The organism is Microbacterium testaceum (genome assembly GCF_029761935.1).
Lineage (GTDB): Bacteria > Actinomycetota > Actinomycetes > Actinomycetales > Microbacteriaceae > Microbacterium > Microbacterium testaceum_A.
In genome coordinates this window covers 682,165-797,507 of record NZ_CP121699.1, presented here as the reverse complement: position 1 = coordinate 797,507, position 115,343 = coordinate 682,165, and the positions used below count along the sequence as shown (strand labels likewise).

At 69.5% G+C, this 115,343-nt stretch carries 100 protein-coding genes and 3 rRNA genes (2 of these 103 only partly in view); 58 read left to right on the top strand and 45 right to left on the bottom strand.

Going from position 1 to position 115,343, the window contains the following annotated elements; all coding sequences use genetic code 11:
• On the top strand, nt 1-917 hold the final stretch of the coding sequence (locus QBE02_RS03790; protein WP_279367185.1) for a DEAD/DEAH box helicase family protein. The gene continues 2,098 nt to the left of window position 1, outside the view; only the last 917 of its 3,015 coding nucleotides appear in the window; the start codon falls outside the window, past its left edge; the stop codon is at nt 915-917.
• A 4-nt stretch (nt 918-921) separates the two neighbouring features.
• Here the strand turns inward: QBE02_RS03790 and QBE02_RS03785 are convergent, their stop codons facing one another.
• Nucleotides 922-1,923: a lytic transglycosylase domain-containing protein gene (locus tag QBE02_RS03785; RefSeq protein ID WP_279367184.1), complete on the bottom strand. Its 1,002-nt coding sequence runs from the start codon at nt 1,921-1,923 to the stop codon at nt 922-924.
• 469 nt (nt 1,924-2,392) lie between these two features.
• Here QBE02_RS03785 and rpsA point away from each other — a divergent pair, with 469 nt between their 5' ends.
• The 11 genes from rpsA to QBE02_RS03730 all read left to right on the top strand — a co-directional run bounded on the left by rpsA (nt 2,393) and on the right by QBE02_RS03730 (nt 18,054).
• On the top strand, nt 2,393-3,847 hold the full coding sequence (rpsA, locus tag QBE02_RS03780; RefSeq protein WP_056227982.1) for a 30S ribosomal protein S1: 1,455 nt from the start codon (nt 2,393-2,395) through the stop codon (nt 3,845-3,847).
• A 105-nt stretch (nt 3,848-3,952) separates the two neighbouring features.
• Nucleotides 3,953-4,126 carry a hypothetical protein gene (locus QBE02_RS03775; protein WP_279367183.1) on the top strand — a complete coding sequence of 58 codons (174 nt, stop codon included), beginning with the start codon at nt 3,953-3,955 and terminating at the stop codon, nt 4,124-4,126.
• 586 nt (nt 4,127-4,712) lie between these two features.
• Nucleotides 4,713-6,234 (top strand): 16S ribosomal RNA (locus tag QBE02_RS03770).
• A 411-nt stretch (nt 6,235-6,645) separates the two neighbouring features.
• Nucleotides 6,646-9,756 (top strand): 23S ribosomal RNA (locus QBE02_RS03765).
• A 102-nt stretch (nt 9,757-9,858) separates the two neighbouring features.
• Nucleotides 9,859-9,975 (top strand): 5S ribosomal RNA (gene rrf, locus QBE02_RS03760).
• Together the 16S, 23S and 5S rRNA genes form the textbook arrangement of a ribosomal RNA operon.
• Nucleotides 9,976-10,168: 193 nt before the next feature.
• The gene (locus QBE02_RS03755; RefSeq protein ID WP_279367182.1) at nt 10,169-11,383 is read left to right on the top strand and encodes an MFS transporter; all 1,215 of its coding nucleotides are present in this window, start codon (nt 10,169-10,171) and stop codon (nt 11,381-11,383) included.
• Between the two features lie 143 nt (nt 11,384-11,526).
• Nucleotides 11,527-13,800: a maltose alpha-D-glucosyltransferase gene (treS, locus tag QBE02_RS03750; RefSeq protein WP_431844589.1), complete on the top strand. Its 2,274-nt coding sequence runs from the start codon at nt 11,527-11,529 to the stop codon at nt 13,798-13,800.
• Nucleotides 13,801-13,834: 34 nt separating this feature from the next.
• Entirely contained in the window at nt 13,835-14,386 is a 552-nt protein-coding gene (locus QBE02_RS03745; protein ID WP_279367180.1) for a GIY-YIG nuclease family protein, read from the top strand.
• Between the two features lie 126 nt (nt 14,387-14,512).
• Nucleotides 14,513-15,190 carry a hypothetical protein gene (locus tag QBE02_RS03740; protein ID WP_279367179.1) on the top strand — a complete coding sequence of 226 codons (678 nt, stop codon included), beginning with the start codon at nt 14,513-14,515 and terminating at the stop codon, nt 15,188-15,190.
• Between the two features lie 90 nt (nt 15,191-15,280).
• Nucleotides 15,281-16,900 carry a sensor histidine kinase gene (locus QBE02_RS03735; protein WP_279367178.1) on the top strand — a complete coding sequence of 540 codons (1,620 nt, stop codon included), beginning with the start codon at nt 15,281-15,283 and terminating at the stop codon, nt 16,898-16,900.
• Nucleotides 16,897-18,054, top strand: coding sequence for a diguanylate cyclase domain-containing protein (locus QBE02_RS03730; protein ID WP_279367177.1), 1,158 nt, complete (start codon nt 16,897-16,899; stop codon nt 18,052-18,054). Before QBE02_RS03735 ends, QBE02_RS03730 begins: the two co-directional genes overlap by 4 nt.
• Before the next feature lie 8 nt (nt 18,055-18,062).
• Here the strand turns inward: QBE02_RS03730 and QBE02_RS03725 are convergent, their stop codons facing one another.
• Nucleotides 18,063-18,437, bottom strand: a complete 375-nt coding sequence (locus QBE02_RS03725; RefSeq protein ID WP_279367176.1) for a response regulator transcription factor — start codon at nt 18,435-18,437, stop codon at nt 18,063-18,065.
• Between the two features lie 112 nt (nt 18,438-18,549).
• Between QBE02_RS03725 and coaE the strand changes: the two genes are divergently transcribed.
• The 3 genes from coaE (at nt 18,550) to QBE02_RS03710 (ending at nt 21,762) form a co-directional block, all read left to right on the top strand.
• Complete coding sequence (coaE, locus tag QBE02_RS03720; RefSeq protein WP_279367175.1) at nt 18,550-19,152, top strand: dephospho-CoA kinase; 603 nt, start codon at nt 18,550-18,552, stop codon at nt 19,150-19,152.
• Nucleotides 19,153-19,235: 83 nt separating this feature from the next.
• Complete coding sequence (gene uvrB, locus QBE02_RS03715) at nt 19,236-21,305, top strand: excinuclease ABC subunit UvrB (RefSeq protein ID WP_279367174.1); 2,070 nt, start codon at nt 19,236-19,238, stop codon at nt 21,303-21,305.
• 31 nt (nt 21,306-21,336) lie between these two features.
• Entirely contained in the window at nt 21,337-21,762 is a 426-nt protein-coding gene (locus tag QBE02_RS03710) for a VOC family protein (protein WP_279367173.1), read from the top strand.
• Nucleotides 21,763-21,781: 19 nt separating this feature from the next.
• Here QBE02_RS03710 and QBE02_RS03705 read toward each other — a convergent pair whose 3' ends face one another.
• Entirely contained in the window at nt 21,782-22,018 is a 237-nt protein-coding gene (locus QBE02_RS03705) for a hypothetical protein (RefSeq protein ID WP_074694851.1), read from the bottom strand.
• A 36-nt stretch (nt 22,019-22,054) separates the two neighbouring features.
• On the opposite strand from QBE02_RS03705, the gene QBE02_RS03700 reads away from it, so the two are divergent.
• From QBE02_RS03700 to QBE02_RS03650, 11 genes are all read left to right on the top strand, one after another.
• Complete coding sequence (locus tag QBE02_RS03700) at nt 22,055-22,483, top strand: MarR family winged helix-turn-helix transcriptional regulator (RefSeq protein WP_279367172.1); 429 nt, start codon at nt 22,055-22,057, stop codon at nt 22,481-22,483.
• A gap of 124 nt (nt 22,484-22,607) precedes the next feature.
• Nucleotides 22,608-25,577: an excinuclease ABC subunit UvrA gene (gene uvrA, locus QBE02_RS03695; RefSeq protein WP_074694853.1), complete on the top strand. Its 2,970-nt coding sequence runs from the start codon at nt 22,608-22,610 to the stop codon at nt 25,575-25,577.
• Between the two features lie 2 nt (nt 25,578-25,579).
• The gene (gene uvrC / locus QBE02_RS03690; protein WP_279367171.1) at nt 25,580-27,523 is read left to right on the top strand and encodes an excinuclease ABC subunit UvrC; all 1,944 of its coding nucleotides are present in this window, start codon (nt 25,580-25,582) and stop codon (nt 27,521-27,523) included.
• A gap of 31 nt (nt 27,524-27,554) precedes the next feature.
• Nucleotides 27,555-28,436, top strand: coding sequence for an RNase adapter RapZ (gene rapZ / locus QBE02_RS03685; protein ID WP_056232207.1), 882 nt, complete (start codon nt 27,555-27,557; stop codon nt 28,434-28,436).
• A 40-nt stretch (nt 28,437-28,476) separates the two neighbouring features.
• Complete coding sequence (whiA, locus tag QBE02_RS03680) at nt 28,477-29,454, top strand: DNA-binding protein WhiA (RefSeq protein ID WP_056232204.1); 978 nt, start codon at nt 28,477-28,479, stop codon at nt 29,452-29,454.
• Nucleotides 29,455-29,754: 300 nt separating this feature from the next.
• The gene (locus QBE02_RS03675) at nt 29,755-30,381 is read left to right on the top strand and encodes a superoxide dismutase (RefSeq protein WP_056232453.1); all 627 of its coding nucleotides are present in this window, start codon (nt 29,755-29,757) and stop codon (nt 30,379-30,381) included.
• A gap of 103 nt (nt 30,382-30,484) precedes the next feature.
• Nucleotides 30,485-31,495, top strand: coding sequence for a type I glyceraldehyde-3-phosphate dehydrogenase (gene gap, locus QBE02_RS03670; RefSeq protein ID WP_094734144.1), 1,011 nt, complete (start codon nt 30,485-30,487; stop codon nt 31,493-31,495).
• 6 nt (nt 31,496-31,501) lie between these two features.
• Nucleotides 31,502-32,716, top strand: coding sequence for a phosphoglycerate kinase (locus tag QBE02_RS03665; RefSeq protein WP_279367170.1), 1,215 nt, complete (start codon nt 31,502-31,504; stop codon nt 32,714-32,716).
• A complete protein-coding gene (tpiA, locus tag QBE02_RS03660) occupies nt 32,707-33,495 on the top strand; it encodes a triose-phosphate isomerase (RefSeq protein ID WP_144784756.1) in 789 nt (262 codons plus the stop codon). Before QBE02_RS03665 ends, tpiA begins: the two co-directional genes overlap by 10 nt.
• 113 nt (nt 33,496-33,608) lie before the next feature.
• Nucleotides 33,609-33,857 (top strand): preprotein translocase subunit SecG, encoded by a 249-nt coding sequence (gene secG / locus QBE02_RS03655; protein ID WP_056232190.1) that lies wholly within the window; start codon nt 33,609-33,611, stop codon nt 33,855-33,857.
• Between the two features lies 1 nt (nt 33,858).
• The gene (locus QBE02_RS03650) at nt 33,859-34,212 is read left to right on the top strand and encodes an RNA polymerase-binding protein RbpA (protein ID WP_055955187.1); all 354 of its coding nucleotides are present in this window, start codon (nt 33,859-33,861) and stop codon (nt 34,210-34,212) included.
• 139 nt (nt 34,213-34,351) lie between these two features.
• On the opposite strand, the gene QBE02_RS03645 is transcribed toward QBE02_RS03650, so the two are convergent.
• The 5 genes from QBE02_RS03645 to QBE02_RS03625 all read right to left on the bottom strand — a co-directional run bounded on the left by QBE02_RS03645 (nt 34,352) and on the right by QBE02_RS03625 (nt 40,835).
• Nucleotides 34,352-35,101 (bottom strand): hypothetical protein, encoded by a 750-nt coding sequence (locus QBE02_RS03645; protein WP_279367169.1) that lies wholly within the window; start codon nt 35,099-35,101, stop codon nt 34,352-34,354.
• Entirely contained in the window at nt 35,098-36,549 is a 1,452-nt protein-coding gene (locus tag QBE02_RS03640) for a polysaccharide deacetylase family protein (protein WP_279367168.1), read from the bottom strand. The genes QBE02_RS03645 and QBE02_RS03640 overlap by 4 nt, the downstream gene beginning before the upstream one ends.
• 79 nt (nt 36,550-36,628) lie before the next feature.
• A complete protein-coding gene (gene glmS / locus QBE02_RS03635; RefSeq protein WP_279367167.1) occupies nt 36,629-38,443 on the bottom strand; it encodes a glutamine--fructose-6-phosphate transaminase (isomerizing) in 1,815 nt (604 codons plus the stop codon).
• A complete protein-coding gene (locus tag QBE02_RS03630; protein WP_279367166.1) occupies nt 38,443-39,507 on the bottom strand; it encodes an NAD-dependent epimerase/dehydratase family protein in 1,065 nt (354 codons plus the stop codon). The genes glmS and QBE02_RS03630 overlap by 1 nt, the downstream gene beginning before the upstream one ends.
• A complete protein-coding gene (locus QBE02_RS03625; RefSeq protein ID WP_279367165.1) occupies nt 39,504-40,835 on the bottom strand; it encodes a nucleotide sugar dehydrogenase in 1,332 nt (443 codons plus the stop codon). The genes QBE02_RS03630 and QBE02_RS03625 overlap by 4 nt, the downstream gene beginning before the upstream one ends.
• A gap of 329 nt (nt 40,836-41,164) precedes the next feature.
• On the opposite strand from QBE02_RS03625, the gene QBE02_RS03620 reads away from it, so the two are divergent.
• Nucleotides 41,165-42,499 (top strand): glycosyltransferase family 2 protein, encoded by a 1,335-nt coding sequence (locus QBE02_RS03620; RefSeq protein WP_279367164.1) that lies wholly within the window; start codon nt 41,165-41,167, stop codon nt 42,497-42,499.
• On the opposite strand, the gene QBE02_RS03615 is transcribed toward QBE02_RS03620, so the two are convergent.
• The 7 genes from QBE02_RS03615 to tkt form a co-directional block, all read right to left on the bottom strand.
• Nucleotides 42,450-44,993, bottom strand: a complete 2,544-nt coding sequence (locus QBE02_RS03615; protein WP_279367163.1) for a helix-turn-helix transcriptional regulator — start codon at nt 44,991-44,993, stop codon at nt 42,450-42,452. The genes QBE02_RS03620 and QBE02_RS03615 overlap by 50 nt on opposite strands.
• A 253-nt stretch (nt 44,994-45,246) precedes the next feature.
• Nucleotides 45,247-46,038: a 6-phosphogluconolactonase gene (gene pgl / locus QBE02_RS03610; RefSeq protein WP_279367162.1), complete on the bottom strand. Its 792-nt coding sequence runs from the start codon at nt 46,036-46,038 to the stop codon at nt 45,247-45,249.
• A complete protein-coding gene (locus QBE02_RS03605) occupies nt 46,035-46,982 on the bottom strand; it encodes a glucose-6-phosphate dehydrogenase assembly protein OpcA (RefSeq protein ID WP_279367161.1) in 948 nt (315 codons plus the stop codon). The genes pgl and QBE02_RS03605 overlap by 4 nt, the downstream gene beginning before the upstream one ends.
• A complete protein-coding gene (gene zwf, locus QBE02_RS03600) occupies nt 46,979-48,529 on the bottom strand; it encodes a glucose-6-phosphate dehydrogenase (protein WP_056232160.1) in 1,551 nt (516 codons plus the stop codon). The genes QBE02_RS03605 and zwf overlap by 4 nt, the downstream gene beginning before the upstream one ends.
• Nucleotides 48,530-48,532: 3 nt before the next feature.
• Nucleotides 48,533-50,158 carry a glucose-6-phosphate isomerase gene (locus QBE02_RS03595; RefSeq protein ID WP_279367160.1) on the bottom strand — a complete coding sequence of 542 codons (1,626 nt, stop codon included), beginning with the start codon at nt 50,156-50,158 and terminating at the stop codon, nt 48,533-48,535.
• Nucleotides 50,155-51,276, bottom strand: a complete 1,122-nt coding sequence (gene tal / locus QBE02_RS03590; RefSeq protein ID WP_279367159.1) for a transaldolase — start codon at nt 51,274-51,276, stop codon at nt 50,155-50,157. Before tal ends, QBE02_RS03595 begins: the two co-directional genes overlap by 4 nt.
• A 19-nt stretch (nt 51,277-51,295) precedes the next feature.
• The gene (gene tkt / locus QBE02_RS03585; RefSeq protein ID WP_279367158.1) at nt 51,296-53,395 is read right to left on the bottom strand and encodes a transketolase; all 2,100 of its coding nucleotides are present in this window, start codon (nt 53,393-53,395) and stop codon (nt 51,296-51,298) included.
• A 230-nt stretch (nt 53,396-53,625) separates the two neighbouring features.
• Here tkt and QBE02_RS03580 point away from each other — a divergent pair, with 230 nt between their 5' ends.
• Complete coding sequence (locus tag QBE02_RS03580; RefSeq protein ID WP_279367157.1) at nt 53,626-54,552, top strand: heme o synthase; 927 nt, start codon at nt 53,626-53,628, stop codon at nt 54,550-54,552.
• A gap of 93 nt (nt 54,553-54,645) precedes the next feature.
• Here QBE02_RS03580 and QBE02_RS03575 read toward each other — a convergent pair whose 3' ends face one another.
• The 3 genes from QBE02_RS03575 to QBE02_RS03565 all read right to left on the bottom strand — a co-directional run bounded on the left by QBE02_RS03575 (nt 54,646) and on the right by QBE02_RS03565 (nt 56,985).
• On the bottom strand, nt 54,646-55,158 hold the full coding sequence (locus QBE02_RS03575; RefSeq protein WP_279367156.1) for a GNAT family N-acetyltransferase: 513 nt from the start codon (nt 55,156-55,158) through the stop codon (nt 54,646-54,648).
• A 128-nt stretch (nt 55,159-55,286) separates the two neighbouring features.
• Nucleotides 55,287-55,769, bottom strand: coding sequence for a hypothetical protein (locus QBE02_RS03570; protein WP_279367155.1), 483 nt, complete (start codon nt 55,767-55,769; stop codon nt 55,287-55,289).
• Nucleotides 55,770-55,998: 229 nt separating this feature from the next.
• A complete protein-coding gene (locus tag QBE02_RS03565) occupies nt 55,999-56,985 on the bottom strand; it encodes a COX15/CtaA family protein (protein WP_279367154.1) in 987 nt (328 codons plus the stop codon).
• A gap of 248 nt (nt 56,986-57,233) precedes the next feature.
• On the opposite strand from QBE02_RS03565, the gene sufB reads away from it, so the two are divergent.
• The 7 genes from sufB (at nt 57,234) to QBE02_RS03530 (ending at nt 63,673) form a co-directional block, all read left to right on the top strand.
• On the top strand, nt 57,234-58,652 hold the full coding sequence (gene sufB, locus QBE02_RS03560) for a Fe-S cluster assembly protein SufB (RefSeq protein WP_144784784.1): 1,419 nt from the start codon (nt 57,234-57,236) through the stop codon (nt 58,650-58,652).
• A complete protein-coding gene (gene sufD / locus QBE02_RS03555) occupies nt 58,653-59,858 on the top strand; it encodes a Fe-S cluster assembly protein SufD (protein WP_279367153.1) in 1,206 nt (401 codons plus the stop codon). It begins immediately after the preceding gene.
• Nucleotides 59,855-60,184, top strand: a complete 330-nt coding sequence (locus tag QBE02_RS03550) for a non-heme iron oxygenase ferredoxin subunit (protein ID WP_279367152.1) — start codon at nt 59,855-59,857, stop codon at nt 60,182-60,184. Before sufD ends, QBE02_RS03550 begins: the two co-directional genes overlap by 4 nt.
• Nucleotides 60,185-60,236: 52 nt before the next feature.
• The gene (sufC, locus tag QBE02_RS03545) at nt 60,237-61,007 is read left to right on the top strand and encodes a Fe-S cluster assembly ATPase SufC (protein WP_056232130.1); all 771 of its coding nucleotides are present in this window, start codon (nt 60,237-60,239) and stop codon (nt 61,005-61,007) included.
• A gap of 9 nt (nt 61,008-61,016) precedes the next feature.
• Nucleotides 61,017-61,346, top strand: coding sequence for a metal-sulfur cluster assembly factor (locus QBE02_RS03540; protein WP_056232125.1), 330 nt, complete (start codon nt 61,017-61,019; stop codon nt 61,344-61,346).
• Between the two features lie 163 nt (nt 61,347-61,509).
• Nucleotides 61,510-62,673, top strand: coding sequence for a MalY/PatB family protein (locus QBE02_RS03535; protein ID WP_279367151.1), 1,164 nt, complete (start codon nt 61,510-61,512; stop codon nt 62,671-62,673).
• A 70-nt stretch (nt 62,674-62,743) separates the two neighbouring features.
• Nucleotides 62,744-63,673 carry a siderophore-interacting protein gene (locus QBE02_RS03530; RefSeq protein WP_279367150.1) on the top strand — a complete coding sequence of 310 codons (930 nt, stop codon included), beginning with the start codon at nt 62,744-62,746 and terminating at the stop codon, nt 63,671-63,673.
• A 65-nt stretch (nt 63,674-63,738) separates the two neighbouring features.
• On the opposite strand, the gene QBE02_RS03525 is transcribed toward QBE02_RS03530, so the two are convergent.
• From QBE02_RS03525 to QBE02_RS03510, 4 genes are all read right to left on the bottom strand, one after another.
• A complete protein-coding gene (locus tag QBE02_RS03525) occupies nt 63,739-64,572 on the bottom strand; it encodes an ABC transporter ATP-binding protein (protein ID WP_279367149.1) in 834 nt (277 codons plus the stop codon).
• 52 nt (nt 64,573-64,624) lie between these two features.
• Entirely contained in the window at nt 64,625-65,701 is a 1,077-nt protein-coding gene (locus QBE02_RS03520) for a FecCD family ABC transporter permease (protein ID WP_279367148.1), read from the bottom strand.
• Entirely contained in the window at nt 65,698-66,744 is a 1,047-nt protein-coding gene (locus QBE02_RS03515) for a FecCD family ABC transporter permease (protein ID WP_279367147.1), read from the bottom strand. The genes QBE02_RS03520 and QBE02_RS03515 overlap by 4 nt, the downstream gene beginning before the upstream one ends.
• A gap of 100 nt (nt 66,745-66,844) precedes the next feature.
• Nucleotides 66,845-67,882 carry an iron-siderophore ABC transporter substrate-binding protein gene (locus QBE02_RS03510; protein ID WP_279367146.1) on the bottom strand — a complete coding sequence of 346 codons (1,038 nt, stop codon included), beginning with the start codon at nt 67,880-67,882 and terminating at the stop codon, nt 66,845-66,847.
• Between the two features lie 267 nt (nt 67,883-68,149).
• Between QBE02_RS03510 and QBE02_RS03505 the strand changes: the two genes are divergently transcribed.
• Nucleotides 68,150-69,748: an ABC-F family ATP-binding cassette domain-containing protein gene (locus QBE02_RS03505; RefSeq protein ID WP_279367854.1), complete on the top strand. Its 1,599-nt coding sequence runs from the start codon at nt 68,150-68,152 to the stop codon at nt 69,746-69,748.
• A 245-nt stretch (nt 69,749-69,993) separates the two neighbouring features.
• Here the strand turns inward: QBE02_RS03505 and QBE02_RS03500 are convergent, their stop codons facing one another.
• From QBE02_RS03500 to QBE02_RS03485, 4 genes are all read right to left on the bottom strand, one after another.
• Nucleotides 69,994-70,878, bottom strand: a complete 885-nt coding sequence (locus QBE02_RS03500; RefSeq protein ID WP_268104909.1) for an SURF1 family cytochrome oxidase biogenesis protein — start codon at nt 70,876-70,878, stop codon at nt 69,994-69,996.
• A 123-nt stretch (nt 70,879-71,001) separates the two neighbouring features.
• Entirely contained in the window at nt 71,002-71,208 is a 207-nt protein-coding gene (locus QBE02_RS03495) for a hypothetical protein (protein WP_279367145.1), read from the bottom strand.
• On the bottom strand, nt 71,205-71,573 hold the full coding sequence (locus QBE02_RS03490; protein ID WP_268103890.1) for a DUF3099 domain-containing protein: 369 nt from the start codon (nt 71,571-71,573) through the stop codon (nt 71,205-71,207). The genes QBE02_RS03495 and QBE02_RS03490 overlap by 4 nt, the downstream gene beginning before the upstream one ends.
• Nucleotides 71,574-71,701: 128 nt before the next feature.
• Nucleotides 71,702-72,403 (bottom strand): DUF4190 domain-containing protein, encoded by a 702-nt coding sequence (locus QBE02_RS03485; protein WP_279367144.1) that lies wholly within the window; start codon nt 72,401-72,403, stop codon nt 71,702-71,704.
• Between the two features lie 135 nt (nt 72,404-72,538).
• Here QBE02_RS03485 and fabG point away from each other — a divergent pair, with 135 nt between their 5' ends.
• Nucleotides 72,539-73,249 carry a 3-oxoacyl-ACP reductase FabG gene (fabG, locus tag QBE02_RS03480; protein WP_056232098.1) on the top strand — a complete coding sequence of 237 codons (711 nt, stop codon included), beginning with the start codon at nt 72,539-72,541 and terminating at the stop codon, nt 73,247-73,249.
• A 225-nt stretch (nt 73,250-73,474) separates the two neighbouring features.
• Here the strand turns inward: fabG and QBE02_RS03475 are convergent, their stop codons facing one another.
• Entirely contained in the window at nt 73,475-74,152 is a 678-nt protein-coding gene (locus QBE02_RS03475) for an alpha/beta fold hydrolase (protein ID WP_279367143.1), read from the bottom strand.
• A gap of 94 nt (nt 74,153-74,246) precedes the next feature.
• Nucleotides 74,247-74,888, bottom strand: a complete 642-nt coding sequence (gene serB, locus QBE02_RS03470) for a phosphoserine phosphatase SerB (RefSeq protein ID WP_279367142.1) — start codon at nt 74,886-74,888, stop codon at nt 74,247-74,249.
• A gap of 201 nt (nt 74,889-75,089) precedes the next feature.
• Here serB and QBE02_RS03465 point away from each other — a divergent pair, with 201 nt between their 5' ends.
• On the top strand, nt 75,090-75,563 hold the full coding sequence (locus tag QBE02_RS03465; RefSeq protein WP_056232089.1) for an S-ribosylhomocysteine lyase: 474 nt from the start codon (nt 75,090-75,092) through the stop codon (nt 75,561-75,563).
• Between the two features lie 82 nt (nt 75,564-75,645).
• Here QBE02_RS03465 and glgC read toward each other — a convergent pair whose 3' ends face one another.
• Nucleotides 75,646-76,890 (bottom strand): glucose-1-phosphate adenylyltransferase, encoded by a 1,245-nt coding sequence (glgC, locus tag QBE02_RS03460; RefSeq protein ID WP_279367141.1) that lies wholly within the window; start codon nt 76,888-76,890, stop codon nt 75,646-75,648.
• A 76-nt stretch (nt 76,891-76,966) separates the two neighbouring features.
• Here glgC and glgA point away from each other — a divergent pair, with 76 nt between their 5' ends.
• The 3 genes from glgA to QBE02_RS03445 all read left to right on the top strand — a co-directional run bounded on the left by glgA (nt 76,967) and on the right by QBE02_RS03445 (nt 79,458).
• Nucleotides 76,967-78,157, top strand: coding sequence for a glycogen synthase (glgA, locus tag QBE02_RS03455; protein WP_279367140.1), 1,191 nt, complete (start codon nt 76,967-76,969; stop codon nt 78,155-78,157).
• A 131-nt stretch (nt 78,158-78,288) separates the two neighbouring features.
• A complete protein-coding gene (locus QBE02_RS03450; RefSeq protein ID WP_056232080.1) occupies nt 78,289-79,071 on the top strand; it encodes an ABC transporter ATP-binding protein in 783 nt (260 codons plus the stop codon).
• A gap of 135 nt (nt 79,072-79,206) precedes the next feature.
• The gene (locus QBE02_RS03445) at nt 79,207-79,458 is read left to right on the top strand and encodes a type B 50S ribosomal protein L31 (RefSeq protein ID WP_013586710.1); all 252 of its coding nucleotides are present in this window, start codon (nt 79,207-79,209) and stop codon (nt 79,456-79,458) included.
• Between the two features lie 73 nt (nt 79,459-79,531).
• On the opposite strand, the gene QBE02_RS03440 is transcribed toward QBE02_RS03445, so the two are convergent.
• The 5 genes from QBE02_RS03440 to QBE02_RS03420 form a co-directional block, all read right to left on the bottom strand.
• Nucleotides 79,532-80,359 carry a carbon-nitrogen hydrolase family protein gene (locus tag QBE02_RS03440; RefSeq protein ID WP_279367139.1) on the bottom strand — a complete coding sequence of 276 codons (828 nt, stop codon included), beginning with the start codon at nt 80,357-80,359 and terminating at the stop codon, nt 79,532-79,534.
• A 335-nt stretch (nt 80,360-80,694) separates the two neighbouring features.
• The gene (locus tag QBE02_RS03435) at nt 80,695-81,009 is read right to left on the bottom strand and encodes an HNH endonuclease signature motif containing protein (protein ID WP_279367138.1); all 315 of its coding nucleotides are present in this window, start codon (nt 81,007-81,009) and stop codon (nt 80,695-80,697) included.
• Nucleotides 81,010-81,030: 21 nt separating this feature from the next.
• Nucleotides 81,031-82,527, bottom strand: a complete 1,497-nt coding sequence (locus QBE02_RS03430; protein ID WP_279367137.1) for a DUF222 domain-containing protein — start codon at nt 82,525-82,527, stop codon at nt 81,031-81,033.
• Between the two features lie 416 nt (nt 82,528-82,943).
• Nucleotides 82,944-85,232 carry a M1 family metallopeptidase gene (locus QBE02_RS03425; RefSeq protein ID WP_279367136.1) on the bottom strand — a complete coding sequence of 763 codons (2,289 nt, stop codon included), beginning with the start codon at nt 85,230-85,232 and terminating at the stop codon, nt 82,944-82,946.
• 344 nt (nt 85,233-85,576) lie between these two features.
• Complete coding sequence (locus QBE02_RS03420) at nt 85,577-86,311, bottom strand: exonuclease domain-containing protein (RefSeq protein WP_279367135.1); 735 nt, start codon at nt 86,309-86,311, stop codon at nt 85,577-85,579.
• A 237-nt stretch (nt 86,312-86,548) separates the two neighbouring features.
• On the opposite strand from QBE02_RS03420, the gene QBE02_RS03415 reads away from it, so the two are divergent.
• Nucleotides 86,549-87,421 (top strand): alpha/beta fold hydrolase, encoded by an 873-nt coding sequence (locus tag QBE02_RS03415; RefSeq protein WP_279367134.1) that lies wholly within the window; start codon nt 86,549-86,551, stop codon nt 87,419-87,421.
• On the opposite strand, the gene QBE02_RS03410 is transcribed toward QBE02_RS03415, so the two are convergent.
• Nucleotides 87,418-87,972 carry a CGNR zinc finger domain-containing protein gene (locus tag QBE02_RS03410; RefSeq protein WP_279367133.1) on the bottom strand — a complete coding sequence of 185 codons (555 nt, stop codon included), beginning with the start codon at nt 87,970-87,972 and terminating at the stop codon, nt 87,418-87,420. The two genes, QBE02_RS03415 and QBE02_RS03410, sit on opposite strands and share 4 nt — an antisense overlap.
• A 71-nt stretch (nt 87,973-88,043) precedes the next feature.
• On the opposite strand from QBE02_RS03410, the gene QBE02_RS03405 reads away from it, so the two are divergent.
• Nucleotides 88,044-89,036 (top strand): DMT family transporter, encoded by a 993-nt coding sequence (locus tag QBE02_RS03405; RefSeq protein WP_279367132.1) that lies wholly within the window; start codon nt 88,044-88,046, stop codon nt 89,034-89,036.
• Between the two features lie 4 nt (nt 89,037-89,040).
• Here QBE02_RS03405 and QBE02_RS03400 read toward each other — a convergent pair whose 3' ends face one another.
• Nucleotides 89,041-89,514 (bottom strand): Lrp/AsnC family transcriptional regulator, encoded by a 474-nt coding sequence (locus tag QBE02_RS03400; RefSeq protein ID WP_279367131.1) that lies wholly within the window; start codon nt 89,512-89,514, stop codon nt 89,041-89,043.
• 174 nt (nt 89,515-89,688) lie between these two features.
• Between QBE02_RS03400 and pdhA the strand changes: the two genes are divergently transcribed.
• The 3 genes from pdhA to QBE02_RS03385 are packed head-to-tail and all read left to right on the top strand — an operon-like array spanning nt 89,689 to nt 93,339.
• On the top strand, nt 89,689-90,813 hold the full coding sequence (gene pdhA / locus QBE02_RS03395) for a pyruvate dehydrogenase (acetyl-transferring) E1 component subunit alpha (RefSeq protein WP_279367130.1): 1,125 nt from the start codon (nt 89,689-89,691) through the stop codon (nt 90,811-90,813).
• Nucleotides 90,810-91,853 carry an alpha-ketoacid dehydrogenase subunit beta gene (locus tag QBE02_RS03390; protein ID WP_279367129.1) on the top strand — a complete coding sequence of 348 codons (1,044 nt, stop codon included), beginning with the start codon at nt 90,810-90,812 and terminating at the stop codon, nt 91,851-91,853. Before pdhA ends, QBE02_RS03390 begins: the two co-directional genes overlap by 4 nt.
• A 55-nt stretch (nt 91,854-91,908) precedes the next feature.
• The gene (locus QBE02_RS03385) at nt 91,909-93,339 is read left to right on the top strand and encodes a dihydrolipoamide acetyltransferase family protein (RefSeq protein ID WP_279367128.1); all 1,431 of its coding nucleotides are present in this window, start codon (nt 91,909-91,911) and stop codon (nt 93,337-93,339) included.
• A 228-nt stretch (nt 93,340-93,567) separates the two neighbouring features.
• Here the strand turns inward: QBE02_RS03385 and QBE02_RS03380 are convergent, their stop codons facing one another.
• Nucleotides 93,568-94,371 (bottom strand): TetR/AcrR family transcriptional regulator, encoded by an 804-nt coding sequence (locus QBE02_RS03380; protein ID WP_279367127.1) that lies wholly within the window; start codon nt 94,369-94,371, stop codon nt 93,568-93,570.
• Nucleotides 94,372-94,495: 124 nt separating this feature from the next.
• Here QBE02_RS03380 and QBE02_RS03375 point away from each other — a divergent pair, with 124 nt between their 5' ends.
• Genes QBE02_RS03375 through QBE02_RS03355 form a run of 5 tightly spaced genes read left to right on the top strand, consistent with a single transcriptional unit; the run spans nt 94,496 to nt 100,616 of the window.
• Nucleotides 94,496-96,124, top strand: a complete 1,629-nt coding sequence (locus tag QBE02_RS03375) for a carboxyl transferase domain-containing protein (RefSeq protein ID WP_279367126.1) — start codon at nt 94,496-94,498, stop codon at nt 96,122-96,124.
• Nucleotides 96,125-96,150: 26 nt separating this feature from the next.
• Nucleotides 96,151-98,079: an acetyl/propionyl/methylcrotonyl-CoA carboxylase subunit alpha gene (locus QBE02_RS03370; RefSeq protein WP_279367125.1), complete on the top strand. Its 1,929-nt coding sequence runs from the start codon at nt 96,151-96,153 to the stop codon at nt 98,077-98,079.
• The gene (locus QBE02_RS03365; RefSeq protein WP_279367124.1) at nt 98,076-99,254 is read left to right on the top strand and encodes an acyl-CoA dehydrogenase family protein; all 1,179 of its coding nucleotides are present in this window, start codon (nt 98,076-98,078) and stop codon (nt 99,252-99,254) included. Before QBE02_RS03370 ends, QBE02_RS03365 begins: the two co-directional genes overlap by 4 nt.
• Nucleotides 99,251-99,718 carry a MaoC family dehydratase gene (locus tag QBE02_RS03360; protein WP_279367123.1) on the top strand — a complete coding sequence of 156 codons (468 nt, stop codon included), beginning with the start codon at nt 99,251-99,253 and terminating at the stop codon, nt 99,716-99,718. The genes QBE02_RS03365 and QBE02_RS03360 overlap by 4 nt, the downstream gene beginning before the upstream one ends.
• 46 nt (nt 99,719-99,764) lie before the next feature.
• Nucleotides 99,765-100,616 carry an HpcH/HpaI aldolase/citrate lyase family protein gene (locus tag QBE02_RS03355; protein WP_279367122.1) on the top strand — a complete coding sequence of 284 codons (852 nt, stop codon included), beginning with the start codon at nt 99,765-99,767 and terminating at the stop codon, nt 100,614-100,616.
• Nucleotides 100,617-100,707: 91 nt separating this feature from the next.
• Here the strand turns inward: QBE02_RS03355 and QBE02_RS03350 are convergent, their stop codons facing one another.
• Both QBE02_RS03350 and QBE02_RS03345 read right to left on the bottom strand, forming a co-directional pair.
• Nucleotides 100,708-101,295: a histidine phosphatase family protein gene (locus QBE02_RS03350; protein WP_136585754.1), complete on the bottom strand. Its 588-nt coding sequence runs from the start codon at nt 101,293-101,295 to the stop codon at nt 100,708-100,710.
• Nucleotides 101,296-101,423: 128 nt separating this feature from the next.
• Complete coding sequence (locus QBE02_RS03345; protein ID WP_279367121.1) at nt 101,424-102,236, bottom strand: alpha/beta fold hydrolase; 813 nt, start codon at nt 102,234-102,236, stop codon at nt 101,424-101,426.
• Nucleotides 102,237-102,431: 195 nt separating this feature from the next.
• Here QBE02_RS03345 and QBE02_RS03340 point away from each other — a divergent pair, with 195 nt between their 5' ends.
• The 3 genes from QBE02_RS03340 to QBE02_RS03330 are packed head-to-tail and all read left to right on the top strand — an operon-like array spanning nt 102,432 to nt 105,135.
• Nucleotides 102,432-103,532, top strand: coding sequence for a cupin domain-containing protein (locus tag QBE02_RS03340; protein ID WP_058625233.1), 1,101 nt, complete (start codon nt 102,432-102,434; stop codon nt 103,530-103,532).
• A complete protein-coding gene (locus QBE02_RS03335) occupies nt 103,529-104,353 on the top strand; it encodes a fumarylacetoacetate hydrolase family protein (RefSeq protein WP_279367120.1) in 825 nt (274 codons plus the stop codon). Before QBE02_RS03340 ends, QBE02_RS03335 begins: the two co-directional genes overlap by 4 nt.
• Nucleotides 104,350-105,135, top strand: a complete 786-nt coding sequence (locus tag QBE02_RS03330; protein ID WP_279367119.1) for a maleylpyruvate isomerase family mycothiol-dependent enzyme — start codon at nt 104,350-104,352, stop codon at nt 105,133-105,135. The genes QBE02_RS03335 and QBE02_RS03330 overlap by 4 nt, the downstream gene beginning before the upstream one ends.
• 155 nt (nt 105,136-105,290) lie before the next feature.
• On the opposite strand, the gene QBE02_RS03325 is transcribed toward QBE02_RS03330, so the two are convergent.
• The 3 genes from QBE02_RS03325 to QBE02_RS03315 are packed head-to-tail and all read right to left on the bottom strand — an operon-like array spanning nt 105,291 to nt 109,059.
• Nucleotides 105,291-105,902 (bottom strand): flavin reductase family protein, encoded by a 612-nt coding sequence (locus QBE02_RS03325; protein WP_279367118.1) that lies wholly within the window; start codon nt 105,900-105,902, stop codon nt 105,291-105,293.
• A 17-nt stretch (nt 105,903-105,919) separates the two neighbouring features.
• Nucleotides 105,920-107,572 carry a (2,3-dihydroxybenzoyl)adenylate synthase gene (locus QBE02_RS03320; protein WP_279367117.1) on the bottom strand — a complete coding sequence of 551 codons (1,653 nt, stop codon included), beginning with the start codon at nt 107,570-107,572 and terminating at the stop codon, nt 105,920-105,922.
• Entirely contained in the window at nt 107,569-109,059 is a 1,491-nt protein-coding gene (locus tag QBE02_RS03315; protein WP_279367116.1) for an FAD-dependent monooxygenase, read from the bottom strand. The genes QBE02_RS03320 and QBE02_RS03315 overlap by 4 nt, the downstream gene beginning before the upstream one ends.
• A 108-nt stretch (nt 109,060-109,167) precedes the next feature.
• Here QBE02_RS03315 and QBE02_RS03310 point away from each other — a divergent pair, with 108 nt between their 5' ends.
• Nucleotides 109,168-110,004, top strand: a complete 837-nt coding sequence (locus QBE02_RS03310; RefSeq protein ID WP_279367115.1) for a PaaX family transcriptional regulator — start codon at nt 109,168-109,170, stop codon at nt 110,002-110,004.
• Nucleotides 110,005-110,031: 27 nt separating this feature from the next.
• On the opposite strand, the gene QBE02_RS03305 is transcribed toward QBE02_RS03310, so the two are convergent.
• A complete protein-coding gene (locus tag QBE02_RS03305; RefSeq protein ID WP_279367114.1) occupies nt 110,032-110,880 on the bottom strand; it encodes a Sir2 family NAD-dependent protein deacetylase in 849 nt (282 codons plus the stop codon).
• A 125-nt stretch (nt 110,881-111,005) separates the two neighbouring features.
• Between QBE02_RS03305 and QBE02_RS03300 the strand changes: the two genes are divergently transcribed.
• Together QBE02_RS03300 and QBE02_RS03295 are read left to right on the top strand one after the other, a co-directional pair.
• Nucleotides 111,006-112,208 (top strand): amidohydrolase family protein, encoded by a 1,203-nt coding sequence (locus QBE02_RS03300; protein ID WP_279367113.1) that lies wholly within the window; start codon nt 111,006-111,008, stop codon nt 112,206-112,208.
• A gap of 34 nt (nt 112,209-112,242) precedes the next feature.
• Nucleotides 112,243-113,052, top strand: a complete 810-nt coding sequence (locus QBE02_RS03295; RefSeq protein WP_279367112.1) for a TrmH family RNA methyltransferase — start codon at nt 112,243-112,245, stop codon at nt 113,050-113,052.
• Between the two features lie 21 nt (nt 113,053-113,073).
• Here the strand turns inward: QBE02_RS03295 and QBE02_RS03290 are convergent, their stop codons facing one another.
• Together QBE02_RS03290 and QBE02_RS03285 are read right to left on the bottom strand one after the other, a co-directional pair.
• Complete coding sequence (locus QBE02_RS03290; protein ID WP_279367111.1) at nt 113,074-113,754, bottom strand: hypothetical protein; 681 nt, start codon at nt 113,752-113,754, stop codon at nt 113,074-113,076.
• Nucleotides 113,751-114,611 carry an SGNH/GDSL hydrolase family protein gene (locus QBE02_RS03285; protein ID WP_074694881.1) on the bottom strand — a complete coding sequence of 287 codons (861 nt, stop codon included), beginning with the start codon at nt 114,609-114,611 and terminating at the stop codon, nt 113,751-113,753. Before QBE02_RS03285 ends, QBE02_RS03290 begins: the two co-directional genes overlap by 4 nt.
• Before the next feature lie 293 nt (nt 114,612-114,904).
• On the opposite strand from QBE02_RS03285, the gene QBE02_RS03280 reads away from it, so the two are divergent.
• Nucleotides 114,905-115,343, top strand: partial view of a DEAD/DEAH box helicase gene (locus QBE02_RS03280; protein ID WP_279367110.1) — the start only. The gene runs 1,787 nt beyond the window's last position; the window shows 439 of its 2,226 coding nt (coding positions 1-439); its start codon is at nt 114,905-114,907; its stop codon lies beyond the right edge, outside the window.

Here is a 115,343-nt window from a genome sequence, read left to right as displayed (position 1 = left end):
GCATCGTCCGCGGGCTGCCCGCGGCGCTGGGGCGCGACCGTCGTCGCGCGCTCGACGAGGTGCTCGAGAAGGCCCCCGGCGCGTCGCTGGAGCGTGTCGACGCGCTGACCTCGGCTCCGCCGCGGGACGAGACGCGATCCGCCTGGCGCATCGGCTCCCCGTACGACGACCGCGAGGAGCTCTCCGGGGTGGTCGAGCGCCCGGCCCGCACGCCGGTCTTCTCGACGTCGGTGACGGCCGAGCGTGCCCTCGGCGGGTGGCTCGCAGTATCGGCGGGAGCGCCGACGGCGCTGATCGCGCTGTCGTTCTTCCTGCCCCCGGTCGCGGGAGTCGCGGTGGGGGGAGTCAGCGCCCTGATCGGTGCCATTATGTCCGTGCCCCTGCTCTCGGCGTGGCGGCGCACGCGTCGGCAGGCTCGGGACGCCGCGGCAACGCTGAGGAACATGGCGCATGTGGTCTGGACGGCGCTGTCCGAGAGTGGGCGCGTCCGGTCCCCGCTCGCCGTTGCGGTGTGGGAGGGAGAGCGGAGGGATGCCGACGCCACCCGCGCCGAGATCACGATGGCGCACGCGAGCCTCGCCGATCAGAAGACCTTCGGGATCGCGCTGGAGGAGCTGTGCGGCCCGATCCGGTCACCGCGTTTCGTGCTGGAGGTCGACCGCGGCGGAGGGTCGTGGTGGGTGCGCGCCGTCCTCGAGCGCGCGGGACGCTCCCGGTCCCGGCAGTTCCTCGCCGTGCCTTCCGAGATCGGTCGTCGTCGGGCGGACGCCGTCCGCTTCCACGGCGCGTGGCAGGTGCACGTGGGTCCGGCCGTCCTGCACGAGCTCAACGGACCCGAGAATCTCCCGCTGATCGCAGAAGCGCGCCGCACCGGAGGTTTCTCCGGAGCGGCGCGCTCGATGATGCGATGGAGCTGAGGGCTCAGTACCAGCCGGTCGACTGCGAGTGGCCCCACGCGCCGCACGGCGTGCCGTAGCGGCCCGAGATGTACCCGAGGCCCCACGACACCTGAGTGGCGGCGTTGGTCTGCCAGTCGGCACCGGCGGACGACATCTTGCTGCCCGGGAGCGCCTGCGGGATGCCGTAGGCGCCGCTGCCGGAGTTGTAGGCCTTGTAGTTCCAGCCCGACTCCTTGTTCCACAGCGACACGAGGCACGACATCTGGTCATCGCCCCAGCCGCGGCTGGCGAGCATGTCGCGCGCGGCAGCCTGGGCACCGGCGGGGCTGTTGTCTCCCGAACCGCCTCCGGTCGGAATGGGGGCCGAAGACCCGCCACCGCCGGAGTTGGACGAGGACGACGACGACGACGAGGCCTGCTTCTCGGCGGTGGCCTTGTCGGCGGCGGCCTTCGCCGCGGCAGCAGCCTCTGCTTCCTGGCGCGCCTTCTCGGCCGCCTCTTCTTCGGCCTTCTTGGCCACGGCGGCGTCGAGACCGCCGCGCAACTCGGCCACGCGCTGGTCGACCGCGGCGGTGGCCGCGGCGACGTCGTGCGAGAGCGCGGGGAGGAACGTCTCGGGCAGCACCGAGGCCGCCTCGAGGCGGTCGGTGGCCTGCTGCAGCGCAGTCGTGTCGACCGTGGCGGGCTGGCCGATGTCGAGACCGGATGCCGCGATGTCGCTCTGCACGGTGGCGACGGCCTGGATCGAGGTCGACGCAGCGGTCTCCGCCGCGCGGGCCTCGGTCTTCTCGGGGCCGGGGGTGGCCGCGAGCACCGTGGGCGTGATCGAGGAGGCGAGCGAGAACGTCGCGGTCGACAGGTCGGCGGGGGAGGCGGTGGCGGCCGGCGCGGTGCCGGTGAGAGCCGCGGCCGCGACCACGCCGAGCACGAGCGCTCCCACTGTCGTCACGGGGCGACGACGAGTGCGGCGGGCGGCGAGGCGGCGGTCACGACGATTGGAAAAGGACGTCGAGTCAGAGCGCATAGAACCGGTTTCACGTGAGGGGAGGACGGTGCGGGTGTCACCGTCCGACCCGCGTCAGCGGGCACAAGACGGGGAGCCTGGCACGTGTTTCTGGACGCCACCTGGGCGGACCGCCTCAGAACGCCGGAACAAAACGGCCGATCCGAGGCGAATCGCGTGCACGCGCAAACGCCCTGTCCGGCCCGCTGTCTCCGTTCGCCCCGCGTGGTCGGCGTCAGCGTGTGACGGCCCGAGCGCGGGATGAGCGTCACCCGGGACTGCGCGGGAGGCCTGGTGCGTTAGACTGAGGTGTCACACCTGGGTTCTGCCTATCTGGCGAGCCCGTGGCATCGCATGAACAATCCGCTTCGCTTCGACTCGTGGTTGGAGTTCGCCCTCGGGCGGCCCCAGCCCGACGGCCCCCGGTCTTCGGATCGACGGGTACAGGAGTCGGAGCCCGACACCACACCCAACTAGGACAACCCACTACATGACTACCGCAACGACCGCCCCGGCTACCAAGCAGGTCGCGATCAACGACATCGGCTCGGCCGAAGACTTCCTGGCCGCGGTCGAGAAGACGCTCAAGTTCTTCAACGACGGCGACCTCATCGAAGGCACCGTGGTGAAGATCGACCGCGACGAGGTCCTCCTCGACGTCGGTTACAAGACCGAGGGTGTCATCCCCTCCCGCGAGCTCTCGATCAAGCACGACGTCGACCCCAACGAGGTCGTCAACGTCGGCGACCACGTCGAGGCCCTCGTTCTCCAGAAGGAGGACAAAGAAGGCCGCCTCATCCTGTCCAAGAAGCGCGCTCAGTACGAGCGTGCGTGGGGCGACGTCGAGAAGATCAAGGAGAACGACGGTGTTGTCACCGGTTCCGTGATCGAGGTCGTCAAGGGTGGTCTCATCGTCGACATCGGCCTCCGCGGCTTCCTCCCGGCCTCGCTCATCGAGCTGCGCCGTGTCCGCGACCTGACGCCGTACCTCGGCCAGGAGATCGAGGCCAAGATCCTCGAGCTCGACAAGAACCGCAACAACGTCGTGCTCTCGCGCCGCGCTCTGCTCGAGCAGACGCAGTCCGAGTCGCGCACCACGTTCCTCAACAACCTCCACAAGGGCCAGGTCCGCAAGGGCACGGTCTCGTCGATCGTCAACTTCGGTGCGTTCGTCGACCTGGGTGGCGTCGACGGTCTCGTCCACGTCTCCGAGCTCTCCTGGAAGCACATCGAGCACGCCTCCGAGGTCGTCGAGGTGGGCCAGGAGGTCACCGTCGAGATCCTCGAGGTCGACCTCGACCGCGAGCGCGTGTCGCTCTCGCTCAAGGCGACGCAGGAAGACCCGTGGCAGGTGTTCGCCCGTACCCACGCGATCGGTCAGATCGCTCCGGGCAAGGTCACCAAGCTCGTTCCCTTCGGTGCGTTCGTCCGCGTGGCCGACGGCATCGAGGGTCTCGTGCACATCTCCGAGCTGTCGGGCAAGCACGTCGAGCTCGCCGAGCAGGTCGTGTCGGTCGGCGAAGAGGTCTTCGTCAAGATCATCGACATCGACCTCGAGCGTCGCCGCATCTCGCTGTCGCTCAAGCAGGCCAACGAGTCGGTCGACCCCAACGGCACCGAGTTCGACCCGGCGCTGTACGGCATGGCCACCGAGTACGACGAGCGTGGCGAGTACAAGTACCCCGAGGGCTTCGACCCCGAGTCGGGTGCGTGGCTCGAGGGCTTCGACACTCAGCGCGAGGCCTGGGAGCAGGAGTACGCCGCTGCCCAGGGTCGCTGGGAAGCCCACAAGGCTGCCGTCGCCAAGGCCCTCGAGGCCGAGGCCGCCAACCCGACGGACGCCGGTTCGTTCGGTGGATCGTTCTCGTCCGAGACGCCCGCTCAGGGCACCCTCGCCGACGACGAGTCGCTGGCTGCGCTTCGCGAGAAGCTCTCCGGTCGCTGATCCGTCCCGCATCGAAGGCCGGTACCTCCTCGGAGGTGCCGGCCTTCGGTCGTTGCCGGGCGCAAGCCCTGGTGGGCAGGTGGGGGAGCAGGGCAGGATGAAGACATGGCTTCTCGACTTCCGCTTCTGATCACCCTTGCCGGCGTGGCCGTGCTGTTCCTGTCGATCGCGTTCGTCTTCGCCCTGGTCATCGGAGCGATGTTCTTCGGCGGGATCGAGTTCACCGGGGGACACACGGATGCCATGACCTCGCCGTCGACATGGTCACTCGTCGCCTGACCGCCACATCGTTCCCGTCCCTCGGCCCGGGCGACCTCGAAGGTCGCGCCGGGCCGTCGACGTTTCCGCAGGATTCCGCGGCCGCGGTCAAGCGACACGCCCGAGATGTGCCTGGATTCGACGGGTCGGTCGTTCCCGCGTAACTTATTACTTGTTCGCCCCACAGGGGAGAGCGGAGCGGCCGGAAGGCCCCGCATCGTCTCAAGTGGCGGACCACCCAAAACCTGCTCTGAATGGTGTATGGTTTTGGTTCGGTCGTTCGGCCGGTTCCCGAGGTTGATCTTTTTGAGATCCCAATGAGGTTCCGTGTGCTGGCGGCTGTCAATTGAAGTGAACTGCCTCACGGGTAGGTCGAGAGATCGTTTCTGTGGGTGCGTCCGTTCCTTGAGAACTCAACAGCGTGCACTTGTCAAATGCCAATTTATTCCTCGTCGGTCTGACTTTTGTTGGATTGCGAGAAATTCCTTTGGATCAAAGTCCAACCCTTTCGGGGGTTGGCGTGAAATTCGTCAGTAATGATGTTTTTCTTTGGTCAGTTTCAAACTCGCTGCGGCCCCGTTTTCCCGGTGGTTGTATGCATTTCTTTTTTACGGAGAGTTTGATCCTGGCTCAGGATGAACGCTGGCGGCGTGCTTAACACATGCAAGTCGAACGGTGAAGCCAAGCTTGCTTGGTGGATCAGTGGCGAACGGGTGAGTAACACGTGAGCAACCTGCCCTGGACTCTGGGATAAGCGCTGGAAACGGCGTCTAATACTGGATATGAGACGTGATCGCATGGTCGTGTTTGGAAAGATTTTTCGGTCTGGGATGGGCTCGCGGCCTATCAGCTTGTTGGTGAGGTAATGGCTCACCAAGGCGTCGACGGGTAGCCGGCCTGAGAGGGTGACCGGCCACACTGGGACTGAGACACGGCCCAGACTCCTACGGGAGGCAGCAGTGGGGAATATTGCACAATGGGCGGAAGCCTGATGCAGCAACGCCGCGTGAGGGATGACGGCCTTCGGGTTGTAAACCTCTTTTAGCAGGGAAGAAGCGAAAGTGACGGTACCTGCAGAAAAAGCGCCGGCTAACTACGTGCCAGCAGCCGCGGTAATACGTAGGGCGCAAGCGTTATCCGGAATTATTGGGCGTAAAGAGCTCGTAGGCGGTTTGTCGCGTCTGCTGTGAAATCCCGAGGCTCAACCTCGGGCCTGCAGTGGGTACGGGCAGACTAGAGTGCGGTAGGGGAGATTGGAATTCCTGGTGTAGCGGTGGAATGCGCAGATATCAGGAGGAACACCGATGGCGAAGGCAGATCTCTGGGCCGTAACTGACGCTGAGGAGCGAAAGGGTGGGGAGCAAACAGGCTTAGATACCCTGGTAGTCCACCCCGTAAACGTTGGGAACTAGTTGTGGGGACCATTCCACGGTTTCCGTGACGCAGCTAACGCATTAAGTTCCCCGCCTGGGGAGTACGGCCGCAAGGCTAAAACTCAAAGGAATTGACGGGGACCCGCACAAGCGGCGGAGCATGCGGATTAATTCGATGCAACGCGAAGAACCTTACCAAGGCTTGACATATACGAGAACGGGCCAGAAATGGTCAACTCTTTGGACACTCGTAAACAGGTGGTGCATGGTTGTCGTCAGCTCGTGTCGTGAGATGTTGGGTTAAGTCCCGCAACGAGCGCAACCCTCGTTCTATGTTGCCAGCACGTAATGGTGGGAACTCATGGGATACTGCCGGGGTCAACTCGGAGGAAGGTGGGGATGACGTCAAATCATCATGCCCCTTATGTCTTGGGCTTCACGCATGCTACAATGGCCGGTACAAAGGGCTGCAATACCGTGAGGTGGAGCGAATCCCAAAAAGCCGGTCCCAGTTCGGATTGAGGTCTGCAACTCGACCTCATGAAGTCGGAGTCGCTAGTAATCGCAGATCAGCAACGCTGCGGTGAATACGTTCCCGGGTCTTGTACACACCGCCCGTCAAGTCATGAAAGTCGGTAACACCTGAAGCCGGTGGCCCAACCCTTGTGGAGGGAGCCGTCGAAGGTGGGATCGGTAATTAGGACTAAGTCGTAACAAGGTAGCCGTACCGGAAGGTGCGGCTGGATCACCTCCTTTCTAAGGAGCATCTGACGCCCTGTCATGGGGTTGTTCAGGCGCCGGATCAGACCGAATGTGTCTGCCGGTTAGCTCATGGGTGGAACATTTGATGGGGTCTCGTTTTGTGGGGCTTTCTGCTGAGTACGTCGCTGTGGTGACAGGAAAGGTGGGGGGTTTCGTTGGCGGGACATGCACGCTGTTGGGTCCTGAGGGGCCGGGCGCTGACGGGGGTCTTTGGATTCTTTGTTGGTGGCTGTTCCTCGAGGGCCTTTCTTGCGCTTGCCGGTTGGTGGGTGTGGGAGGGGTACCGCCCGTACTTTGAGAACTACACAGTGGACGCGAGCATCTTCGACATGAGCCTTTTGGTTTGTGTCGTGAAGATGATCTTAAAGATCATTAGTCAATTTTTTGACGATTCAACTCATGTGATTTCAAGTCTTTAAGAGCAAACGGTGGATGCCTTGGCATCTGGAGCCGAAGAAGGACGTAGCAATCTGCGATAAGCCTCGGGGAACTGATAAGCGAGTTTTGATCCGAGGGTGTCCGAATGGGGAAACCCCGCCAGGGCGCGTGCGTACCTGGTGACTCCCGCCTGAATATATAGGGCGGGTAGAGGGAACGTGGGGAAGTGAAACATCTCAGTACCCACAGGAAGAGAAAGCAAAAGCGATTCCGTAAGTAGTGGCGAGCGAAACCGGAAGAGGCTAAACCTAGCGTGTGTGATAGCCGGCAGGCGTTGCATGTTGGGGGTTGTGGGACTTTTCTGATTGTTCTGCCGAATGATCGACGTGACAAGAGGGTATAGACGAACGGTTTTGAATGGCCGGTCATAGAGGGTGCGAACCCCGTAGTCGAAATGCCTGTTCTTGGCGTGAAGAGTATCCCAAGTAGCACGGGGCCCGAGAAATCCCGTGTGAATCTGTCAGGACCACCTGATAAGCCTAAATACTCCCAGATGACCGATAGCGGACAAGTACCGTGAGGGAAAGGTGAAAAGTACCCCGGGAGGGGAGTGAAATAGTACCTGAAACCGTTTGCTTACAAACCGTTGGAGCCTCCTTAGTAGGGGTGACAGCGTGCCTTTTGAAGAATGAGCCTGCGAGTTAGCGATACGTGGCGAGGTTAACCCGAGTGGGGTAGCCGTAGCGAAAGCGAGTCTGAATAGGGCGATTCAGTCGCGTGTCCTAGACCCGAAGCGAAGTGATCTATCCATGGCCAGGTTGAAGCGACGGTAAGACGTCGTGGAGGACCGAACCCACTTAGGTTGAAAACTGAGGGGATGAGCTGTGGATAGGGGTGAAAGGCCAATCAAACTTCGTGATAGCTGGTTCTCTCCGAAATGCATTTAGGTGCAGCGTTGCGTGTTTCTTGCCGGAGGTAGAGCTACTGGATGGCCGATGGGCCCTACAAGGTTACTGACGTCAGCCAAACTCCGAATGCCGGTAAGTGAGAGCGCAGCAGTGAGACTGTGGGGGATAAGCTTCATAGTCGAGAGGGAAACAACCCAGACCACCAACTAAGGTCCCTAAGCGCGTGCTAAGTGGGAAAGGATGTGGAGTTGCTTTGACAACCAGGAGGTTGGCTTAGAAGCAGCCACCCTTGAAAGAGTGCGTAATAGCTCACTGGTCAAGTGATTCCGCGCCGACAATGTAACGGGGCTCAAGCACGCCACCGAAGTTGTGGCATTGACATTTTTGGTAGGCCTTCGTGGTCCAGCCGTGTTGATGGGTAGGAGAGCGTCGTGTGGCGAGTGAAGCGGCGGGGTGACCCAGCCGTGGACGCTACACGAGTGAGAATGCAGGCATGAGTAGCGAAAGACGTGTGAGAAACACGTCCTCCGAAAGACCAAGGGTTCCAGGGTCAAGCTAATCTTCCCTGGGTAAGTCGGGACCTAAGGCGAGGCCGACAGGCGTAGTCGATGGACAACGGGTTGATATTCCCGTACCGGCGAAGAACCGCCCAAGCTAATCCAGTGGTGCTAAGAGTCCTAGCTCGGAATGTTGTTGATCCCTTCGGGGTGAGACGCGTCCGTGTGAACGCTCGACCCCATGCTGGTGCGGCTAGCGTATTAACAGGTGTGACGCAGGAAGGTAGCCCAAGCCAGGCGATGGTAGTCCTGGTGCAAGTGCGTAGGCCGAGTGATAGGCAAATCCGTCACTCATTACGGCTGAGACACGATGCGGATAAAAAGTGGGTGATCCTATGCTGCCGAGAAAAGCATCGACGCGAGGTTCTAGCTGCCCGTACCCCAAACCGACTCAGGTGGTCAGGTAGAGAATACCAAGGAGATCGAGAGAATCGTGGTTAAGGAACTCGGCAAAATGCCCCCGTAACTTCGGGAGAAGGGGGCCATCCACTTATTAGGACTTGCTCCGAAAGGGTGTGGTGGCCGCAGAGACTAGTGGGTAGCGACTGTTTACTAAAAACACAGGTCCGTGCCAAGTCGCAAGACGATGTATACGGACTGACGCCTGCCCGGTGCTGGAAGGTTAAGAGGACCGGTTAGCCGCAAGGCGAGGCTGAGAATTTAAGCCCCAGTAAACGGCGGTGGTAACTATAACCATCCTAAGGTAGCGAAATTCCTTGTCGGGTAAGTTCCGACCTGCACGAATGGCGTAACGACTTCCCAACTGTCTCAACCGCGAACTCGGCGAAATTGCATTACGAGTAAAGATGCTCGTTACGCGCAGCAGGACGGAAAGACCCCGTGACCTTTACTACAGCTTGGTATTGGTGTTCGGTGTGGCTTGTGTAGGATAGGTGGGAGACGGTGAAGCATTCACGCCAGTGAGTGTGGAGTCATTGTTGAAATACCACTCTGGTCACTCTGGATATCTAACTTAGGACCGTGATCCGGTTCAGGGACAGTGCCTGGTGGGTAGTTTAACTGGGGCGGTTGCCTCCCAAAATGTAACGGAGGCGCCCAAAGGTTCCCTCAACCTGGTTGGCAATCAGGTGGCGAGTGTAAGTGCACAAGGGAGCTTGACTGTGAGACTGACAGGTCGAGCAGGGACGAAAGTCGGGACTAGTGATCCGGCAGTGGCTTGTGGAAGCGCTGTCGCTCAACGGATAAAAGGTACCTCGGGGATAACAGGCTGATCTTGCCCAAGAGTCCATATCGACGGCATGGTTTGGCACCTCGATGTCGGCTCGTCGCATCCTGGGGCTGGAGTAGGTCCCAAGGGTTGGGCTGTTCGCCCATTAAAGCGGTACGCGAGCTGGGTTTAGAACGTCGTGAGACAGTTCGGTCCCTATCCGCTGCGCGCGTAGGAAGTTTGAGAGGATCTGACCCTAGTACGAGAGGACCGGGTTGGACGAACCTCTGGTGTGTCAGTTGTTCCGCCAGGAGCACCGCTGATTAGCTACGTTCGGGATGGATAACCGCTGAAAGCATCTAAGCGGGAAGCCGGCCTCAAGATGAGACTTCCATACCATTTATGGTGAGAGGCTCCCAGCCAGACTACTGGGTTGATAGGCCGGATGTGGAAGCGTAGTAATACGTGAAGCTGACCGGTACTAATAAGCCGATGACTTGATAACACACCTGTTTTTGGTGCTTGCGTCCACTGAGTGGTTCTCGATGTACGGTCGGGAACTCAACAATGATCATGTCGTTGTTGGTTTTTGAAACATCAATAGTGTTTCGGCGGCCATAGCGAGAGGGAAACGCCCGGTTACATTCCGAACCCGGAAGCTAAGCCTCTCAGCGCCGATGGTACTGCAGGGGGGACCCTGTGGGAGAGTAGGACACCGCCGGACTTCTTTTCGTCGAAGTGGCCACCCAAAGTTGGGTGGCCATTTCGCATTTACGGGCACACTTCCCCGGTGATCGACCCGTGTCGAACCCCGGGGATTGGGTTTCAGCGCCGGTGCCCACACCACCCAGAAATGGGAGGGTGTGGGCACCGGCGCTTCGCCGTACCCCGAGACACTGGTCGATAGGCTCGAGGGTGTGAGCGATTTCTCGGGCCATCTCCCCGGGAGTCGCGACTACCGTCGCCTGCTGATCGGACTCTTCTTCGGTGGCGTCGCGACCTTCGCGCAGTTGTACGCGACGCAGGCCGTCCTCCCGGCGATCGCCGACGATCTCGCGTCGGGCCCGGCAGGGGCGGCGCTGACCGTCTCGGCATCCACTCTGGGCCTGGCGGTGGCGGTCATCCCCTGGTCGCTGGTAGCCGATCGCATCGGTCGCGTGCCCGCCATGGCCATCGGCCTGATCGCGGCGACTCTTCTCGGGGCTGTCACGCCCTTTGCGGATGACCTCGGCGTGCTGCTGGCGTTGCGCCTTCTCGAGGGGGCGGCGCTCGGTGCCGTTCCGGCTGTCGCCCTCGCCTACCTGAGCGAGGAGGTGTCGCCCCGCTTCGTGGCGGCCGCGGCCGGCTCCTACATCGCGGGAACGACCGTGGGTGGTCTGTCGGGACGCGTGGCCTCGGGCTGGATCGCCGAATTGGCCGGGTGGCGGTGGGGGGTGGCATCCGTCGTCGTTCTCTGCGTGGTCGCGGCGGTTGTCTTCTTGTGGCTCGTGCCGGCGGCCAGGGGATTCGTTCCCGGTCGGTCCCGGACGGTGAGGGGACCGTCGGTGAGACGGCGCCTGGTGCTCAACCTCCGCTCTCCGGTGCAGATGGCGCTGTACGCGCAAGCGTTCTTACTGATGGGCGCCTTCGTCGCGGTCTACAACTATCTGGGCTTCCACGTGGCGGCCCCGCCGTTCGCTCTGCCGCCGGCGATCGTGACGCTGTTGTTCCTCGCGTACCTCGCCGGGACGGTCTCGTCTCCGCGGGCGGGCGCTCTGGCCGTGCGGTACGGCAGGCTCCCCATCTTGCTCGGCAGCACCGGACTCATGGCGGCGGGCGTGATCGTGATGTTCCTGCCGTTCATCGCCGCAGTGATCGTGGGGCTGCTCGCTTTCACCGCCGGCTTCTTCGGAGCGCACGCGGTGGCCTCGGGCTGGACACCCGTCGCCGCCGATCCCGAGGCCCGCGCGCAGGCGTCGTCGCTGTACTACCTCGGGTACTACGCGGGCTCGAGCTTGTTCGGATGGCTGCTGGGACTGCTCTTCGCCTCCGTCGGGTGGGGGGTGTTCCTCACCGCGGTGCTCGGGATGTGCCTGCTCGCGCTGGTGATCGCCTGGTCGGCCCTGCGCGGGGCCCCGTCTCGTCCGCGCTGAGCCCGGAGGAATGCGCGCACGACGGATCTGTCGACACCCGGCGGGTCGAGGTCAATGCCCGAGGTCGATGTCGGTGGAAGCGACTAGCGTCGGATACGACGTGAGGGAGGTCGGGAGTGGACGACGCCGATGAGCGCGCTGTGATGGACGACGAGATGGTCGATGCCGGTCCGAACGACGCGGATGACATCGATGCCGAAGAGGCGGTCGAGACGACGACCGAGATCAGTTACGACGAGCAGCGCTATCCGGCGCGACCCCGTCGTCTGCGTCCCCGCGACCAGTTCCGCGGTGGCACTCTCCGTCGATTCCTCACCGATCCCCGCAACGCGAACGGCGGCAATCCCTCCTATGTGGAGTGGCTCGTCCGTCAGTCGATGCTCAAAGACGCCGATGTGCTGAGCCGGCAGCTGTCCGGTCAGCCCTCGATGTGGCGTAATCCCTACGCGCGTCCGGACGCGCGCCGGGCCATCGAATCGACCGACGTCTGGTTCACGGCCTATCCGATCTCGCTCATCACCCGCCCGGGGGAGTCGTTCCTCGAGGCGCTCGGCGATGAGGCGCTGTGGGAGGCCTTCGAGTGGGTGGGGATCAACGGCATCCACACCGGTCCCGTCAAGAGAGCCGGAGGCATCACCGGCTGGCAGGAGACCCCCAGCGTCGACGGTCACTTCGATCGCATCAGCACGCAGATCGACCCCGAATTCGGTGACGAGAACGCCTTCCGCCGCGTCGCCGACGTGGCGGAGTCACACGGCGGCAGCGTCATCGACGACATCGTTCCCGGTCACACCGGTAAGGGCGCGGATTTCCGGCTCGCCGAGATGGCGTATAAGGACTACCCGGGCATCTACCACATGGTCGAGATCCCCCGTGAGGACTGGGATCTGCTTCCCGAGGTGCCCGCCGGGCGCGACTCGGTCAACCTCGACGCCGAGACCGAGCGCGAGCTCAGCGCACGCGGCTACATCATCGGCGAACTCCAGCGCGTCATCTTCTACACCCCGGGGGTGAAAGAGACGAACTGGAGCACGACCGCTCCGGTCGTCGGCACCGATGGTCTCGAACGACGCTGGGTGTACCTCCACTACTTCAAGGAGGGGCAGCCGTCGATCAACTGGCTCGACCCCACTTTCGCGGGGATGCGGCTCGTGATCGGAGACGCCCTGCACTCCCTCGGCGATCTCGGGACGAGCGCGCTGCGACTCGACGCGAACGGCTTCCTCGGTGTGGAGAAGAGCGCAGAGGGCCTTCCCGCGTGGTCGGAGGGGCATCCGCTGTCGCACGCGGCCAACCACATCATCGCCGGGATGGTCCGAAAGGTCGGCGGGTTCACGTTCCAAGAGCTGAACCTCACGATGGAGGACATCCGCGACACAAGTGCGGTCGGCGCCGACCTGTCATACGACTTCGTCACGCGGCCCGGGTATCACCACGCCCTCGCCACGGCGAACACGGAGTTCCTGCGGCTCGCTCTCACGACGGCGCTCGAGACCGGCGTCGAGCCCGTGCAGCTCGTGCACGGCATGCAGAATCACGACGAGCTGACCTACGAGCTCGTGCACTGGGCCACCACCCACCGCGACACCGTCTACCCCTTCCGGCACGAGGAGCACACCGGGGGAGAGATCGCCGAGATGGTGCGCGCCGAGCTCACCGAGAAGCTCACCGTCGACGCCGATTACAACCTCGTCTTCACGCAGAACGGGATCGCCTGCACATCGGCATCCCTCATCGCCGCGACGCAGGGCAAGGCGACGCTCGACGAGATCACCGACGAAGACATCCCGGCCATCCGCGACGCCCACCTGCTGCTCGCGAAGTACAACTCCTGGCAGCCGGGGGTCTTCGCCCTCTCGGGCTGGGACCTCACGGGCTCGCTCACGCTTCCGGCGGACGACGTGCGCCATCTCATCTCGACCGGCGACACGCGCTGGATCGAGCGGGGAGCGCACGACCTGCTCGATGTGGCCCCCGACGCGGCGTCGTCGATGTCGGGCGTGCCGCGTGCGCGCTCGCTCTACGGTTCGCTGGGGCGGCAGCAGGAGGACCCCGAATCCTTCCTTTCAGGACTGAAAGAGATCCTGCGGATCCGCGGCGATCACGGCATCGCCATCGCCTCTCAGGTCGATATCCCGCAGGTCGGGCATCCGAGCATGCTCGTCATGGTCCATCGTCTCGACGGGGGCGACCGACGGGACGAGTCGGCGCCCCTGCAGATCACGGTGCTCAACTTCTCGGGCGAGACGATCGAGGGAACGGTCCGGTCGGAGTGGCTGGTGCCGCAGAGCACCGCGATCGACGCGGCGACCGGCGAGGCCGTGGGCCGGGTGGACGAGCTGCAGAGCTTCTCTCTCGAGCTCGGGCCCTACGCCGGTCTGTTCCTCGTGCTGGAGGCGCCGGCCGCCGACGACTGACGGCGATGTCGGGGGTCGGGCGTAGCGTGAGCGCATGTCCGCCCCCGACTGCCTCGTGCCCGATTGCCGGCGAGCGGCCGATCCCTCCGCCCCGGTGGCGCTCTGCACCTGGCACATGGGCGTGAGCGCGGACTGGGCTGCCGGGCATCACGGCGTGACCGACGTGCTCCCGGCGCCCTGCCGATTGTGCGGGTCGCGGCTGGGCGTGCGGTGGCCGAGCGGGTGGCTCTGCGCGGTGTGCGAGTGGCGGCACGGCGACCCCGTCGACGGCGAACTGCCGCCGCCGCGCGTCGACGTCGTCTACTACCTGCGGTTCGACGACCGCATCAAGATCGGTACCACGGCGAGCCCCCGTCAGCGGCTGGCCGCTATCTGGCACGACGAACTCCTCGCCTTCGAGCCGGGGGACAGGCTCGTCGAGCGGCGTCGACACGCGCAGTTCGGGGACGAGCGATTCGGCAGGACCGAGTGGTTCCGCCGCAGCCCCGCGCTCGACGCGCACGTGGCCGAGCTCGCGGCGGGCGTCGACGACCCCTGGGCGTTATACGCCCGGTGGACGAGCGCGGCGATCGCGCGCCGGGGCTGACGGCTGTCGCATGCTCCGTGCGCTCCGCCTGCCCGACTGCCACGAGTGCTCCGCCGTCCACAAGCCTCAGGGCGCTCCGAGGTGAGCGGTCTACGGTGCGAGACACACGATCCGAGAGGCGCACCCATGGGCTTGTTCGACAGACTGTTCGGCTCCGGCGACGACGCCTCGCGACGAGCCCCCGAGACCCCGGTGCCCCACGGTTCGGCGAGCGGCTCTCGTGACGCCGAGGGTCGGTGCGCCCCTCCGCCCGCGCAGCAGCAGGCGCCGGCCGCCGCATCCGGGTCCGACGAGGACCGCCAGGCGATCGAACGCTACCGCTACCTGCTCCGGACGGCGCCTCCCGAGACGGTCGAGCAGGTGCACGCCGAAGCCTTCGGCCGACTGACCCCGGCCCAGCGTCAGCAGGTGCTCGCCGAGATGTCGGCCGGGTTGGCACCCGCCGAGCGTCCCGCGAGCGACGATCCGGCATCGTTGGCTCGCGCCGCCACCCGTGCCGAGTACTCGCAGCCCGGTTTCATGGAGCGCACCTTCGGCGGGCGCGGTTTCTCGAACGGTCCGGGTTTCGGGTCGATGCTCGGAGCCTCGATGCTCGGGACCATCGGTGGGTACGTCGTCGGTTCCGCTCTCGTCGGGGCGATGTTCGACCCCGGCTACGACGCGGGATACGCCGACGGTGCGGCAGCGGACGCCCAGGCCGACGCGGACGCCGCCGGCGTCGCTGACGCGTCGGGGACGGACGCGGGCGCGGGCGATTTCGGCGGGGACCTCGGGGGAGATTTCGGCGGCGACTTCGGGTTCTGACCCTCTCGCCGGAGCCGTCACGACGCCCTGACCGGCGTGCCGGAGCACGCCGCCCCTGTCGCGCACTCGGAAAACGCTATGGTCGAGGCCATGGCGCCTCCGACCTCGAGCGAGCGCTTCGGTCTGCGCCGCAGCATCGTGGCGAGCCAGACGCTTCTCGCCGCAGCGACCCTCCTGAGTGTCGTGGTGTCGATCTCGGTGGGGCAGGTGGGCCACGCCTCGCTGTTCTTCGGAGGGACCTCGCTCGTCTTCGCGGGTGCGATCGCCGCCGTACTCCTGCCCTGGCAGCGCATGCCCCGGTGGGTGGTCGGGCTGCTGCCGATCGTCGACGTCGTGGCGATCGCCGTCATGCGCGAGAGCTCGCCCCTGGCCGGAGTCGGGCTGCTGTGGACGTTCCCCGCGATCTGGATCGGGACGGTCTTCGGTCTGCGCGGCGTCGTGGCCGTGTCGTTGACGGTGACCGCCGTGATGGTCCACCAGCTCACGACCGATGACCTGCAGCGGTTCACCGCGTCGACCCTCGTGCTGCCCTTCACCGTGGCGGCGCTGTCGTCGATGGCCGCGTTCACCGCTCGACGTTCCCGCGCCCAGCGGGTCCTGCTCGAGAAGCAGTCCGCTGAGCTGCGTCGCGCCCTCGATCGTGCCCGGCGTCAGGAGGACCTCGTCACCGAGGTTCTGGATGCCGTCGACTTCGGCGTCACGCGCATCACCCCGACCGGGGAGTTCTCCGTCACCAACACCGCCCACGGGCTCCTGCTGAACAGCACGGACGCCTTCGGCCGGGAGGTCGCGGTGTTCGCCGCCGACGGATCCACCGCGATCCCCCCGGCATCCGATCCGCTCGCTCGCGCGCGCTCGGGAGAGGTGTTCGAGGGCGAAGTGGTCTGGTACGGACTTCCGGGGGAGGACCGTCGCGCCCTCAACGTCACCGCGCGACGTCTGCCCCGCAGCGACGCCGGCGACGCCGGGGCAGTGGTCGTCTCGCGCGACGTGACGGTGGAGGAGCAGGCCCGCCGGGCCCGCGAAGACTTGGTCGCCAGCGTCTCGCACGAGCTGCGCACCCCGCTCACCTCGATCATCGGCTACCTTGACCTCGCGCTCGACGACGACGGGCTCGATCCCGCGACCCGGGAGAGGCTCGAGGTGGCCGAGCGGAACGCCTCGCGGCTACTCGAGCTGGTCGCGGACATCCTCGCGGTGTCGTCCACGTCGAGGGAGGGTTTCGGCGTCGACCTGGATCTGCGCCCGACCGACGTCTCGGCTATCGTCCGCTCCGCGATCGAGTCGATCGCGTTGAAGGCGCATGATCACGGCATCCTGATCGAGGCCGGCGACCTGCCGGCGGCGCACGCGCTGGTCGACGGACGCCGGGTGCGCCAGGTCATCGACAATCTGCTCTCGAACGCCGTGAAGTACAACCCGCGCGGGGGGTCGGTGGCCGTCTCGGTCGGAAACGAACCGCGCTCGATCACGGTCGTCATCTCGGACGACGGGCCGGGCATCAGCGCGAGCGAACAGGCGCGCCTGTTCGAAAGATTCTTTCGGGGCGACGCCGTGCGCAAATCCTCGACCCACGGCAGCGGGCTGGGCCTCGCTATCAGCCGGGACCTCGTCCGCGCCCACGGCGGCGAGATCACCGTGCACACGGCAGCGGGCGAAGGGGCCACCTTCACCGTGCGGCTGCCACGCGATCCGAGGGAGACCCCGTGAACCTCGACGTCCTCACCCTGCAGGCCGCGGCGACCCTCGTGATCGTCGCGTCGACGGTGATGTACCTGCTCGACACCCTCATGCTCAAGGACGGCCTCCCCGGTCGACTGTGGGCGAGCGCCTACCTGTCGGGGACGTTCTCGGCCACGTGCTACCTGGCCTGGCTGCTGCTTCCCGACGTGTACGTCGCGGTCGCGGTGGGCAACGGCGCGTTCGTCGCCGCCACCGGCTTCATCTGGCTGGGGTGCGTCGCCTTCAACGGCGGATCGGTCCGCCGTGCCGCGCTCATCCTCACGGCGACCGTCCTCGTGGTGGTCGTCGCCGCTCTGGCCGCGGGGCCCGAGGGGGGATCGTGGGCGGGGGCCGTGCCGTTCTTCCTCGGCAACGCGGTGTTCGCCGCGACGGGAGCGATCGAGACGCGTCGAGGGGCGATCGCCCGTCGGTGGAGCTCGTCGGGACTGACCGTCGTCCTGGCGGTCGAGACGGTGTGGTTCGTCGCCCGCGCGATCGTGTTCCTCTCGCTCGGCCCCGACAGCGCGCTGTTCCGCGACGCGTTCGACACGCGGGTGTCGGCGATCCTCACGATCTCGCTCGTCATCGCGGCGGTCGTGGTGACCTCCGTCCTTCGGGCGAACGAGTCGGCGCTGCGCGGGACGTCCGAGACCCGACGGCTGTCGGTGGACGCGAACGGCGTGCTCTTCCGCGAATCATTCGAGGCCACTCTCGCCATCATCTGCTCGCGGGCCGAGGAGGCGGGCGAGGGCGTGTGCGTCATCGGCATCCGGATCGACGATCTCAAACGCCTCGCCGTCGCCTTCGGCCCCGATGACGCCGAGAGCCTGGCCCTCGAGGTGCGTGCGTCCGTGCGTCGGCACTCGCCCACGATGGCTCTCGTGGGGGAGACGGATGCCGCCGGCCTCGCCGTGGCGTTCACCACGACGCCGACGACGGACGTGCGCCGCGCCGCTCGCATCCTGCACCAGCGCGTGGTCGCCGACCTCGCGCGCCTGGGCGCCGCGGTCGTGCCGACCGTGGGCGTCGGAATGGCTCTGGCCGCAGACCATGGTTATCACTCGGTCGCCCTCACGACGCGAGCGGACGAGGCCGCGGCGCACGCGGCTGCGACCGGCGAACAGGCCTTCGGGCTTGCCTGAGTCGGGGTTCAGTCCCGGACGGAGTGGGCGAGGTCGGTGACCCGCTGGCGGAGCTCGCGCGGACGGAACGGCTTGGTGAGGTAGTCGTCGGCGCCGGCCTCGCGGCCCGCTCGCTGTTCGTTCTCGTCAGCCCGCGCACTCACCATGAGGATGCGGGTGGCGCTGAACGCGCGGATGCGGCGCGCCGTCTCGAACCCGTCGATCCCCGGCATGCTCACGTCCAACGTCGTCACGACGGGGTCGTGCCGACGGACGAGTTCGATGCCGTCGAGGCCGGTCGCGGCCGCGTGGACGACGTATCCAGCGCTCTCGAGGACCGCCGTCACGAGGAGGCGGATGTCGAGGTCGTCCTCGATCACCACAGTGGTGTGTGGGGAGGTCATGGCGGAGCTTTCGTCGGGCCGGAACGGGCGTGCGGCCTGGGCAAATGCTAGACGACAGGTGGACGATCCGCCTCCCCGGTGGGAGGACGTGCGGATATGGCATCCTCGAGGGGTGCCTCTTCTCGCGTTGACGGGTGGGATCGCCTCGGGCAAATCCACCATCGCCGCCCTTCTCGCCGACCGTGGAGCCGTCGTGGTCGACGCGGATGCGATCGTCCGAGAGGTGCAGGCCCCGGGGTCCGTGGTGCTCGGCGCGATCGCCGACGAGTTCGGCGCGGACGTCGTGCGTCCCGACGGGGCGCTCGATCGGGCCGCGCTCGGAGCCCTGGTGTTCGGTCATCCCGATCGACTCGCGCGCCTCAACGCGCTCGTGCACCCGGCCGTGCGCGAGGAGTCGCAGCGACGTTTCCACGAGGCCTTCACCGCGGACGCGGGTGCGGTGGTCGTGTACGACGTGCCCCTGCTCGCCGAGGCGCGCGGCGGTGACTCGTGGGACCTGGTGGTCGTGGCGCACTGCCCCGCGGAGCTCCGCGTGCGGCGGCTCGTCGAGAACCGCGGGCTGAGCGAGGCCGACGCCCGCGCGCGCGTGGGTTCGCAGGCGAGCGAAGAGGAGCGCCTCGCTCTGGCGGACGTCGTGATCGACACCTCGACCGATATGGATGCCACGCGCCGACAGGTCGATCAGCTCTGGGCTCGGGTGGTCCGTCCCGCCTGATCGGGGCGATGCGGGACCCGGGCGCTCGCCCACGGCGAACGCAACCCGACCCCGATGTCGGAGGCCCCGCCTACGCTGGAAGTATGCAGGCCACGCGCTCCGTCCGCCCCTTCGAGGTCATCAGCGAATACACGCCCTCCGGTGATCAGCCACAGGCGATCGCCGATCTCGCGGGGCGCATCAACGCCGGTGAGACCGACGTCGTGCTTCTGGGTGCCACGGGTACCGGCAAGTCGGCGACCACGGCGTGGCTGGTGGAGCAGGTGCAGCGTCCGACGCTGGTGCTCGCGCACAACAAGACGCTGGCCGCCCAGCTGGCGAACGAGTTCCGAGAGCTGATGCCCAACAACGCCGTCGAGTACTTCGTCTCGTACTACGACTACTACCAGCCCGAGGCCTACGTTCCGCAGACGGACACCTTCATCGAGAAGGACAGCTCGATCAACGCCGAGGTTGAGCGCCTCCGGCACTCGACGACGAACTCGCTGCTCTCGCGCCGCGACGTCGTGGTGGTGTCGACGGTCTCGTGCATCTACGGCCTCGGCGCGCCGGAAGAGTACCTCCGCGCGATGGTGGCCCTGCAGGTGGGGGAGCGGTACGACCGCGACGCCCTCATCCGCAAGTTCATCTCGATGCAGTACAACCGCAACGACGTCGACTTCTCGCGCGGAAACTTCCGCGTGCGCGGTGACACGATCGAGATCATCCCGGTGTACGAGGAGTACGCCATCCGCATCGAGATGTTCGGCGACGAGATCGAGGCCCTGTATCTCCTCCACCCCCTGACGGGCGACGTGATCGAGAAAATGGACTCCGTGCCGATCTTCCCGGCATCGCACTACGTCGCCGGGACCGAGACGGTCCAGCGTGCGATCGGAACGATCGAGCACGAACTCGAGGAGCGTCTGAAGGAATTCGAGTCGCAGGGCAAGCTCCTCGAGGCGCAGCGTCTGCGCATGCGCACCACCTTCGACCTCGAGATGCTGCAGCAGCTCGGGTTCTGCTCGGGCATCGAGAACTACTCGCGGCACATGGACGGCCGGATGCCCGGCGACCCGCCGCACACCCTGCTCGACTTCTTCCCCGACGACTTCCTTCTCGTCATCGACGAGTCCCACGTGACCGTCCCGCAGATCGGAGCGATGTACGAGGGCGACGCCTCGCGCAAGCGCACTCTGGTCGAGCACGGTTTCCGCCTGCCGAGTGCGATGGACAACCGCCCGCTGCGCTGGGACGAGTTCAAGGAGCGCGTCGGCCAGACGGTCTACCTGTCGGCGACGCCGGGTCGCTACGAGATGGGGATCGCCGACGGCGTGGTCGAGCAGATCATCCGTCCGACCGGTCTCGTGGATCCGGAGATCATCGTCAAGCCGTCGAAGGGGCAGATCGACGACCTGCTCGAAGAGATCCGCGTCCGCGTCGAGCGCGACGAGCGCGTGCTCGTCACCACCCTCACGAAGAAGATGGCGGAGGAGCTCACGGACTTCCTGGGCGAGCACGGGGTCCGCGTGCGGTATCTGCACTCCGACGTCGACACGCTGCGCCGTGTCGAGCTGCTCACCGAACTGCGCGCCGGCGTCTACGACGTGCTGGTGGGCATCAACCTCCTGCGCGAGGGTCTCGACCTTCCGGAGGTCTCGTTGGTGTCGATCCTCGATGCCGACAAGGAGGGGTTCCTGCGCAGCGGCACCTCGCTCATTCAGACCATCGGCCGTGCGGCGCGAAACGTCTCGGGCGAGGTGCACATGTACGCCGACAAGATGACCGACTCGATGAGCAACGCCATTGAGGAAACCGAGCGTCGTCGCGAGAAGCAGATCGCCTACAACCTCGAGCACGGGATCGACCCGCAGCCGTTGCGCAAGAAGATCGCCGACATCACCGAGGTGCTCAACCGCGAGGCGTCCGACACGAAGAACCTCTTGGCGCGCAACGACAAGTCCGGCAAGGGCAAGTCGCCCACGCCGTCCCTGCGCCGCACCGGTATCGCGGCCGAGGGCGCCGATCAGCTCGAGTCCACGATCGCGGATCTCACGCAGCAGATGCTCGCGGCCGCGGCCGAACTCAAGTTCGAGCTCGCCGGACGCCTGCGCGACGAGGTGCAGGACATGAAGAAAGAGCTGCGCGCCATGGAGCGCGCCGGTCACGCCTGACCCTGATCGGGTCCGGCGCGCGGAGGTCGTCATGGAACAACGCGTCACGCTCGTCACCCTCGGCGTCAGCGATCTGGAACGGGCGATGGCCTTCTACACGGCGCCCGGGTGGCGAGCGCATCCGTCGTCGGTCGCCGGAGAGGTGGCGTTCTTCGACGTCGGAGGTATGGTCGTCGCGTTGTGGGACAGGGCGAAGCTCGCCGAGGACTCCGGTGTCTCGGATGCCGGGGGCTGGGGCGGGGTGACCCTCGCCCACAACGTGGATCACCCGGCTGACGTCGATGCGATCCTCGCGGAGGCGGAGGCGGCGGGAGCCCGGCTCGCGCGCGCGGGAGCGGACACCCCGTGGGGCGGGTACTCCGGCGTCTTCATCGACCCCGACGGCCACCCCTGGGAGGTCGCGGTCAACCCGGGCTGGCCACTCGATGACCGGGGGAGGCCCGTGCTCGACGAGTGAGTCGGGTCCGCGTAAGAGATCAGGGGCAGTGCAGGAGGGGCTTCGGCCCCGACCGGTCGACGGCGTGCTCGGACATCGCGTGACCGCACAGCGGACAGGGGCGCTCCGTGCGAACGGGCTCGGGGGTGTTCTCGTACGGGCCGACGGACGCGGGTCCGGCGACCCGGATGAGGCGCGTGTTGAGGTACTGGTACCAGCCGCCGGCGTCGCGGACGCGCTCGCGCAGAGGCGGGCGGTCGGCATCCCTTCGTGTCATGATAGTTAGTGTACTAACGAATGGAGAGGAGCGCTCGTGGACGACCTCCTGAAGCTCGAAAATCAGGTGTGCTTCGCGTTGGTCACTGCCGCCCGGAACGTGGTCTCGATCTACCGCCCCGTGCTCGAGCCGCTCGGGCTGACGCACCCGCAGTACCTGGTGATGCTCGCGCTCTGGGAGGAGGAGCCGCGCTCCCTCGGCGCTCTCGCCGTCGAACTCGCGATGGAGCCCGCCACGCTGTCGCCGCTCGTCAAGCGCCTCGAGGCCCAGGGGAGGGTCGCGCGGTCGCGACGCGCCGACGACGAGCGCGTGCTCGACATCGCGCTGACGGACGAGGGTCGCGCTCTGCGCGCGGCCGCGCTCGAGGTTCCGGGCAAGATCATGGAGCGGGTCGGGGTCGACCACGATGCGCTCGTGGCGCTGCGCGACGGTCTCGCTCCCTTCGCGGGACCGACGCGCGACTGACGTCCGGCCTGGGATGGCCGTCCGAGGCGTCCGGGAGCGACGCCGAGGGGCTCGCACTCTCGCACATCCGTGCGCCCCGGGCGAACCCGGGGCCGATGTCGGAGGTCCGACCTAGACTTAACAGGTGCCCATCGTTCCTGTCGCCCAGCCCTCGTCATCCGCGAATTCCGGTACCAGCGGAAAGCTGAGTGTCCGGGGCGCGCGTGTCCACAACCTCAAGAACGTCGACCTCGACATCCCGCGCGATTCGCTCGTCGTCTTCACCGGTCTGTCGGGTTCGGGCAAGTCGAGCCTCGCCTTCGACACGATCTTCGCCGAGGGGCAGCGTCGGTACGTCGAGTCGCTGAGCGCGTACGCGCGTCAGTTCCTCGGACAGGTCGACCGGCCCGACGTCGACTTCATCGAGGGCCTCAGCCCGGCCGTTTCGATCGATCAGAAGTCGACCAACCGCAACCCCCGCTCGACGGTCGGCACGATCACCGAGATCCACGACTACATGCGCCTGCTCTGGGCGCGCGTCGGCGTTCCCCACTGCCCCGATTGCGGCGCCCGCATCCAGCGTCAGACGATCCAGCAGATCGCCGACCAGCTCATGGAATTGCCCGAGCGCACGCGCTACCAGATCGTCGCCCCCGTCGTCACCCAGAAGAAGGGTGAGTTCGTCGACCTCTTCAAGGAGCTCAGCGCCAAGGGCTATGCCCGCGCGGTCGTCGACGGCGAGCTCGTCCAGCTGGCCGAGCCCCCGACACTCAAGAAGAGTTACAAGCACGACATCGCGGTCGTGGTCGACCGCCTCGTGGCCTCCGGCGACAACCTGAGCCGCGTCACCGACTCGGTCGAGACCGCGATGGGCCTCGCCGGTGGCATCATGCAGGTGAACTACGTCGACGAAGAGGGCGACGACGCCTGGCAGTCGTTCTCCGAGAAGCTCGCGTGCCCCAACGGCCACCCCCTGCAGCTGACCGAGATCGAGCCGCGCACGTTCTCGTTCAACGCGCCGTTCGGTGCGTGCCCCGTGTGTTCGGGCCTCGGCACGCGCATGTCGGTCGACGTCGACCTCATGCTGGGCGATGAAGAACTCTCCATCCGCGACGGAGCGATCCTGCCGTGGACCACGCAGGGCAAGGGCCTGTTCCAGTACTACGAGCGCCTGCTCGAAGGACTCGCACGCGACCTGGAGTTCTCGCTCGACACCCCGTGGAAGGACCTCTCGCACGACGTCCAGCAGGCGGTGCTGCGCGGCGAGAACTACAAGGTGACCGTCAAGTGGAAGAACCGCTACGGCCGTGAGATGCGGTACTCCTCGGGCTTCGAGGGCGTCGTTCCGTACATCGAGCGCCAGTACCTCCAGGCCGAGTCCGACACGCAGCGCCAGCGCTGGTCGGAGTACCTGCGCGAGGTTCCGTGCGCGGTCTGCGACGGCGACCGTCTCAAGCCCGAGGTGCTCTCGGTCCTCGTCGACGGCACCTCGATCGCCGCGGCATCGCGCATGAGCCTCGCCGACGCGCGGGACTTCTTCTCGCAGCTCACGCTGACCGACCGCGAGGCCACGATCGCCGCCGCGGTGCTGCGCGAGATCCGGGCTCGTCTCGACTTCCTGCTGCAGGTCGGCCTGAACTACCTCAGCCTCGGTCGCGCCGCCGGCACGCTCTCGGGCGGCGAGGCCCAGCGCATCCGCCTGGCCACGCAGATCGGCTCCGGCCTCACGGGTGTGCTCTACGTGCTCGACGAGCCGTCGATCGGCCTGCACCAGCGCGACAACCGCCGTCTCATCCAGACCCTCGAGACCCTTCGCGACCTGGGCAACACGCTGATCGTGGTCGAGCACGACGAAGAGACGATCCACGCGGCCGACTGGGTGGTCGACATCGGACCCCGCGCGGGCGTTGACGGCGGAAACGTCGTCCACTCCGGCCCTCTCGCCGAACTCCTCGAAGATGAGCGCTCCCTCACCGGTGCCTACCTTTCGGGCCGCCGTTCGATCGAGGCGCCCAAGAAGCGCCGCAAGATCGACAAGAAGCGCCAGGTCACGGTCGTCGGTGCACGCGAGAACAACCTCCAGAACGTCACGGCCGACTTCCCCCTCGGTGTGCTGACCTCCGTCACCGGGGTCAGCGGCTCGGGCAAGTCCACGCTCGTCAACGGCATCCTGTACGAGGTCCTCGCCTCCAAGCTGAACGGCGCTCGGCGCGTGCCCGGCAAGCACACGCGCGTCACCGGCCTCGACAACCTCGACAAGGTCGTGCACGTCGATCAGGCGCCCATCGGCCGGACGCCGCGCTCGAATCCGGCCACGTACACCGGCGTCTTCGACCGCATCCGCAGCCTGTTTGCCGAGACGCCCGAGGCCAAGGTGCGCGGCTACCAGGCCGGGCGCTTCAGCTTCAACGTCAAGGGCGGGCGCTGCGAGGCGTGCTCCGGCGACGGCACGCTGAAGATCGAGATGAACTTCCTGCCCGACGTCTACGTCGACTGCGAGGTCTGCCACGGAAAGCGCTACAACCGCGACACCCTGTCGGTGCACTACAAGGGCAAGAACATCGCCGAGGTGCTCGAGATGCCCATCTCCGAGGCCGCGGACTTCTTCGAGCCGATCCAGGCGATCCACCGCTACCTGCGGACCCTCGTCGATGTCGGCCTGGGGTACGTGCGCCTCGGGCAGTCGGCGACCACGCTGTCGGGCGGTGAGGCGCAGCGCGTCAAGCTCGCGACCGAACTGCAGCGCCGGAGCAACGGCCGCTCGATCTACGTGCTCGACGAGCCGACGACCGGTCTGCACTTCGAAGACGTATCCCTGCTGCTGAAGGTGCTCAACGGTCTCGTCGACAAGGGCAACACCGTCATCGTCATCGAGCACAACCTCGACGTCATCAAGAGCTCGGACTGGGTCATCGACCTCGGCCCCGAGGGCGGCGCCGGCGGGGGAACGATCGTGGCCACCGGCACGCCCGAGCAGGTCGCGAAGGTCGAGGGTAGCCACACCGGAGCCTTCCTCGCGGAGCTCCTCGAGACCGGGCGCACCGGCGCGCAGCGCAACGCGGCGACGGTCGAGACCGGCGACACCGAGCGAGAGCTCGTGAGCGCGGCGCGCTGAGCATGGCGTCTCGCGAACGGGTCTCGCACCTTCCGTACCGTCCCAAGGCCGGCGAGATCCCCACCAATCCGGGGGTCTACCGGTTCCGGGACGCCGAGGGGCGCGTGCTGTACGTCGGCAAGGCGAAGAACCTGCGCGCGCGCCTGTCGAACTACTTCGCGCCGCTGCACTCGCTGCACGAGCGCACGCGCCGCATGGTCACGACGGCGGCGAGCGTGGAGTGGACGGTCGTGCCCAGCGACGTCGACTCGCTGCAGCTCGAGTACATGTGGATCAAGGAATTCGATCCGCCGTTCAACGTCCGTTACAAGGATGACAAGTCGTACCCCTTCATGGCGATCACCCTCGCCGACGAGGCGCCGCGGGTGATCGTCACGCGCAACCCGAAGATCCGCGGGGCGAAATACTTCGGCCCGTACCCCAAGGTCTGGGCGGTGCACGACACGATCGACCTGATGATCAAGGTCTTCCCGATCCGCACGTGCAGCGACTCTTCGTACAAGAAGGCGATGGCCTCTGGTCGACCGTGCTTCCCGGGTCAGATCGGGCGCTGCGGTGGTCCCTGCTCGATGAAGGTGACGATCGAGGAGCACCGCGCGATCGTCAACGACTTCGTCGCCTTCATGTCGGGAGGCGACCAGCGCTTCGCGCGCGAGCTGACGTCGCGCATGAAGGAGGCGTCGGCCGCGATGGACTACGAGTCGGCCGCGCACTACCGCGACCGCCTGCAGGCCATCGACGCCGTGCTCGGCAAGAGCGCGCTCGTGCTGGCCTCCGACACGGATGCCGATCTCTTCGGTATCGCCGAGGACGAGCTCGCCGCGACCGTCCAGCACTTCGTGGTGCGCGGCGGACGCGTGCGCGGAGTGCGCGCCACCACGATCGAGAAAGAGATCGACATCTCCGGTGCCGATCTCGTCGACCAGGTCCTCCAGCGCACCTATGGAGACGCCGACGCGAGCGACATCCCCCGCCAGGTGCTCGTTCCCGAACTCCCCGACGACGCGGAGCAGCTCGAGGACTGGCTGCGCGAACGCCGGGGCCGCCCGGTGACCCTGCAGGTCGCCCAGCGCGGCCGCAAGGCCGACCTGCTGAAGACCGCGACGCTGAACGCGCAACAGGCCCTCATGCTCCACAAGACGCGCCGGACGAGCGACTACGTCGCCCGGTCGCAGGCCCTCACCGACCTGCAAGAGGCGCTCGGCATGACCGAGGCGCCGTTGCGCATCGAGTGCTTCGACATCTCGCACCTGTCGGGCACCAACGTGGTGGCATCCATGGTCGTGTTCGAGGACGGCCTTCCGCGCAAGGACCAGTACCGCTCCTTCGGCGTCGCCGAGACGACCGACGACACCGATTCGATGTACCAGGTGCTCAGTCGCCGGCTGGCATACCTCGACCGGCCCGACGAGATCGAGCCCGAGACCATCGACGGGGCGATCGTGGCCGATCCCGACTCCGAGGAGGCGACGGCCGACGGCGAGGTCGTCACGGCCCGCAAGAGGCCGCGCTTCGCCTACCGCCCGCAGCTGCTCGTGGTCGACGGTGGTCAGCCGCAGGTCGCCGCCGCGGCCCGTGCCCTCGCCGACGCGGGGCACGAGGAGATCGCGCTGTGCGGCATCGCCAAACGTCTCGAAGAAGTGTGGCTGCCGGGGGAGGAGTACCCGGTGATCCTTCCGCGCACCTCGGAGGCGCTGTACTTGCTGCAGCGTCTGCGCGACGAGGCCCACCGCTTCGCGATCGTCCACCAGCGCAAGCGCCGCAAGCGCGACATCACGAGCGTGCTCACCGAGGTGCCCGGCCTCGGCGACACGCGCATCAAGGCGCTGCTGCGGCATTTCGGGTCGGTCTCGGCGTTGAAGAACGCCACGCCCGAAGAGATCATGGAGCTCCCCGGCATCGGGCCGACGCTCGCCGAGAACATCCACAGCCATCTGGCTCGGTAGGCTGGACCGACACGACGGGAGGCGATCGCCCATGGAACCGGCACGCGACGACGAGCCAGGCGAGGTGCTGATCGTCACGGGCATGTCGGGCGCCGGGCGATCCACGGTCGCCAACGCCCTCGAAGACCTCGACTGGTACGTGGTCGACAACCTGCCCCCGCGCATGCTGCGGCCGCTTCTCGAGCTCACGGAGCTCGCCGGTGGGGCGGTTCCGCGCGTCGCGGTCGTGGTCGACGTCCGCGGTCGATCGCTGTTCGGCGACCTTCCCGAGGCCATGCGCACCCTGCAGGCGAACCGGCAGGTGAGGGTGGTGTTCCTGGATGCCAGTGACGCGGTGCTCGTGCGCAGGTTCGAGGCGGTGCGCCGGCCGCACCCCCTGCAGCACGACGGCACGATCCTCGACGGCATCCGTCGCGAGCGCGAGCGATTGGCTCCGGTCCGCGAGGCCGCCGACGTCGTGATCGATACCTCCGCCCTGAACGTCCATCAGTTGTCGTTGCGGGCGGTCGAGCTGTTCGGCGAAGAGGGCGCTGCGCGTCACACCGTCACGCTGATGAGTTTCGGGTTCAAGTACGGCCTTCCGCCCGACGTCGATCTCGTCGCCGACATGCGCTTCCTGCCGAATCCGTTCTGGAACGACGATCTGCGCGCGCTCACCGGAGAGGATCCCCGCGTGCGGGAATACGTGCTGGGTCAGCAGGGCGCGGCGGAGTTCCTCGATGCGTACGCGGCGGCGCTGCGCCCCGTGATGGAGGGGTATCAGCGCGAGAACAAGCGGCATTCCGTCGTGGCTGTGGGCTGCACGGGGGGCAAGCATCGTTCGGTGGTGATGGCCCGGGAGTTGGCTGCACGTCTGTCCGATGTGCCCGGGGTGGCCGTCCGTGTGGCTCACCGCGACCTCGGTCGCGAGTAGGCTGTACCGTCGTCCCCGCCGCCCCCACCCGAGGAGAACCGTGCCGCTGACCGCCGACGTGAAGGCCGAACTCATCACCGTTCGCGACCCGCGCCCGACCGCGCGCGTCGCCGAGCTGACGGCCCTCCTGCGCTTCTCCGGTGGTCTGCACTCCATCGCCAACCGCGTCGCGGTCGAAGCCGAACTCGACTCCGACATCCTCGCGCGCCGCGTGGCCCGCGACCTCATGGAGCTCTACGGCGTCCGTCCCGAACTGCACCACGTGCAGGGTTCCGGCGGGCGTGCGGGCGGGCTCTACGCGGTGCGCGTGATCGAGGCGGGCGAGACCCTCGCGCGGCAGACGGGACTCCTCGACCAGCGCCGTCGCCCCGTGCGCGGCCTGCCGAACAAGCTCACCACCGGTTCGCGTCCCGACCTGAGCGCGATCTGGCGCGGAGCGTTCCTCGCCGCCGGCACCCTGAGCGACCCCGGTCGTTCCGCGGCCCTCGAGATCTCGTGCCCCTCGTCGGAGGCGGCGATGGCTCTCGTGGGTGCGGGCCACCGCATCGGCATCCCCGCCAAGGCCCGCGAGGTGCGCGGAGTGCCGCGCGTCGTCGTCCGCGACGGCGAGGCGATCCGCGGAGCCCTGTACGAGATGGGTGCCCGCCGCACCGCGGGGGAGTGGGACCAGATGCGCCAGCGCCGCGAGGTGCGGGCCGGGGTCAACCGTCTCGTGAACTTCGACGACGCGAACCTCCGCCGCTCCGCGCAGGCCGCCGTCGCGGCGTGCGCGCGTGTCGAGCGCGCTCTCGAGATCCTCGGTGACGACGTTCCCGCGCACCTTCAGCAGGCGGGTGAGCTGCGCTTGGCGCACCGCGACGCGAGCCTGGACGAGCTCGGCCACCACGCCGACCCGCCCCTCACCAAGGACGCCGTCGCCGGCCGTATCCGCCGCCTCCTCGCCATGGCCGACAAGAAGGCCGACGTCGAGGGCATCCCGGGAACCGAGGCCGCTGTTCCGGTGGGTGCCGAGGACTGAGTCCGGGTGGGATGCCGCCCTCGCGGGCGTCCCCGAGCGCGCTATCGTTCCCGGATCGCAAGGGCCGCAGCATGCGTCGCCCGCTGAGTGCGACCTCGCACGTCCGGGCCCCGCGGGTCACGGCATCCATCGCCCCCTTCCGACGCGCCCGGGCGTTTATCTTCCGTCATCCGGGGAAGCAACCCCGGTGCGCCGTGGTTACCCCTCAGTAGGATGAACTCGTCACCCTCGCTGCTCGATCCCTCGGCACGTCGTCTCGGCGAAGAGGTTTCGGCAGCGCCCGATTCGGAAGTTGAGATCATGGCGAAGTACACGCTGCCCGAACTGCCCTACGACTACTCGGCGCTGGAGCCGCACATCAGTGCGACCATCATGGAGCTGCACCACAGCAAGCACCACCAGACCTACGTCAACGGTGCCAACACCACTCTCGACCTCCTCGCCGAAGCGCGCGAGAAGGGCGATTTCGCCAACATCAACCGCCTGCAGAAGGACCTCGCGTTCAACCTCGGCGGTCACACGAACCACTCGATCTTCTGGACGAATCTCTCGCCCAACGGTGGAGACAAGCCCACCGGCGACCTCGAGTCGGCCATCGACGACCAGTTCGGCTCGTTCGACGCCTTCCGTGCGCAGTTCACCGCCGCCGCCCTCGGCGTGCAGGGCTCCGGCTGGGCGGGTCTGTTCTGGGACTCGATCGGCGAGAACCTCGTCATCCAGCAGTTCTTCGACCAGCAGGGTCAGATCGTCGCGGGCACCGTGCCGATCCTGCTCCTCGACGTCTGGGAGCACGCGTACTACCTCGACTACAAGAACGTCCGCGCCGACTACGTGAAGGCGTTCTGGAACATCGCGAACTGGGATGACGCCCAGCAGCGCTTCGCCGCCGCCCGAGAGAAGACCGCGGGTCTGCTGGTACTGTCGTAAACGGTGCGGCGTCCCGGTGGGACACCTCACCGGGACGCCGTTGTCCGCCAGCGAACACCGCAATCACGCGCTTCTCGCGCACAACTGATTCAGGAGATATTCCGTGACCGTCAAGATCGGAATCAACGGCTTCGGCCGTATCGGACGCAACTACCTCCGCGCGGCTCTCGCGCAGGGTGCCGACCTCGAAATCGTGGCGGTGAACGACCTCACCGACAACAAGTCGCTGGCGCACCTCCTCAAGTACGACTCCGTCGGCGGCGTGCTGACCGAGGACGTCTCGTACACCGCAGACTCCATCACCGTCGGCGACAAGACCATCAAGGTGTTCGAAGAGCGCGACCCCGCGAACCTCCCCTGGGGCGAGCTGGGCGTCGACATCGTCATCGAGTCGACCGGTCGCTTCACCAAGGCCGAAGACGCCAAGAAGCACATCACCGGTGGGGCCAAGAAGGTCCTTATCTCGGCTCCCGCCACGGGCGACGACGCCACGATCGTCATGGGCGTCAACGAAGAGACGTACAACCCCGAGACCGACGTCATCATCTCGAACGCGTCCTGCACCACGAACTGCCTGGCGCCCCTCGCCCAGGTGTTCAACGAGGCCTTCGGCATCGAGCGCGGCTTCATGATGACCGCTCACGCCTACACCGCCGACCAGAACCTCCAGGACGGCCCGCACAGCGACCTGCGTCGTGCGCGCGGCGCGGCGATCAACATCGTTCCCGCCTCGACCGGTGCCGCCAAGGCCATCGGCCTGGTGCTGCCCGAGCTCAACGGCAAGCTCAGCGGCTCGTCGTACCGCGTTCCGGTTCCCACCGGCTCGATCGTCGACCTCACGATCGTCACGCCCACCGAGGGCCTGACCGTCGACCAGGTCAACGAGGTCTACAAGAAGGCCGCTGCCGAGGGTCGCCTCAACGGCATCCTCCAGTACACCGAGGACCCGATCGTCTCGAGCGACATCCAGGGCAACCCGCACTCGTCGATCTTCGACGCCGAGCTGACCAACGTCAGCGGCAACCTCGTCAAGGTCTCGTCGTGGTACGACAACGAGTGGGGCTACTCGAACCGTCTCGTCGACCTGACCGAGTACGTCGCCGAGCGTCTCTGACCCTCCATGGCTCTGCGCACCCTCGATTCGCTGGGGTCGCTGGCCGGCACGCGCGTCATCGTCCGTTGTGATCTCAACGTTCCTCTCAAGGACGGGATTATCACGGACGATGGCCGCGTGCGCGCGTCGCTGCCGACCCTCAACGCACTGATCAACGCCGGCGCGCGTGTGATCGTGTGCTCGCACCTGGGCCGCCCCGACGGGGCCCCCGACCCGAAGTACTCCCTCGAGCCGGTCGCGCAGCGCCTGTCCGAGCTCCTCGGCCAGCCGGTCGCGTTCGCGCGCGACACGGTGGGCGAGTCGGCTTCGGATGCCGTGGCCTCGCTCGAGAACGGTGAGGTCGCCGTCATCGAGAACCTCCGCTTCAACGCGGGGGAGACCTCAAAGGACGAGTCCGAGCGCCAGGCCTTCGCCCGCGAGCTTGCCGGTCTCGGCGACGCCCTCGTGTCGGACGGCTTCGGCGTCGTGCACCGCAAGCAGGCGAGCGTCTACGACCTCGCTCAGCTGGTGCCCTCGGCCGCCGGCCTTCTCATCCAGAAGGAGCTCGAGGTCCTCGACCGTCTCACCGAGAACCCCGAGCGTCCCTACACGGTCGTTCTCGGCGGTTCGAAGGTCAGCGACAAGCTGGGCGTCATCGAGCACCTGCTGCCGCGCGTGGACAAGCTCCTCGTCGGTGGCGGCATGATGTTCACGTTCCTCGTCGCCGAGGGGCACAAGGTCGGCTCGAGCCTGCTCGAGCAGGACCAGATCGACACCGTGAAGGGTTACCTCGCCACGGCGAAGGAGCGCGGCGTCGAGATCGTGCTGCCGGTGGATGCGGTCGTCGCCGCCTCGTTCTCGGCGGACGCCGACCACGTGGTCGCCGACGCGGACGCCCTCGAAGGCACCGCCTTCGGTGCGTCCGGTCTCGGCCTCGACATCGGCCCCCGCACGGCGGAGATGTTCGCCGACGCCGTCCGCGGCTCGCGCACCGTCTTCTGGAACGGCCCGATGGGCGTGTTCGAGATGAAGGCGTTCGAGTCCGGCACCAAGACCGTCGCCCAGGCGCTCACCGAGGTCGACGGCCTCAGCGTCGTCGGCGGTGGCGACTCCGCCGCAGCCGTGCGTCAGCTCGGCTTCGCCGACGAGGCGTTCGGCCACATCTCCACGGGTGGCGGCGCCAGCCTGGAGTTCCTCGAAGGCAAGAAGCTCCCCGGACTGGAGGTCCTCGGATGGCAGTGACCAGAACCCCCCTCATCGCCGGCAACTGGAAGATGAACCTCGACCACCTGCAGGCGGTCGCGTTCGTTCAGAAGCTGCACTGGACGTTGAAGGAAGCCAAGCACGAGGCCGGAAGCGTCGAGGTCGCGGTCTTCCCGCCGTTCACCGATCTGCGCACCGTGCAGACGCTGCTCGACGCCGACAAGATCGACTTCGCCCTCGGCGGTCAGGACCTGTCGGCTCACGACTCCGGCGCGTACACCGGCGAGATCTCGGGTCAGTTCCTGGCCAAGCTCGATGCGAAGTACGTGATCATCGGGCACTCGGAGCGTCGTCAGTTCCACAACGAGACCGACGAGGTCGTCGCGGCGAAGACCCAGGCGGCCCTTCGCCACGGTCTCGCGCCGGTCATCTGCGTCGGCGAGACCTCGGAGGACCTCGAGAAGTTCGGCGCCAGCGCCGTTCCGGTCGGTCAGCTCGAGGTCGCGCTCGAGGGCGTGGCGGCGGACGCCGACATCGTCGTGGCCTACGAGCCGGTGTGGGCCATCGGTTCGGGTCAGGCGGCGACGCCCGATCAGGCCCAGGAGGTCTGCGCCAAGCTCCGTGCGGTCGTCGCCGACAAGCTGGGCGCCGATGCGGCTGCTCGCACGCGCGTCCTCTACGGCGGTTCGGTGAAGTCGGGGAACATCGCCGGCTTCATGCGCGAGCCCGATGTGGACGGCGCCCTGGTGGGTGGCGCGAGCCTCGTCGTCGACGAGTTCGCCGCGATCGTCCGCTTCCAGAAGCACGTCGGCGTCTGACGCCGACACGGTTGCCCGCGGCGCTTCGCCGCGGGCAACCGTGCGTCCGGGGCGCCTCCCCGTATACTTGACGCTTGTGCGGTCGACCTGATCGCTACGAAAGGCTTTCGACTGTGCAGATTCTCGAGTTCGTCCTGCAGGTGCTCCTGGGTATCACCAGCCTCCTGCTGACCCTGCTCATCCTGCTTCACAAGGGTCGCGGTGGCGGTCTGTCCGACATGTTCGGCGGCGGCATGAGTTCCGCCCTCGGTTCGTCGGGCCTGGCCGAGCGCAACCTCAACCGTTTCACGATCGTGCTCGCGCTGGTGTGGTTCGTCACCATCGTGGGTCTCGGTCTCCTCACCAAGTTCGCGGAGATCTGACATGGCCACTGGCGGCAATGCCATCCGTGGCTCGCGCGTCGGCGCGGGCCCCATGGGCGAGCAGGATCACGGCTTCCACGCCGACCGCGTCGCCGTCTCGTACTGGGACGCCCTCGGCAACGAGACCGTCCGGTATTTCGCCGCGGGCATCCCCGACGACGAGATCCCCGAGACGATCGACTCCCCGCACTCCGGGCTCCCCGCCGGACGCGACAAGGCCAACCCGCCGGCTCTCGCCAAGGCGGAGCCGTACAAGACGCACCTCGCCTACGTGAAGGAGCGCCGCAGCGACGAAGAAGCCGCTTCGCTCCTCGATGACGCTCTGCAGCAGCTGCGCGAGCGTCGCGGACAGTAAGTCCTCACCGCGCGAGCGAGAGAAGGGCCGGATGCCATGGCATCCGGCCCTTCTTCGGTTCCACGCCCCGGTGAGAGGGTGCGGGCACGCCCGGGGAAGGGGACGGGCGCGAGCGCGCGCGTCGGCGGTCGGAGTCTGCTCAGCGGACCGGGGAGTCGGTGACGATCCTCGTCCAGGGGCCGGCGGGGACGTCGGCGTCGTCGACGAAGGCCCAGTCGACGCGGTCGTCCTCCCCGTTGAGATCCGAGAAGCCCAGGCAACCGTTCAGGGCGGGCGAGACGTCGAGGCCCGCGCCGTTGTACCGCGTGTTCGCGGGACGACGGTCGTCGGAGCCGAACACGTAGGCAGCGTCGCGGTACTCGCCGGGTCCCGCGTCCTCGATCTGGCCGTAGCAGACGTGTCCGTCCGTGCGCAGGACCACCCACCGGTTCTTCATGAGGCTCTGCGAGGGGTCGTCGACGGCCGAGGAGTAGGCCGGCTCCTTCGCCCACGGGATGACCGAGCCGCGCGTGGCGAAGCCCTGGTCGTCGTTGACGTCGTCGAACGGCAGGTCGAGGTAGAACGGGTTCTCGCGCGGGGTCATGGCGGTGGGGAAATACCCGGCGTCGGCGGTACGGGCCTCGGTGCGGCAGTCGGTGCCGTCGACGATCCCATCGCACCCGCCGTAGGACCCGAGCCAGTCCGAGTCGTACGTCGAGAGGCGCTGGCTCCCGTCGGAGGCGTTCGGGTCGAACACCTCGCCCACCCAGAAGGTCGTCGCCACGACGTCGGTGTGCCACGGGTACCCGGTGTCGGGGCGCGGCACGGCGGGTGGGGCGCACGCCGACAGGCCGGCGGCGGCGACCACCACGAGGATGATCGCCGCCGCCGGCCGCAGCGTCCGCGTCATCCGGTGACGTCGCTCTCGGTGGGGTGGACCTTCTCCACCGGGCCCTGGGGAGGCGTCGCGGTCATCGGGGCGAACGACGGGGCGGTCACGGTGGCGGGGGCCAGGGACGGGGCACCGGTGCTGTCGTAGAGCTGCAGATCGTCGGTGCGGAGGGTGCCGTTGCCGAAGATCGTCAGCGCGAAACTGATGCCGTTGTAGCCGGCGGGGATCGCGGCCGTCGTCCAGTCGGCCTGCGTCCAGTCGGCGGCCGAGGAGAACCACGGGCTCGAGGTCCAGTACGACCACGAACCGCTCGTCGACCGGAGGTAGACCGCGAACTGCGTCACCCCACTCGACTGGTACCACTCGCGCAGCGTATATGTTTTGCCCGGTGTCACCGTGGGGGAGCACTGGCCGAGGTCGAACTGCGGGAGGAGTTTGGCATCGCCGTCGACGTACGCGGACATGACGATTCCGCTCGAGATGTTCCCCGTGTGCGCGGGGGAGCCGGTGCTGAACGCAGGGGTGTTGTTGCCGTAACCGCCCCTCATCCAGCAGTCGGGAGCACCGGTCTCCATGCTCGGGTTGACGATGCCGTTGGTCGACCCCGTCACGGCGGGCACCGAGGGGCCGTCCACGACGGGCTTGGCCGTGCCGCCGATGACGTCGCCGATCGTCTTGACCACCGTCCCCGCCGCCTGTCGCGTCTTCAGCCACGAGGTGAACTGACTGAACAACGACGTGGTGACCGCCAGGTCGCTGCACGCGTCGTCGCAGACGTCGTGAAAGGTGTACTGCACCCACCCGCCGCCGTTCTTCTCGGCGTTCGTGACCCCCGCCTTGAGGTCGTCGAGCGTCCAGGTGGCGTCGACCTGGTCGAGGGCCTTGAGCGCGTACTTGTCGGCCGGGCGGGTGGACTCCGCGTAGGCGCAGTCGGGGCAGCCGAAGCGACTGCGGATGTCGCCGAGGAGGCGCCCGCTGCTGTACCCGCAGTTCGCCACGGCTTTCTCGACGGCGGGGGTCGACGACGCGAAGGGGTAGGCGAAACTGCGCACCGTGAAGCCCCACGAGGTGAGGTTCTTGCGGTCGGTGCAGATCTGGCGCGTGGCCTCGTCGACACTGACCTGCGCGAGGTCGGGGTGGTTGACGGTGTGCCCGCCGATCTCGTGACCCGCGTTCTTCAGGTTCGTCAGGTCGGTGCGGGTCATGTGCCCCGCCGCGCCGATGAATCCGGAGTTGATGTAGAACGTCCCCTTCATGCCGTTGGCCTGAAGGGCGGGGAGGGCGTTGAGCTGGTCGGAGTTGGCGTCGTCGAACGTGAGGCTGACGATGGTGCGGGTGGCGGCCTGGGCAGGTGCCGCGGCGGGCGGTGCCGCGGCGATCAGCCCGCCCGCTCCGACGGCGACGGCAGCGATGACCGCGAGGGCGCGGAGTCGCCGACGCCCGGGGGCGGCGTGTCGGTGGATCATGGGGTGTCCTTTCGGGTGGGGCGGGTCCGTCGGCGAATCCCTGAGTCGTCGGGGCCGGGGACCGGGGAGGCGCGGCCGGTCACGAGACCGTCACCGACTTCGCGAGATTGCGGGGCTTGTCCACGTCGCGGCGCAGGCGCAGGGCGAGCTCGCGAGCGAACATCTGCAGGGGCACCACCGTCTCGAGTGGTCCCCACGAGGGGCCGGTCCGCGGCAGGTGCAGCGGGATGCCGCCCACGTTCAGCACGCGTTCCCCCACGCGGAGCACGCGGCCGCCGCGGGCCAGGATCTCGGCGACGTCGACGTCGAGCCGCGGATCGCCGTTGTCGACGACGAACACCGGGGTGCCGGCATCCACCAGGGCGAGAGGGCCGTGCTTCAGCTCGCCCGCCGGCTGGTGCTCGGTCCACCGGTACGACAGCTCTTTCAGCTTGAGCGCTCCCTCGGCGGCGTAGACGAGACCCGAGCCGCGGCCGAGGAAGAGGAAGCCGGGGGCGTTGACGAACTCGGCGGCCATCTTCGCCGCGGGGCCGCGCCAGGTGTCGAGAGCGGCCGACAGGGCCTCCGGGGTCGCGGCCAGCGCGCGCAGGTCACCATCGAGGGCCATCGCGTCGGCCCGCGACGAGACCGACAACCCCGAGAGGGCGAGGCAGGCACCCGTCAGGACCTGGGCGACGAACGTCTTCGTCGCGGCGACCCCGATCTCGGGACCGGCGAGGCAATCGAGTGTCGCATCCGCGCGACGGGCCAGGGTCGACGACGGATTGTTCGTCAGGGCCAACACGGTGCGCCCGCGGGCCGGGAGGCCGTCGAGTGCCCGGAGGACGTCGGCCGTCTCACCCGATTGGCTCAGCGCGATCACCAGCGTGCGCGGCTCCCACACCTCGTGCGCCGCCTCGCTCGCGACGAGCGTGCGGGTGGGGAGGCCGCCGAGGCGGGAGAACACCCCGGCCACCGCACGGCCCGCGTGCAGCGACGTGCCGCACCCGATGACCGTCACCCGATCGACCTCGTCGAGCGGGGGAAGGCCCGCCCCTCGCCACAGGATGCCGTCGGCGATCCCGGGGGTGAGGACCTCGAGCACGCGGCGCGCCACGGCGGGCTGCTCGTCGATCTCGTTGCCCATGTGGTCGCGATGGCGCCCCTTGCTGGACAGGTACGCCGTCTGCGGGACGGGCCACAGTCCGCGCGGGCGACAACTGCCGCCCGCGCGGTGCCACCGCATGCCTCCCGCGTCCACCTCGACCACGTCGTCGTCCTCCAGCACGCGGAAGGTCTCGACCACCGGAGTGATCGCACCCACGTCGCTCGCGAAGTAGACCCCCTCTTCGCCCTCGGCGAAGATGAGGGGCGAACCGTGCGCCGTTCCCGCGAGCGATCCCGACCGGCTGTCGAGGGCGACGATCGCCCACGACCCCTCGAGGCGCGTGACGATGTCGGCGAGGGCGTCGCCGAGCCCCACCCCGGGGCGCAACGCCTGCTCGAGCAGGTGGACGATCACCTCGCTGTCGACGTCGGTGGCGAACCGGTGCCCGTCGGCGACGAGCTGCGCCCGCAGCAGATCGGCGTTCTCGATGATCCCGTTGTGCACCAGGAACAACCGACCGCTGCAGTCCTCGATCGGGTGGGCGTTGCGCTCGCTGACCCCGCCGTGGGTGGCCCAGCGGGTGTGACCGATCGCCGAGGTCGTGGCATCCGTCCCCGATTCGCCCGAACGCACCGCGTCGGTGAGGGATGCCACGCCGTTCAGGGTGCGCACGTGCAGGGCCGTGCCGTCGACGTGCCGCGCGGCGATGCCCGCGGAGTCGTAGCCCCGGTACTCCAGACGCTCGAGGGCGCTTCGGGCGCGCGAGGCGGCGGACGTCGGACCGCGGTACGCGGTGATGCCGCACATTAGAGGACCCCGCGGAAAGCGCCCGCGCCGGCCAGCGGCATGGCGTCGGAGCCGAGGCGTTCGCGCGAGAGCAGGTCGGCGGCGACTCGCATGATCGTCGAGGTCAGCGAGGTGTGCGGCTCATAGCCCACGAGGTCGTGCGCCTTGGTGTTGTCGGGGACGCGGCGCCGCATGTCCTCGAAGCCGGGGGCGTACGCCTGCTCGTAGGGGACGAGCTCGATCGTGCTCCGACTGTCGAGGGTGCGGATGATCTCGGTCGCGAGCTCAAAGATCGAGATCTCGCGCGCGCCGCCCAGGTTGTAGGCCTGACCCCGTGCGCGCGGGTCCCGCTCGATGAGCACCATCGCGGGCACGACGTCCTCGACCGCGGAGAAGCAGCGCGTCTGCTGGCCGTCGCCGAACACGGTGAGGGGAGCGCCACGCAGGGCCTGCCCCACGAGGTTGGGCAGCACCATGCCGTAGCGACCGGTCTGGCGGGGCCCGACGGTGTTGAACAGGCGGACGATCGAGACGTCGAGGCCCTCCTGGTCGCAGTAGGCCTTGGCGAAGGCCTCGTCGATGCCCTTCGCCCCCGCATAGGTCCAACGGGAGAGCAGCGGGTCGCCGAGGACGCGGTCGGAGTCTTCGCGCAGGCGATCGGCGGTGTTCTTGCCGTACACCTCGCTCGTGGACACCATGAGCACCGAGGCCTGGTGCTCGATGGCCGCCGTCAGCACGTTCTCGGTGCCGTGGATGTTGATGCGCAGACCCCGCAGGGGCTGCTCCACGATGAGCTTCACCCCGACGGCCGCGGCCAGGTGGAAAACGCGGTCGCATCCCTGCATCGCCGCGCTCACGGTCTTGGTGTTGAGGATCGAGCCGTGGATCATCTCGAGGCGGGGGTTGTCGGCGACGCCCGCGAGGTTGCGTGCCGAGCCGGTCGAGAGGTCGTCGAGGACGACGACCTCGTCACCCAGGGTCAGCAGGTGCTCGACGAGGTGGCTGCCGACGAACCCGGCGCCCCCGGTGACCAGCGTGCGCGTCCGAGGCGAGGCGGAGCCCGGGTAGATCGTCAGGCCGCTCACAGGAGCACCCGCCCCGCGATGTCGGCGCTGCGGTAGGTGCCGTCGACGACGACCGCGTGGCCGTCGAGCCAGCCCAGGTCGGCGTCGTGGTGGCGGGTGTGCACGAGCACGATGTCGGGATGGAAGGCCGCCGGGTCGGGCAGCGAATCGCGTTCCCGCCCGGAATCGAGGCGGATGTGCGGGGCGTGGGTGTCGACGTACTGCACCTCGGCGCCCACGTCGATCAGGTGGTCGATGATCTCGAGGGCGGGGGATTCGCGCAAGTCGGCGACGTCGGGCTTGTAGGTGACGCCGACGACGAGCACGCGGGCGCCGAGCGTGCCCTTGCCGGCGCGTCCGAGGACATCGCGGATGCGGTCGACGACACGGCGAGGGCGGGCCGCGATGCGCGTCATGGCCTCGGTGATGACGCCCGCGTCGACGTGCAGCGCCTTGAGCTGCCACAGCAGGTAGTGCGGGTCGCAGGGGATGCAGTGTCCGCCGACGCCGGGGCCGGGGTAGAACGCCATGAAGCCGTAGGGCTTGGTGCTCGCGGCCTCGATCACCTCGGTGACGGCGACGTCGAGGGCACCGCAGATGTCGGCGAACTCGTTGGCGAGGGCGATGTTGACGGCGCGGAAGGTGTTCTCGAGCAGCTTCGTCATCTCGGCGGTGGCGAGGCTCGACACCCGGTGCACGCGCGCCGCGTAGCGTGCGAGCAGGCGCGCGCCCTCTTCTTCGCACTGGGCGGTGGCTCCGCCCACCACGCGGGGGACGATCTCCTGGGCGAAGCCCACGTTGCCGGGGTCGATCCGTTCGGCGCTGAAGGTGACGAAGACGTCGCGTCCGATCTGCATCCCGCGTTCGAGGAGCGGCTTCTCGACGAGGTCGTGGGTGCAGCCGACGTAGGTGGTCGAGGTGAGCATGATGAGCTGGCCGGGCCGGACGGCGGCGACGACGGTGGCGCACGCCGCCCGGAGCGCGGTGAGGTCCGGGACCTGCTGGTGGTCGACGGGCGTGGGGACGCACACGACGATCGCGGCGGCGCGGCCGAGTTCCGAGGTGTCGCTGGTGAGCCGGAAGCCCGCCGGCGCGTGCAGAGCGGTCTCGAGGCGCTCCCGGTCGGAGTCGATGAGGTCGGCGCTGCGCGCGGCGATGTCGCGCAGGCGTCGCGGCGAGACGTCGAGGGCGAGAACGCGCGACCCGCTGGCGTGATAGGCCAGGGCGGTCGGCAGGCCCACGTACCCGAGCCCCACGATGGCGACGTCGAAGTCGAACGTCCGCGTCGGGGCGGGAGCCGGGGGCCGCGGCGTGGTCATCACGTCGGCCCGGACATCGAGAGTGGACATCTTCATCCTCCAAGGCAGGGTCCGAGGGGGCGGCGGGGGAAATGCAGCGCCCCCTCGGACGATTTCGGGTGGTGGGACGGCGTCCGATCGGGTATCGACGCTGATCCGGGGATCACAGTGCGTCGTCGGCGCGGGTCGGGTCAAGCAATCGCGGACGATCCTGCGGGGTACCGCTCCCCGCATCGCGATCTGCGGGAAACCGCAACCGCAACTGCGGGTCGAGGCGGCCTCGACGAGCGCCGGGTCACGTACGGTCGCCTTCGACGCGTCATCCGGTCGCCCGATCCGGGGGCGCGACCCGAACCCTCGACCCGAAGAGGTGGGATGCCATGACCCCTGCACTCGTCGTGCTCGTCGCGGTGTGCACGATCGGTGTGTCGACGCTCGTATGGGGCACGGCGGCGGTGTGCCGTCTCGTCGCCGAGCGTCGACCGTCCGCCGCGCTGCTGAACCCGTCGATGTACTTCCGCAGCGCCGAGGTGGCGATCCTCATCGCCGCGCACGACGAGGAGCTCGTGATCGCCGACGCCGTGCGTGCGGCGCGCCGCCTCGTGCCTGCGGGCAACGTGTTCGTCGTGTCGGACGGCTCGCACGACGACACCGTCGAGCGCGCGCGAGCCGCCGGTGCCGAGGCCTGGGACCTCACGCCGAACCGGGGGAAGGCGGGCGCTATCCGGGCGGGCCTCGGTCACTTCCGGATCCCGGAGCGGTTCCCCCTGCTCCTGCTGCTCGACGCGGACTCCCGGCCTCGCCCCGACTATCTGCGTACCGCGCTTCCGCAGTTCACGGACGATGGCGTCGTCGCGGTGGCCGGTCGGGCGACCACGTCGGCGGAACTCCCGCCCACGGGCGTGGGGCGCGTGCTCACCTCGTACCGCGAGCGCACGTACGTGTGCACGCAGTACCTGCACAAGTTCGGGCAGGCGGCGCGGGGGGCGGATGCCGTGGCGATCGTGCCCGGGTTCGCCAGCCTCTACCGCACCGATGTGCTGCATCGCATCGACATCGACGCTCCCGGACTGTCGATCGAGGACTTCAACATGACCTTCGAGGTCCACGCTAAGAGGCTCGGGCGGATCGCCTTCCACCCCGAGTGCGCGGTCGCCGAGACGCAGGATCCCGCGGTCCTGCGCGACTACTCGGCGCAGGTCCGGCGCTGGAGCCTCGGGTTCTGGCAGACGGTACGCCGCCACGGACCCCATCCTGGCCTCTTCTGGTCGTCGGTCGGCGTCTTCGCGGTCGAGACCGTCGTGTCGAGTCTGGTCCTGGTGGCGATGCTCCCGCTCCTGGTCGTCGGAGCTCTGGCGACGGTGGTCGCGGCGACGACAGACGGTGCCGCAGCGGCGACGGCGGCCGCGGTAGCCGCGGCCCTTCCGGTGCTTCCCCTGGCCGCGGGGTTCCTGATCGTCGACCTCGTCATGAGCGCGTTCACCTGTGCGGTGTCGCGCACGCGCCCGCATCCCCGGATGCTCGTGTTCCCCCTCCTCCGGGTGTGGGATGCGACCCTGTGCCTCCGTGCCCTCGTCGCCGCGCTCGGGCGCCCGTCCGACGGGCGCTGGCGTAGCCCCGATCGCCGGATGTCGCAGCTGTCGGGCGAACCGGCGGCCGCTCCGCTCAGCTCGCCGCTCCGCGAAGGTGGGCCACGAGCTGTACCCGCGAGGTGATGCCGAGTTTGCGGTAGATGCCGGTCAGGCGCAGCTCGACCGTGCGGAGCGAAATGAACAGGGCCGCCGCGATCTCGCGGTTGCGCAACCCGCGCTCGACGAGGGCGACGATCTCACGTTCGTGGCCGGTGAGCTCTCGCGCGTTCCGACCCGGTCGGGGGGTCGGGACGGCGTCGCCACCGATCGCGCGGACGGCCGACACGCGGACGTCCGTCAGGCACCGTTCCTCCGCCCGGCGGAGGCGTTCCCGCTCGAGAGGGGAGTCGTCGCCGCGGAACAGCGTTTCGGCGTCACGGAAGGCCGCCGCGCCCTCGCGGGCGGACCGGCAGACGGCCCGCGAGCGCGCGAGGGCGAGGTGGGTCCACCGTTTCGTCGAATCGGCGGCCGCGCGCTCGAGGCCTTCCAGTTCTTCGCAAGCTTCGTCATGTCGACCGTCGAGCCAGAGGGCTTCGATGAGGTCGGCGTCGAGACGCATCACGGCGGGGTCGTCGTCGGCGTGGGAGGAGAGGGCTTCGCGCAAGTGCAGAACGGCCTCGGCGTACCGCCCCTCGCCGAGGGCGAGGGCCCCCTCGATCGCCGCGAACCACGGCGTCAGGGTGCTCGCGCCTTCGCGACGGGCTCGTTCCCGCCCCCGCTCCACGAGATCGGCGGCACCGGTGGGCGGTTCGTGCATCGCCGCCTCGGCGGCGAGGATGAGCGTGCTGGCGGCGTCGGTGCTGCGTCCGGGGATCCACTCGCGCTGCCACGCGACGACGGCGTCGCGCGCGGCGATCGGGTCTCCGGCACGGACCTCGACCGTGACGAGCTGACGCAGAAGGTGCTCTCGCCACATCGGCGCGTGTCGCGGGGAACGGTCGAGCTCGGCGCGGATGATCCGTCGGGCCGTGCTGTAGTCCTCGCGCAGCAGGGTGAGCCCCGCGTACAGCAGGGCGTGGTGGATCTGGACGTCGTCGCCGTCGTCTTCGAGACGGATGGCCGCCGCGGCGTGGGAGCGCCCGCCCATCTCTGCGGCGATACCGGCGAGCAGCGCCGTCTGGGTGGACGCGACGCCGAGCTTCACGGCGAGGGCGATCCGTTCGACGGCCAGGTCGACCTCGCCGCGGTGCAGGTGGAGGCAGGCGCTCTCACAGAGAAGCCTCTCGGATGCCGCGGCCTCGGCGCCCAGGAGCGGATCGACCTGATGGAGCACGCTGTCGTCGACCGTGTGATCCACCGCCGCGACCGCGCGGAGACGGGCGATCGCGGCGCGCGTGCGGGTCGCGGGATCGGCGCTCACCCCGGCCCGCCGGAGGTAGTGCTGACCGAGCAGGTCGTGTCCGCCGAGCACGAGGGCCTCGCCGAGGTCGACGAGGAGTTCGCAGCGACGCGCTTCGTCCATCTCGCCGGCCAATGCCCGCTCGGCGAACTCGACGGCCGCCGTGGTCTCGGCGTCTCGAGCCAGCCGGATGGCGCCCTCGAGGAGTGCGCCGCGATCGGCGGCCGGGTCGAGGAAGCTCTCGTGCCAGCGCCGTGTCGCCGGGTACGCGCCGGCGTGGTCGGCCGCTCCTCGTGCGTGCAGGGCGCGACGCTCCTCCGGGGTCAGTCCGGCGTGCAGGCGCAGTCGGCGAGCCGGGTCGGCGATGCGGGCGAGACCGCCGTGGACGGAGACGATGCCGTGATCGATCAGATCGTCGATGTCGACGTCGTCCTCGTCGGCGGTGGTGCGCAGCCGGTCGAGCCCGTATACGGGACCTACGGCGAGAAGGTCGAGGACGTGCGCCCACCTCGGGTAGATCGCGCGGCACTCACGCTGCTTCCGCGGGTTGCGCTGCTGGTCCCGCACGCGCAGCGGAACGCTGAGCGGCTCGTCGCCGTTCGCCTCGGCGGGGGTGAGGCGCAAGCCCACCAGTACACCGGGGTCGCCCGCGGCGAGGTCCGCGACGATCCGCAGCACGGCGCGATCGGCACCCGCCCCGAGAACGTTGCGCGCGAGATCGACGGACTCGTCGAACGACAACCGCTGGATGCGGGTCTGCAGCATTCCAGCGAAGTCGTGGCGTCCCTCGAACGAGCCACTCGTGGCGATCACGCTGACGCCGGTGCCGCGGAGGCGTCCGAAGACGTACGACAGCACGGTGATGCTCGCGCTGTCCATCTCGTCGAGGTCGTCGACGACGACGACGCACGGATCGGCCCGCAGCAGGTGGAGGGTGCGGCTGATCTCCTCGGCCAGGAGGTGCTCGGGCCAGTCGCCGCCGCGGGACAGGACCCTGTCGACCGCATCTCGTCGCCCGTCGTCGAGCGCCGCCACCACCGCGGTGACGCCCGAGAGCGGCCACATGCGCTCGCTCGGACTGGCCGTGACCACCACGGCGTCGTGGCGCGCCGCGACCTCGCGTGCCAGGGCGGACTTGCCCGACCCGCTTTCACCGACGAACAAGCCCGCGGAGCCGCTACCCGAACCGATCAGGTTCGCGGCAACGTGCAACTCTCGATCTCGACCGACAAATGGCATCCGAACGCTCCCTACTGCGTCGGCCGTTCGTCGCGGATCGATCCTCACGGATCGAGCCCCGCCGAGCGGACCAGGATGCCCCCCACGAAGAGAGTAAATCGGCGTCACGCGGAAGACAATGGGTGGAAGTCCCCTACAGACGTGCGCGGACAACGCAGAGAACCGGATGCCGTGTGGCATCCGGTCCTCCCACTCGAGCGTGCGAACTCGAGGCGCGTGCGGGGAGAGTCGCCGTCGGGAGAGCTCCCGCTCCTCAGTACTCGCGGTCGATGAGCTGCGGCGGAACCTGATCGGCCGCGACCTCGTCGACGAAGAACGCCGTGCGACGGCGACCCTTCGCCCCGGCCGCGGGAACGCTCTGATAGCTCGCACCGGCAAGGGCGAGCCCCAGGGCGGCGGCCTTGTCGGCGCCCGCGACGACCATCCACACGCGCTTCGACGAGTTGATGACGGGCCGCGTCAGCGAGACGCGATCGCTCGGGGGCTTGGGGGAGTTGCGCACCGGAACGGTGGCCCGATCGGTCACCGAGATCTCGGGACGATCGGGGAACAGCGAGGCGATGTGCGCGTCGGGTCCGACCCCGAGGAAGCAGATGTCGAAGGCGGGCCAGGGTCCCGTCTCGCTGCGGTCCGAGGGAGCGAACTGCGCCAGCTCATCGGCGTACGAGATCGCCGCGGCATCGAGGTCGAGACCGTCCTCGCTCGAGGCGACGGTGTGGATGTTCTCGGCCGGGATGGCGAGGTGGTCGAGGAACGCCTCGCGGGCCTGCTTCTCGTTGCGGTCGTCCGAGTCGCGCGGAACGAACCGCTCGTCGCCGAACCAGAAGTGCACGAGCGACCAGTCGATCTCGCCGACCCGCGCGTCCTTCGCCGCGGTGCGCAGCACCGCTCCGCCCATGGTGCCCCCGGTGAGGCACACGTGCATGCGCTTGCCCTCGGCGACCCGCTTCACGATGCGGTTCACGAAGCGCGTGGCGACGTACGAGGCGAGGGTCTCGGCATCCGGCTTGATGATGACCTGTTTGACCGAGCCGTTGTCGGTCATGCGTCGTCCCGCTCGCTCGCGGCGAGCAGCAGGTCGTGCCCCTCGGTGATCACGCGACCGTAGAGGAGGTCGGGGTCGAGGCGGCGCAGCTCCTCGGCGAGGCACTCGCGCAACGTGCGGCGCGGGAACGCCAGGTCGTGGGTGGGCTGACCGGGCTGCGTGAGCACCGCGACCCCCGCTTCGGGCCGCTCGAGCAGCGTGTCGCCGCTCGGACGGGTGAGACGCACCGACTTGATGCCGCTCGCCCACTCGTCGGCCGGCAGGTAGGCGTAGTCGACGGGAGCCTCGAGCTTCATCCCCAACCAGGCCGCCAGCAGGGCGGTGGAGGGGGAGTCGGCGGCACCGCGGACCTCGATCGCGGTGACAGGCTCGTACGGGGGCTGATCGAGCACGGCCGCGAGTTGCTCGCGCCAACGCGTCACACGGGTCCACGCGAAGTCGGTGTCACCGGGGGAGTAGTGCTCGCCGAGTCGGGCGACCCAGGCGGCCGGGTCGGCCTGCGACGACGCGTCGGTGATGCGACGCTGCGCGATCCGACCGATCGCGGAGTGCGAGGGGTCCTCGGGCGCGTCGGCCGGCCACCAGGCCACGACCGGGGCATCGGGGAGCAGCAGGCCGGTGACGAGGCTCTCGGCGTTCGAGCCCGCGGCGCCGTGGGCGCGCAACACCACGACCTCGCTCGCGCCGGCGTCGCCGCCCACGCGGATCTGGGCGTCGAGGCGGGGCTCGTCGTCGTCGTCGCCGAACAGCACGGCGATGACGCGCATCGGGTGTTCGCGCGAGGCGTCGTTAGCCGCTTCGATGACCTCTTCTTCGGCGCCGTGGTGCGTGACGATGATGAGCGTGAGCACGCGGCCGAGGGCGACGGCGCCGCCCTCTTCGCGCACGCTGACGAGCTTCTTCGAGATGGCGCTGACGGTGGTGTCGGGCAGATCGATGATCACGGGCGTCTCCAGGTGCGACCGTCGCGGGCGAGGAGTTCGTCGGCGGATGCCGGACCCCACGAACCGGGCGAATACTGTTCGAGCGGACCGCCCTGGGCGGACCAGAACTCCTCGATCGGGTCGAGGATCTTCCAGCTGAGCTCCACCTCTTCGTGCCGGGGGAACAGCGGCGGATCGCCCAGCAGGACGTCGAGGATGAGGCGCTCGTAGGCCTCGGGGCTCGCCTCGGTGAAGGCGTGCCCGTAGCCGAAGTCCATCGTGACGTCGCGCACCTGGGTGCCGTCGCCGGGGACCTTCGACCCGAAGCGGATCGTTACGCCCTCGTCGGGCTGGACGCGGATGACGAGGGCGTTCTGCCCCAGCTCCTGCGTCTGACTCTGCGAGAACAGCTGCTGCGGCGCGCGCTTGAACACCACGGCGACCTCGGTCACGCGGCGCCCCAGACGCTTTCCGCTGCGGACGTAGAAGGGGACTCCCGACCAGCGGCGCGTGTTGATCTCGAGCTTGATCGCCGCGTACGTCTCCGTGACCGACTCGGGGTTCATGCCGTCTTCCTCGAGGAAGCCGAGCACCTGCTCGCCGCCCTGCCAGCCGCCGGCGTACTGACCGCGAGCGGTCGCCTCGGCGAGGTTCTCGGGCACGCGGACCGCGGCCAGGACCTTCTCTTTCTCGGCGCGCAGGTCGGCGGCGTTGAAGCTGATGGGCTCTTCCATCGCCGTGAGCGCGAGCAGCTGCAGCAGGTGGTTCTGGATGACGTCGCGCGCCGCGCCGATGCCGTCGTAGTACCCGGCGCGACCACCGACGCCGATGTCCTCGGCCATGGTGATCTGCACGTGATCGACGTAGTTGCGGTTCCAGATCGGCTCGTACAGCTCGTTCGCGAAGCGCAGCGCGAGGATGTTCTGCACCGTCTCTTTACCGAGGTAGTGGTCGATGCGGAAGATCGCGTCGGCGGGGAAGGCGCTCTCGACGACCTCGTTCAGCTCGCGGGCCGAGGCGAGGTCGTGACCGAACGGCTTCTCGATGACGACGCGGCGCCAGCCCGAGGTCTTCGTCTCGTCGTCGCCCACGAGCCCCGATGCCTTCAGCTGGGTGGTAACCAGCGGGAAGGCCTTCGGCGGTATCGAGAGGTAGTAGGCGTGGTTACCCATCGTGCCGCGCTCGGTGTCGAGCTTGTCGACGGTCTCGCGCAGACGACCGAACGCCTCGGGGTCGTCGAACTCCCCCTGGACGAAGCGGATGCCCTCGAGGAGCTCCTTCCACGTCTCCTCGCGGAACTCCGTACGGGCGTACTTCTTCACCGACTCGTACACGACCTCGGCGAAGTCCTGGTCCTCCCAGTCGCGGCGCGCGAAGCCCACGAGCGCGAAGCCCGGGGGCAGCAGGCCGCGGTTGGCGAGGTCGTAGACCGCCGGCATGAGTTTCTTGCGCGAGAGGTCGCCGGTGACGCCGAAGATCACGAGGGCGCTGGGCCCCGCGATCCGGCTCAGACGGCGATCCTCGGGATCGCGCAACGGATTGTGACCCGGAGTGATCTCTACGACCATGCTTTACTGCGCCGCCTCGAAGAGTGAGAGCACGTCGACCTGCGGGTCGGTCAGCGTCAGCGTGACGACGGGACGGCCGTGGCCCTCCGCCAGCACGCTCGCGTCGCCCGCGGCCTGTGCCTGGATGAGTTGTCCGAACGTGAACGGTCGACCGGGGATCTCGAGGTCGACATCGGTGCGTTCGATGATCTGGAGGAACACGCCGCTGGCGGGTCCTCCCTTGTGGAACTGTCCGGTGGAGTGCAGGAACCGCGGTCCCCAGCCGAACGTGGTGGGGCGACCCGAGTCGGCCGCCACGAGTTCGCGGAGTCCCGCGAGCTGCGCCAGCTCGAGACGGTTCACGTACGCCTGGACGCTGACGTAGCCATCGGCCGGGACCGTCCGCCACAGCGCTTCCAGGACGCCCGCGACCGTGCCGCTCGCCGCGAGGGCGGGGTCGGACACGCGCACCTCGACACCGCGGTCGACGAAGACCGGGGCGGTGGGAGCGGGCTGCGCGTCGAGCAGGCCGCGCGTCGCCTCTTTCGCCGATTCGACGTCGGGCTGATCGAAGGGATCTATCCCGAGCAGTCGCCCGGCGATCGCGGTGGCGTATTCCCACACGACGAACTGCGCACCGAGCGAACCGCTCATGAGCACTTCGCCGGTGTGCCGCTCGAACAGGTGGAACGCCTCGGCGTCGTCGACGAACCGCACGACCTGCAGGTCGTCGGGCTTCGACTCGAGCTCGGGCGACACGGGGAGCAAGACGACGGGCAGGATGCCGGTGCCCTCCTTCCCGGTCGATTCGGCGACGAGCTGCTCGATCCAGTCGGGCAGGCCGATGATGTGGCTTCCGTCGGTGACCAGACCGAGCTTGTCGCGGCGGTGTGCCCCACCGCCCGCGATCGCCGCGGCGAGCACGAGGGCCGGGTTCTCGGGGGAGTCGATCGCGACCTCGAGCAGAGTGGCATCCGCCTCGTCGAGGAGGTCCTCGATGTCGACGCCGGCCAGGCCGGTCGGGACGAGACCGAACCCCGTGAGTGCGGAGTAGCGTCCGCCCACCGTCGGATCGGCGGTGAACACCCGGTAGCCGTCGGCGCGAGCCGACTGCTCGAGCGGGGAGCCGGGGTCGGTGACCACCACGATGCGACCGGCGGGGTCGATGCCGAGGTCGCGGAAGGCGGCCTCGAAGGCGCGCTTGGCGGAGTCGGTCTCGATGGTCGAGCCCGACTTGCTCGAGACCACCAGCACGGTCTGCTCGAGACCGCCGGACTCGGCGTCGCCGTCGATCGCGGCGAGCACCTGGCCCGGAGCGGTCGAGTCGAGGATGACGAGCGGCACGCCCGCCGACTGCGCGATGACCTCGGGAGCGAGCGAGGACCCGCCCATTCCGGCGAGGACGACGCGGGTCACGCCCTGCGCGACGAGTTCGTCGCGCAGGGCCGTGATCTCGGCCACGAGCGGGCGCGAGACGGTGACCGCCCGCACCCACCCGAGTCGACGCGACGCCTCGTCCTCGGCCGCCGCGCCCCACAGGGTGGGGTCGGCCGCCGTGATCCCCGACGCGATGAGCGAGCCGGTCAGGCCCGGCAGCTCCGCGTCGACGACCGACTTGACGTGGCCGGTGACCTTGACGGCGAGAGTCACTGCGCGGCCTGGGCGCTTCCGGCCTGCAGCGCGGTCTTCACGGTGTCCTGCAGCTCATGCCACGAGGCGATGAACTTCTCGACACCCTCGTCCTCGAGCACCTGCGTGGCGTCGGCGACGTCGACGCCGGCCGCTGCCAGGCGGTCGAAGACCTCGTGCGCCTCGGCGTAGGCACCGGTGACCGTGTCACCCGCGAGACGTGCGTGGTCGAAGGTCGCCTCGAGCGTCTTCTCCGGCATCGTGTTGACGGTGCCGGGGGCGACGAGCTCGGTGACGTACAGCGTGTCGGGCAGCGCGGGGTCCTTGACGCCGGTCGACGCCCAGAGCGGACGCTGCACCGTGGCACCGGCATCCAGCAGCTTCGTGGCGCGGTCTTCCGAGAACTTCTTCTCGTAGAGCTCGTAGGCCAGACGCGCGTTCGCGATGCCGGCCTTGCCCTTGAGGGCGGCGGCCTCGTCGGTTCCGATCGCGGCGAGGCGCTTGTCGATCTCGGTGTCGACGCGCGACACGAAGAACGACGCCACCGACTGCAGGGTCGAGATGTCGTGACCGGCGGCCTGCGCCTTCTCAACACCGGCGAGGTACGCGTCGATGACTTCTTCGTAGCGCTCGAGGCTGAAGATCAGCGTGACGTTGACCGAGATGCCCGCACCGATGACCTCGGTGATGGCGGGGAGGCCCGCCTTGGTCGCGGGGATCTTGATCAGCACGTTCTTGCGGTCGACACGCGCCGACAGGTCTTTCGCCTGCGCGACGGTGCCCTCGGTGTCGTGTGCGAGGTCGGGGGAGACCTCGATCGACACGCGGCCGTCGACGCCGTTCGTCGCCTCGAAGACGGGCAGGAAAATGTCGCACGCGTCGCGGACGTCGTCCGTGGTGATCGAGAAGATCGCCTCGTCGACGTCGGCACCGGCGGCCGCGAGCTCCTGGACCTGACCCTCGTACGCCTCGCCCTTCGACAGGGCGCCGGCGAAGATGGTCGGGTTCGTGGTGACACCCGAGACGTTGCGCGACTCGATGAGCTCGGCGAGGTTGCCGGACTGGATGCGCTGACGCGACAAGTCGTCCAGCCAGATGCTGACGCCGGCGGCCGAGAGGTCTGCGGTGGGAGTGCTCATGGTTCTGGTTCTCCTCTGATTACTTCTTCGCGGCGGCCAGCGACTCGTGCGCGGCCTCGACGACGTGCTCGGTGGTGATGCCGAACTTCTGGAAAAGGGTCTTGTAGTCGGCCGACGCACCGAAGTGGTCGATCGCGACGGAGCGGCCGGCGTCGCCGACGATGCCCGCCCAGCTGAGCGCGGAACCGGCTTCGACCGACACCCGGGCCTTGACCGACGACGGCAGCACCGACTCGCGGTACGCCTCGTCCTGCTCTGCGAACCACTCGAGCGAGGGGGCCGACACGACGCGGGCGTGCACGCCTTCGGCGGCGAGCTTCTCGCGCGCCTCGACGGCCAGCTGCACCTCGGAGCCGGTGGCGATCAGGATCACGTCGGGCTCGCCGTTCTTCGCCTCGGCCAGCACGTACGCTCCCTTGACCGCGCCTTCGGCGGAGGCGAACTCGTCTCCGGATGCCGCACCCTCGCCGCGGGCGAAGACGGGGATGTTCTGGCGGGTCAGGGCGATGCCGGCGGGACCGGCGGTGCGGCGCAGCATCTCGAGCCAGACGACGCTGGTCTCGTTGGCATCCGCGGGACGCACGAGGGCGAAGTTGGGGATGGCGCGGAGCGTGGCGATCTGCTCGATCGGCTGGTGCGTGGGGCCGTCCTCGCCGAGGGCGACGGAGTCATGCGTCCAGACGAAGATCGTGGGGATGTTCATCAGGGCGGCCAGACGCACCGGCGGGCGCATGTAGTCGCTGAAGATGAGGAACGTGCCGCCGAAGGGGCGCGTGGGGCCGTGGAGCACGATGCCGTTGAGGATCGCACCCATGGCGTGCTCGCGGATGCCGAAGTGGAGCACGCGGCCGTAGGGGTCGCCCGACCACTCGTGCGTCGACCAGCTGGCGGGGATGAAGGACTTGGCATCCTTGATCGTCGTCAGGTTGGACTCGGCGAGGTCGGCCGAACCGCCCCAGAGCTCGGGGAGCTCGGCGGCCAGGGCGTTGATGACCGTGCCGCTCGCGGCGCGGGTCGAGACGTCCTTGCCCGCTTCGAAGGCGGGGAGCGCGTCGGCGATGCCCTCGGGGAGCTCGCGCGCCTGCAGGCGGTCCCACAGCTGCTTGCGCTCGGGGTGGGCTTCGGCCCACGCGTCGAACTTCTGCTGCCAGGCGGCCTTCTCGGCCTCGCCGCGCTCGACGAGCTTGCGCGTGTGGGCGATGACGTCGTCGGCGACGGCGAAGTGCTGCTCCGGGTCGAAGCCGAGCACCTCCTTCGTGGCCTTCAGCTCGTCGGCGCCGAGGGCCGAGCCGTGGATCTTGCCGGAGTTCTGCTTGCCGGGGGAGGGCCAGCCGATAATCGTCTTGAGGACGATGAGCGAGGGCTTGCTCGTCTCGCCCTTCGCGCGCTCGATCGCGGCGTGGAGTTCGGCGACGTCTTCGACGTACTTGCCGGTCCTCTTCCAGTCCACCGTCTGCACGTGCCAGCCGTAGGCCTCGTAACGCTTCTGGACGTCCTCGGTGAAGGCGACGTTGGTGTCGTCCTCGATCGAGATCTGGTTGGAGTCGTAGATGGCGATGAGGTTGCCGAGCTCCTGGTGGCCGGCGAGCGAGGAGGCTTCGCTGGTCACGCCCTCCTGCAGGTCGCCGTCGCCGGCGATCACGTAGACGTAGTGGTCGAAGGGGCTCTCGCCGGCCGGCGACTCCGGGTCGAACAGGCCGCGCTCGTAGCGGGCGGCGTAGGCGAAGCCGACGGACGAGGCGAGGCCCTGGCCGAGGGGGCCCGTGGTGATCTCGACACCGTCGGTGTGGCCGTACTCGGGGTGACCGGGGGTCAGCGAGCCCCAGGTGCGCAGCGCCTCGAGGTCCTTCTTCTCGAGGCCGAAGCCGCCGAGGTAGAGCTGGACGTACTGGGTCAGCGAGGAGTGACCGACCGACAGGATGAAGCGGTCGCGGCCCGGCCAGTGCGTGTCGGCGGGATCGTGGCGCATGACGCGCTGGTAGAGCAGGTAGGCCGCGGGTGCGAGCGACATCGCGGTTCCGGGGTGGCCGTTGCCCACCTTCTCGACGGCATCCGCCGCGAGGATGCGGGCGGTGTCCACCGCGCGCCGATCGATGTCATCCCATTCGAAGTCCGACAACTGGGTCGCCTTTCTCGATACTGAGCGCCCGGGTTCACTTCCGACGCCGCACTCACCACCGTAGGAGTGGGAGAGGGGTGGGGTGTCGGCGCGGGGCGCGCGTTCATCGCCAGCATAGCGAGAACGCCGGTGCAGGTTGCGGTGCGTGACGGGGCTCGACAGACGGCCGGTCGTGTGGTGGAGATGGCATAGAATCGTGGAGGTTCTATACGCGCTTACCCCGGGGGACGATGGACATCTCGACGACGTCGCACGTCATTGCGACGACCGATCGCCGCTCCGTCGGACGCACCGTCCGGGCCTACGTCGCTCTGACGAAGCCCCGCGTCCTCGAGCTGCTGCTCGTGACCACCGTGCCGGTGATGATCCTGGCGCAGGGTGGTCTGCCGAATCTGTGGCTGATCCTGGCCACCGTGATCGGCGGCTCGCTGAGCGCGGGCTCGGCCGCGGCGTTCAACATGTACCTCGATCGCGACATCGACGCGCACATGCAGCGCACGGTCAACCGGCCGCTCGTGACGGGCGAGGTCTCGCCCCGCGGCGCGCTGGTCTTCGCGTGGACGCTGGCCGTCGTGTCGACGGTGTGGCTGTGGGCCTTCACCAACGTCCTCGCGGCGGGTCTGTCGGCCGCGGCGATCTTCTTCTACGTGGTGATCTACACGATCATCCTCAAGCGCCGCACCGAGCAGAACATCGTCTGGGGCGGGATCGCCGGGTGCTTCCCGGTCCTCATCGGCTGGTCGGCGGTGACGGGCTCGCTGTCGTGGGCGCCGTTCATCCTCTTCGCTCTGGTGTTCCTGTGGACGCCCCCGCACTATTGGCCGCTGTCGATGAAGTACGCGGCGCAGTACGACGAGGTCGACGTGCCCATGCTGGGCGCTACCCGCAGCGGTTCGCAGGTCGGACTGCAGGTCATCCTGTACGCGTGGGCGACCGTCGCGTGCTCGCTCCTGCTGATCCCGGTCGCGCCGATGGGTCTCGTCTACACCGTCTCGGCCCTCGTCTTCGGCGGCTGGTTCATCTACGAATCGCACCGCCTGTACTCGCGCGCCGTCCGCGGGGGCGAGCCCCGGCCGATGCGCGTGTTCCACGCGTCGATCACCTACCTGACGCTGTTGTTCGTCGCGATCGCCGTCGACCCGCTGCTTCCGTTCTGATCGGATTCGACAGCGCCCGTCGCGTCTCCGGGACGGGTGCTTCGTCGTTTCGGGATGCCGGCTCCCGGCGTCGCGGGAAGCGCGCGGTGACGGTCAGTCGGGGGAGGCAGAGCGGTCGGCGTCCGTGGTCAGAGCGAGGCTCATCTCCACGAGTCCACCGTCGTCGGAGCGCGGCTCTCGTCCGCGCACGCGCAGCTCCTGCGTCCGTCCGGTGGGGGCGAAACCCCGGCGGGCGTAGAACCGTCGAGCGGGCACCGAGACCTCAGCCACCCAGAGTCGCAGGGCGGCCCCGCGCGAGTCGGCCCACCGCACGATGGAGTCGAGCAGGGCATCGGTGACGCCGTTCTCGCGTCCGCGCGCGTCGGGGGTCACGTAGACGCCCGTGAGGACGGGCTCGGGGCCGTGCTCGTCGCCCAGCTGCGCGTTCATCATGCCGAGCCAGCGGCCCGACTCATCGTCGGTGGCGACGACGCTGGTCGTATCGGGATTCTCGCCGCGGCGCGCCCGCATCTTCCAGCCGTCATCGGGGATGAGCAACGTCTCCTCGACGGTCGCGGTCCACGAGACGGGGTTGTCGATGGCGTTCTCGATTCGAAACTCCCGCACGCGGGGCCAGTCTTCTTCCCGGGTTGTGCGCAAGGTGAACATTCGACCAGCCTAGGCACCGTCTCGCGTCCCCCACGCACGAAGCGCCCGCCCCCGGGTGCGGGGGCGGGCGCTTCGAGGAGAGATGATCAGCGGCGCGTCGTGTCGTCTCCGGCGTCGAGGCGGGGCTCGTCGTGGCTCGCGGACGCGCGGGCCTGCGGGGGAGCCGTGGCCGTCGAGGGCACCTCGACGTCGGCGTCCTCGACCGCGAGGGGGGTGGCCGTCGTCGCGGGGGCGAACGGAGCGGCGCTCTGCGGAGCCGTCTCCTCGTCGCTGGACCAGTCGATCGTCTCGACCGACACGTCGGGGCGACGCACGAGGGTGGCCGCGGCGGCGAGCGCCAGGACCGCGACGATGCCGATGGCGCCGGCACCGAGGACGGCGGCGCCGACGACGACCCACGACTGGCCGACGTAGACCTGCACGACGGTGGCGTTCGGGTCGTTGAGCACCTGCTCCATCGCGTCGATCCCGTTCAGGACGATCGCGAGTCCGCCGGCGATGGCGGCCAGGGATGCGACGACGAGCACCCAGAACGGGATGCTGGTCACCAGGCGGGGACGAGTCTTCATGGGGAGTACTCCTTGTCGTTCCGACAGGGGGTTGTCGGGCGGCGGGTCCCGAAGCGGGGGACGACGGGACGGTGGGCACGGAAGTGCCACGATCAACGATGACCTACGAGCCAGTGCTCCGTGTAGGGGTCGCCGATGAATCGCCTATGAGCGTATAAGGGGGTCTCGTGGGCCTTGCGCGGGGGAACGCGGTCCGTTCGGGGCAACTCGGTCGCGCGTCGTCGGCGCCTCAGCCGTGAGCAGCCGCCGTCTCGCGCGCGGCACCCTGACGCCCCGCGATCGCGGACACCTTGAGGCGCAGAACGACGACAGTCATGGTCGCGGCGGCCAGAGCGGCCAGGACCATGTGGGTGCCCACGGCCCACTCGGGCAGGCCGTTGCGGGCCTGGTAGAGCCCCACCGCGATCTGCACCAGCTCGACGGCCAGCAGGGCGACGGCCCAGCGGCGCACCGGCAGGCGCAGGCGCCAGGACGCGATGACCGCGACGAGCGTCAGGGTGAACAGGGCGTATCCCGGCCAGGAGTGCACGTGCTCGAGCACCTCGGCGTCGAAGCCGTTGCGTCCGGCCGAGGCGTCGCCCGAGTGCGGGCCGGCGCCGGTGGTGAGAACGCCGAAGACGATGGTGAGGGCGAGCACGCCGGTCGTCGCGTGGATGAGCCCGGCGAACCAGCGCGGGGCGGCGAGCAGGCGCGGCCCAACCGGCTGCTTCATGCGCACGAGGAACGCCGCGCACACCGCCACGATCGACACCGACGCGATGTAGTGGAACCCGACGATGAAGGGGTTCAGGCCGGTGAGCACCGTGATGCCGCCCACGACCGCCTGCGCGATGATCCCGACGAGCACGACGAGCGAGAGCACGAACAGCACGCGGCGCTCGTGACGCATGCGCCACATCAGCACCACCACGGTGAGGGCCAGGATGCCGACGAGCCCGGTCAGCGTGCGGTTGCCGAACTCGATGATGCCGTGGATGCCCATCTCGGGGGTGTTCACGAGGGAGTCGGGGGTGCAGCGCGGCCAGGTGGGGCAGCCCAGGCCCGACCCCGTCAGTCGGACGGCCCCGCCGGTGCCGATGATCAGCACCTCGGCCACGAACGACAACCACGCGAAGACGCGCACACGGCGGTCGACGTCGGTCGGGAGCCACTCGACGATCCGTCGCAGGGGTGCGGGGACGCGTGTCGTGGCGATGGGGGACGAGGCGGAGGGCATACGTACGGCTTCCTGGCGTCGAGATGCTCCGGGCGGTGGGAGAGCGGGGGTGCCATGCCGGGAGCGGGTGTTGCCTGTAGAATCAGAGGGTCCGGGTGCAGCGCTCGCGCGAACCGCACCCACGACAGTCTAGGCGCGCAGCCAGCGCCTTCGAGCGGGCCCACCAGCGACCTTCCTGGGACTTCGACCGGAGTCCGGAATGTCGGGGCGGATGACACCGTTGTGGCCCGAGAAGGAGAGTGATCACCATGTCCGATGTCCTCATCGACCGACCAGAGCTCGAAAGCCTGGGGCAATACGAGTTCGGCTGGCACGACACCGACGCGGCGGGCGCGATCGCGCAGCGCGGCATCAACGAAGACGTCGTCCGCGGCATCTCGGCCCTGAAGTCCGAGCCCGAGTGGATGCTCAAGACGCGCCTGAAGGGCTACCAGCTCTTCGGCAAGAAGCCGATGCCCACGTGGGGCGCCGACCTGTCGGAGATCGACTTCGACAACATCAAGTACTTCGTGCGCTCGACCGAGAAGCAGGCCCAGACCTGGGAAGACCTTCCGGAAGAGATCCGCAACACCTACGAGAAGCTGGGCATCCCCGAGGCCGAGCGTCAGCGCCTGGTCGCCGGCGTCGCCGCCCAGTACGAGTCCGAGGTGGTCTACCACCAGATCCGCGAGGACCTCGAGCAGCAGGGTGTCATCTTCATGGACACCGACACCGCCCTGCGCGAGCACCCCGAGTTCTTCGAGGAGTACTTCGGCACCGTCATCCCCGCCGGTGACAACAAGTTCGCGGCGTTGAACACGGCCGTCTGGTCGGGCGGTTCGTTCGTCTACGTCCCCAAGGGCGTCCATGTCGAGATCCCGCTGCAGGCGTACTTCCGCATCAACACCGAGAACATGGGTCAGTTCGAGCGGACGCTGATCATCGCCGACGAGGACAGCTACGTCCACTACATCGAGGGCTGCACCGCTCCGATCTACAAGAGCGACTCGCTGCACTCGGCCGTGGTCGAGATCATCGTGAAGAAGAACGCCCGCGTGCGCTACACGACGATCCAGAACTGGTCGAACAACGTCTACAACCTCGTCACCAAGCGTGCGATCGCCCACGAGGGCGCGACCATGGAGTGGGTCGACGGCAACATCGGCTCCAAGGTGACGATGAAGTACCCCTCCATCTACCTGATGGGCGAGCACGCCAAGGGCGAGACCCTGTCGGTCGCCTTCGCCGGTCCCGGTCAGCACCAGGACGCCGGCGCGAAGATGATCCACATGGCGCCGTACACGCAGTCGTCGATCGTCTCGAAGTCGATCGCCCGTGGCGGCGGTCGTGCCGGATACCGCGGCGAGGTGCGGGTGGACGCCAACGCGCACCACTCCGCCAACACCGTGCGCTGCGACGCCCTGCTCGTGGACACGATCTCGCGCAGCGACACCTACCCCGCGATCGACATCCGCGTCGACGACGTGCAGCTCGGCCACGAGGCCACGGTCTCGAAGGTCAGCGAAGAGCAGCTGTTCTACCTGCAGTCGCGCGGCATGCCCGAAGACGAGGCCATGGCCATGATCGTCCGCGGGTTCATCGAGCCCATCGCGCGGGAGCTCCCCATGGAGTACGCGCTCGAACTCAACAAGCTCATCGAAATGGGCATGGAAGGATCCGTAGGCTAAATGACGACTGCGACCGAATCACCCACGGCACAGTCGACTGGCGCCGGTACGGGTCACATCGACCCAGCAGCCCTCGTGGCATCCGTCGTTCCGGTTCAGACGCGCTCGGAGCGTCTGACCTCGTTCGACCCGGCCGACTTCGGCACCCCCACGGGGCGCGAGGTCAACTGGAAGCTCAGCCCGATCGCGCGCCTGGCTCCGCTGTTCGTCGACGAGGCCGGTCCGTCCGGTGTCATCTCCGTCGACGTGCAGGCGCCGGATGCCGTGGAGCAGCTGCGCCTGGCCGCCGGCGACGCGCCGCGCGGTGAGCACTTCCGGCCCGAAGACCTGCCCGCGGCCCTCGCCTGGACGCACGAGACCGAGGCTCCGCTCCTGCGGATCCCCGCGAACGTCGAGCTCGACGAGCCCGTCGTGGTGCGCTTGACCGGCACGGGCGGCCTCGCGCACGCCCACGTCGTGATCGAGGCTCAGCCCAACTCGCGCGGCACCGTGGTGCTGCGTCACGAGGGCACGGCGAACCACGCGCAGAACGTCGAGATCATCGTGCGCGACGGCGCCGACCTCACCGTCGTGTCGGTGCAGCGCTGGAACGACGACGCCGTGCACGCGGCATCCCACCAGGCCCGTGTCGACCGCGACGCCAAGCTCACGCACGTCGTGGTGAGCTTCGGCGGCGGTGTCGTGCGCGTGAACCCCTCGGTGGAGCTCTCGGGCCCCGGCGCCGAGGGGCGCCTGTACGGCCTGTCGTTCTCGGACGCCGGTCAGCACCTCGAGTCGCAGGTCTACCTGCACCACAAGGGTCCGCACACCGTCGGCGACGTGCTCTACAAGGGCGCGCTGCAGGGCGAGAGCGCGCGCAGCGTCTGGATCGGCGACGTGCTGATCGGACCGGATGCCACGGGCACCGACTCATACGAGGCGAACCGCAACCTCGTGCTCACCGACGGCGCCCGCGCCGACTCGATCCCGAACCTCGAGATCGAGACCGGCGACATCCAGGGTGCCGGCCACGCCAGCGCCACGGGTCGCTTCGACGACGAGCAGCTGTTCTATCTGCAGGCTCGCGGCATCGCCGAAGACGAAGCGCGTCGCCTTGTCGTGCTCGGCTTCCTCAGCGAGATCGTGCAGCGCATCGGCATCCCCGAGCTCGAGACCGAGCTCATCGGGGCGATCGAGCACGAGCTGGCCGAGGGGGCCGCCGCGTGAGCGCCTCGCGCGCCTGCGCACTGAGCGAACTGGTCCAAGACGAGGCGCTCCGCGTCGAGATCGACGGCGTCGCCATGGCGGTCGTCCTCGACGGCAACGGCGAGGTCCACGCGATCGGCGACGTCTGCACGCACGGCGACATCTCGCTGTCGGACGGCTTCGTCGAGGGCGAGACGCTTGAGTGCTGGGCCCACGGCTCGGCGTTCTCGCTGAAGACCGGCCGCCCCCTGAACCTCCCGGCCTACGAGCCGGTCCCCGTGTACGAGGTCGTGATCGACGGAGACGACGTGCTCATCGATCCCGCCGTCACCAAGGCGACGGCCTGAGCGCCGCTCACGACAACGCCCACGACCTGAAGACTTACGAGTAAGGAACACCATGTCTGTCCTCGAGATCCGCGACCTCCACGTGACGGTCGAGACGGAGAACGGTACGACCCCGATCCTCAACGGAGTGACGCTGACCATGCGCACCGGTGAGACCCACGCCATCATGGGCCCCAACGGCTCCGGCAAGTCGACCCTGGCGTACACGATCGCCGGTCACCCCAAGTACACCGTCACGAGCGGCTCGATCACCCTCGACGGTGAAGACGTGCTCGAGATGAGCGTCGACGAGCGCGCTCGCGCGGGCCTCTTCCTCGCGATGCAGTACCCGGTCGAGATCCCCGGCGTCACGGTGACGAACTTCCTCCGCACGGCCAAGACGGCCATCGACGGCGAGGCTCCGGCCATCCGCTCGTGGACGAAGGACGTCAAGGGCGCCATGGAGAACCTTCGCATGGACCCGAAGTTCGCCTCGCGCAACGTCAACGAGGGCTTCTCGGGCGGCGAGAAGAAGCGTCACGAGATACTCCAGCTCGAGCTGCTCAAGCCGAAGATCGCCGTGCTCGACGAGACCGACTCCGGCCTCGACGTCGACGCGCTGAAGATCGTGTCCGAGGGCGTGAACCGCGCCAAGGAGCAGACCGACCTCGGCGTGCTGCTCATCACGCACTACACGCGCATCCTGCGCTACATCCGCCCCGACTTCGTGCACGTGGTCGTCAAGGGGCGGATCGTCGAAGAGGGCGGGCCCGAGCTCGCCGACCGACTCGAAGAAGAGGGTTACGACCGCTTCCTCGAGGCCGGTACGCCGATCGACGCGTAGGATCGTTACATGACCGCAACCCTCGCTCCCGAGAAGTACGACGAGGTCACCGAGGCCCTCAAAGACGTCATGGACCCCGAACTGGGGATCAACGTCGTCGACCTCGGCCTCATCTACGATCTCGCGTGGGACGACGAGAACGACGCGCTCGTCATCCACATGACTCTCACCTCGGCCGGCTGCCCGCTGACCGACGTGCTCGAAGAGCAGACCGCCCAGGCCCTCGACAATGTCGTGGAACGCTTCCGCATCAACTGGGTGTGGATGCCGCCGTGGGGTCCCGAGCGGATCACCGACGACGGCCGCGACATGATGCGCGCGCTCGGCTTCGCGATCTGACCGCAGAATCCTTCCTGAACGCCCATCCCTGCGGGGGTGGGCGTTCGGTGTTCCGGTGAGGGAAACGGTGCCCCCGCCTTCGACCGGCGCCTCTCTTGGCGCCCGTGTGTCCTCCTCTGACGCGCCGGGTGCCGGCATCCGGGGTCCTCGTTAGGCTTTTCGCATGAGCGTTCCTCCGTTGCAGGCCCTGCCGCTCGAGCTCCTGCGTCAGCGCAGCAGCACGAAGTGGCGCTCCTACGACGACGACGTCATCCCGATGTTCGTGGCCGAGACCGACTTCCCGCTGGCGCCGGCGATCACCTCGGCGCTGCATCGGGCGGTCGAGATCGGCGACACGGGCTACACACCTCCGCGTCCCGGCATCGACCTCGATTTCGCCGACTTCGCCGAGCGGCAGTGGGGGTGGCGACCGGACCCGGCGCGCATCCGCTGGACGGGCGACGTGATGATGGGCGTCGTCGAGGTGTTGCGGGGGGTGACCTCGCCCGGCGATCGGGTGATCGTGACGCCCCCGGTGTACCCGCCGTTCTACGACACGGTCGAAGAGGCGGGGGCGGTCGTGGAGCGCGTCCCGCTGATCGACGACGGGGAGCGCTGGCATCTCGACCTCGAGGGCATCGAGGCGGCCCTGGCGGGCGGAGCGCGCGCCGTGCTGCTGTGCAACCCGCACAACCCCACCGGGACCGTCCACTCCCGGGACTCCCTCGCCTCTCTCGCGCGTCTCGCGAAGCGGTACGGCGCCAGCGTGGTCAGCGACGAGATCCACGCGCCGCTCACGCACGCCCCCGCGGTCTTCACTCCCTTCCTGGATGCCGGTGACGAGGCGGCCGCGGTCGGGTACATCGTGACGAGCGCGAGCAAGACCTACAACCTCGCCGGATTGAAGTGCGCCGTCATCGTGACCGGCTGGGAGGAGACCGCGGCGGTCGTGCGGGCGCTGCCGTGGGAGGTCGAGTGGCGGGCCGGGTTGTTCGGCGTCATGGCGAACCGGGCTGCGTTCTCGGCCGAGAGCGACGAATGGCTGGCCTCTCTGCTCGTGGCCCTGGACGACAACCGTCGTCTGCTCGCCGATCTGCTCGCCGAGCATCTGCCGCTCGCGCGGTATCGGATCCCCGAGGCGGGGTTTCTCGCGTGGGTCGACGTCTCGGCGTACGGCTGGGGCGACAACCCCGCCCCGTTCATCCGGCGCGAGGCGCAGGTCGCCCTGCACCACGGCCCGCTGTTCGGGGTCGAGGGGATCGGCCACGTGCGCATCAACGTGGGCTGCGCTCCCGAGGTGCTGCGCGAGGCGATCGAGAGGATCGGGAAGCTCGTCGATCGCGCGTAGCCGGCTCGGGTAGCTCGCCGTCGAGGCAGCGGCGTGGCATCCGGAAGCAAGGTAAGGATATCCTTATCTCGTGATCACTGCCACGCGTCCCGCCTACCGCCCGTACGTCGCCGTGGTGAAGACCGCGCGACGTCTCTCGCCGCACTTCGTGCGCGTGACGTTCACCTCACCCGACTTCGACGTGTTCGGCACCGACCGCCGTGACCAGCGCGTCAAGCTTGTGCTGCCCGGCCGCGACGGCACCGTCTGCGACATCGGACAGGACGACCCCGAGGCCATCGCCAACGGCGAGTGGTACACGCGCTGGCGCGACCTGCCCGACGAGGAGCGCATGCCCTTCCGCACGTACACCGTGCGCCGCATCGACCCCGAGGCCCTCGAACTCGACATCGACTTCGTCGTGCACCACGACGCCGGTCCGGCCGGGTCCTGGGCCGAAGCGGCGACGGCGGGGGACCACCTGGTGGTTGTCGGCCCCGACGCGCGCAGCGCCGACTCGGCGCAGGGGATCGACTTCCACCCCGGCACGGCGCGGCGCATTCTGCTCGCCGGTGACGAGACCGCCGCTCCTGCGATCTGCGCCGTGCTCGAGGGGCTCGAGCCCGGTCTCGACGTCGACGCGTTCATCGAAGTGCCCGATGTCGACGACGCCCTCCCCGTGCGCAGCGCAGACGCGCGCGTCCACTGGCTCCCGCGCGGCGAACGCCCGCACGGCGAGGCGCTGATCGAAGCGATGGAGGCCTGGGCCGCGGCATCCGGTGACATTCTGGAGCGCGCGGCCGCGCCCCGTCCGCAGGTTCTCGAAGAGATCGACCTCGATGTCGACCTGCTGTGGGACAGCCCCGCCGACGCCGAGGGCGAGTTCTACGCGTGGATCGCGGGGGAGTCGTCGACCGTGAAGCTCCTGCGGCGCATGCTCGTCTCGGGGTGCGGCGTCGACCGCGGTCGTGTCGCGTTCATGGGCTACTGGCGCGCCGGGCAAGTCGAGCGCACGGCGTAGACGCCCGGCATGACGACGACGGAAGCCCCGGCCGAGGCCGGGGCTTCCGTGATTCTGGTGACCTCTCAGGCCGTCTGCGCCTGGGCCTGTTCGGGCTCGGCCACGGTGTGGTGGCGGCCGATCGGGATTACCATCGGCCGCCCGGTCAGGGGATCGGGCACGACGCGACTGTCGAGGCCGAACACGCGGCGCACGGTCTCTTCGGTGAGCACGTCGGAGGGGTCGCCGGCCGCGATCACCTCGCCCTCGGCCATGGCCACGAGGTGGTCGGCGTAGCGGGCGGCGAGGTTGAGGTCGTGCAACACCATGGCCACGGTGGTGCCGCGGTCGCGATTGAGGTCGGTGAGCAGGTCGAGGACGTCGATCTGATGGCTGATGTCGAGGAAGGTCGTCGGCTCGTCGAGCAGGAGCACGTCGGTCTCTTGAGCGAGGGCCATCGCGATCCACACGCGCTGGCGTTGACCGCCGCTGAGCTCGTCGACGGGACGGTCGGCGAGGTGCGTGACGTCGGTGGCCTCGAGGGCGCGGGCGACCGCTGCGTCATCGACGCTCGTCCAGCGCGAGAGGGCGCCCTGGTGCGGGTGACGGCCCCGGCTGACGAGGTCGCTGACGGCGATGCCGTCGGGGGCGATCGGCGACTGCGGAAGCAGCCCGAGAACGCGGGCGACCTGCTTGGTCGGCAGGCGATGGATCGACTTGCCGTCGAGCAGGACCTGCCCCGCCGAGGGTGTCAGCAGACGGGCCATCGCCTTCAGCAGCGTCGACTTGCCGCAGGCGTTCGCGCCGACGATGGCGGTCACACGCCCCGGCGGCAGGGCGAGGTCCAGGGAGCCGACGATCGTCCGATCGCCGTAGCCGAGCGTGACGCTCTCGGCGGTCAGGGTGCGCTCGATGGTCATCGGGTGGCTCCTCGATGGTGGGGGACGGGGTGGACCGGGGGGCGGTCGGCGCTCATAGCGATGTCCCTTCGGATCGGCTGCTGCGGACGAGCAGGAAGATGAGGTACGGCGCGCCCAGCACGCCGGTGATGACGCCGACCGGCAGGCGGGTGCCGAAGGCGTACTGCGCGGCGAAGTCGGCGACCAGCACGAGCAGGGCTCCGACGAGGCCGGCGGGCAGGATCGGCGAGCCGACCGGGCCGAGCAGGCGCACCGCGATGGGGCCGGCGAGGAACGAGACGAACGCGATGGGCCCGGCGGCCGCCGTCCCGAAGGCGAGGAGGCCGACGGCCGCCACGATCAGCAGCAGGCGGCTGCGTTCGACGGGCAGACCGATGGCGGCTGCGGTGTCGTCTCCCATGCGGAGGATCTCAAGGCGCCCGGCCAGAACCAGCAGCACCGGACCCAGCGCGACGACCGCGAAGAGGACCGGCATCGCTCGGTCCCACGTGGCGTCGTTCAGGTTGCCGGTGATCCAGCGCATCGCGGCGGGGAGGTCGTACTGCGCGGCGCGCGCGACGACATACGAGACGACCGCCTGACACATCGCGGCGACACCGATGCCCACGAGGACGAGTCGCGCGCCCGAGCTGCCGTTGCGATACGAGAGCAGGTAGATGGCGAGCGCCGCAGCCAGAGCCGCCGCCATCGCGAGGAACGAGACGGCGGTCTCGCCCCAGCCGAGCACGACGATGCCGATGACGGCCGCCGCACTCGCGCCGGTGTTGATGCCGATCACGTCGGGGCTGGCGAGGGCGTTGCGCAGCATGGTCTGGAAGACGACACCGCCCATGCCGAAGCAGAGCCCCGTCAGCAGGGCCGTCATCGCGCGGGGCAGGCGCAGCTCGCCGACAGTGAACGAGGCTCCGGCGACGCGCTGCCCGGTGAGGACGCCCCACACTTCGGCGGGCGAGTAGAGCGTCTGGCCCAACATGAGCGAGAGGGTGAACGCGACGACGACGGCCGCTACCAGGGTCGCGGTGACGAGGGTCCAGCGACGGCGGCGACGGCGGCGTCCGGCGATGACGGATGCCAGGGCGTCCGGGGCCGGTCCGGGCGCGGCGACCCGGGGGGAGAGGTGCGTGGTCACAGGGCCCTCATCTTCTGACGGCGGACGAGGGCGATGAAGAACGGTGCGCCGATGAGAGCGGTGACGATGCCGACCTCGATCTCTTCGGGACGGGCCACGACGCGACCGACGACGTCGGCGAGGGTCAGCAGGGTCGCACCGCCGAGGGCCGAGACGGGGAGGAGCCACCGGTGGTCGACGCCGACGACCAGGCGGAGCATGTGGGGCACGATGAGGCCCACGAAGCCGATCGGGCCGGCGACGGCGGTCGCGGCCCCGCAGAGCACGACCGCTCCGAGGGTCGCGACCAGACGCGCGGTGCGCACGCGGGCGCCCAGGCCCGCGGCGAGTTCGTCGCCGAGCGCGAGGGTGTTCAGCGCCGGGGCGCTTGCGAGGCAGATGATCAGGCCGGCGAGCAGGAAGGGGAGCACCTGGCCGATGGTCTCGACCGTGGCTCCGCCGACGCCGCCGATCTGCCAGAAACGGAAGACGTTCATCACGTCGGTCCGGGGGAGCAGGATCGCGCTCGTCAGCGAGCTGAACGCGACAGCGGTCACCGCGCCGGCGAGGGCCAGGCGCAGGGGTGTCGCCCCGCCGCGGCCGAGTGAGCCGATCGTGTAGACGAGGACGGCCGCGGCTGCCGCGCCCAGCATGCCCGTCCAGATGTACATCGACGGCGAGCTCAGACCGAAGAAGGCGATACCCGTGACGATCGCGAGTCCCGCTCCGCCGTTGATCCCGAGGATCTGCGGGTCGGCGAGCGGGTTCCGCGTCGCCCCCTGCAGCACGGCGCCCGACACGGCCAGGGCCGCGCCCACCAGGACCGCGAGGATCGTTCGGGGGATGCGCTTGGCGACGGCGGCAGCCGACGTCGTGTCGGTGGAGCCGGTGAGCCCCGCCCACACGTCCGCGGCGGTGACGTCGCGGGCGCCGAAGGTCACGGACAGCACCACGGCGACGACGAGCACGGCGACGAGGGCCGTGACGCCGACGACGCGTCGCCGCCCCCAGCGACGCGGGCGGGCGACGCCGGGGGCGGTCGGAGCCGGTGCGAGAGCGGTCATCGCGCCGACGGTCGAGGGGCGTGCATCGTGACGAGCGGCGTCCGGACGGACCGCACCGAAACCTGCGGCGTCGGGACGGCCCGCGCCGGACGCGCCCGCATCAGGACGCGGCCTTCTCGGCGGCCTTGCCGACCAGCGCGATGTAGTCGTCGCCGTAGGACGTGCCGATCGACAGCGGGCTGGGGTTGCCGGCCGCGGCCATGGTGGTGTTGTCGGGCAGGAACGCCACCGCACCGTTCGCGATCGCGGGGATGCGCGACCACAGCGGGTCGGCCTGCAGCTGCGCGAGAGTCGCGTCGGTGCCGTAGCCGGTGAGGACCTGGACGTCCGAGAAGTTCTCGATCTTCTCTGTGCTCTCGGTGAACCAGAAGGTGTCACCGGTGGCGCTGGAGGCCTCGACGGCCGACGAAGGCACCAGGCCGAGCTCGTCGAGGTACGTTGCGCGCGGGTCCTTGGTCGAGTAGTAGCCGACGGTGCTGAGGTCCGTCGGGTCGATGTAGGTGAACAGCGCCTTCTTTCCCGCCAGAGCCGGGTAGGTGGCGGACTCGTCGGTCACGTGCTTCTCGAGGTCGGAGACCAGCTGCTGCGCCTGATCTTCGAGGCCGAGGGCCTTGGCATCCGTCAGCGTCATCTGCTGCCACGTGGTACCCCAGGCGATCTCGGGGAAGGCGACGACGGGGGCGATCTTGCTGAGCGTGTCGTACTGCTCCTGCGTCATACCCGAGTAGGCGCCCAGGATGACGTCGGGCTTCGCGTCGGCGATCGCCTCGTAGTCGAAACCGTTGGTCTCGTCCATCAGCGTGGGCGTCTGGGCGCCGAGCTCGTCGAGCTTGTCTTTGACCCAGGGGAGCATGCCGTCGCCGTCTTCGTCGCCCCAGGTGACCTTCGGCATGGCGACGGGCACGACGCCGAGCGCGAGCGCGGCCTCTTGGTTGCCCCAGCTGACCGTGACGACGCGCTTCGGCTGCGCCTCGATCGTGGTCTCGCCGAAGGCGTGGTCGATCGTGACGGGGAAGGACCCCGTTGCCGACGTCGACGACCCTTCCTGCGCCCCGGGGGCGGCTGAGGTACCGGCGCAGCCGGTGAGGACGAGGGCGGTACCGACGGCGAGTGCCGCCAGTGCGCGGAATCGGGACACGAAGAGCCTCCTGCGTGTTAGGTAAGGATAGGCTTAGTTTAGTTCAGGGCTCGGGTGGGAACGCAAACCGGGATGCCGCGAATCCAGGCGATCGTCTCGGCGTCGAGGTAACGGCATCCGGGATCGGCCGCTCGGCATGCCCGGCCGCGGCGGGTCCTCGGGCCCGCGGGAAATCCACGCTGTCGGCGGGCATGCAGGGGCGCGTCTTATACTGGGTGGCTGGCCATGTCGGCCTACTTCCCCATCCCCGAAGAACGGACGTTCGCTGTGCTCGCCGTGCACGACCTCGAGATCCGCGTGGGTGCCCGCGTGCTCATGTCAGACGTGGCGTTCCGCGTCTCCGACGGCGACAAGATCGGCCTCGTCGGGCGCAACGGAGCCGGAAAGACCACCCTCACCAAGGTGCTCGCCGGTGATCTGCTCCCCTCGAACGGCGGCGTCGACCGCGTCGGCGAGCTCGGCTACCTGCCGCAGGACCCCCGCTCGGGCGACCCCGAGATGCTCGCGCGCACGCGCATCCTCGACGCGCGCGGGCTCGGCTCGCTCGCCCTCGGCATGCACGAAGCGTCGATGGCGATGGGCGACGACGACCCCGCGGTCGCTGCGAAGGCGATGAAGAAGTACGGCCGCCTCACCGAGGAATTCGAGTCGGCCGGCGGATACGCGGCAGAGGCCGAAGCGGCATCCATCGCCCACAACCTCTCTCTTCCCGACCGCATCCTCGATCAGCCGCTCAAGACCCTCTCGGGTGGTCAGCGCCGCCGCATCGAGCTCGCGCGCATCCTCTTCTCGGACGCGCAGACGATGATCCTCGACGAGCCGACCAACCACCTCGACGCCGACAGCGTCGTGTGGCTGCGCGAGTTTCTGAAGGGCTACAAGGGCGGGCTCATCGTGATCTCGCACGATGTCGAGCTCGTCGGCGAGACGGTCAACCGGGTCTTCTACCTGGATGCCAATCGCCAGGTCATCGACGTCTACAACATGAACTGGAAGAACTACCTGCGCCAGCGGGTGGCCGACGAGGAGCGCCGTAAGAAGGAGCGCGTCAACGTCGAGAAGAAGGCCACGGCGCTGCAGCTGCAGGCCGCGCGCTTCGGCGCGAAGGCCTCGAAGGCCGCGGCCGCGCACCAGATGGTCGCCCGCGCCGAGAAGATGCTCTCGGGCCTCGACGAGGTTCGTGCCGAGGAGCGCGTCGCCAAGCTCCGGTTCCCCAAGCCCGCGCCCTGCGGCAAGACGCCCCTCATGGCATCCGGGCTGTCGAAATCGTACGGCTCGCTGGAGATCTTCACCGACGTCGACCTCGCGATCGACCGCGGCTCGCGCGTCGTCATCCTGGGTTTGAACGGTGCCGGAAAGACGACGCTGCTGCGCATCCTCGCCGGCGTCGACCAGCCCGACACCGGACAGCTCGAGCCGGGCCACGGCCTGAAGATCGGGTACTACGCGCAGGAGCACGAGAACCTCGACGTGAACCGCTCGGTGCTCGAGAACATGATGTCGTCGGCGCCGCACATCACCGCGACCGAGGCCCGCAAGGTGCTGGGATCGTTCTTGTTCGTCGGCGACGACGTACTCAAGCCCGCGGGCGTGCTCTCGGGCGGTGAGAAGACGCGTCTGTCGCTCGCGACGCTCGTGGTGTCGTCGGCGAACATGCTGCTGCTCGACGAGCCCACGAACAACCTCGACCCCGCGTCCCGCGAGGAGATCCTCGGCGCGCTGTCGCACTACGAGGGCGCGGTCGTGCTCGTCTCGCACGACGAGGGCGCCGTCGAGGCGCTCAACCCCGAGCGCGTGCTCATCCTCCCCGACGGCGTCGAGGATATCTGGGGTCGCGATTACGCCGACCTGATCACGCTGGCGTAGCCGGGGTCGTCCTCGCGGTGGGTGCTGTCGAGGATATCTGGGGTCGCGACTACGCGGACCTGATCACGCTGGCGTAACCGGGGTCGTCCTCGGGTCGGTGCCGTCGAGGACGTCTGGGGCCGCGATCACGCGGGTCTGATCACGCGGGCGCAGACGCTCCGGCGTCACGCGCGTGGGGCCCTCGGTGCGGGGCTCGAGACCGATCGCTGTGCGGGTCCGCCGATTCCTCGGCATCCCTCCCGCGCTCACCGCGCGTCGAGCAGGGCGTCCTCGTCGTCGGCGTCGCGATCCTTCGGCCGCTTCCGCGCCCGGTGAAGGGCGACCGGATCGACGCGGCGCTTCTCGCCCGCGAGTCTCTGGGGCGCGGGGATCGGTTCGGGCAGGACATCGTCGTCCTCGTCATCCGCTTCCTCGCGGCGGAGCTTGCGCTCGCTCACGATGACGTAGGTGATGAAGCCGAACCCCATCACGGCGAACAGGATCCATTGCACGGCGTAGGACAGGTACGGCCCGGGGTCGTTGCTCGGCGGGTCGACCGTGTTGGGCGTGGTCGCCGGCGCCGGCGTCTCGGACATGAGCAGACCGTAGGCACCCTGCTCGAGGGGTCCGGTCTGTTCCGCGACGAGACCGAGGTTGATGGTCGGGACCTGACCGGCCTCAGCGGTCCGCCCCGAGGTCGGCGCGGCCTCTTCGGGGCGGAGGCGCACCTCGACGCTCACCTGGCCCTGGGGCGGCGCGGGGATCTCGTCGGGTTCCGCTTGCCGGTTGCCCGGAGGCAGCCACCCGCGATCGACCAGGAACGTCCGGCCGTCGTCGAGGCGGAAGGGGACGAGCTGCTCGTAGGCCGCCGAACCGCCGTGCGCGCGGTTGCGGACGAGGAGCTGCTCGTCGGCGAGGTATTGCCCCTCCATGCGCACGGGGCGCCACTCGTCGCCGGGGTTCATCTCGGCCCCCGGGGCGAGGAGCTCACCGAGCGGGACGGGGGCGGCGTCGTAGTTGTCGGCCACGAGCTGCAACTGCTCGCTGCGTTCGGCGTTGCGTGAGAACTGCCAGTTCGACAGGAACCCGCAGGCGATCGCGAACAGGATTGCGATTCCGACGTAGAGGGCCCAGCGCCCGGCGGCCGGCATCTCGCGCGCGCTCACAAGGCGTCTCCGTTCTCCGCCGCGGAGCTCACGGGCGTGAAGCGCCCGCGCGCGTGCACTTCGACAGACCTGACCACGTCTTCCAGAGTACGTCGGTGGGCGCGGCGCTCACGCGCGATCTCTCGAAAGGGCTGACACCTCGAGGGGGAAGTCGCGGGCGCTGAGGAACTCCCGGAGGTAGGACACGTGTTCATCGCACGCGACCCAGGTCTTGCGGCGGTCGGCGGGGTGGATGCGCGGGTTGCGCCAGCGGATCGCCCAGGCGGCGGCGTCTCGGCATCCGGCCCGCGAGCACTCCGCGGGCTCGTCGGTCACGACGGGTCGCGCGGTGATTCGAGGCGCGGGGTCTCTGCGATGCGGATGACGATGGGGCCATCGGCCGCCGCCGCGGGGGCGGGAGTCGCCGCGGGAGCCTCGATCGCCCGTTCGGGGTTGATCGCCTCGGCGGACCCCTGATCGGCGCCGACATTGGCGACGATGACCGCGAGGTACGGGAGGAAGATCGCCCCGGCGGCGAACACGAAGGTGTACCAGCCGTAGGGCGTGATCACGGCCATCGCTATGAAGCACGCGACACGGATACCCATCATCACCATGTATTTGGCGAAGCGGGAGTCGGCGTCCTCCCTCGGTGCCTTGGGGAGCGACGTCGCGGACTGAGCGGTGTGCGATGTCTTCACAGTGGTATCAGGGTACGCCCGCGGCGGTGGGGCAGGGCGCGGCCTCGCGCGGACTGTTCGACGTCGTGACAAGCCGTCGAGGGCGGGTCGCCGGCGCGCGAGGCGCCCGGCGGACCCGCCGCCGAAGGTCAGGCGCCGTAGCGCGAGCCGCTGGTCCCTGCGCTCGCGATGAGGATCGAGATCCCGATCACGAACAGGATGACGAACAGCAGCGTGACGTACCCGACGATGACGCCGGCGAGCGCCATGCCGCGGCCGCGCTCGCCCCGATCCTTGATCTGCTTGAGCGAGATGTGGCCCATGATCACCCCGGCGATCGATCCGACCACCGGGAGGATGAGGACGAAACCGACGAGGGATGCCACGAGCGAGATGATCGCGAGCACGTTGGTGCGCGCGGGGGCGGCGTAGCCGCCGCCGTAGCCGTATCCCGCGTTCGGGGTGCCGTACGCGGGCTGCCCGAAGGTCGAGGTCGTGGGCTGACCGTACGCCGGGGTTCCGTAGGCGGGTGCCTCGGGTGCGGGCGTGCCGTACGCCGTGCCGTATGCCGGGGCAGCGGGGGTGCCGTATGCCGGGGCGTCCGGTGCCGGGGTGCCGTAGGGAGCGGCGGCGCCGGTGGCGGCGCCCTCCGTCGAGGAGCCGTAGGGCGGAGCGGATGCCGATGACCCGGCCGCCTCGGAGGGCGGAGTCGCCGGTGCCGCGGGGGAGTCGTACCCGGGGACGCCGTCGCTCTGCGGAGCGTGCGGGGACGAGGAGGTGTCGCCTCCCGAGGTGCTGTCGGACCCGGTGTCGTCGGGATGCTGCGGGTCGGTGGTGCGGTCGTCGCTCACGGGAGCCCCTTTCGTCGCGCGTCCTCCCAGCGTTCCAGCGCCGCTGACCCCGTGTCAAACCTCGCTGCGCGAGGCGATCGGGGCGGCCTCGGTAGGCTGGGCCGGTTCCGTCATCGCAAGCGCAGGAGTCTCACCATGTCCCAGGACCGCGTCGTCGTCGTCACCGGAGGAAACCGGGGCATCGGTCGAGCCATCGCCGAGCGTTTCGTCGCCGAGGGGTGGAAGGTCGCCGTGACCGCCCGCTCGGGTGAGGGACCCGAGGGGACGCTGACCGTGCGTGCCGACGTGACCGACGCCGCCACTGTCGACGCCGCTTTCACGCAGGTCGAGGCCGAGCTCGGCCCGATCGCGGTGGTCGTGGCCAACGCCGGGGTCACGAAGGACACCCTGCTGCTGCGCATGAGCGAAGACGACTTCGACAGCGTGGTGAACACGAACCTCGGGGGCGCGTTCCGCGTGGTCAAGCGCGCCTCGAAGGGCATGCTCAAGGCCCGCTGGGGTCGCGTCATCCTCATCTCGAGCGTCGTCGGTCTGTACGGCTCGGCCGGTCAGATCAACTACGCCGCCTCGAAGAGCGCCCTCGTCGGCTTCGCGCGGTCGCTGACCCGCGAGCTCGGAGGTCGCGGGATCACCGCGAACGTGGTGGCTCCGGGCTTCATCGAGACCGACATGACCGCCGAGCTCCCTGCTGACACGCAGGCCGAGTACAAGAAGAACATCCCCGCCGGGCGCTTCGCGTCGGCCGACGAGGTGGCCGGCGTCGTGACCTGGCTCGCCGGCGATGACGCCGCCTACATCTCGGGCGCCGTGATCCCCGTCGACGGCGGCCTGGGCATGGGCCACTGAGCGCGAGAGTCGCCGGCGTGTCGGGCTTCGTGATTCCCGTTGGCGGCCGGGCCCGGGCATAGGGCGCTGATCTGAACCCTCCCGAGTCGTGACCGCGACGATTCCCGGGTGCCACAGCTGGGCATGGCTCACTGACCGCGAGACTCGCCGGCATGCCCTCCGGCGTCCCGGGTTGCGCGTCGCGCCTCGCCGCCGGGAGAGCTCCCGTGGGGCGCCGTGCCCGTCTCACCGCACGGCGGCGACGAGCCTCTCGGCGAACCTCCGGGGCTGGGAGAACTGCGGCCAATGGCCGGAGCCGAGCGTGACGACCTCGACGCTCTCGATGCGGTCGACCTCTTCGGCGTAGGCCCCCCAGTCAGCCAGGACGCGGCGGAGCGACTCGGCATCGAGCTGCCCTGACAGGATCGTGACGGGGATCGCGAACCGCCGCTCGTCGGTCAACGTGATCGGCGACGTCGGAACGCGGCCCGGAACGTCGACGACCTGCCGTGCGGTCCGCCGACGTGTCTCGTCGTCGATGTCGGCGACGTCGTCACCGTCGAAGAAATCCCACCCGGGGAAGGGCACGACTCCGTCCTCGACGGGGAACTCCGAGATCATCGCGCCCGGGTGCGGGACGATCGTGTCGACGAGGATGACGCGCGCGACCTGCGCGGGCCGCCGATCCGCCGCGCCCCACACGACGTTGCCGCCGCCCGAGTGCCCGACGAGCACCACGTTCTCGCCGAGACGGTCGATCTCGCTGACGGCGGCGTCGACCCAGTCGTCGATCACGAGGTCGCCCACCGCGGGCCCGGGCAGGGTCACCGGGTGCGGACGGTGACCTGCCGCCTCGAGAGCGGGGGTGATGTCATCCCACGACGACGCGTCGAGCCAGAGACCGGGAACCAGAATGACGTCCATGCCGCGACCTTAGAACCAGCCTCCGACATCGGAAAGGGCACCGGCGGCAGCAGGGGGTTCCGGGCAGGCCGGCGAGGCACCGAGCCCGGGCCGCTCAGCGGGGGAGCAGCGCGATGACCTGGGCCAGATCGACGGGGCCGATCACCAGATCGGCCCGCTCGCGCACGGCCGGCTTGGCATTGAACGCCAGGCCGAGTCCCGCGGTCGCCATCATCTCGAGGTCGTTCGCCCCGTCGCCGATCGCGAACGTAAGGGAAAGGGGGACGCCGAGTTCTCCCGCCCAGCGACGGAGCGTGTCGGCCTTGGCCGTGGCATCCACGATCTCTCCCTCGACCTTTCCCGTGAGGGTGCCGTCGACGGCGCCGAGCCTGTTCGCACGCCAGAGGTCGACACCGAGCTCGGGGGCGACCGTGTCGAGGACTTCGTGGAAGCCGCCCGAGACGACGCCGACGATTCCGCCGCGCTCGTGGACGGCGGCGATCAGATCGCGGACGCCGGGCGTGGGCTCGATACGGGCGATGGCACGCGCGAAGGCCTCGATGGGCACGCCGGTGAGCGCCTGCACGCGGGAGCGCAGGCTCGTCGCGAAGTCGACCTCACCGCGCATGGCGGCCTCGGTGGCGGCGGCCACCTCGGGACCGCGGCCGGCTTCGTCGGCGAGGAGTTCGATGACCTCGTTGCGGATCAGCGTGGAATCGGCGTCGAGGACGACGAGGAATCGGGCGGTCGCAGGCACGCGCTCAACGCTAGCGGGTCGGCGTGATCGTGTGTCGTGAGGGCTACCTGCGGTCGCGGGCACGTGCTCGACGCGAGCGGGTCGGCACGCGCGTGCTCGAGAACCCGCGCCACGCATCCGGGCGGCGTCACGCGGGGTCATCTCGCACCGCACCCACCGTAGGCTTCTGCGGTACCCCCGCTTTTCCAGAAGGGACCTCGCATGGCCGACGTCGAAAGCTTCACCCTCGATCACACCGCCGTCCTGGCGCCCTACGTGCGCCTCATCGGCACCGAGTCGGGCCCGCGAGGTGACGTCATCTCGAATTTCGACCTGCGCCTCGTGCAGCCGAACGAGCAGGAGATCCCCACGGCCGGTCTCCACACGATCGAGCACCTGCTCGCGAGCCTCGTGCGCGACCGGATCGACGGCCTCATCGACATCTCGCCGTTCGGCTGCCGCACGGGCTTCCACGTGATCATGTGGGGAGAGCCCTCGGTGGGCGACCTCGTCGACGCGATCACCGGCTCGCTCCGCGCCATCGTCGACGACGTGCAGTGGGACGACGTCCCCGGAACCGACGCGTTCAGCTGCGGCAACTACCGCGACCACAGCCTGCACACCGCCAAGGAGTGGTCCAAGGAGGTCCTCGCCAAGGGCATCTCGCGCGACGCTTTCGAGCGCGTGGGAGTGTAGAACTTCGGTTCCGGATGCCGAAGGGGCGGTGACCATCCCGGTCACCGCCCCTTCTGGCATCCGGAATGCCCGACAGCGGGAATCACGTGTGGACGTGGACGTCCTTGCCGACGACGGTGATGCCCGTCTCGGTGACGGTGAAACCACGGGCCAGGTCGCGCTCGCGATCGACGCCGATGGTCGCCCCGGGCTCGAGCACCACGTTCTTATCGAGGATCGCGCGGTGGATGCGCGCCCCCGCGCCCACCTGGACGCTGTCGAAAAGCACCGAGTCGGTGATGGTCGAGCCACCCCCGGCGAGGGCCCACGGGCCGACGACGCTGCGCTCGAGGTGGGTTCCCGACAGCACCGAACCCAGAGACACGATCGAGTCGATCGCATTGCCGATGCGGCCGACCGAGTCGCGCACGAACTTCGCCGGAGGGGCGTTGAAGGTCTGCGAGAAGATCGGCCAGTCGTTGTTGTAGAGGTTGAAGATCGGCAGGGTCGAGATCAGATCCATGTGCGCGTCGTAGAACGACTCGATCGTGCCGACGTCGCGCCAGTACGACCGGTCACGCGGTGTGGAGCCGGGCACGTCGTTGCGCTGGAAGTCGTAGACGGCCGCCTCACCGCGGTCGACGAAGTAGGGGACGATGTCGCCGCCCATGTCGTGCGCCGAGGTGGGCAGCTCGCCGTCGTGCGTGACGGCGTCGACGAGGGCGTCGGCGTCGAAGATGTAGTTGCCCATCGAGGCGAGCACCTCGTGCGGCGAGTCGGCGAGGCCCGCGGGGCTCTGCGGCTTCTCGAGGAACGCGCGGATCTTCGTCGGGTCGCTGGGGTCGGTGTCGATGACGCCGAACTGGTTCGCGAGCGAGATCGGCTGACGGATGCCGGCGACCGTCGCGCGCGCATCGGAGGCGATGTGGGCGTCGAGCATCTGCTTGAAGTCCATGCGGTAGACGTGGTCGGCACCGATGACGACGACGATGTCGGGCTTCTCGTCGCGGATGAGATTCATCGACTGCAGGATCGCGTCGGCCGAACCCGAGAACCACCGCTTGCCGAGACGCTGCTGGGCGGGGACCGAGGCGACGTACGAGCCGAGCATCGGCGACATGCGCCACGTCTGCGAGATGTGTCGGTCGAGGCTGTGCGACTTGTACTGCGTCAGCACGACGAGCTGACGCAGCCCCGAATTGATGAGATTCGAGATCGCGAAGTCGATCAGGCGGTATTGACCGCCGAAGGGCACGGCGGGTTTGGCGCGGTCAGCCGTCAGGGGCATGAGTCGCTTTCCCTCGCCGCCGGCGAGGATGATTCCGAAGACCTTCGGCGCTGCAGGCATGGCACCACCCTAGGGCTCCGGCGGGCGAGCGGAAACACGTCTGCGGCGCGCCTTGCGCTGTACTACGGTTCGTCTCATGCGCGTCGACATCGTGACCAAGGAGTACCCGCCGGAGATCTACGGGGGAGCAGGGGTCCACGCCACCGAGCTCGTCAAGGCGCTGCGCGCCGAGGGCACCGAGGTGCAGGTCCGCGCGTTCGGCGCGTCGCGCGACGAGGCCGACACGACCTCCTACGGCGTGCCCGCCGAATTGGCGTCGGCGAACGGTGCGATCCAGACCCTCGGCACCGACCTCGCGATCGTCTCGGACATGGCGGGCGCCGACGTCGTGCACTCGCACACCTGGTACGCGAACTTCGCCGGGCACCTGGCATCCCTCCTCCACGGCATTCCCCACGTGGTCACCGCGCACAGCCTCGAGCCGCTGCGCCCGTGGAAGGCCGAGCAGCTCGGCGGCGGATACGCCGTGTCGAGCTACATCGAGAAGACCGCGTACGAGGGGGCGGCCGCCGTCGTCGCGGTGAGCTCCGGCATGCGCGACGACATCCTGCGCAGCTACCCCTCGCTGGATCCCGACAAGGTGCGGGTCATCTACAACGGCATCGACACCGAGTCGTGGCATCCGGTGTCGGATGACGCGTTCCTGGCGTCGCAGGGCATCGATCCGTCGCGCCCCTCGGTCGTCTTCGTCGGTCGCATCACCCGTCAGAAGGGGCTGCCGTACCTTCTGCGCGCGGCGGAGCAGCTGCCGCCCGAGGTGCAGCTGATCCTGTGCGCCGGTGCGCCCGACACCCCGCAGATCATGGCCGAGGTGCAGGAGCTGGTGCGCGGGCTCCAGGCGACCCGCGACGGGGTCGTGTGGATCGAGAAGCTCCTGCCGCGCAACGAGCTCAGCGCGATCCTCACCGCGGCGACCACGTTCGTCTGCCCCTCGGTGTACGAGCCGCTCGGCATCGTGAACCTCGAGGCCATGGCGTGCGGGGCTGCGGTCGTCGGAACGGCGACCGGGGGTATTCCCGAGGTCGTCGTCGACGGCGTGACGGGTCGACTCGTACCGATCGAGCAGGTGCAGGACGGAACCGGAACGCCCGTCGATCCCGAGCGGTTCGTCGACGACCTCGCCCGCGTGCTGACGGAGGTCGTGATGGATGCCGAGAAGGCCCGGGCCTACGGAGAGGCCGGGCGCATACGAGCCGTCGAGGACTTCAGCTGGGCCGCGATCGCGGAGACCACCTCCGCGCTGTACGCGGAGGTCGCGGGGAAGTAGGGCGTCCGCCTCGGCGGCGCAGCGGCGGATCGCCGGGGCGGTCATGCGCGACGCGTCCGGGCGTGCCCGGCACTGTCCACAGGGGCCGCGTGGCATCCGGATGCCGCTGTCTCGGACAGTAGGCTAGGACCATGCCCCAGGTGCTCGAGTTCTCCGACGTCGTCGTCCGCCGGAACGCGCGGGACATCGTGTCCCACCTCGACTGGGAGGTGTCGGACGACCAGCGGTGGGTCGTGCTCGGGCCGAACGGCGCGGGCAAGACGACGGTGCTGCAGCTCGCCGACACCCTGCTTCACCCGACCTCGGGTTCGGTGACGATCCTCGGTGAGCGTCTCGGCCGCACCGACGTGTTCGAGCTGCGTCCGCGCATCGGCTTCGCCTCGTCGGCGATGGCGCGTCGCGTGCCGCCGGAGGAGACCGTGCTCGACGTCGTGCTGACGGCCGCGTTCTCGGTCGTGGGCCGCTGGCGTGAGGACTACGACGACATCGACGAGCGTCGCGCGCTGCGCGTGCTCGCCGAGTGGAAGCTCGACCACCTCGCCGACCGCACCTTCGGAACCCTCAGCGACGGCGAGCAGAAGCGCGTCCAGATCGCCCGCGCGGTCATGACCGACCCCGAGCTGCTGCTGCTCGACGAGCCCACCGCGAGCCTCGACCTCGGCGCGCGCGAAGAGCTGCTCGCTCTGCTGTCGGGCTACGCGCAGGCGCCGACGACGCCCGCGATGGTGATGGTCACGCACCACGTCGAAGAGATCCCCGTCGGCTTCACGCATGTTCTGCTGTTGCGCGACGGCGAGGTCGTGGCATCCGGGCCCCTCCAGGAAGCCCTCACGGCCGAGAACCTCACGAAGACGTTCGGGCTCGAGATCGCACTCACGCACGAAGCCGGCCGGTACGCGGCGCGCGCCGTCTGAGACGCTTCGCCTCGAGGCGGCGCCTTCGCGTCGGGGCAGCGCTCGGGCCTGGTAGACTCTCTCGTTGGTGCCATCGGCGCCGCAGACTTTCACGTCCTGGCAGAATCCAGGACACCACTTCTCAAAGGACCTCCCATGAAGACTGACATCCACCCCACGTACAAGGCCGTCGTGTTCCGCGACCTCGGTTCGGGCGACACGTTCCTCACCCGTTCGACCGTGTCCAGCGACAAGACGATCGAGCTCGACGGCGTGGAGTACCCCGTCATCGACGTGGAAATCTCGTCCGCTTCGCACCCCTTCTACACGGGCAAGCAGCGCATCATGGACTCGGCCGGTCGCGTCGAGAAGTTCAACCAGCGCTTCAAGAACTTCGGCGGTCGTTGAGCCCAGCGGTTCTCGCAGCGAAAGCCCCTCGTCCTTCGGGACGGGGGGCTTTCGCATTGAGTGCGGGGGCGCTTCAGGAGCGTGGCGCGCTGCCGGGTTGCAACGCGACGAGTCCGGAGCGATCGAAGGACCCCAGGTCATCTCGGCGGTCGATCCACATGCGCTGATCGCGACGGACCTCTTGCACGACGGCGGGGTCGATGTCGGCGATGGCCAGACCCTCGCGTTCGACGACGTGGGCGACGCGCCGCCCGAGAGGGTCGATGATCGTTGAGCCCCCGATGAAGTCGCTCGGAGCGCCGACGAGACCGCTGAACACGACATAGATGCCGTTATCGAGGGCGCGAGCGGCGAGGTGAAGGTCGCGACGTCGCTCCCCGCCTGGGAAGTACGCACCGCTATTGAGATAGACCGTGGCTCCGGCGGCGGCCGCGGCGGCGGCGTGTTCGGGGAAATTGGCGTCGTAGCAGACGGACAGGGCGAGCTCGACGTCGCCCGCCCGAAACGAGAACCCGCCGGTGCCCGGAGTGAAGATCGCGCGCTCGGGCGCATGCAGGTGTTGCTTGGCGTAGACCGGGTGCGCGGGTCGACCGGGCATGAACAGGAAATCGGTCAGCGTGCGGTGGCCGTCGTCGGCCTGCACCGCGGTGTTGACCACCGCGACGACACCGGTCGTGTCGACGGCGCTCTGAAGCGGACGCAACCACTCCCGGTCGTCGATGCGCGGGAGGGCGCGTGTGAAGACGTCCTCGTCGTACCCGGTGAGGAAAGCCTCCGGGAAGAGGACGACATCCGCGCCAGCGTCGGCGCTCGCAGAGATGAACTGCGCGGCGCGAGCGGCATTGCGGTCGACGGCGCCGGGGACGGACTCGGCCTGGACGGTGGCGATGCGGACGGTCACGGGGACCAGTCTGACAGGGCTGGTGGGGCGAGTTTCGTGCGGGCGCAGCGGCGCGCGCGCGGGGGCGATGAGGGTTGGAGCGGTGGCGCGTTGGGTCGGTGGGGTGGCGCTTTGTACGGGCCCGGTGTTCGATATCGGTTTTTGACTGCCGGACACCCGACGAAAATCGTCTGCGCCGGAGAGTCCAAGTGTGGGTTGACTGTGCTGGATGCGGAGTCCTGCGCGTGCGTCCGGGACCCGTCACTCCATGTAGTGGCTCGTTCGGCGCCTCACCCCCTTTCAAGGGCTGCGGGTATCTGGAACCTCTCCAAGGACGCGCTCCATGACCGCCGCCCTTAGAACGGTGGCGGATCTGTGCCGTACCTGCCGCCGAGGGGCGAGATCCACGCGGTGTCGCCTCCGGTTGCGCGACCGAGGTCCCACCGGGTCTCGTGACGGAGGCGGTGGTGGTGGCGACACTTGGGGTCGAGGTTGTCGTCGTCGGTGCTTCCGCCGTCGGCCCACGCGGTGAGATGGTCGATGTCGCACTCTCGCGCGGCGCGGCCGCAACCGGGGAACACGCACGTGGGCGAGGTGACGCCGAGCCACCGTCGGAGCGCCACGGGAACGCGGTAGGTCTTCCGGTCCAGCACGAGTGGCGCGCCGGTCACAGGGTGGGTGAGAAGCCGGATTCACGAGGTGGGGTTTCCGGCGATCCGCCGTGCGGTCCCGAGGTCGATCGGTCCGTAGCCCTCGAGCGTCGCCGGCTCGGTGTCGTGACCGAGGAGGGTGAGCGCAGGGATCGTCACGACGACGGTCGCCGGGGGAGCAGTCCGGAAGGTGCGCCCCGCCGCGGGTTCATACGGTGTGGGGTTATCGGTAGCGGGTGTGTGTGGCGCGGGGCGTTCGGGGCCCGGTGGGTGCGGTGCGAGGTGTTCGGTGTCCGCGTGCGATGCGGCCTGCTCGGCATCTGGCGCTCGCGATGCGGGCCCCGCGAGCGCATGTCGGGCGGGCTCTTTCGCGTCGGCCGCGACGGAACTTTGCTTCGCAATGCCGGGCACCGGAGGCGTGGGCACGGCCGCACCAGGCGCGGAACCCTCGGGCACCGTGTTCGAGGACGGAACCGTCGCGACCTGGCCCGGATCCTCCGTCATGGTGACGAGGTCGGCGAAGGCGTCGGCCCGCAACTGCGCGAGCGTGCGTTCTTCATCGGGTGCCGCACGAAGGTGCCGGGCCGCGCGATCCAGCCGCGACATCACCGCGCGGGCGCGATCCGCGGGGAGAAGGGCGTGCGGGGATGCCATGCCGTCGAGCTCGGCCCTCATCCACACACCGCGATCCTCGGCCGCCCGGCGATGACGAGCATCGAGTGATTCGGCATGGACGCGCTCGCGGATCGCGCGAGCAGCAACCGCGAATTTCGCCGGGGGGAGGACGAGCGCTTGCGGACATGCTTCGTCGTCGAAGCGCTGGAAGGCGGCGTCATCGCCCGCGGGGAGCGTCGACGCCAGTCGAGCTGCGTCGACCGCGTGCTTCTCGGAGAGGCGGCCTTCGCTGAAGGCGGCCCACAGCTGCGGGCAACCGACGGCCAGCGTCCGCGCGTGGGCGGCCCTCGTCCGAACGGTCTGCTCGGACAGACGCAGGCGGACGGCGACCTCGGCGACGGCGGCGCGCTCAGAGAGGTCGATGCGATCGCGACGCACAGCGCCGGGGGTACGGCCGCGGGCATCGTTCCACGCGCAGTCGAGAGTGGGGTCGGGACCGACCCAGGGAGTGGGGTCGAAGGCGGCGTCGTCGAGGATCGCCAGAATCAAGCGGTACTCGTCGGCGGTCGCCCGCTGCCTCTCGGTGACGACGCACTCGAGGTGGCCCAGCCGCGCATCGATGTCAGAGACCGCGGCGGCGCCGCCGTCGAGCGGCGAGAGCAGGTCGTCTATCGACCAGACGTCGTCACTGTCGCTGGTGCCGGACGACGTCGCTCTGCCCGGGGTGGCGGCCGGGACGGCTGGAGAAGATGCCTCGCCCGACTGTGCGGGTTCTTCGCCCGTCCACCACTCGACATCTCCGCTCTCACGGAAAGCCGCCCATTGTGCCTCGAGTTCGAGTTCGTCGTCGCTCGGCCACGGGGCACCGTCGCACTCCCGGAACACCGGCTTCGGCCGGCCTTCGGAGGGTGCGGTGCGGGTCATGGCAGAACGCTATCGGTGACGTCCGACATTGAGTCGAGGGTCGCTTCGGGGGAGACACGGCCGCGGGGAGCGCGTCCGATCGAGCACCTCGGGTCGCTCCGTCAGTCCCTGACGCGGGCGCCCGTTGCAAAGGCGTCCGTGTGCACCGCGTCAGCGTTTTCCGCAAAGGGGACAGCCCTGTCCCGCTCGCCGAGAGGCGAGGGCCGCGATGCGGACAAGAGCGCGACCGTTCCCTCGATCGCCACCGCCTCGCCCGCTTCCGGGGTGAGACGGGTGACGGAGGCGGCCGCGCAGCCGGCCGTCCACCGCCTCGCCCGTCTCCGGCGCGAGACGGAGGCGGTTGCACAGCCGGCCGACTCACGACGGATCGCCCCCGCACCCGGCAACCCGGGGCGGGGGCGATTCTCGCGACATGCTCAGACCGATTCGACCCGACGAGCGCCACGCCGGCGTCGCATCGCCGCCATCGACAGCACAGAGCCGCCGACGAGAGCCGCGAGAGCCCACATGATCGCCGCGATCGGTGCCTCGGAGCCGGTTGCCCCGAGCTGCCCGCGAGGGGGCGAGACGACGGCCGCCCCCGAGGCCGAGGGCGAAGGCGAGGGCACGATCGCTGCGATGACCGGGCCGAAGGGGGCGCTCGTGCGCGACTGGGCGACATACCCGGCGAGGCTGCCCGTGACGGTCACCGTCACCGTCCGTCCTACGGCGGCGGCGGGGATCGTGAAGGTCGGGGTCATGGCATCCGGGATCGGGGTTCCGTCGACCGCCCAGGAATACGCGAACGACGTGCCGTCGGTCCACCCGGGGGTGGTCGCCGTGAGCGTCGCACCGGCCGCCGTGTCGCCCGTGATGATCGGCGCCTGCGCGTCGACCGGGTACTCCTGCACGGCGAGGGTGCTCGAGCACGATGCGCACGTTCCGCCGAGGCTGGCGGCGGCCTCGGTGGTCAGCGCTCCGCCCGAGGCGTCGTCGGCCACTGTCGCCGCGAACGTCGTCGTGGCTGTGCGGCCCGGATCCGTCGCCGGAACGGTCCAGACGAGCACGTCGCCGGTCAGGGTCACGCCGGCGGGCAAAGTCGTCTGATCGATGGAGGCCCGATCCAGGATGCCGCGGACATCGAGCGTCGCGGTCGACGAGGCGAGCGGGACGAGTCCGGTGTTCTCCGCCGTGAGGGTGTAGCTCGCCGCGCCGCCGCGCTCGAGTGGGACGGTCGCGGTCGTGGTCAGCGCGAGCGTGAACTGGTCGGGCCACGCGGGCTTGTCGGCATCCAGGATCCAGTCCCGGTAGAACGCCTGCAGGTCACGGCCGGAGAGCTCTTCGGCGAGGGCGAGGAGGTCGGCGCCGGTCCTGCTCGTGCCAGCGTTGCGCAGCTGCCACTGCGTGACGACCGGGAAGAACGCGTCGTCGCCGATCGCGACGCGCAGCGCCGCCCAGAACTGCGCCGAGCGGTCATACGTCTGGTAGTCGTAGAGCGAAGCCGAGTCGGTCTGCGCACCCGGCGCGATGGTCCACCTGTCGTCGCCCGCGGGGGTGCGGTTCCACGCATCGAACTGCGCCTCGCGGGAGGGGGTGCCGGTGCCGAACCCGTCGCTGCCGGCGTAGTAGCTCTCGGACCAGGTGGCCATGCCCTCGGCGATCCAGATGTCGGTCCACGTCGTGGGGGACACATTGTTGCCGTACCACTGGTGGGCGAGCTCGTGCACGAGGGTGCTGAGGCCGATCCGCGTCGGGAAGAACGAGCGATCCTGCGTCTCAAGCGCGTAGTTGATGCCGCGCGGCACGCGGTCCACGACGACACCGGCGCTGCGGCCCGGGTAGGGCCCGTACACGGACTCGAGGTTGCGGATGAACGGGCCGAGCTGGCTCACCGCCGTGGTCACGGTCGCCTTGTTGGCGGTCGTCGACGTCGAGTCGACGAAGGACCACGCGGGAATGGTACTGCCGTCGGTGAGCGTCACCGATGATTCGATGACGTCGTAACGGCCGATCGAGATGATGAGCAGCTCGGATGCCATCTGCTTCGTCTGCTGCCACGCCCAGGTCGTGCGGGTGCCGTCGGTCGACGGCGTCTTCGAGAGCAGCTCGCCGTTGCTGACGGCGGCGGCCGGGGCCGCTCCCGCGCCGGTCGCATCGGAGAGGGTGGTCGGGACATCGAGCGAGATCGAGTAGGTCGCCTTGTCGCCCGGAGTGTTGTTGTGCGGGAACCCGGTCATGTTGCCGACCGGTTGACCGAGCATCGTCGCCCCGTCGGTCGTGGCGTTCCACCCTTCGTACGAGCCGTCGGCGTCGATGTGGGCCTGCGGGACTCCGTGATAGGCGACCGTGACGCGGAACTCACCGGAAACCGGGATGGAGGGGGTCACGACGAGCTTGTGCCTGATCGCACCGGCGTCGGTCTCACGCAGCCACGCAGCGGGTGTGCCGTCCACCGTCACGGAGTCGACCACGAGTCCTTCGAAGTCGAGCGAGAAGCTGCGCAGCGGTTCGGCGGCGCGGGCGGTCATGGTCGAGGTCGCGACGATGGAGCCGGCCACGACGGAGCCGGTCTGAACCGCGTCGGGGGTCCAGGCGAGATCGATGTCGTAGTCGAGGGCGTCGTAGCCGCCGTTGCCGACGTTCGGGAACATGGCGTCGCCCGAGGTGCGCGCGCCGTCCACGGGGTCGGCAGCGAGCGCCGGGGTGACCGCGGCGATGGATGACACGACGAGCCCCGCCGCGAGCGCGGCGGTTCCGAGCGACCGGACGGACCGGCGGAGGAGGGGAGGGTGCGAGGGCGGAGCTGGCGGAGCCTGGCGCATGAGTTCTGTCGTCCGTTCAGAAGATGCGGCAGCGTCGTCCGAAAGAGCGCCGCCGAGATGGTTGTCGCCACCGTAGGGGCGGCACGTTTCGGCGGCGTGTCGAACGAGGACAGGATCCGTCACAGGCGATGCATAGGCGATGCCGCGTCGGGCAGCCTCGGATCAGCTCGGCGGCGTGGACGGACGAGGCGGAGACGTCACGGCCGACGAAGACGCCGCGCGATGCGCCGGCAGCGCGCCCACCGGGCTCAGCGAATCGGCCACGCCCCGTCGATCGCCGGAGCCGTGGCATCCAGCCGACCGATCTTCACGAAGTACTCCGTGAGGCTCTCGGCTTGCGCGCGGGCCCAGGCGATCTGGCGGGTGTGGAGCTCGTCGAGGGTCGGGGGCAGCCATGGGCCGAATTTCTCGGCGAGCGCGAGGGCGAGCCGGCCGGCCGCGACGGCGTCGGCGCAGGCCTCGTGTGCGGACTCGAGGGGAACCGCGTAGTGCTCGGCGACGACGGAGAGCGTGCGCTTGCCGCGACGGTAGCGGTCGAAGGTCTTGTCGACGACGAGGGGGTCGATGACGGGGGAGGGGGCGGCGATCGGCGCCACGCCGTGGCGCACGGCTTCGTTCTTGAGCATCGAGAAATCGAAGGGCGCGTTGTAGGCGACGACCGGAATGCCGGCGGCGAAGAGCGCCCCCAGAGCCTCGACGACCTCGGCCACCACCCGCGGTGCGGGAGCGCCGTCGGCGCGAGCGCGTTCGGTCGAGATGCCGTGGATCGCCGCGGCCCCCGCGGGGATCTCGACGCCCGGGTCGGCGAGCCAGTCGCGGGCGTCGACGACGCGGCCGTCGGCGTCGAGGACACCCACGTGCGCGGTCACGATGCGATCGTTCTCGACGTCGATCCCGGTCGTCTCGAGGTCGAACACGCCCACGAGGCGCGCCCACTCGGGCGTCTGGAAGAGGGGGAGCGGCTCGGCCTGCCACGTGGTCATGCGCTCACGCTAGAGCGGGCCTCCGACATCGCCGTCGAGGCGCGCAGGAACGGGGGTGGATGCCATGGGCTCGGGCGCGACGCAGGCCCGCGCGGCCGGAGACGGTGTGGATGGGGTGAGGGCGCGACGCAGACCCCGCGGGAGGGGCATGCCACGAACGCCACCGCGAGGTGGGAAGGGCCGAAGCGTGCGTCGGTCGGGAGAAGGGATGTCGGGCCCCCCTCGTAGACTCGACCCATGCCGAACCCGTACGCCGACCGCCTCGCTCAGATCCCCGTCGTGCGGCGCGAGACGAGTGTTCTCGGGGGCACCACGGCGTACTGGGTCTACGGTGATGACGCCGCCGAGACGACGATCGTCGCGGTGCACGGCTTCCGCGGCGAGCACCACGGGCTCGATCCGGTGGTCGCGCATCTTCCCGGCATCCGGGTGGTCTCTCCCGACCTTCCCGGGTTCGGCGAGACCGCGCCCCTTGACGGACGCCCGCACGACCTCGACACCTACGCCGCCTGGCTGCGCGCGTTCGTCGAGAGCGTCGCTCCGGATGCCGTCGTGCTCGGCCACTCGTTCGGTTCGATCGTGTCGTCCGCGGCGGTGGCGGGCGGGTTGTCGACGCCCCGGCTCATCCTCGTCAACCCGATCGGGGCACCCGCGCTCGAGGGTCCTCGCGGGATCCTGACCCGTCTCGCGGTGTTCTACTATCTCGCCGGGGCGAAGCTGCCACGCGCGATCGGCGAGGGACTGCTGCGCAACGGGCTCATCGTGCGCGTCATGAGCAACGCCATGGCCAAGACGCGCGACCCCGGCCTGCGGCGCTTCGTGCACGAACAGCACGACGAGTACTTCTCGCGCTTCGCCGACCGCGACGTGCTGCACGAGGCCTTCGTCACGAGCGTCTCGCACGACGTGCGCGAGTTCGCCCCGCGCATCGCGCAGCCGACGCTGCTCATCGCGGCCGAAAAGGACGACATCACCCCGATCGAGGCCGAGCGGCACCTCGCGACGCTGTTCCCCGACGCCCGGCTCGTCGAGATCCCCGAGGTCGGGCACCTGATCCACTACGAGACGCCGCAGGCCGCGGCGCGGGCGATCGCGGAGTTCCTCGGCTAGGCCTCGGCTCGGCGCTTGCGGTACGCGTTCACGTTCATCCGGTTGCCGCAGTTGCCCGCGTCGCAATAGCGTTTCGATCCGTTCTTCGAGAAGTCGACGTACACGCCCTCGCAGTCGTCCGCCTCGCAGACGCGGACGCGCGCGTACTCATCGGCGCGGATGACGTCGACGAAGGCCAACGCCGACTCCACCAGGATGCGCGTCGCCAGGGGATCCGCGGGGTCGCTCGCGTGGATGTGCCAGTCGAGTCCGTCGTGGCGCACGAGCTGGGGGAGCGCGCGCCCATCGGCGAGCATGGCGTTCACCAGGGGGACGGCCCCGTCGCGATCCGCATTCCACAGCTCCAGCAGACGGGGGCGGATGCCGCGGACGGCGGCGAGTTCGCGGGCGTCGCGCGTGCGCGAACCGGTGTAGCCGTGACGGTCGGTGAAGGCCTCGAGCTCCGCGACGTCGACGAGGGTGTCGACCCCGCTCACCTCGGTGTGCGGCAGGGTGTTCACGAGTTCGACGGCGGCGCGCAGCACCAGTTCGGTGTCACGAATGAAGACCACGTTGACTCCTGACAGGTAGAGGCCGTACTGTCACGAGTGTAAACCCCCTTCACTCGTGACAGCAGGCCCGCATGACCACGTCTCCCGTGACCCTTCCGCGTCCCACCCACCGCGGATCCACCGCCGTCACCGGCCTCGCGATCGCCGTCGCCTCGGCCCTGGCGTTCTCTTCCAGCGGCCCGTTCGTCAAACCGCTGCTCGACGGCGGCTGGTCTCTCGGCGCGGTGCTCCTCGTGCGCATGGGCCTCGCCGCCCTGCTGCTCTCGCCCGCGCTGATCCTCGCCATCCGCCGTCGGCGCGGATTCCTCCGCCGACACGGGCTGCTCATCGTCGCATTCGGGCTCACGGCCGTGGCCGGCTGCCAGCTCTTCTACTTCGCCGCGATGCAGCGGATGCCGGTCGCCGTCGCCCTGCTCATCCAGTACATCGCCCCCGTGCTCATCGTCATCGCGGTCTGGGTGCGCACCCGACGCTCCCCGTCGAAGGCGGTGCTCATCGGCTCCGTCGTCGCGATGGCCGGTCTCGTGCTCGTCGTCGACATCAGCGGGGCGCGCTTCGACCTTCTCGGCACGATTTTCGCGCTGTGCGCGGCGGTTTGCGCCGCGGCCTACTTCGTCATCGCCGGGCGCGCGGGCGACGACCTGCCCCCGCTCGCCCTCGCCTCGGGCGGTTTGCTCACCGGAACCCTGCTCATGGGCGTGCTGGTGGCCACGGGGGTCCTACCCTTCGCCGCCCCCTCGATCACCGTGTCGCTCGCGGGACTCGAGCTCCCCGGCATCCTGCCGCTGCTGTGGGTGGGCGGCGTGGCGACCACCGTCGGCTACGCGCTCGGGGTGATCGCGGTGCCGCTCATCGGCTCGCGGCTCGCATCGTTCGTGGGACTCAGCGAGGTGCTGTTCGCCCTCGGGTTCGCGTGGCTGCTGCTCGGCGAGACGCCGGCGCCGATCCAGTTCGTGGGCGGCGCGTTGATCCTCGTGGGCGTGGTGCTCGTGCGGATGGATGCCGGGAGCCCGACGGAGCAGAAGACCGAGACGGCGAGCATCCCGGTGGTGCCGGCGCCGTAGCGAGCTAGATCTCCCCGCGTGCCAGCTGCATCAGCGGGCCGACGCGGTAGCCGATGACCTCGCCCATCACGAGCGACGTCTCGGTGCGCTCGACACCCTCGATGGCCAGGATCCGGGCGTCGGTGTCGAACAGGTGCTGGGTGTCGCGGCACGCCACGCGCACGAGCAGGTCGACCTGACCGCTGAGTCCGTGCGCCTGCAGAACCTCGGGCACCTTGGCGAGCTCCGCACGGATGGCCGGTAGCTCCGCCTGCCGGACGGTCACCTGCAGGAACGCCTCGATGGGAAAGCCCAGAGCCTCGGCCGACAGCGTGCGTTCGTACGAGAGGAAGACGCCCCCGCGTTCCAGGCGGCTCATGCGCGCCTGGACGGTGTTCCGGGAGAGTCCGAGTTTCTCGGCGAGCGCGACGACGGTGGCGCGCGGATCGGCGGACAGGGCGCGGAGGAGGTCGAGGTCGACCGCGTCGAGCTTGCTCATGGTGCGAAACATTAGCAGTGTGAAGGTCGGTCACGGTGGGCACGATGCTCAATATGACGACGAGGTCTTGAGCGGGGTGCTTTCCGCGCGTACGGTCGGCCTCGTCGGCGGTGCTGCCGGCATCCGTACGCCCCGGCTCTCACGAGGAGCCCGGGCCGCACTGGAGGGATGACGATGACGTACACCCAGACCCGAGTCTCCTCGACAGGACGAGCCGACGACCACGACGCCGTCGACGACGTGCTCCGCATCCTCGAGCCGGACGGCTCCCGGATCGCCGACGACACCCTCGACCCCTGGGTCGCCGATCTCTCGCCGCACGAGTTGCGCGCCCTCCACCGCGACATGGTCCTCACCCGTCGGCTGGATGCCGAGGGGGTCGCCCTGCAACGCCAAGGACAGCTCGCCCTCTGGGCGCCGTGCCGTGGACAGGAGGCCACCCAGGTCGGCACCGCCCACGCCCTCGCCCCGGGAGACTTCGTCTTCCCCAGCTATCGCGAGCACGGAGTGCTGCTGGGCCGCGGTGCCAAGCCCGCTGACTACGTCCTGGCCTGGCGCGGCGAAGAGCACTCCGCCTACGACCACACCACCATCAACGCGGCGCCTCCCCAGATCATCATCGGCGCGCAGTCACTGCACGCCACCGGCTGGGCGATGGGCGCTCAACGCGACGGCTCGACCGACGTCGCCGTCGCGTACTACGGCGACGGGGCGACGAGCCAGGGCGACGTCAACGAGGCGATGGTCTTCGCCTCGTCTTTCCGCGCCCCCGTGGTGTTCGTGTGCTCGAACAACCAATGGGCCATCTCGGAGCCCGTCACCGTCCAAGCCAAGTACCCGATCGCGGGCCGGGCGCCGGGGTTCGGCATCCCGAGCCTCCGCATCGACGGCAACGACGCCCTCGCCTGCGTCGCGGCCATGCGCTGGGCCCTCGACCGCGCCCGTCGTGGCGAAGGACCCTCGTTCATCGAGGCCGTGACCTACCGCATGGGTCCGCACACCACGAGCGACGACCCCACCCGCTACCGCGACTCCGCCGAGGTCGACGAGTGGGCGCAACGCGACCCGATCGCCCGGCTCGAGGCCTACCTGCGCGCCGAGGGGATGCTCGACGACTCCGGAATGGACCAGGTCGCCCGTGCCGCAGACGCTCTCGCCGCAGAGGTGCGCGCCGCGTGCATCGAGGCCACCACCCGGGCCCCCGAGACCATGTTCGACCACGTGTACGCGGAACCGCATGCCGCGGTCGAACGGCAGAAAGCCGAGTACATGGACTACCTCGCGGGGTTCGAAAAGTGACCGCCCTCACGCTCGGTTCCGCGATCAACGCGGGCCTGTCGAAGGCGCTCGAGAACGACGACAAGGTCCTGCTCATGGGCGAGGACATCGGGAAGCTCGGCGGCGTCTTCCGCGTCACCGACGGTCTGCAGAAGCGCTTCGGCGCGCAGCGCGTCGTCGACACCCCGCTCGCCGAGGCCGGCATCGTCGGTACGGCCGTCGGACTCGCGCTGCGCGGCTACCGGCCCGTTGTCGAGATCCAGTTCGACGGCTTCGTCTACCCGGCCTTCGACCAGATCGTCTGCCAGGTCGCGAAGCTCCACTACCGCAGCAACGGTCGCATCCGGATGCCGCTGGTCATCCGCATCCCGTGGGCCGGAGGCGTGGGAGCTGCCGAGCACCACTCCGAGTCGCCCGAGGCGTACTTCGTTCACACCGCCGGACTCCGCGTGATCGCCGCCTCGAACCCGCAGGATGCCTACGTCATGCTGCAGCAGGCGATCGCCTCCGACGACCCGGTGATCTTCTTCGAGCCCAAGCGCCTGTACCACTCCAAGGGTGAGGTCGACCTCGACGCCGACCTCGCCGACGCCCCGCCGATGCACCTCGCGCGCGTCCCCCGCGAGGGCACGGATGCCACGATCGTCACCTACGGCGCCCAGGTGCGCACCGCCCTCGATGCCGCCGTCGCCGCCGAAGATGACGGCATCTCGCTCGAGGTCATCGACCTGCGCTCGCTGTCGCCGATCGACATGAACACGGTCGCGGCATCCGTCCGCAAGACCGGACGCGTCGTCGTCACGCACGAGGCCGCGCGCGAAGCGGGAGTCGGCGCGGAGCTGATCGCGAGCATCACCGAGGAGTGCTTCCACTACCTCGAGACGCCGCCGCGGCGCGTCACCGGGCACGACATCCCCTATCCGCCGTCGAAGCTCGAGAAGCACCACGTGCCCGACCTGGATCGGATCCTGCACGCGGTGGACCTGGTGCTCGAGCGCGGTGCGGGCTCTTCGCCCACCGGCGGCGCATCCGCCGCGACCGTCGAAGGGGGCGTTCGATGATCGCGGAGCGCAGTGATGCCGGACGGATCGCGGGCACGATCGAGGGAGGCGTTCGATGATCGCGGAGTTCCTGCTTCCCGACCTCGGCGAGGGCCTTCCCGAGGCCGAGATCGTGCAGTGGCATGTGGCCGAGGGCGACACCGTCACCCTCAACCAGACGATCGCCGAGGTCGAGACGGCGAAGGCGATCGTCGAGATCCCCTCGCCGTATGCCGGCACCGTGCAGGGTCTGCACGCCGCGGCCGGAGACGTCGTCGAGGTCGGCTCACCCCTCGTGTCGTTCGATCTCGGCGGGACGGATGCCGGCACCCCCGCGCCCTCGCCCGCTGAGGCGACTCGTGAGGCCGGGGCAGGGGCGGCCGTCGAGACCGTCGCCGAAGCGCCCCTCGATGCCCCCGCCGACGACATCGCCGCCCGCGCGACCCCGAACCTCGTCGGCTACGGCGCTGCTCCGGCATCCGTCAACCGTCCGAAGCGCCGCGCGCGCGGCGGCGGGACCGCGGTGATCGACTCCGACCATGCCGTGCGCGAGGCCGCTCCGCACGACGTCGTCAAGACCGGGCCGATCGACCTGCCGCTTGAGCGTCCGCGCTCGACTCCGCCGGTGCGCAAGCTCGCGAAAGACCTCGGGGTCGACCTCGTGCTGGTCGCCGCCGCCCACCCGGGCGAGATGGTCACGCGCGGCCACGTCGAGGAGTTCGCGGCGCGCACTCCGGCGATGCCCGAGGTCACGGCACCCGCCGCCGCTTCGATGTCGACGGTCCCCCCGACTGACCGGTCCGGCGACCGGGTGACGCGCACGCCGATCCGCGGAGTGCGCAAGCACACGGCCGCGGCGATGGTGCAGAGCGCGTTCACGGCTCCGCACGCGACGACGTTCCTCACCCTCGACGTGACTGCGACCATGGAGCTGCTCGCCTCGCTCAAGACCGACCGCGCGCTCGACGGACACCGCATCGGCGTGCTCGCGATCGTCGCGAAGGCCGTGTGCTTGGCGCTCGGGCGCACGCCCGCGCTCAACGCGAAGTGGGATGACGCGGCGGGTGAGATCGTCGAGCACCACTACGTCAACCTGGGGATCGCGGCCGCGACCGATCGCGGTCTCGTGGTTCCGGTGATCCCGGATGCCGACCGGCTCGACCTCGTCGACCTCGCCGATGCGATCGCCGAACTCGCCGCCACGGCCCGCGCCGGACGGACCGCTCCGGCCGCGATGACCGGCGGGACGTTCTCGATCACCAACGTCGGCGTGTTCGGCGTCGACGCGGGGACGCCGATCCTGAACCCCGGCGAAGCGGGCATCCTCGCGGTCGGCGCCCTGCGGCGCACGCCGTGGGAGCACCACGGCGAGATCGCCCTGCGCGACGTGCTGACCCTCAGCCTGTCGTTCGACCACCGGTTGGTCGACGGGGCGGAGGCGGCGCGATTCCTCACCGACGTCGCCGGCGTGCTGCGCGAGCCCGGGAGGGCGATGCTGCTGCGCTGAGCGACCCGCGGCGGCGCGGTCGTCGCGCGGTGCACCGACGGGGTGCCGAGGGAGTGGTCGCCCTCGGCACCTTCTGGTTGGGAGCGAGTCATCGCGCCTGGCGGTGAGATCGCTCGACCGCGGGATCGCCGAGGAATCCGGTTGAGCGTCCAGAACACCCGGATGATTTTGCGATGCGTCCGGGTGTTTCGGGCACTCGACGGGGGTATCGCGACGGATGCCGAAGGATCAGGCTGTCAGCGCCGCCAGCGCCATGCGGGTCAGGGTCGGGCGCACGCGAGCCGCGGGTACGCCGCGCACGCTGTGCGGCGTCGAGTTGATCAGACCGAAGCACGCCAGGGCGCGCACGCGCCGCTCGGCGGGAGTTTCGACATCGGGATGCGCTGTGGCGAGCGCCTCGGTCCACACGGCGACGTACGTGTTCTGCAGGCGGCGCACCGTGCGGCGGTCGTCGGGGGAGAGGCGGTCGAGGTCACGGTCCTGCACGCGGATCACATCGGCCTCGGCGAGCGCGAACGCGACGTGGAAGTCGACGAGGGCGCGGAGCGTGCTGTCGACGGGGGCAGCCTCAGGCGGCGCGTCGGCGCTGCGATCCCCAGGGCGGTCGGGGGCGGATGCCGTGTGTGCAGGATCGCGGGGGGATTCGGTGACACGCGGGGTGAGGGTGTCTGGGGGCGGTGTGTCGGGCGGGGGCTCCGCGGTTGTGTTTGCGGCGGCGGATTTCGCGACTCGGCGCCCGCCCTCGAGCAACCGCTCGCTGACGTCGACGAGGATCGCGCCCAGCAACGCCTGCTTGCCCGGAACGTGGCGGTAGACGGCCGGGCCGCTCACCCCGGCGGCTTCGCCGATGTCGCCGAGGGTGACGCCGTCGAAGCCTCGCTCGGCGAACAGGCGGGCCGCTGCGGCCAGCAGGGCGGCGCGGCGGTCGGCCTTCGCGCGGTCGCGGGCGGTGCCGGCGGGGGCGAGGGGGGGCGCCGCGTCAGCGCGCGCTTCGCCGGCGGCCGCGGGGGGCTCGTCGTTCGCTCTTGTCATCGGCATCCGCTCGGGCTAGCCTGGAATCTCAGTTAGCCAACATTAACTGAAATCCCCTCCGGTGGGAACGACCTCGACCGGAACGACGGTGCCGTCGACGATGCGGCACCGAGACGGAGCCGCCATGAGCACAGCACCGGTCACCGCGCCAGCGCCCGAGACGTCACAGAACGCCGCGCCCACCGCCGCCCCCACCGCCGCGCCCACCCAGCGCGACCTCGCAGAACAGCTGCGCGAAACCCTCGCCACGGCCGCCCGCGGTGGGTCCGACGCCGCGCGAGAGCGTCACACCGCTCGCGGCAAGCTCCTCGCCCGCGACCGCATCGACCGACTTCTCGATGAGGGCAGCCCGTTCCTCGAGGTCGCCCCCCTCGCCGCTCACGGCCTGTACGACGGCGGGGCTCCCGGCGCCGGGGTCGTCGCCGGTATCGGCCTCGTGCACGGACGCCACGTCATGGTCGTCGCCAACGACGCCACCGTGAAGGGCGGGGCGTATTTCCCCCTGACGGTGAAGAAGCACCTGCGCGCGCAGGAGATCGCCCTCGACAACCGCCTGCCGTGCATCTACCTCGTCGACTCGGGCGGGGCGTTCCTGCCCATGCAGGACGAGGTGTTCCCCGACCGCGAGCACTTCGGCCGCATCTTCCGCAATCAGGCGCAGCTGTCGGCCCGCGGTATCCCGCAGATCGCCGCCGTCATGGGCTCGTGCACCGCGGGCGGGGCGTACGTCCCGGCGATGAGTGACGAGAGCGTGATCGTGCGCAACCAGGGCACGGTGTTCCTCGGCGGACCGCCCCTGGTGAAGGCTGCGATCGGCGAAGACGTCACCGCCGAGCACCTCGGCGGCGGCGACCTGCACGCCCGCCGCTCGGGAGTGGTCGACCACCTCGCCGACGACGACGAGCACGCGCTCGAGATCGTCCGCGACATCGTCGCGACCCTCCCGCCGACCCCTGTGCCCGTGTGGGAGGTGACCCCGCCGACGGAGCCGGCGCGCGACTCGCAGGCGCTCTACGACATCGTCCCCGCCGACGTCGCCCAGCCCGTCGACATGCGCGCGATCATCGACACCCTCGTCGACGCCGGCACCCTGCACGAGTTCAAGGCGCTGTACGGAGAGAGCGTCATCACGACCTTCGCGCGCCTGCACGGGCACCCGGTCGCGATCATCGCCAACGACGGCGTGCTCTTCAGCGAGTCGGCGCTGAAGGCTGCGCACTTCATCGAGCTCGCCGATCAGCGCGGCATCCCCCTGCTCTTCCTGCAGAACATCACCGGGTTCATGGTGGGGCGGGATGCCGAGGCCGGAGGCATCGCGAAAGACGGCGCCAAGATGGTCACCGCCGTCGCGACCACCCGCGTCCCCAAGCTCACGGTCCTCGTCGGCGGCTCGTACGGCGCCGGCAACTACGCCATGTGCGGTCGCGCGTACGACCCGCGGTTCCTCTGGACCTGGCCCTCGAGCCGCATCTCGGTCATGGGCGGTGCGCAAGCGGCATCCGTTCTCTCGACCGTCACGCGCGATCAGCGCGCCGCGCGCGGCGAGGAGTGGACGGATGCCGACGACCAGGCCTTCCAGAAACCCATCCGCGACCGCTACGAGGAGCAGGGCAGCCCGTACTACGCCACCGCCCGGCTCTGGGACGACGGCGTGATCGACCCCGCCGACACGCGCACGATGCTCGGGCTCGCGCTCGACGTCGTCAGCCGCGTGCCGCTGGCCGACCGGGGCTTCGGCCTCTTCCGGATGTGAATCCCGCGATGGATGAGACTCCCCGCATGTTCTCCTGCGTTCTCGTCGCCAACCGCGGTGAGATCGCGCGCCGGGTGTTCCGGACGCTGCGGCGTCTCGGCATCCGCTCGGTCGCCGTCTTCACCGACGCCGATGCCGACGCGCCCCACGCCCGCGAGGCCGATCACGCGGTGCGCGTGCCCTCGTACCTCGACGTCGACGCGGTTGTCGCCGCCGCGGTGTCGTCGGGGGCGGATGCCGTGCACCCGGGCTACGGCTTCCTCAGCGAGAACGCCGGCTTCGCCCGCGCGTGCGCCGCGGTCGGGATCGTGTTCGTCGGCCCGGGCGTTGAGGCACTCGAGGTGATGGGCGACAAGATCCGCGCCAAGGAGCACGTCGCCGCGCACGACGTGCCGACCGTGCCGGGCTTCTCCGCGACGGGGCTGAGCGACGACGAGATCGCCGCCGAGGCCGACCGCGCCGGATACCCCTTGCTCGTGAAGCCCTCCGCCGGCGGGGGCGGCAAAGGCATGACCGTGGCCACCGGTCCCGCCGACCTCGCCGACGCCCTCGTGACCGCCCGACGCGTCGCCGCCGCGGCCTTCGGCGACGACACCCTGCTGCTCGAACGGCTGCTCGAGCGCCCGCGCCACATCGAGGTGCAGGTGCTCGCCGACACGCACGGCACGACCCTCTCGCTCGGCGAGCGCGAGTGCACGCTGCAGCGACGGCATCAGAAGGTGATCGAAGAGGCTCCCTCTCCGGTCGTGGACCCGGAGACCCGCGCCCGCCTCGGCGAGGCCGCCGTCGCCGCCGCCCGCAGCGTCGGCTACCTCGGCGCCGGGACCGTCGAGTTCCTCGTCGCGGGCGACCGGCTCGACGAGCCGTTCTTCATCGAGATGAACACGCGCCTGCAGGTCGAGCATCCGGTCACCGAGATGGTCACCGGCATCGACCTCGTCGAGCAGCAGCTGCGGGTCGCGGCGGGCTTCGCGCTCGACCTCAGCGAGATCCGCCTCGACGGTCACGCGATCGAGGCGCGCGTGTACGCCGAGACGCCCGCCCGCGGATACCTCCCCGCAACCGGGACCGTGAGCCTGTGGCATCCGGGATCCGCCCGCGTCGACAGCGCCGTCGAGACCGGCAGCGTCATCAGCTCGCTGTACGACCCGATGATCGCGAAGGTCATCGCGCACGGCCCCGACCGCGAGACGGCCCTCGCCCGACTCGACGCCGCCCTCGCCGACACGGTCGTGCTCGGCGTCGACACGAACATCGCGGATCTGCGCGCCCTGCTGGCCGACCCGGCCGTGCGCGCGGGTGACCTCGACACGGGGCTGCTGGATCGGCGGGGGACTCCGGAGGCTCCGGAACCGTCGCAGGCCGCGCTCGCCGCCGTGGCGCAGAGAGCCGCGGATGCCGGGACCCCGGCCGACGGCTCCGTCTGGGGACGCGTCGGGGCGTGGCGGGCCGGGGGAGCGGCGGCGGCTCGCACGGTGTCGATGCAAGACGACGCCGGGCAGGTGCACGCGATCGCGCCGGGTGCCGCCGAAGAGGCGGTCGTGACGGGCGGACCGGTGGAGTACTGGGTGCACGCCGACGGGGGAGCGCACCGGTTGCGAGTCGTGTCGCGGCGAGATGCCGCCCAGCGCCGCCGGACCGCCGCGGGCCGCGCGCCCGGGGCCGTCGATCCCGACCTCGTCGCCCCTCTCCCCGGAACCGTCGTCGCCGTGCACGTCGTCGACGGAGACAGCGTCGAGGCCGGCGCCCGGCTCGTCACCATCGAGGCGATGAAGATGGAGCACACGGTCGTGGCCCCGCACTCCGGGACGGTGCGGCTGCGCACCTCCGCGGGCGCGCAGGTCGCGCGAGACGCGGTGGTCGCGACGGTGAGCCCTGAGATTCCCCCGTCCCGCGATTCCGCCGGCATCCCGGCATCCCACCCCGCTTCATCCCACAAGGAGACCCTCTCGTGAGCATCGACAGCCAGCAGGTATTCACCGAAGACGAGCGCGAACTGAGCGCGATGGTGCGCGAGTTCGCCGACGAGGTGATCGCGCCGCGCTCGTACGAAGCCGACCGCGCCCACCAGCTGCCCCTCGACCTCGTCGAGCAGATGGGCGACCTGGGGCTGTTCGGCCTGCCGTTCCCCGAGGAGGTCGGCGGTCAGGGCGGAGACTACGCGAGCCTGTGCGTCGCGATCGAGGGCGTCGCGCGCGTGGACCAGTCGATGGCCATCACCCTCGAGGCAGGCGTCGGCCTCGGCGCCATGCCGATCTACCGTTACGGCACCGACGCGCAGAGAACGGAGTACCTTCCCGACCTCGTCGCCGGTCGCGCGCTCGCCGGATTCGGACTCACCGAAGCCGAGGCCGGCAGCGATGCCGGCGCCACCCGCACGACCGCGAAGCTCGAGGGCGGTGAATGGGTGATCGACGGGACGAAGCAGTTCATCACCAACTCCGGCACCGACATCACCCGCTTCGTGACCGTCACGGCGGTCACCGGCCGCACCGAGGCGGGCCGCCCCGAAATCTCGACGATCATCGTGCCCAACGGCGCGCCCGGGTTCACCGTGGGTCCCGCGTACGACAAGGTCGGCTGGAACGCCTCCGACACGCATCCGCTGACGTTCGACGGCGTGCGGGTTCCCGAGGCGAACCTGCTGGGCCAGCGCGGTCACGGGTTCAAGAACTTCCTCCGCACCCTCGACGAGGGCCGCGTCGCGATCGCCGCCCTCGCGACCGGAGCCGCCGAGGGCTGCCTCGAAGCCGCCGTCGACTACGCCCGCAGCCGCACCGTGTTCGGCGAGCGCCTGTCCACGCGCCAGAACATGCAGTTCCTGCTCGCGCGCATGCACGCCCGCGTGCACACCGCCCGCCTCGCGTGGGTGCACGCCGCGCGCCTGTGCGACGCCGGCAAGCCCTTCACGGTCGACGCCGCCGTCGCGAAGATGACCGCGAGCGACGCCGCCATGGCGAACGCGCGCGATGCGACACAGGTGTTCGGCGGCAACGGGTTCATCAACGAGTACCCCGTCGCGCGCCACTACCGCGACTCGAAGATCCTCGAGATCGGCGAGGGCACGACCGAGGTGCAGCTCATGGTGATCTCGCGTGCGCTGGGGCTCACGGGTACCGTTGCGGCATGATCGAGCAGCGCGGCCTGTATCTGGAGGAGTTCGTCGTCGGTGAGAGGTACGCGCACCGTCCCGGGCGGACGGTGACGGATGCCGACAACGTGATGTTCACGACCCTGACGATGAACCCGCAGGCCCTGCACCTCGATGCAGCGTATGCGGCGACCCAGCCGTTCGGTCGTCCGCTGGTGAATTCGATGTGGACGCTGTCGACCCTCGTGGGGCTTTCGGTGGGGCAGCTCACCCAGGGCACGCTCGTCGCGCAACTCGGCCTGACCGACGTGAGCTTCCCGGCTCCGCTGTTCGTCGGTGACACCCTGATCGCCGAGACCGAGATCGTCTCGGTGCGCCCCTCGGCGTCCCGCCCCGGTCAGGGCGTCGTCGTGATGGCGCACACGGGTCGCTCGCAGAACGACGAGGTCGTCGCCACGGCGACGCGCACGGTGCTCGTGTGGGCCCAGGAGACGGCGGCGTGAGCGTCGTCAACACGAGCGCCGCCCGGAACGACGAGGGGCTGCGGGCATGAGCGGCGCGCACCCCGACTCTCGCGAGGGGACGCGACCGTTCGCCCTCGGCCCCGCGCTGCTGTTCGTCCCCGCCGATCGCCCCGAGCGGCTGCCCAAAGCCCTCGAGCGGGCGGATGCCGCGATCCTCGACCTCGAGGACGCCGTCGCCGGACACGCCAAGTCCGTCGCGCGCGAGGCGATGATCGCCGCGGATCCCGACCCCGACCGCGTCATCGTGCGGGTCAACGGTCCCGAGACTCCGGAGTTCTCGCGGGATCTCGCCGCTCTCGCGCAGACCCGCATCCGCACGGTCATGGTCGCCAAGGCCGAGGACCCGGCATCCCTCGCCCCGCTGTCCCGATACGACGTCATCGCGCTCTGCGAGACGGCCCGGGGGGTGGTGCACGCGGAGCAGCTCGCCGCCGTCCCCCAGGTCGTCGCGCTCATGTGGGGAGCCGAAGACCTCGTCGCCAGTCTCGGCGGCACCTCCAGCAGATTCGCCGACGCCACCTATCGCGATGTCGCGCGCCTCGCTCGCGCGCGCGTGCTGCTGGCCGCGGGAGCCTTCGGCAAACGCGCGATCGACGCGGTGCACGTCGACATCGGCGATCTCGAGGGTCTCTCCCTCGAAGCTCAGGATGCCGCCGCCTCGGGGTTCGCGGCCACCGCGTGCATCCACCCGGGTCAGGTCGCGACGATCCGCGAGGCCTACGCGCCGACGGAGGAACAGCTGCGATGGGCGCACGGGGTGCTCGCCGAGGCCGAGGGCGGCGCGTTCCGCTTCGAGGGGCGCATGATCGACGAGCCGATCCTGCGTCACGCGCGCGCGCTGGTCATGCGGGCCGGGGCGGAGCCGGGGCGCGGATGAGCGCCCGGGGGTCGCGGCGCCCGGGCCCCGCGGGACCTCCGTGCCTCGCACGCGATCGCGGGGTCGTGCGCGCGCGGGTGAAGCCCGCGGGTCAGCTCGCGACGCCCGCGTAGGCGAGCATCTCCCACGCGTCGCCGTCGAGGCGGAACGTCGTCGCCGAGCAGTTCGGCAGACGCTCGCCCTCGCGGGGGAACTCCCCGTCGGTGGCGAACATGATGACCTCGCGGATCAGCGCGCCGTGCGCGACGGCGATCACGTCGACGCCGTCGGGGGTCTCGGCGACGACCTCGGCGATCGCGGCCAGCGCGCGCTCGCGCACGACCGGCCACGCCTCCGCGCCCGGGACGTCGGCCGCGTGCCACGGACCGTACGTGTCGTAGAAGGTGGGTGCGTCCATGCCCTCGGCCTCGCCGTAGGAGCGCTCCTGCAGCCCCGGCATCCGTCGGCTCACCGTGGTGCCCAGGGCCGCGGCGATCACGTCGGCCGTCTCGGCCGCGCGCGACAGGTCGCTCGAGACGACGACGACCTCGCGACCGGCGTACTCCGCGGCGAGTGTCTCGGCGATGCCCTGCGCCTGGATGCGGCCCGTGTCGTTGAGGGGGATGTCGGTCGAGCCCTGGATGCGGCCCCCGTGGTTCCAGGCCGTCTCACCGTGTCGCACAAGAGTCAGGATCGTCACCGTTCGAGCCTAGCTCGCGGTCCTGGTCGAGGCTCGCACCCGCCTGGCGTTCGCGAGCGCGAGGGTGCGGGATCGGCCCCCGGCGCGGGTCGGGTCGCACGCCGGGGGCCGGTTCTGCGGAACGCCGGTCAGCGGGCGACGGATGCGCGGTCGAGCGCGCCGACGACCACGCGGGTGAAGCCCCCCGGGTCGGCGAGGTGCGCGAAGTGGTCGGCGCCCTCGATGTCGGTGATCCCGGCGTTCGGAATGACGTCCACCAGGTCGTGGGCGGACTGGTACAGGAACGACGTGGTCGCCGTTCCCGCGATGAGGTGGGTCGGGGCATCGATCTCGGCATAGCCGGACAGATCGCTGCCGAGGGCGTCGATCTCCGCGAGCTCGCGGACCCACGTGGGGGTGAGCGGGACGCTCGCGCCCCACAGCGGCGTCTCGCGGATGAAGGGGATGGCCTCGGCCGGCACGCGTACGAAGTTCACGAGCGCGTACTCGAGCGCAGCGTCGAGGTCACCGGCATCCACCAGGTCGCGATACCCCTGCAGGCGCTCGCCGGCGACGGGGCCCTGCACCGCGAGCGGAGGTTCGTAGGCGAGAAGGGTTCCGCCGCCCAGGCCGTGCTCCCGGGCGTAGGCGAGGGTGGCCAGCGCCCCGAACGAATGGCCCAGAAGGTGCGCGCCGGGGCCGGCGACCTCCCTCATCGCGGCGATGTCGGCGACCTCGTGGGCCAGGGAGTACTCCGCGGCGTCGCCCGTTCCGCCGCGTCCACGACGGTCGTAGACGTACAGCGTGACGTGTTCCGCGAGATGCTCGCTCGCGGGGATCCACTGTTCCTTCGTCGCGATGCTGCCGTGCGTCACGACCAGGGCCGGCCCGCTGCCACGGCGGAAGTACGCGATGGGTGTTCCGTCGGACGAAGTCGTCTCGTCGTACTCGATTTCGGACATGCTCTGCCTCCTTGCAGATCGATGCTCACGCGGGGATCGCGGCGCCGTGCCGCGGCATCCACTGGCGACATGGTGTAACAGATTCGCGTCTCGCGCAACAGAAATGTCCCGCTTTTCCCGATGTGTGACATATTTGCGTTGCGCAACGACGACAAGTCATGCAACCTGGACTCACGCCGACGTCGAGGAGGACCGATGAGCGAGACCGTGACCCCGGTCGAGAATGCGATGCAGCCCGAGGACACCCCCGAGCTGCGCGCCCTGTACCGCGGATTCGACGAGAATCACCTCATTCCGCTGTGGACGCAGCTCGACGACCTCATGCCGCAGACCCCCCAACCCAAGGCGGTGCCGTGGGTGTGGCGGTGGAGTGCCCTGCGACCCCTCGCCGAGCGCGCGGGGGACCTCGTGCCCGTGGGGCGCGGGGGAGAGCGGCGGGCCATCGGGCTCGCCAACCCGGGGATGAACGGACGCGCGTACATCTCACCGACGCTGTGGGCGGCCATCCAGCAGCTCGGGCCGCGCGAGACGGCACCCGAGCACCGGCACTCGCAGAACGCCTTCCGCTTCGTCACCTCGGGCGAGGGGGTGTGGACCGTCGTGAACGGCGATCCGGTGCGCATGAGCCGCGGCGACTTCCTGCTCACTCCCGGCTGGCACTTCCACGGCCACCACAACGAGACCGATGAGTCGATGACCTGGATCGACGGCCTCGACATCCCCTTCGCCTACCAGATGGACTCGGGCTTCTTCGAGTTCGGCTCCGAGCGGGTGACCGACGAGGCGACCCCCAACTTCTCGCGCTCCGAACGCCTGTGGGCCCACCCGGGACTGCTGCCGCTCGCGGGACTGCGCCGTACCGTATCGAGCCCGATCGGCGCCTACCGGTGGGAGCACACCGACGCCGCCCTCACCGACCAGCTGCTGTTGGAGAGCGAGGGGATGCCGGCCACCGTCGGCCCCGGACACGCGGCCGTGCGGTTCTCGAACCCCACGACCGGGGGAGATGTCATGCCCACCATCCGCGCGCAGTTCCATCGCCTGCGCGAGGGCGCGTCCACCCCGGTGCGCCAAGAGGTGGGGTCCAACGTCTACCAGGTGTTCGAGGGCACCGGACGCGTGCTGCTGGGCGACACCGAGCACGCCGTCGAACACGGTGACATCTTCGTCGTACCGAGCTGGTGTCGCTTCCGCGTGCAGGCCGAGACGCGCCTGGACCTGTTCCACTTCAGCGACACGCCCATCTTCGAGGGCCTGGGGCTGTACCGCGAGTTCGAAGAGGAGACCGATCGATGAAGCTGTTGACCCTGCACTGGCAGGGGGCCACCGCCGCGGCCCGCGTGGAGGGGGGTCGGGCCGTCGTGCTGGAACGCTTCGCCGACGTCGGCGAGGTGCTGCGCGCCGGGGCTCCGTCGGCGGTGAGGGCTCTCGAAGGCCCGGTGGTCGATCTCGACGCAGTGGACTTCGCGCCTGTGATCCTGGCTCCGAGCAAGATCGTGTGCGTGGGCCTGAACTACCGCGCGCACATCCTCGAGATGAAGCGCGACCTGCCCGAGTACCCGGTGCTCTTCGCCAAGTTCGCCGACACCCTCGCCGCGGCCGGCGAGGAGATCGCCCTGCCGAGGGAGAGCCCCGAGATCGACTGGGAGGGGGAGCTCGTCGTCGTCATCGGCTCCACCGTGCGCCGCGCGTCGGACGAGCAGGCCGCGGACGCCATCGCCGGATACACGATCGCGAACGACGTCTCGATGCGCGACTGGCAGTTCCGCACACGCGAATGGCTGCAGGGCAAGATGTGGGAGCGCTCGACGCCGCTCGGGCCTGTGCTCGCCACCCCCGACGAGATTCCCTCCGACGCGCGCATGACCACCACCGTCGACGGCGTGCAGAAGCAGGTCGGCGACATCCACGACCTCGTCCACGGCCCGGTCGACCTCGTGCGGTACGTCTCGACCATCACCACGCTGCGCCCGGGAGACGTGATCCTCACCGGAACCCCCGGCGGCGTCGGGCACGCGCGCGAACCCCGGGAGTATCTGGCATCCGGAAGCGTCGTCGAGGTCACGATCGACGGGATCGGGACGCTCCGCAACCGCTTCGCGGCGGAGGAGCCGTGAGCGCGAGGGAGCTGACACCCGAGCAGCTCGCGCTGCGGGAACGGCAGGGCGCCGGAGCGCGCTACGACGCCGACTCCGCCCCGCACGCGCACCTCGAGCTCGCCCGTCGCGGCACGGCGTACTTCGCGCGACGCCTCATGAAGCTCGACGACGAAGAGCTCGACGCCCCGAGCCTGTTGCCCGGCTGGACGCGTCGGCACCTCGTCGCGCACGTCGGGTACAACGCCCGCGCCGTCGCGCGGCTGGTCGAATGGGCGCGCACGGGCGTCGAGACACCCATGTACGCCTCCGATACGCAACGGGCCGACGAGATCGCCCTCGGCGCGACGCTCCCCACGCGCGCTCTGCGCCACCTCGTCGACCACGCCGCCGTGCACCTGGACGTCGAGTGGCGCGATCTGTCGAACGCGCAGTGGGATGCCGAGGTCGTCACCGCACAGGGGCGAACGGTGCCCGCGCGCGAGACGGCGTGGATGCGCGCGAAAGAAGTGTGGGTGCACGCGGTCGACCTCGCCGACGGCGGCTCGTTCCTCGACTTCCCTCCCGAGATGATCGATGGGATCATCGCGGACGTCCTGCGTGCCTGGACGCGCCGGAGCGAGCCCGGCGCCGTCGTGCTGCGGGCCACCGACCGCGATGCCGCGCCGGGGGAGTACGGCGAGGGTGGCCCGATCGTCGAGGGCGCCGCCGCCGATCTCGCGCGCTGGCTCGCCGGTCGGGGTGCCCGTCGGCTGCGGGTCGTCGGCGGCGGTGAGCTGCCCCGTATCGCACGCTGGTTCTGAGGGCTCGACCCGTGGCGACGCGCGCCCGGTAGCGCGCATCGAGACCGCACGTGGTTGCCGAAAACGCCTCTGTTCGTTGCCGGACGGATGCGTTCTCGGCGACCACGTGCGGTCTCGGCGTGCGGGGGTGGTCCCGTGGGCACCCGCGGGTGGGGTCACCCGCCCGGCACGGGCGGCAGCTCCACCACCTCGCCGAGCGGGGTGTAACGCGGGCCGGCCAGGCGGCCGATCGGGCGGAGCAGCTCGGTGTCGATGCTGGCCGCGCCCGTCGAGCCGAGGCGCACGATGTCGTCGCGCACGGTCCAGGCGACCACCGTGCCCACGACGAACTCGCCGCCGGTGGGGCTGAAGGCTGTGGTCGAGTGGTACCGGCACTCCATCCGCACGGGCGCGTCGGCGAGGCCCGGGACGCCGATCACCCGCGACTCCTCGAGAGCCAGGCCCAGATGATCGGCCTCGCCGACCTCGGGCGGCATCCATTCGCTGCTCGCGTGCAGCGCGGGCAGCATCGTCTCGTCGGCGATGTTCACCACGAACTCACCGAACTCCTCGATGTTGCGCACCGTGTCCTTGCGTCCGTTCGCGCGTCGGTTGACGGTGAAGCCGAGCATGGCCGGGTGCTGGCTCACCCAGGTGAACGAGCTGAAGGGCGCCAGGTTCACCGGGTCGTGCCCGCTCGTCACCCACGCGATGGGGCGCGGAACGACGGAGCCGACGAGCAGACGGTAGGTGTCGGCGGGGGAGAGATCGGCGGCGTCGATGAACATCGAACGCTCCTTTCGGATCACGATGCCGTGAGTTCGGCGGCGAGCATCTCGCGCAAGGCTTTCTTGTCGATCTTGCCGACCTTCGTCAGGGGCAGTTCCTCGACGGTGACGAGGTGGTCGGGGCGTTTGAAGGCGGCGACGCCCGAGGTGTCGAAGTGCGCGCGTACCGCGGCGAGATCGAGCTCGCAACCGTCGTGGAGCACCGCGAACAGGCACACCGTCTCACCGAGGGTGCCGTGCGGCATCGCCACGGCGGCTGCGAGCCGCACCGCGGCGAGTCTGTACACGAGGTTCTCGACCTCTTCGGCCGAGATGTTCTCGCCCCCGCGGTTGATCATGTCCTTGCTGCGCCCCTCCACGACGAGGTTGCCGTCGGGGCGCTGTCGCACGATGTCGCCGGTGATGTAGAAGCCGTCGGGGGTGAAGGACCGGGCGTTGGCCTCGGGGGCGTCGTAGTAGCCGCGCGGCGTGTACGGCCCGCGGGTGAGCAGCACGCCGGGTTCGCCCGCGGCGACCTCGAGACCGGTCGTCTCATCGACCACGCGCAACTCGTCGAAGGACGACACGGGCCGCCCCTGTGTGCCGACGACGACCTCGATCGGATCGTCGAGGCGCGTGACGTTGATGAGCCCCTCGGCCATGCCGAAGACCTGCTGCAGCGTTCCGGGAAACCCGCGCACGACACGCTCCGCGAGCTCGTCGGCCAGGCGGGCGCCGCCCACCTGGAGCACGCGCAGGCTCCGCAGTGCGTCGATTCCCACGACGCCGGCGTGATCCAGCCACGCGGCGACGACCGCGGGCACCGCGGCGGTGTGAGTGACCCCGTGTCGTTCGATCGCCGCGAAGGCACGTTCGGGCCGGGGGGAACCGAGAGGGACGACGGTGCCGCCGGCCAGCAGGGTGCCGAGAATGCCGGGGCACGCGAGCGGGAAGTTGTGGCCCATCGGCAGTGTCACGAGGTACACGGTGTCGCGGTCGACCGCCGAGGGAGGCGACGTGAGGACGATGTTGCACAGGTAGTCGTCGTGCGTGCGGGCGATGAGCTTGGGCAGGCCCGTCGTCCCGCCCGACAGAAGGAACAGCGCGACGTCCGCGGCATCCGGAGTCGGTAGCCGGCGGGTGCGGGTGGCCTCGTCGGAGGGCGCGCACAACGCGGTGAGGCTGACGGTGTCGGGCTGGGGGGTCGTGTCGCCGAGGACGATGAGATCCCGCACCGTCGGGCTCGACGCGCGGAGAGTGCGGGCAAGCGCGAGGTGGTCGAAGTCGCGGAGCGAGTCGGGGGTGACCAGAGCGACCGCTTCGGATGCCGAGATCAGGTGCCGCAGCTCGTGCTCGCGGTGGGCGGGCAGCGCCATCACCGGCACGATGCCCACCCGCAGGCACGCCAGCGTCAGGACCACGAACGTCCAGTGATTGGGCAGCTGCACCACGACCCGGTCGTCGGGGGCGAGCCCCCGATCGATCAGGCGCGCCGCGCACGCCTCGACCCGGTCGTGCACCTCGGCGTACGTGAGCGACACCTCGTCGTCGACCAGCGCGATGCGATCGGCGTGCACGTGCGCGGCCTCGGCGAACGCGTCGCCCAGCGTGCGGCCCTGCCACAGCCCCGCGGTGCGGTACCGTTCGGCGAACTCGACGGGCCAGGGCGTCGTCCCCTCCCGCGTCCTCATCGCAGCACCGCATCCGCGCGGCCCGAGAGCACCAGGGTCATGGCACGATCTTCGTCGCAATCGGGTTCGTCGATGATCGCCGCCACGCCGTGCCGCAGTCGCGCGGCCTCGGCGGTGAGCTGGCGATCGAGGGCGCTGCCGCCGGTGACGAGCACGGCGGTCGCGTCGCGGTGCTCGGCGAGGGCCGAACGCACGGCGTCATCGGGACGGATGCCGTCACCCGCGGCGACGGTGACGACCGGCGGCAGCGCGTCGCGCGCGACCACGCGTCGATCGAGCAGTCCCGCGACGGCGGATTCCAGGGGCGGCGCGCCATGACGGCTCTGCCACCGGTCGAGCGCTCGACGCACGGCATCCGGATCCCGGCGCGCGATCTTCGCCGCCGGGAGAGCGCGCGAGAAGAAGTGGAAACCGAACTGCCAGGGCTCGAACGCGTGGAAGTAGGTACCGAAGTTCTCCCACCACGACAGACTCGGCCGCGCGGCGCCCTGGATGCGGGCCACCTGCGGCTGTCGCTCAGCCTCGTAGGCCAGGAAAGCCGCCTCGACGTCGTCGGGGTGCGTGGCGAGCGCATCGGCGAGCGCGATGGCGTCTTCGAGAGACATCTTCGTGCCGCTCCCGACCGAGAAGTGGGCCGTGTGCACGGCGTCGCCGAGCAGGACGACCTTGCCGCTGTGCCAGCTCCGGGCGCGGATGGTCCGGAAGTTTCCCCACCGCGAGTTGTTGCCGATCAGTCGGGCGCCTCCGATGAGCGGCGCGAAGATCTCCTCCAGGCGACGCTGACTGTGCTCGTCGCTCGGACCCGGGGCAGTGGTGAGGTCGAATCCGTCCAGCCCGGCCGCGCGCCAGGTGTCTTCGTCGGTCTCGACGATGAACGTCGACAGGCCCCCGCCGATGGGATACGCGTGCGCCGCGAAGACGCCGGGCACGTCGGCGGTCAGCCCGTCGGCGTGCGTGTGCAGGAAGGTGAGTCCCTCGAAGGGGGCATCGGTGGCGAACCAGATGAACTTGGCCGCCGCTGTCTCGTAGGTCACCCCGAGGGAGTCGTCGCCGATCGCGGCGCGGGTCTGCGAGTTGGCCCCGTCCGCGGCGACCATCACGTCGTAGTCGCCGAGCTCGTCCGCGCGCCGCGGGGTGGAGAAATGCAGGTGGGCACCGGCCTCCGTGGCCCGCCGCTGGAGGGCAGCGAGCAGATCCTTGCGCAGCACCGCTCCCATGCCGTTGCCGCCGAAGGTCATCGTCTCGCCCTTGACGGTGACGCGGATGGCATCCCAGCGCACTCCCGACGCGTCGAGGGTCTCGCGCAGGGCCGAGTCGGCGGCATCCACTCCACTCTGCGTGGCATCGGAGAACACGACGCCGAAGCCGAACGCCTCGTCGGAGCGATTGCGCTCGAACAGGTCGACGTGGGCGCCGGGGATGTTCCGTGCGGCCAGGGCGGCGAAGAGCAGCCCGCCCGGGCCGCCCCCGATGATCGCGATACGCATGTCAGCCTCCTCGCTGAAGATGTCGAACCGTCACGACGCAACGAGTATGCAACATAAATGCGTCTAGCGCCATAGCTTCGTTACATTCGCGTCCGGTAACGTTCTTGCATGCGCCCCCGCTCTCTCGTCTTCACGCTCTTCGGGGACTATTTCCGGTACTGCGGCGAAGGCGAGGTGCCATTGCGCGGGTTGAGCGACGTCCTGCAGCAATTCGGCATCGAGCCGGCCACCACCCGGGTGGTGATGTCGCGTCTGCGCGCGGAGGGCTGGTTCGAGACCCGCCGCGACGGGCGACTCACCACCTACCTGCTGTCACCCAAGGCCTGGCAACTGCTCGACGAGGGGCGTGAACGCATCTTCCGGCACGTGTCCGGAGAGTGGGGCGGGGAGTGGACGCTCATCGCGACGCGCGCCGGTGATCGCTCGGCGCGCGACGAGATGCGCAAGACCCTCACCTGGCTCGGCTTCGGGCAGCTGCAACCGGCGATCTGGGTCGCTCCCGGTGATCGTCTGGACGCAGCGCGGCAGCTGATGGACGCCCACGGCGTGGGCTCCGACATCTTCCTCAGCCGCAGCGGCGACCTCGACCACGACCGTTCGATCGCCGCCCGCGGGTGGGATCTCGACGCGCTCGACGCGCACTACGGGGCGTTCGTCGCCCAGCACGACACCCCGACGACCGAAGAGACGGACGCCGCGCTGATCGCGCGCGTGAGCCTCACCGACGACTACCGCCGTTTCCCGTTCACCGATCCGGACCTACCGGCCGCGCTGCTGCCGGAGGGGTGGAACGCCCCCCGTGCCCACGCCGTCTTCGTCCGCCGTCACGGCGAGCTGCGCGCCGGTGCGACCGCGGCGATCGAGCGCCTCACCGGGATGACGGTGCGCGGCGCGCATCGAGCCTTCCTCGACGGGGGAGCGGTGGGATACACGCGCGGGGAGTGATCGCGCCGGCGACGAGCAAGCGGGAGGTCAGAGCAGGCCCGGGAGTCGCTCCGCGAACGCGCGGAGCACGTCGCTCGTGCTGCCGTCGATCTTCACCGTCGCGCGGCGGTCGGCGCGGGTCTCGCCACGATTGATGATGACGACGGGCAGGCGGCGACGGCGCGCGCGCTCCACCAGGCGGATCCCGGAGTTCACCACGAGCGACGAACCGGCGATCACGAGGGCCTCGCTGGTGTGCACGAGCTGCTCGGCCTCGCGGAACTTCTCGACCGGGATGTACTCGCCGAAGAACACCACGTCGGGCTTGAGCGTGCCCCCGCACACCGAGCACGTCGGCACGACGAAACCGTCGGCGGACGCGGGCGTCACGTCGCCGTCGGGACCGAGCTCGACGTTCTCGGGAAGACGGATCCACGGGTTGTCGGCCTCGACGCGTTCGGCCAGGTCGCGGCGGTCGAACACCTGCCCGCACTGCAGACAGCCGACGCGGCGCATCGTGCCGTGCAACTCGACGACGCGTCCGCTGCCGGCCCGCACGTGCAGACCGTCGACGTTCTGCGTGATCACGCCGTTGGCGACTCCGGCGGACTCGAGATCGGCGAGGGCGCGATGACCGTCGTTCGGCTGCGCGGCGGCGAACACCTTCCACCCCAGGTGGCTGCCCACCCAGTAGCGGCGGCGCGCATCGGCACTCGAGAGGAACTGCTGAGCCGTCATGGGCGTGCGCGTCGGCGCCCCCTTGCCCCGATAGTCGGGGATCCCCGAATCGGTCGACACGCCCGCGCCCGTGAGGACGGCGATCTTGCGCCCGGCGAGGACCTCGACCGCGCGATCGATGGATGCCGAGAACTCGGCGTCCTGCGTCGTGTCGGTCATGCACACCTCCGTCCCATCGAGTCTATGGCGGGGCGCCGACACCGGCTCGCGCCGGCAGCCCGTCCGTCCTCCCCGTCGACGGGTCCGTGTCGCGGGGACGCGCGCGCGAAAGGGAGACTGGGGGAATGAGCTCCTTCCCCCGGCCCGCCATGCTCGACGTCACCTCTCTCCGCCGCGTGCGTCCGTGGGGCGGTGATCTCGTCGACATCGCCATCGACGGGGGACGGATCACCGCGATCACCCCCGCCGCCGCCGACCCCATCGGCATCCGGGAATTCGACGGACGCGGGCTGCTCGCCCTGCCAGGGCTCGTGAACGCCCACGCGCACATGGACAAGTCGTGGTGGGGACTGCCGTGGCAGTCGTACGGCGGCGAGGGGTCGACCGAGGGGCGCATCCGTCACGAACGGGAGCAGCGCGAGGCGCTCGGCATCCCCTCGCCCGAGCGCTCCGCGCTCGTGCTCCGCGAGCTCGTCCGCCAGGGGACGACCGCGATCCGCACCCACGTCGACGTCGACAACGGGGTGGGCCTGCGCGGGATCGAGGCGGTCGAAGAAGCCGCGGCCGCCTACGGGGGCGCCCTCGACGTGCAGATCGTGGCCTTCCCGCAGGATGGGGTGCTCCGACGCCCGGGGGTCCTCGAGCAGCTGCGCGAGGCCGCAGGCCGCGACAGCGTCACGGGGATCGGCGGTCTTGACCCCGCGTCGATCGACCGCGACCCGGTGGGACAGATCGACGCCCTGACCGCGCTCTCCGCCGACACCGGGGTCGACCTCGACATCCACCTGCACGATGCGGCCGAGCTCGGCGCGTTCCAGATCGAGCTGCTCATCGAGCGCACGCAGCGCCTGGGACTCGGCGGACGGGTGAACATTGCCCACGGGTTCGCCGTCGCCCAGCTCGACCCCGCCCGCCGGCGCGACCTCCTCGCCGCGATGGGCGCGGCCGGCGTATCGATGACCACCGTCGCCCCGCTGCGGCTGGCGCAGCTTCCCCTCGCCGAGCTCGACGCGGCCGGTGTCCGCCTGGGGCTCGGCACCGACGGCATCCGGGATCTCTGGAGCCCCTTCGGCACCGGCGACACGCTCGGCATCGCCTGGCAGTACGCCCGCGCGGGAGGGCTCGTGCGCGACGAGGAGCTGCTCCGCGTCGTCGAGCTCGCCACCCGCGCGGGGGCGTGGGCCGTCGGTCGAGAGGTGCACGACCTCGTCGAGGGGGCGCGCGCAGACATCGTCCTCGTGGATGCCGAGAACCCCATGGATGCGCTCGTGCGTCAGCCCGAGCGGGCCCTGGTGATCGCCGGGGGTCGGGCGCTGCACGTGGCGTGAGGTCTGGCGCGCGGGCTGCTGGCACCATGGGGGGATGCCCGTCATCCCCCTCGACTCCGCCGCCGACCCGCGCCTCACCGACTATCGCGATCTCACCGACGTGTCGCTGCGGCGGGTATCGGAGCCGGCCGGCGGGCTCTACATCGCCGAGTCGTCGAAGGTCCTCGACCGCGCCCTCCGCGCGGGGCATCGTCCGCGCTCCGTCCTCGTGCAGGAGAAGTTCCTCGCCGATGCGCTCGCGCTCGTCGGTGAAGACGCCGAGGTCTACGTCGTCCCAGCCGAGGTCGCCGAACAGGTGACCGGATACACCGTGCACCGGGGGCTCCTGGCGTCCATGCACCGCCCCGCGCTGGCATCCGTCGAAGACGTCGTGCGCGACGCGCGACTCGTCGTCGTTCTCGAAGACGTGGTCGATCACACCAACATCGGAGCGGCGTTCCGTTCGGCGGCGGCCCTCGGCGCCGACGCGGTGCTCGTCACCCCGCGCTGTGCCGACCCGCTGTACCGACGCAGCGTCCGCGTCAGCATGGGCACCGTCTTCCAGGTGCCGTGGACGCGACTGCCGGAGTGGTCGGATGCCGCCCCCCTGCTGCACGACGCCGGATTCCACCTCGCCGCACTGGCCTTGTCGGACGACGCGGTGACCCTCGACGCCTTCTCTGCCGCGGGGCACGAGCGCGTGGCCCTGCTGATGGGATCCGAGGGCGACGGACTCAGCCGGGGCGCGCTCGCCGCGGCGGACACCGTCGTGACGATCCCGATGGCCGGGGGAGTGGACTCGCTCAACGTCGCCGCGGCGAGCGCGGTGGCGCTGTGGGAACTCGGACGGGGACGCCGGGCCTGAGGCGGGGGATTTCGAACCGGCTCAGCCGGTCGGGTCGTCGAACCCGACCGCACGCATGCGGAGCTCCGACGCGGCCGCGGCGCTCACGCGCTGGTCGGGGTCGGCGCCCAGCGCCGCGAGCAGATCGTCGGGGAGATCGTCCTCGCCGACCAGGAACCACCTCTCGACGACGCTTCCCTCCGCGGCGACGCGGCGGTCGCGGGCGTCGTCGCGCGGCAGGCCCTCGGGCGGGGAATCGTCCCGTTCCATCGCGAGGTGCAGATGCGGAGGGAGCGCGTCGGAGCCGATCTGCGCCTCGGGCGCCGTGAACAGTTGCACGACGACACCCCGGCCGCGCCACTCGAGCCAGTCGATCTGCTCGTCGTCCCACCGCGGGTCGTCGGCGTTCCAGCCCGACCAGTCCGGCCCCTCGGTGTCGAAGGCCCATCGCTGCGGTTCGGCGTTGAGCGTCTCGGCGATCGCGAGCGCGTTGCGGCGGACGTCGGAAAGCTCCCCGTCGCGGAACACCGACAGGTTCGGCGGCCACGCCGACGACACGACATCCCACCCCGCGGCGCTGAAGCGACCGCTTTCGACCTCGGGTGCCCACCCGGTGTCGGCGAGCGTCTCGGCGAGCGCATCGGCGTCTCGCAGCAGGGTGTCCGCGGCGGCCACGCTCAGCAAGGCGACGACCGCGTCGGGAAGGGCGTGCACGGGCGTCACGCCTGCGTCTCGCGGGAGCCCGCGGCATCCCGCCCCGGGGCGAGGGTCACCACCGGAAGCGGCTCGGGGCGCTTGGGCTGGATGTGGTCGCCGGACGACTGGTGCCGCAGGCGGCGCAGCACCCAAGGCACGAGGTACTCGCGCGCCCACACGAAGTCCTTCTCGCGGGCGGCGCGCCACGTCGTGATCGCCCTGGTCTCGGCCTTCATCGGCTCGAGGTCGTTGGGCACGTTGAGGGCCCGCAACACCATGCGGGCGACCTCGTGATGACCGAGGGAGTTGTAGTGCAGCCGGTCGTCGTCGAAGAAGCGCATGTCCTGCACCTCTTTGAGGCCCCACTGGTCGGCGACCACGCAGTCGTAGCGGTCGGCGATCGAGCGGATGTTCTCGTTGTAGATCGCGACCTTGCCCCGGATGCCGCGGAACACCGGCGTGAACTCGGTGTCGATCGCTGTGAAGACGACGATGGTGGCCCCGCTGGCGCGCAGACGCGCGACGGCGTCTTCGAACTGCCGCGACACGGCATCGGGATCGCTGCCCGGGCGGATGACGTCGTTTCCGCCCGCGGAGATGGTGATGAGGTCGGGTTTGAGCGCGAGCGCCGGCTCGATCTGATCGGCGACGATCTGCGCGATGAGCTTTCCGCGCACCGCGAGGTTGGCGTAGGCGAAATCGTCGACCTGCGCGCCGAGGACCTCGGCGACCCGGTCGGCCCACCCGCGATGACCGCCGTCGGGCAGCGGGTCGCCGATTCCCTCGGTGAACGAGTCGCCGAGGGCGACGTAGCGGCGCCAGGGGTGGGGGCCGGGGTTGTCGGATGCGGACGGGGTGCGGGGCGAGTGCGGATCGAGTGTCATCGAAACCTCCGGCTTCCACGGTACCCCCGGCCTCCGACACCGCGAGAGAGCCGGGCGCGAGAGGCCGCGGCATCCCCGTGCGGCGGGTCACGTCCCCGCGCGACCTACCGGCGTCCGGCCTCCCGGGGGACATCCATAAACGCGATTTCGTCGGATAAACGCGGTCTGCACGCGTTTCTCGGTACGAATCGCGTTTATGGCCGGTGGTGCGACGTATCCGCCTCCGGGTCGGGCGTGGCGGGCTTCGCTGTCGCCTATCGTGGATGTTCGCGCTCGCGAAGGATGGAGGTTCGATGCTGGAAGAAGAAGCCCGCACCTCGGCCCTCCCGCACACGAGCTCGGCCGCGGAAGCGGCGACTCCGCGCATCGCCTCTCCCGGCCCGGTCGCGAACCCCGGCCCGGTTGCCAGCCCGGGTCCGGTCGCGAGCCCCGGCCCGATCGCCAGCCCGGGTCCCGTCGCCACCCCCGGTCCCGTTGCCACCCCCGGTGCCGTTGCCAGCCCGGGTCCCGTCGCCACCCCCGGTCCGGTCGCCACCCCCGGTCCGGTCGCGAGCCCCGACGCCTCCTCCGCGCCCGCCGTCCCGGCATCCGCGCCCGCGGACGCGGCCCCCGTCGTCGACCCGTCCCACGCGACCGCGCCCGTCGCCGACGAACCGGCGCCCGGGGCGATTCCCGACCCTGCTCTCGACGGGGTCGAGCCTCATTTCGGCTCCTTCGCGGCCGAGCACCTCT

Coding starts and splice junctions, on each gene's coding strand:
- glmS (WP_279367167.1), bottom strand. CDS start 38,443: ATGTGCGGCATCACCGCGTACCGCGGTCCGACGTCCGCCGCCTCGCGC.
- QBE02_RS03340 (WP_058625233.1), top strand. CDS start 102,432: ATGAGCGAGACCGTGACCCCGGTCGAGAATGCGATGCAGCCCGAGGAC.
- QBE02_RS03345 (WP_279367121.1), bottom strand. CDS start 102,236: ATGTCCGAAATCGAGTACGACGAGACGACTTCGTCCGACGGAACACCC.
- QBE02_RS03315 (WP_279367116.1), bottom strand. CDS start 109,059: ATGCGTATCGCGATCATCGGGGGCGGCCCGGGCGGGCTGCTCTTCGCC.
- QBE02_RS03445 (WP_013586710.1), top strand. CDS start 79,207: ATGAAGACTGACATCCACCCCACGTACAAGGCCGTCGTGTTCCGCGAC.
- QBE02_RS03415 (WP_279367134.1), top strand. CDS start 86,549: ATGCCGAACCCGTACGCCGACCGCCTCGCTCAGATCCCCGTCGTGCGG.
- QBE02_RS03355 (WP_279367122.1), top strand. CDS start 99,765: ATGAGCGGCGCGCACCCCGACTCTCGCGAGGGGACGCGACCGTTCGCC.
- QBE02_RS03650 (WP_055955187.1), top strand. CDS start 33,859: ATGGCCACTGGCGGCAATGCCATCCGTGGCTCGCGCGTCGGCGCGGGC.
- QBE02_RS03335 (WP_279367120.1), top strand. CDS start 103,529: ATGAAGCTGTTGACCCTGCACTGGCAGGGGGCCACCGCCGCGGCCCGC.
- uvrB (WP_279367174.1), top strand. CDS start 19,236: ATGCAGGCCACGCGCTCCGTCCGCCCCTTCGAGGTCATCAGCGAATAC.
- QBE02_RS03725 (WP_279367176.1), bottom strand. CDS start 18,437: ATGACCTCCCCACACACCACTGTGGTGATCGAGGACGACCTCGACATC.
- QBE02_RS03705 (WP_074694851.1), bottom strand. CDS start 22,018: ATGACACGAAGGGATGCCGACCGCCCGCCTCTGCGCGAGCGCGTCCGC.
- treS (WP_431844589.1), top strand. CDS start 11,527: ATGGACGACGAGATGGTCGATGCCGGTCCGAACGACGCGGATGACATC.
- QBE02_RS03775 (WP_279367183.1), top strand. CDS start 3,953: ATGGCTTCTCGACTTCCGCTTCTGATCACCCTTGCCGGCGTGGCCGTG.
- QBE02_RS03475 (WP_279367143.1), bottom strand. CDS start 74,152: ATGGACGTCATTCTGGTTCCCGGTCTCTGGCTCGACGCGTCGTCGTGG.
- QBE02_RS03735 (WP_279367178.1), top strand. CDS start 15,281: ATGGCGCCTCCGACCTCGAGCGAGCGCTTCGGTCTGCGCCGCAGCATC.
- QBE02_RS03420 (WP_279367135.1), bottom strand. CDS start 86,311: ATGACCACGTGGCAGGCCGAGCCGCTCCCCCTCTTCCAGACGCCCGAG.
- pdhA (WP_279367130.1), top strand. CDS start 89,689: ATGACGTACACCCAGACCCGAGTCTCCTCGACAGGACGAGCCGACGAC.
- uvrC (WP_279367171.1), top strand. CDS start 25,580: ATGGCGTCTCGCGAACGGGTCTCGCACCTTCCGTACCGTCCCAAGGCC.
- rpsA (WP_056227982.1), top strand. CDS start 2,393: ATGACTACCGCAACGACCGCCCCGGCTACCAAGCAGGTCGCGATCAAC.
- QBE02_RS03710 (WP_279367173.1), top strand. CDS start 21,337: ATGGAACAACGCGTCACGCTCGTCACCCTCGGCGTCAGCGATCTGGAA.
- zwf (WP_056232160.1), bottom strand. CDS start 48,529: ATGGTCGTAGAGATCACTCCGGGTCACAATCCGTTGCGCGATCCCGAG.
- QBE02_RS03665 (WP_279367170.1), top strand. CDS start 31,502: ATGGCTCTGCGCACCCTCGATTCGCTGGGGTCGCTGGCCGGCACGCGC.
- QBE02_RS03740 (WP_279367179.1), top strand. CDS start 14,513: ATGGGCTTGTTCGACAGACTGTTCGGCTCCGGCGACGACGCCTCGCGA.
- fabG (WP_056232098.1), top strand. CDS start 72,539: ATGTCCCAGGACCGCGTCGTCGTCGTCACCGGAGGAAACCGGGGCATC.
- QBE02_RS03295 (WP_279367112.1), top strand. CDS start 112,243: ATGCCCGTCATCCCCCTCGACTCCGCCGCCGACCCGCGCCTCACCGAC.
- QBE02_RS03325 (WP_279367118.1), bottom strand. CDS start 105,902: ATGTTCATCGACGCCGCCGATCTCTCCCCCGCCGACACCTACCGTCTG.
- QBE02_RS03580 (WP_279367157.1), top strand. CDS start 53,626: ATGGACATCTCGACGACGTCGCACGTCATTGCGACGACCGATCGCCGC.
- QBE02_RS03360 (WP_279367123.1), top strand. CDS start 99,251: ATGATCGAGCAGCGCGGCCTGTATCTGGAGGAGTTCGTCGTCGGTGAG.
- QBE02_RS03320 (WP_279367117.1), bottom strand. CDS start 107,572: ATGAGGACGCGGGAGGGGACGACGCCCTGGCCCGTCGAGTTCGCCGAA.
- QBE02_RS03615 (WP_279367163.1), bottom strand. CDS start 44,993: ATGCCATTTGTCGGTCGAGATCGAGAGTTGCACGTTGCCGCGAACCTG.
- QBE02_RS03625 (WP_279367165.1), bottom strand. CDS start 40,835: ATGTCCACTCTCGATGTCCGGGCCGACGTGATGACCACGCCGCGGCCC.
- QBE02_RS03400 (WP_279367131.1), bottom strand. CDS start 89,514: ATGAGCAAGCTCGACGCGGTCGACCTCGACCTCCTCCGCGCCCTGTCC.
- QBE02_RS03785 (WP_279367184.1), bottom strand. CDS start 1,923: ATGCGCTCTGACTCGACGTCCTTTTCCAATCGTCGTGACCGCCGCCTC.
- QBE02_RS03380 (WP_279367127.1), bottom strand. CDS start 94,371: ATGACAAGAGCGAACGACGAGCCCCCCGCGGCCGCCGGCGAAGCGCGC.
- pgl (WP_279367162.1), bottom strand. CDS start 46,038: ATGACCGACAACGGCTCGGTCAAACAGGTCATCATCAAGCCGGATGCC.
- QBE02_RS03405 (WP_279367132.1), top strand. CDS start 88,044: ATGACCACGTCTCCCGTGACCCTTCCGCGTCCCACCCACCGCGGATCC.
- QBE02_RS03305 (WP_279367114.1), bottom strand. CDS start 110,880: ATGACCGACACGACGCAGGACGCCGAGTTCTCGGCATCCATCGATCGC.
- QBE02_RS03675 (WP_056232453.1), top strand. CDS start 29,755: ATGGCGAAGTACACGCTGCCCGAACTGCCCTACGACTACTCGGCGCTG.
- QBE02_RS03385 (WP_279367128.1), top strand. CDS start 91,909: ATGATCGCGGAGTTCCTGCTTCCCGACCTCGGCGAGGGCCTTCCCGAG.
- QBE02_RS03465 (WP_056232089.1), top strand. CDS start 75,090: ATGGCCGACGTCGAAAGCTTCACCCTCGATCACACCGCCGTCCTGGCG.
- QBE02_RS03370 (WP_279367125.1), top strand. CDS start 96,151: ATGTTCTCCTGCGTTCTCGTCGCCAACCGCGGTGAGATCGCGCGCCGG.
- QBE02_RS03565 (WP_279367154.1), bottom strand. CDS start 56,985: ATGCCCTCCGCCTCGTCCCCCATCGCCACGACACGCGTCCCCGCACCC.
- QBE02_RS03745 (WP_279367180.1), top strand. CDS start 13,835: ATGTCCGCCCCCGACTGCCTCGTGCCCGATTGCCGGCGAGCGGCCGAT.
- QBE02_RS03500 (WP_268104909.1), bottom strand. CDS start 70,878: ATGCCGGCCGCCGGGCGCTGGGCCCTCTACGTCGGAATCGCAATCCTG.
- QBE02_RS03375 (WP_279367126.1), top strand. CDS start 94,496: ATGAGCACAGCACCGGTCACCGCGCCAGCGCCCGAGACGTCACAGAAC.
- sufC (WP_056232130.1), top strand. CDS start 60,237: ATGTCTGTCCTCGAGATCCGCGACCTCCACGTGACGGTCGAGACGGAG.
- glgC (WP_279367141.1), bottom strand. CDS start 76,890: ATGCCTGCAGCGCCGAAGGTCTTCGGAATCATCCTCGCCGGCGGCGAG.
- QBE02_RS03430 (WP_279367137.1), bottom strand. CDS start 82,527: ATGACCCGCACCGCACCCTCCGAAGGCCGGCCGAAGCCGGTGTTCCGG.
- QBE02_RS03525 (WP_279367149.1), bottom strand. CDS start 64,572: ATGACCATCGAGCGCACCCTGACCGCCGAGAGCGTCACGCTCGGCTAC.
- tpiA (WP_144784756.1), top strand. CDS start 32,707: ATGGCAGTGACCAGAACCCCCCTCATCGCCGGCAACTGGAAGATGAAC.
- QBE02_RS03640 (WP_279367168.1), bottom strand. CDS start 36,549: ATGATCCACCGACACGCCGCCCCCGGGCGTCGGCGACTCCGCGCCCTC.
- QBE02_RS03620 (WP_279367164.1), top strand. CDS start 41,165: ATGACCCCTGCACTCGTCGTGCTCGTCGCGGTGTGCACGATCGGTGTG.
- QBE02_RS03450 (WP_056232080.1), top strand. CDS start 78,289: ATGCCCCAGGTGCTCGAGTTCTCCGACGTCGTCGTCCGCCGGAACGCG.
- QBE02_RS03645 (WP_279367169.1), bottom strand. CDS start 35,101: ATGACGCGGACGCTGCGGCCGGCGGCGGCGATCATCCTCGTGGTGGTC.
- sufD (WP_279367153.1), top strand. CDS start 58,653: ATGACGACTGCGACCGAATCACCCACGGCACAGTCGACTGGCGCCGGT.
- QBE02_RS03285 (WP_074694881.1), bottom strand. CDS start 114,611: ATGACACTCGATCCGCACTCGCCCCGCACCCCGTCCGCATCCGACAAC.
- rapZ (WP_056232207.1), top strand. CDS start 27,555: ATGGAACCGGCACGCGACGACGAGCCAGGCGAGGTGCTGATCGTCACG.
- QBE02_RS03570 (WP_279367155.1), bottom strand. CDS start 55,769: ATGAAGACTCGTCCCCGCCTGGTGACCAGCATCCCGTTCTGGGTGCTC.
- glgA (WP_279367140.1), top strand. CDS start 76,967: ATGCGCGTCGACATCGTGACCAAGGAGTACCCGCCGGAGATCTACGGG.
- QBE02_RS03540 (WP_056232125.1), top strand. CDS start 61,017: ATGACCGCAACCCTCGCTCCCGAGAAGTACGACGAGGTCACCGAGGCC.
- QBE02_RS03300 (WP_279367113.1), top strand. CDS start 111,006: ATGAGCTCCTTCCCCCGGCCCGCCATGCTCGACGTCACCTCTCTCCGC.
- sufB (WP_144784784.1), top strand. CDS start 57,234: ATGTCCGATGTCCTCATCGACCGACCAGAGCTCGAAAGCCTGGGGCAA.
- QBE02_RS03515 (WP_279367147.1), bottom strand. CDS start 66,744: ATGACCGCTCTCGCACCGGCTCCGACCGCCCCCGGCGTCGCCCGCCCG.
- QBE02_RS03310 (WP_279367115.1), top strand. CDS start 109,168: ATGCGCCCCCGCTCTCTCGTCTTCACGCTCTTCGGGGACTATTTCCGG.
- QBE02_RS03535 (WP_279367151.1), top strand. CDS start 61,510: ATGAGCGTTCCTCCGTTGCAGGCCCTGCCGCTCGAGCTCCTGCGTCAG.
- tal (WP_279367159.1), bottom strand. CDS start 51,276: ATGAGCACTCCCACCGCAGACCTCTCGGCCGCCGGCGTCAGCATCTGG.